Raw genomic sequence first — 115343 nt, forward strand, 5'->3', positions numbered from 1 at the left:
TTTAAAGGGAAAGTGCTACTTCAATTTCCCTCTGTACTGTATAAAAAAATTTTAGGACTAAAAAGTTCTAAAAAAGCAAACATTTCATGGACATGGCTTGGTGGTTTCCTGGGAGCTTGCGCTTCTTTTTACCTGCCAAAGACAGGTTACTACTTGACTTTTAGGGGGCACCACGGTCAGCTGGGAGATCATATCGACTTGGTGTATCGTTTTCTTTTAAACAATGGATTTCCAGCAAAGATACGGCATAAGACAGATGTAAGTGAGGTAATAATAAGAGACCAACAAAGTATAGTGGCCCTATTAGTGAAGGTGAATTTACACAGAACCTCGCTGGAACTAGAGCAAAAAGCACTTTTAAGAGCTTTGAGGGATACGGCTAATAAGATAGTTAATTGTGATGCTGCTAATATAAAAAAAACATTGGAAGCAGCACGGAAGCAGATCGAAATAGCAAATGATATTTTGGCAATAAAGAAGATCGTTAACCTGCCTGATTCATACGTAGATTTGGCTGAGAAGAGAATAGCTTATCCTACGGCAACATTGAAAGAGTTGGGGACGCTTTTAGAGAGACCTGTGAGCAAAAGTACGATAGAATATAGATGGAAGAAGATGGAAAAAATTTTAATGACAGGACCTAAAAAGATTGCGAAGGGGGATGGTCAAAATGTATTACGGTAAAGCGGACGTAAATACTTTTGAAAGAGGAGCTAGCAGAGAATTTTTAGTATCAAATGGAAAGGGTGGATATGCGTTTTCTACAGTTATAGGAGCTAATACCAGAAAGGAACATGGATTACTTGTAGTCCCTGGAGAGAGAACATCTACACCAACTGTTTATGTCAGCAAAGTGGAAGAAACCCTTTTCGCTAGAAATAAAAAATATCAGTTATCAACAAATCAATATAAAGAAACCATATATCCTGATGGTTATAGGTATATACAAGAATATGAAGAAAGCCCCCTTCCTACAACGTTATATGTCATTTATAACATAATGCTTAAGAAGACAATTTTCATGCCCAAGGGGCTTCCTTGTACAGTGATTAAATACGAGCTATTGACAAGTCACGAGAGAGTGCAACTGGAAATAAGACCTTTATGTGCTCACAGGGGAATAGACAGCATCTTAGAAAGCGAAACATTTGAGGCAGATATTTCAAAACAGGTTCTTTCCGTAAGCGGGAATAAATGTCAAAGCCATCTATATGCGACTAAAGGTGAATGGATCTATAAGCCATTGAAGTTTGAGAACGTCATATATACAAAGAATGAGAGTAATGGGAAAAATATAGAGACCCTATGGTCTCCTGGCCTCGTTTCCTTGGAAATGGGAGAAGGTGACACTATTTATATTGCCATAAGTTCAGAGCCTATGCAGCTGGATGAGGCTAAACTGGCTAATATGGAAGCAGAAACTATAAAATGGCTTAAAAGCAAGACCAAAAGAGCTCCTACTCAAAATGTGACAATAGCTTCAGAGTTAATGAGATCCGCATCTAACTGTATAAAGGAAACGGAAGATGGTGGAGCTAGTGTCATATCAGGATATCCGTCGGTAAGAGAATTATCAAGAGACGCGTTTATTGCTTTACCAGGTTTAACACGAGCTAACGGAGAACCCATGCTTGGGTTTAAGGTCTTAAAGACATGGCTTTCAAGAGCTAAAGAATGTGGTTATATTATGCCTTTGGAGATTGACCCTGTAACCAGAGAGCCTAAATTAGCAGCTGTAGACTGTGGCCTTTGGTTCATATATGCATTTGCCAAGTTGATGGATCAAACTGAAAGTTCAACTGCTATGCAATCCTGGTGGGACGATTTAAAGCTTATAGTAGATAAATACTTTGAGGGCATACCCGAGCTAGATTTGGTTTGCGCTGATGATGGCCTATTAGAGATCAGGACTAATAATCCTGAGAGAAACTGGATGAATGGAGCCGTGGATTCTAAGCCAGTAGTTGAACGAAGGGGTAAATTGGTAGAAATTAATGCCCTCTGGTATTTTGTTTTGAGGGAAATGGAGCAATATTCTGATGTTATGGAAGATGAAAATTCTAAGAAGAAGTACGGGGAGATGGCTAATAAAGTTGCTTCTTCATTTCCTGAGGTATTTTGGAAAAAAGAGGGATATTTAAAAGATTGGGTAGATGGCAATGAATGTGATGATGCAATAAGGTGTAATCAGATATTGGCTGTATCTTTACCCGTATCTCCCTTGGATCCCGAGAGGGGTAGGTCTGTAGTAGAGACCTGCTGGAGGGAGTTGTATACTACCTATGGTTTGAGGACCCTTGACCCTCATCATGATAAATACAAAGGGCGATGTGAAGGGCGATGGGATCAAAAAGAGAAAGCTCGTTTTAGGGGCATGGCGTGGCCGTGGCTTTTAGGCCAGTTTATTTCTGCTTTTGTTAAGTTTAACCCAGACAAGAAAGATATAGTCCAATATTTTATCAAGCCATTTAGAGCCCATTTGAGAAGGGGATGTATTGGAGGAATAGCGGAGAATTTCGATGGGAGCATGCCATATTTGCCTCATGGGGATGTAGTATCCATACTTAGTGTAGGAGAGGTCTTGAGAGTTATTTATGAAGATTTAGCTGAGATGTAGCCTGTACTTTAAGCTAGCGATAAAACTAAAGGCGAGCATTAGCTCGCCTTTAGTTTGGGCCTAAATATTAAATATATTTTTAAACTTTTTTACTTGTAGAAGGAGGAACTATAGATGAATGGTAAGGTAAAAGTAGCCATAAATGGCTTCGGAAGGATTGGAAGGCTTGCTCTTAGGGCAATGTACGAATACAAACAGGATTGGCCTTTTGAAATCGTTGCTACAAATAGTAGGACAGATGCTGAGCAGAGAGCATATTTGCTAAAATATGACTCAGTTCATAGACGCTTCAAAGGCAGTGTAAAAGTAGAGGGAGATTCCCTCAACGTCAACGGTACCAAAGTGGAGGTTTTGAAATATCAAAATATCCAAGACCTCCCTTGGGGAGAGAAGAATATCGATATAGTAATAGAGTCATCAGGTAGATATACTGACGTAGAAAAGGCAAAGGGACATATCGAGGCAGGAGCAAAGAAAGTGGTAATAACAGCACCAGCAAAAGGTGATGTTCCCACAATAGTGATGGGGGTAAACGAGGAAGTATATGATCCACAAAAACATTCTATAGTTTCTAATGCATCCTGTACGACCAATTGTTTGGCTCCTGTTGTGAAGGTTCTGCACGAATGTTTCGGTATTAAAAAGGGGCTTATGACAACCACTCATTCTTATACTAATGACCAAAAGACTCTTGATGCATCTCATAAAAAGCTACATAGAGGTAGAGCAGCAGCACTTTCTATAATTCCCACAACGACAGGAGCAGCGAGCGCCATAGGAAAGGTAATACCAGACCTGAATGGCAAGCTTGATGGTATGGCTCTTAGAGTTCCTACTCCGGACGTATCTGCAGTGGATTTAGTTGCTGTCCTCAACACAAGTACTACAGCTGAAGAAATTAACGAAGTTATGAAAGAATATGCTGAAGGAAAACTTAAAGGTATATTGGGTTACGAGACAGAGGATTTGGTATCTTCTGATTTTGTTGGGGATAGCAGGTCCTCCATTTTTGCTGCTCGCCATACCGTTTGTTTGGGAGATATGGCTAAAGTTATAGCATGGTACGATAACGAGTGGGGATATGCATGTAGAGTTTTGGATTTGGTTGAGTATATAGTTCAAAAAGGGCTGTAATAACAATGAGAATGAGAAAGGTCAACTCCGAGGTCATAAAAAACAAAAAAGTTTTGTTAAGGGTGGACTTTAATGTTCCTTTGAAGGAGGGGCAGGTTGCTGATGGATCTAGAATAAAAGCCCATCTTGAAACTATTAGTTTCCTTAGGGCCAATGGTGCGATAACAGCTTTAGTTTCACATTTAGGTAGGCCTAAGGGAAAACGAGATGAAAAGTACTCTTTAAGGCCAGTTGCTGCTTATTTAAAAGAGGTTCTTTCTGTGGACGTAGAGTTCGTTGAAGATTGTGTAGGCCAGCCAGTGGAAAGAGCTCTATGTAACGCAAAGGCAAAAGACATTTTGTTGTTAGAAAATTGTCGATTCCATCCAGAAGAAGAAAAAAACGATGAAGATTTCGCGGCTCTTTTAGCGGCTCCATTTGAAGTGTTTGTTATGGATGCTTTTAGTGTGGCCCATAGGGCTCATGCCTCTACGCAGGGAATTACAAAGTTTTTGCCTTCTTATGCAGGCTTCCTCATAGAGAAAGAAGTAAGTATTTTGGGATCTGTTAGAGATAATCCTGTATCTCCTTTGGTTCTTATTCTTGGAGGATCCAAGGTCACGGACAAAATAGGAGTTATAGAGCATATGTCAAACAAAGCATCTACTATATTGGTGGGAGGCGCTATGGCTTTCCCCTTTTTAGCTGCTAAAGGATATTCGGTGGGAAAGTCAAAATGCGATGAAGAAAACGTAAATAGCGCAAAACATATATTGAAAGCTTTAGAAGACAAAGAAGTTGAAATTGTTTTACCTGTAGATGTTGTGGTGGGTGCAAGTGTAGAAGCCAAAGAATCTGAAGGTATAGTCGACGTTGATGCGATCCCTGATCACTTAATGGGATTGGATATAGGACCAAAGACGGTAGAGGTGTTTTCTGAACATTTGCGTAGCGCTAAGTCAATAGTATGGAACGGGCCGTTAGGATTGTTCGAAAACCCCGCCTTCTCAAAGGGGACGAAAGGTATTGGTAATGTGGTTAGCTCAAAAGCAAAAGAAGGAGCTGTTGTAGTCATTGGTGGGGGAGATACAGCTGCTGCGGCTAAGGCTCTCGGCTTTGCAGATGAAGTTACTCATGTATCCACTGGAGGCGGTGCAAGTTTGGAATTTTTAGAGGGGAAAACCCTTCCAGGGATTGAACCTCTTTTAGGGTAATGCTTTAAAAAACAAAATAGGAAAGAGGTAGGAGCGGTGGAAAAGAGGGTAAAGCCTTTAGTCTTAGCTGCTAATTGGAAGATGAATCTTGGCCCTGCTGAAGCTATAGATTATATCGAAAGATTTAATGACATTGTGGAAGGCGATGCAAGAATGGCTAGGTCTATAAGAGATCGTGAGGTGGAAGTAATATTTTTCCCCCCGATGATCTCGCTACCTTATATATGCCAATATAACAAAAAGTACAATTACTACTTTGGGGCCCAGAATGCTCACTGGCTTTCCAAAGGGGCATATACTGGAGAAACGGCCATTCCTATGTTAAAGGAGTTGGGCGTTATGCATGTTTTGGTGGGGCATAGCGAAAGGCGATGGATATTTCATGAGAACGATGAAATGATAAGCCTCAAAATCAAAGCCTGTAGTGAATTCAATGTCCTGCCGGTTCTTTGTGTAGGAGAAAGAGAAGAGGATCGTCTTAAAAATAAAACAAAGGAGGTCGTTGAAAAGCAAGTAAGAGAGGGGCTTTCGTTTTTAAAAGAGTTGAAAGAGCCAAATCTTTTATATATTGCTTATGAGCCTGTTTGGGCTATAGGTACGGGCAAAACGGCTTCTCCAGAAGATGCTCAACGTGCAAATGCGTTTATAAGAGAAGTTATTCATTCTCTTTACGGTGGAACTGTTGCCGAAAGCGTACGAATTTTGTATGGAGGAAGTGTAAAGCCTGAGAACACTAAAGATCTGATAATGCAAAAAGATGTTGATGGACTTTTGGTAGGAGGAGCTTCTTTAGATCCTCATAAGTTTTACAGAATCATTTCCAACGTTATAGATATTTTAGAAACGACTAAAGCTTAGGGGGGGACCTACCTTTTGCCTAAAAAGATATTGATAATTGGAACAGGAGGTACTATTTCCAGCATTGATACAGGTGAGGGCTTATCTTCATCCCTCCCGGTAGAGGAAATATTGTACTTTTGTACTGATCAACTGAAGGATTTGGACTTTCAAGCAGATATAAGGGATATTATCAATATCGATAGCACTTTGATTCAACCTGAAGACTGGATAAAGATAGCAGAAGAGATTGAGCTGGAATATCCTCAATATGATGGCTTTGTCATACTGCATGGGACTGACACTTTGGCATATACCGCTTCAATGTTATCTTTTATGCTTAGGAATCCAGCAAAGCCCATAGTCTTCACTGGCTCCATGATTCCAGCTCCAATTGAACACAGTGATGCAATTAATAATGTAGCGGACTCCATACGCTTTGCAGTAGATGGATGCCCCGGGGTATTTGTGGCGTTTAACCATAAAGTAATTAGGGCACCTAGAGCAAGCAAAATAGCTTCAGAGGACATAGATGCCTTCGCAAGTGTGAATGAACCACCTGTTGCATTAATTACATCTAGAGACATTAAATATAATAAAAAGATGATAAAAACTACTGACATGCCATTTTCTGTAGATACCCTCATGGATAATAACGTCTTTGTTCTTAAGATATTTCCAGGACTTGAACCGTCATTTGTGGAGCCGATAATAGCTAATAAAAATATTTCTGGCATTGTTGTAGAAAGTTATGGAGCCGGAGGGCTTCCTTATAGGGGCAGGAATTTATTAGATGTATTAGCTAATGTTGCTCACAAAATACCAGTTGTTTTAACGTCTCAAGTTGTTTATGACGGTGTGAACCTCAAAACATACGAGGTTGGCTTAAGGGCCCACAATGCAGGTGTTATATCAGCCAGAGATATGACTAAGGAAGCTACAATTACGAAATTAATGTGGCTTTTAGGACACACAAGAGATATTGAAAGGATCAGAAAGTTTTTTGAGATATCTCTTGCTGGTGAGGTTTCTCCAGCAGAAAAAGCAACATAAGATATATTATAGGACACCATAAAAATGAAATAAAAACTTAGCCTAGGTAGGAAGCTATCCCCTAGGCTATCATTTTATATTATTTATTAGGATATATGATGTATAGGAGAATCTGACCAAAGATTTTCAAGGCGATAAAAATCTCGCCCTTCCTTGCTGAATATATGTACAACCACAAACCCTGCATCTATCAAAACCCAATTTGAGCTGCTCTCTCCCTCAGTTTTATAGCTTATACCCATATCATCCAAGGTTTCTTTAGTGTAATCTACAAGTGTGTCTTTATGGACATCTGAGTTTGCTGTGGCTATTACAAAAAAATCGGCTAGAAAAGATTTTGCAGCAAGGTCTATGACAACTAAATCTTCTCCATGTTTATCGAGAAGAACGCTTACGATCTTATCAACCTCTTCATTTCCTATAAAACTCATAAAATCCCTCCTTTTAGATTTTTGGGCACATTCTTATCTTGTTATGTTCTTATTATGTTTTCTATGTTTAAATTTGAGTCTTTATTTAATTTCTCCCCAAAACTTCTAATATGTTATTGTAGTCGTGACCAAGGACTAATGTGACGTTTTCAACTTTAGCATCTTTGAATACCATGTTCTCTCGCAGCCCAATGGACACAAAAAAGTCTACCACTTGTTGTAAATTTTCGGTTTTGAAGTTTTGGGGCACCCTAGCTGTTGTATACTTGTAGTCAAAATGCTTGGCATTTCCCGCATATAAGACTTCTGCTAATCCTTTACTTTGTAACAGGTACGCAAACTGCTTTGCAAGCCCTGGTTTTCCGTCACCATTTAAAATTACTAAAGGTTGTTTTAGGTGATGAAAAGTTGTGCTTGTGGTTTTTTTTGCCTCACTTTCCGCGTTATTTCTTTTGCTCAAAGTTTCAGGAGAGCTTGCAAGAAATTCTGCTGCTGCAGATAGATCTGGTATCCAGTAACTTATTTTTTCAATATAGGCAGGCCTTCCAGGTAGCGTGGCAATGGCTATATTTTCTCTTGGAATATCTTTGAGATATGATGCTAGTTGCAAGGCTTGACTCATTGAAATATTGGTATTAATCAAGCGCAATCCTTCTTTTATTAAGCTAGGAATTTTGGGCAAAATTTCCGGTTGCTTTAATTTTTCGAAAACAGCATTGTAAAATTTCTTTTGTCGCTCTATTCTTCCAATGTCTCCATAGGCGTCATTTCTGAACCTGACGTACCCAAGGGCCTTTCTTCCGTCTAGATGTTGATTTCCCTTTGGAATATCTATATGGAGATTCCCCGCATTATCATGGTACCTTAAATGTTTTGAGACGTATATATCTACTCCACCTATAAGATCAACCAGCTTTGGAAAACTCTCGTAATTGACTACTACATAATAGTGAATAGGTATAGCTAAGAGGTTCACAATACTCTTTTCTAGAAGTTTTATCCCTCCATAGGCAAAAGCATGATTTATCTTCTGCCAGCCTTTGCTTGGAATTTGAGCTCTGGTGTCTCTGGGAATTGTAAGTACTTTGACGATTTTTTTATCTATGTCCAACGAAGCAATCGCGATGGTATCTGATCTGTTTCGCTTTTCTCCTGGAACATTATCGGTGCCTACTATGAGAATATTTACCGTTCCAGTTTTTTCGTCATACGTAATATTTTCTTTAATATTTCCTGAATTTGGGTTCAAAAGTGGAACGACTTTTAATGCCGCCCCGGTTGTAAGAGCTATAAAAGCAATTATTGAAAGTACAATTATTTGTTTTTTTAAAAACACAGGCCAATCACCATCCATTTCTATGATAAAGGGAATTTTTATAAATGTAATGCTCCACTGGCCAAGGAACTAAATATCTAATACTTTTTCCTTCAGAAACTCTCTTTCGTATTTCCGTGCTAGAAATAGCCAAAAGTGGAATTTCCAAAGGAATGATGCTGTCTTTAATCTCTTCTGGGAGTTCCTGCAATTTGCTTTTGTTATAACCCGGCCTGCTCACTGCCACAATATTACATATTTTGGCTATTTCTAAAGGTTCTTTCCAGCTTAATATATCCAAGACTGCATCAAGACCTGTAATAAAATAAAAAGAAACACTATTTGGAGGGAACCAATGATGCATCTCTCTTAAAGTGTCTATCGTATGGCTTGGCGTCCCTCTATCTATTTCTACCCTGGATAACCTAAAATGTGGGTTATCCAGGGTAGCTAGCATGGTCATAGTATAGCGGTGCTCGGAGGAGGAAATATCCCTCCCCTTCTTATGGAAAGAATCGCCCGTTGGGACAAATATGACTTCTGCAAGACCTAAAGAAAAATAAGCTTCTTCGGCTGCCACTAAGTGACCAAAATGGATGGGGTCAAAGGTTCCACCCATTATACCTATCTTCCTTTTGGTAAGCCCTTCCCCCCTTAGAGGCGTCATGGCTTTTTCCTCCCTGTTATAGTTATATAATTTAGCAACGTTGGTGTTTTATTTTTTTTCATTGTCGTTATTATCATTGTCTGAAATATATTCAAACTCAAGATTCCCTATTACTACAGAATCTCCCTCCTTAACACCGGATTTTCTAAGTAATTCTTCTATATTGTAGCTTCTCAACAATCTTTGCAGACTATCAATAGAGCCTTCAATATCAAAATTATACATTTGCACTCTCTTTTCTAAGAAAGGCTGCTTGACCCTGAATATTTTACCTCTACTCGTTTTTTCCACAACTATTTCTGGAGGCACAGCTCTTTCGTAGTCTCTGTCAGCGTAAATTTCGTAAGTTTTAGGCTCCCTTTTTGGGGGAGGTGTTTGGCTGTACATTTGGCATATATGGGACACAAGCTTATCTAGATTCTCTCCTTTTAACGCGCTTATTGGAAAAACATTGGCTCCTTGGCTTTCAAAATGCTCGATGGCAGACCGAAGGGCAGTTTTGAGTTTTTCATCGTGTTCTATCAAATCAATCTTGTTAATGATTATCATATAGGGCATTTCCAAAAGAGAACTATTGTAGAACTCAAATTCCTTCCTCAAGGTTTGCCATTGCTTTAACAGAGAGTCCCCCTCATTTTCTCTTTCTAAATCTAGGACAAAAAGTAAAACTCTAGTTCTTTCTATATGTCGCAAAAAGGCGTGTCCTAAGCCTTTGTTTAAGTGAGCTCCATCTATTAATCCAGGTATATCGGCTATAACTATTCTTTCCTTTTCGGTTTTAAGGACTCCAAGGTTGGGTGTAATAGTCGTAAATGGATAGTTAGCCACAAGTGGAGTTGCATTTGACATGGCGGCCAAAAGGCTTGATTTTCCTGCATTGGGCAAGCCTACCAAACCTACATCTGCTAGAACCTTCAATTCCAGGTTTAAAGTTCTCTTTTCGCCAGGTTCTCCTTTTTCGGCATATCTAGGCGCTCTTCTTTTCGAGGATGCGAACCTTGCGTTACCAAGGCCTCCTCTGCCTCCTTTAGCGGCTATAAATCTATCTCCTGGTACTATGAGATCAGCATAAATCTCCGAAGTTTCAGTATCTCTGATTATGGTCCCACAGGGAACTTTTATTATAAGGTCCTCTCCGTTTCGTCCATGCCTGTTGCTACTAAGCCCATTGCCACCATTTTCGGCTTTGTAATATCTCTGAAAAGTCAAGTCAGCCAAAGTATGTATGTTGCTAGATGCTTCAATTATCACATCCCCGCCTTTACCGCCGTCTCCTCCATCAGGTCCTCCTTTGGGTACATATTTTTCTCTGCGGAAACTGGAACAGCCGTTTCCACCTTTTCCTGCCTCAACAATAATTTTTGCAGTATCGACAAACTTCAACGTAAATACACCACCTAAAAGAAATAGGGCCCAAGATAAACTTAGGCCCTATTGTATTTTCTTCAGGGCATAGATTTATTTTCCCTAAAGCAAAACTTGAACTTCATATTCAACAGATGCCTACATGGAAATAGGTTCTATCGCTACCACCTTTTTGCCTGCTTTAGTCATAAACTTGACTTTCCCCGCAGTTAAAGCAAACAACGTATCATCTTTGCCTCTTCCTACATTTGCGCCTGGATGGAATTTAGTTCCCCTTTGGCGTACTAAGATATTCCCTGCTTTTACAATCTGACCGTCAGATCTTTTGATCCCTAGGCGTTTACTTATACTATCTCTTCCATTAGCAGTACTACCCTGCCCCTTTTTATGTGCAAAAAGCTGAAGATCAAATCTAGTCATCACTATGGGCCACCTCCCGAACTTTCACATAATTGCCGTACCCTTCTTCTATAGCCTTGAAACTTTTAGCTGCTGTTTCAAGTAAAATTTGTGCTTTCTCGCAGTTCTCATCTTTCTGCAGGTATATTCCCATAAACCCACCCGCTTTATCTTGCTTTCTATTATAGCAACTATACTTCAAAACTTCTTTTAAACCTACGTCTACCACTTGAATTATTGTAGAAAGGGCTGCACACACTATATCTTTACCATATTCATCAAATCCTGTGTGCCCTTCTACTTCTATTGCTTCTATCTTTCCGTTCTTTCTAAAAATCCTTACTTCGGTCATTTACCCACTTCTAAGTTTTTCGTTACTCTATGGATTCTATGCGTAGAGTTGTGAAAAGCTGCCTGTGTCCGTATTTACGCCTAGATTGTTTGCGTTTGTTTTTATACTTGAATACTATAATTTTATTGTCTTTGCCTTGTTCTTCAATGACAGCTTTAACTTTGACGTTTTCAACATAAGGGGTTCCCACGTTGACTTGCTTATCTCCCGCTACAACCAACACCTTGTCAAGCTCCACAGCTTGACCTCTTTCGCCTTCGATTTTTTCGACCTTGATGGTATCTCCTGGGGCCACCTTGTACTGTTTGCCCCCTGTTTCCACTATTGCGTACATATTCATCCTCCTTCCGCTGGACTTGCAGGCGCCACTTGTGGTCTTATAATGCCTGCTCCAAGCGCAAAATTATAGCAGCTTAGAAAGTTTAAAACTGTTCGCGCTCTCAGTCAAGTCTTTTGTTAATGCTGCGTCATTTTTTTTTTATTATCTCTCAAAAAGTGCCCATAACTAAAGATCTGGCATGCTCAATAGCTTCTGGTGCATCTTCATCACCCGCCAACATTCTTGCCAATTCCTGTACTCTTTCTTCACCAGTTAATTCCTTTATGATAGTATTGTCCCCATCTCTGTTTACCAAAAAATGTTGATCTGCTAAAGCTGCAATTGAAGCTTCATGTGTAACCAATATTACTTGACATTTAGACGATAGCTCCTTCAGCTTATTACCAGCCAATCTTGCGGCTTTACCGCCCAAACCAGCCTCTACTTCATCATATACTAGAACTTGAGGCAGCATTTTATCCGATGCTGCTATTTGTAGCGCCAGTAACAACCTGCTTAGTTCTCCACCTGACGCTATTTTAGAGACAGCTCCCTGTAAATCATCTCCTTTTTTTAGCATAAAAGAAACAACATCTGCCCCATTGAATTTAACCTTATTTGTAGGCTCTAAGGAAACAACGAATCTGAAATCTTCCATAGCTAAATCTCTCAATATTTGGTTTACCTTCTCTTCCAACGACAAAGCTGCTTTCCGTCTAGCTTCCCTCAATTCTAAAGCTATCTTGCTGATTTCCTTACGATTTTCCATATTTTGGATTTTTAATTTTTGAAGGGTGTTTTTGCTATCCTCAAGCCATTTTAAGTTATCATCTATTTCCTTTATAAATTTAATAACTTCTTCTACAGTTTTGCATCCTGTAGCTCTTTTGATTTTTCGTAATGTCCCTAAATTTTTTTCAGTACGCATCAGGTCTTCGTCCAGTTCCTTTATTTCATATTTCCTAATAGCCGCGATACAGGACTTTTCTAATCTCTCTAGACCTTCTAACACAGCTTCTTCATCTTTTTTTAGCGCTTCTTCGTCTATAGCTGTAAGAGCAACCAGTCCCTCTTTAGTGCCATCAAAAAGGCAGGCTATTTCCTGTATGAAACCTAAATCTGCTTGTCCACCTGTCAACTTGTCTAGAGCTTCCTGGATTTTAAATAAATGTTTCTTTGTGTTTTGTATTTCTTTTAAACGGTCCTCCCAAAGCTTTTCACTTTCAGGCGTTAAATCAAGTAACCTCGCGTCTTCTATTATTTCTTTGACGACATCAAGCTTTTTATTTATGGCATCTCTCTTTTTAATGAGCTGAGCGAGTTCTTTTTCTTTCTTTATGGCTTTTGTAAATATTCTGTTGAGTTTTTCTCTTATTTCTAGTAGATTCTTCCCTCCTGCTCCATCCAGTAATTCTAGTTGTCTCTGTGGATCCAACAGCTCAAGCTGTGAAAATTGGCTTTGTATCCCCATTATTTTTTGCATTATTGTGCTCATGTATGATAAGGAGGTTAGGCGGTGCTGGATATAGGATCTTGTTCTTCCGTTAGTAGAAAGAGTTCGTTTCACAAAAAGAAATTCATCTTCACCAGTAAGTTCAGAAAAAAGTTCACCATCTTCTATTCCACCGACAGAGAAAATAGCTTCTATTTGGGCTTCTTCTTTTCCAGACTTGATGAACGTGGCTTGGGCTCTTTTTCCTGCAACAAGTTCAAGAGCTCTTATAAGGCTGCTTTTGCCAGCACCGCTCTCTCCTGTTATGACGGAAAAAGATCCCTTGAATGTCAAGGAAGCTTTGGAAATACCACCTATATTATTTATATATACTTCTTTTAGCATGATGCACATATCTCTCCTTAAATTAAGAGATCCAAAACAATCAGCAATTTTTTACTCGTAACTATGCCCCCACTTAAATTTTTCCTGCAAAAGTGCATAATAATCCCTATCGCGTAACGTTATGATGCTAATGTTTTTTTCTTTATCAAGCCACATGTCAATTCGGTCACCCGGCAGTAATTCATAGCCTAATTGCCCGTCTTGGGTCAACATTATCTCTCTGTTTTGTCCTTCTGGTACTATAGATATTATGTCTTCATCGCTTAATATCATAGGACGCGAATATAGTGTGTGAGCGCAAATTGGAGCTAAGATGACGCACGGAACATGTGGTGGAACTATTGGGCCACCTGCCGATAAAGCATAAGCGGTAGATCCTGTAGGCGTAGAAATAACCACCCCGTCGGCTCTAAGGTCTGTTAGGTGTCTACCGTTCACGTATATTCCCAAGCTAACAAGTCTAGCAAATGAGCCTTTAGTAACTACCAGATCGTTTAACGCAAAAAGTTGGTGTTTCTTTGAGTTTTCTCTGTAAATTTCTCCATGTAGGAGTCTTCTTGACTGGATAGTATATTCGCCACTAACGATTAACTCCAAGTCTTTTTCGGCATCATCCTTGTTGCCACAAGAGAGAAAGCCTAGCTGTCCTGCATTAATCCCATATAGCGGAATGTTTGCCTCTACCACATATCTAGCTGCTCTAAGAAAAGTTCCGTCTCCTCCTAAGACAATCGCTATGTCTACGATTTTTTTCCATTCTTCATCAGGTGTTTCTGGGGTTCCAAGTACATGAGCTTCGTGTGGGGGAAATAGCATAGAAATTCCCTTGGCTTTGCTCCAACGTAACAACCTCTCTGCTATCAACATAGCTTCTGCTTTTTTGGTGTTTACAAGCATTCCAATGTTTATATTTTCACTGTTTTTGCTCAATTTTACTTCTCCTTCCATTTTTACTTCAAGGTCTTTACTTTATTGCTCCATTTTCATGTGAGTCCCTTACTATTTTCTCCAGCTGTTCGATAGTTACATTGATACTTTTTGGGGTACATGCTTCCTTTTTTCTAAGTAAGAAAAGATACTCCCTATTTCCTTTAGGACCCAATATGGGAGAAAAGTTTACATTACATAATTCAAAGTCCGTTTTTTCGTTAATGAAATCGGATAATTCGCTTAATACCATCAAATGAATATTAGGATCTTTTATCACGCCATTTTTCCCTACATACTCTCTGCCTGCTTCGAATTGGGGTTTGACCAAACATATGCAACAACCGCCATCTTTTAGCAATTTTGCTGCAACTGGTAAAATTAACTTGAGAGAAATAAAGGACACATCAATACTTATAAGATCAATTGCATGCTCAAACATTTCAGAAGTTAAGTACCGAGCATTAGTTCTTTCCATTACCTTTACTCTAGTATCCTGCCGCAGTCTCCAGGCCAGCTGTCCATAACCAACGTCTACAGCATATACCAATGCAGCCCCTCTTTCCAATAAGACTTCTGCAAAACCACCTGTAGAAGCTCCTATGTCAATACAATAATATCCCTTTGGATTTACCTCAAAAACATCCAGAGCTTTAAGAAGTTTGTACGCACCTCTACTCACCCAATTTTTTTCATTGGAAACAAGGGTAATGTTGCTGTTTTTGGATACTAAAGAACCTGGTTTTTTTACTGGAATTCCATCTACCTTTACCTTTCCAGAAGTTATAAGTTCTTTTGCCTTGTTTCTGGATTCAGCTAAATTTTTTTCCACAATTAGCACGTCAAGACGCTCTTTCTCAGTTTGCAAGGTATAAATTCACCACCTCTTCAGCTGTTAAGTTGCACCCTTTTAACTGCTCTGTCTTCGAGCCATGGGGAACAAATCTATCTTCAATCGCTAGCAGTTTTAATTTAGCAGGGTTTTGCAAGTTTGAGGCTATTTCACATATAGCCTCCCCAATTCCGCCAGCTTTATAGCCTTCCTCAAGAGTAATTACTGTTTTATGGCTGCTTAAAATTTCTTCTATATGCCTTCTGTCCAAAGGTTTTATGAAGCGAATGTCAAGAATAGAAGGCGTCGGAATCCCCATCTTAGTAGCTAATTCATAAGCTTCGTATGCAATAATCAAACCTGTTCCATATGTGGCTATTGCCCATGTTGTGCCTTTTTCTAGCAAAACACTTTTCCCCCATATTTCATCATTACGTAAGGTATAGTGGCCAATGCGAAGCGGGGCGATCCCTTTGGGAAATCTAATTAGGCTAGGTTCTCTTTTATCGAGAGCACATCTAAGCATAATTTCTAACTCTTCTATATCTCTAGGGGCTATAATATTTAAACCAGGGATACTCCTAGCCCAACATACATCAAAAAGTCCGTGGTGAGTTGGTCCATCCTCGCCTACCAAACCAGCTCTATCCACAGCTATTACCACAGGTAGTTGTTGCATCGCTATATCTATTACTAGTTGATCCATAGCCCTTTGGAGAAAGGTTGAATATATAGAGACAACAGGTTTCAAGCCACCTGCAGATAAGCCTGCAGCGAAACTAAGCATGTGTTCCTCCGCTATTCCTACGTCAAAAAATCTATCTGGAAAGCTTTCTTGGAACTTATGTAGTTTGGAACCTTCTTTCATCGCTGCGGTCAGACAGACTATTTTGGAGTCTTCCTGTGCAAACTTTAAGATAGTTTCCGAAAAAGCCTCACTCCAGCTTTTTGAAGACCATTCTACACTGTTGCATTTTACTATTTTGCTTTTTTGGGTAGGTGAAACTCCATGATATATTGCTGGCTTCTCTTCCGCGTATGGTACTCCTTTACCCTTTTGGGTTACAATGTGAATCAATAAAGGTTTATGGTACCTCGTTGCAAGGTTAAAAATAGTTTCCATTTCTTGTAGGTTATGTCCATCGAAAGGTCCCCAATAGCTTATTCCCAATTCTTCAAACATGTTAGCCGGTTGTAGAAAATGTTTAAGTGAATACTTTATACCTGATAATTTTTTTTCTATGATCTCTCCTTTAGGCAAGTGCTTACATTGGTCTTTTATCGTTTCCTTTATTTTTGTGTAAACAGGATGGACGCTGAGTTTAGCTAAATGATCTGCAAACCCTCCGACCCGTTCATTTATAGACATTTTGTTGTCATTTAATATCAAAATTATCCTGCTTTTCGTTTCTTTGATGCTGTTCAAAGCTTCCATTGCTACACCATTGATAAGTGCGCCGTCTCCTAGAACTGCCACCACATGGTGATCTTGCTTTAAAAGGTCCCTAGCCTTTGCGTATCCTAAAGCTGCTGAGATGGAGATACTGCTATGGCCTCCAATATAATGATCCAGCTTGCTTTCTGAAGGGTTTGGAAAGCCGCTTATTCCTCCCCACTTTCGTAATGTCCCAAATCTATCTTTTCTATCAGTGAGCAGCTTATATGCGTAACTTTGGTGACCGACATCAAAAATAATTTTGTCCTTTTGGGGATCGAAAACCTTCAGCAGAGAAATTATAAGCTCAACAGCTCCCAAAGATGAAGATAGATGGCCACCGTTGATGTTGACTACTTTTGTTATCTCCTCCCGTATAGAGGCGCAGAGTTCTTTAAGATTTTTATCGTCAAGGCTCTGTAAATCCTTGTAGTTTTTGATGTCAGATAGAGTAACCATTCTTGTATTCATCACCTCTAATGTGTCCTCGATTCTAAATAAGCCGCAAAAGAAGCAAGATATGCGGTATTTCTATTTATGTTTCTTAAAGCATCAATAGATTTTTTAGAGTGAAGCCTCGCTAGTTCTATGGATTTTTCTAAACCATAAAGCTCTACGAATGTTTTTTTGCCCTGAGTTTTATCTTTTCCAGGATTTTTCCCCAATGAGGTTTTTTCCCCTATTACATCTAGGACATCGTCAATTATCTGAAAAGTGATTCCAAGATGGCTAGCATATGAAGTAAGGGCCTTTATTTCAAATTCTAAGGCACCTGCCAATTGTGCAGGAGATATAACAGAAGCCTTGAGAAGAGTTGCTGTCTTAAAATATGCTATCTTCCAAGGGCTAAAAGAGAAATTTGAAGATTCCGAAATATCCATTGCTTGGCCTCCACATATGCCAGCAGGCCCTGCGGCTTCCAGTAGTGTGTTCAATGCGTTTATTATGTTGCTTTCTTGTAAACTTTTTACTGTGTTTAAATTTTTCAATGCCTGCTCTATGGCATAAAGGAAAAGGGCGTCACCAGCTAATAGAGCCATTGATTCTCCGTAAACGATGTGGTTTGTAGGTTTTCCTCTCCTCAAGGAATCGTTATCCATACACGGCATATCATCATGTACAAGTGATGCGGTATGAATCATTTCCAACGCAACGGCCAAAGGCAGAACTTCTTCTTTTAGTCCGAAGATTTCGCCCACTGTCATGGCTAAAACTGGCCTTACCCTTTTGCCGCCAGCTAAAAGGGAATACATCATAGAATCCCAGAGCATTTTTGGAATGTTTTGGGGGCGATTCATAGAGAGATCTTTTAGATATTTTTCCACTACTGTTCTTTTTTCATCGTAATATTTAGTGAAATTCTCAGAACCCCACCTATTCATTGCTACCTACTTCCTCCGCCTCAGATGAAGAAATAAGGTTATCATCCATATCTTCGGAAAGAATCTTTATTATTTGCTCGCTTTTTTCTAAAAAATTTTTACAACTTTTGACCAATTCTACTCCCTCTTTAAATAATTCAATTGATTCCTCCAAGGTTAGGTTCCCAGAATCCAACATTTTGACAATTTGTTGTATGCGTTCCATATTTTCTGTAAAAGTCATTTTCGCTTCACCTCAATAGGAATTATAGACTATAATCAGGACTCGGAGCACTTACAATTTATTATTGTTGCATAGAGAGGTTAATGCGTGGTAAAATGCAGTTCGCTTGTCGAAGAAGTGGCGAGTAGCGAAGGAGGAATGATCATGGCAAAAGTTTGTGAATGCTGTGGCAGAGGACCGGCGACTGGCAATAGAGTTAGCCATTCTAATCGACATACCAAAAGACGTTGGGAGATCAATCTTCAGAGCGTGAAAGTTGACCTTGGGGGGAACGAAACACGCAGGATGAAGATTTGTACCCGCTGCCTCAAATCTGGCAAAGTCAAAAGGGCCCTCTAAAGGACCCTTTTGACTTTTTATGCCCCTTTACTAAAAATTCAAGTAAACACCTAACCATCCCTTTTTTACACTTACGTTCATAGACATATTGTGTTCGGAAGCAGTAAGTAGCAAGTTGCTTATTGCAAATGGTTGTTTTTGATATAGAGTATAATCCTCTAGAGGCCACACTACGTTATCTATGTTTACTCCCAAGCAATGGTCTGACAGAGCAAGTAACGAGATGTTTTCAGGCTTTTTCTTGCAATCCAGGCGAATCGATGATTCTCCTTTCATAAGATACATTATCTCTTTATCATCAGCCATTGCTATGGTTGCTATATTCCAATCATATGCCCAAATAGTTGAATATAAGATGCTGTATAAGTGGTCAAACCTTCCTCCCCAGCAGCCTGTAAGCAATATTGCAGCATTTTTGTACCTTTTGCTAGCTTCCTTTAAAGATAGCTGTAGATCTGTTAAATCTTTCATGGGGGAAAAGGCAATAATTTCAACCATTGCGTTCTTAGCTCGCAATAGTTCCTCTTTGCTTATACTATCATGATCACCTATATAGAGTTCGGGGGTTATGCCTGCTTTCAGGCAATAACTTAACCCTCTATCTATGGCCCAAATTGGCCAATTTATTTTGGCAAGCTCTAGCAACCACTCTTTATCAGGCTCTCTGCCTCCTGCAATAAAGATTAACATTTTGCGAGAGAAATTTTGAGAAAATGTTACTTTTGCTTGAGGCAAATCCAATGATCTATTACTCATATATTATCCCTCTTCGCATGCTCTTCCAATATTTGTTTTGCTTCCTCGTGACTTATTAATATATCTCTCGGTTTAGCGCCATCGGGGGCGCTCACTATTCCTAAGCTCTCAAGAATATCTATCAGCCTTGCAGCTCTTGTGAAGCCAATACGAAGTTGCCTTTGCAACCTACTAGCAGAGGCAATGCCTGTTTGCATTATTATTTCTAGGGCTTGCTCTAAAAGAGGATCATATGATTCTAAAATTCCATTTGGTTGGCTGTCATTAAGTGTTTCTATGTCAATGTATTCAGGTTCACCAAAAAGACGAATGAGGTATTCTATGAAATTAGTTACTGAAGTTTCGTTTATCATAGGTGCTTGTATTCTTATTGGCTTGGAAAGTCTAGGAGTGAGGAATAACATATCTCCACTACCTAGAAGTTTTTCAGCACCAGCGACGTCTATGATTGTTCTAGAATCAGTTTGGGATGGCAGTGTAAAAGCTACCCTTGCTGGTATGTTTGCTTTGATTAATCCAGTTACTACGTTAACCGATGGCCTTTGAGTCGCTATTATTAGGTGCATTCCCGTGGCTCTGGCCATTTGAGCGAGCCTGCATATATAATCTTCTACTTCTTTAGGTGCTGTAAACATTAGGTCGGCTAGCTCATCTATTATTATTACAATATATGGCAATTTATCTTTAGGCATAACTTTTGCATTGTAGCTTTTTAAGTCTCTTGCTCGGGCTTGAGCAAACTTTTCGTAACGTCGTTCCATCTCGGTTACAGCCCATGCTAGAGCATGTACAGCCTTTTTAGATTCTACAATAGGGGGCATAAGAGCATGAGGTATTTTTTCAAACATCTTCATTTCGACTCTCTTTGGGTCAATAAGCAAAAGACGCATTTCTTCTGGACGCCTAGTGTAGCATAAAGAAGTTATACAGCTGGAAATGAATACGCTCTTGCCTGAGCCTGTAGTGCCAGCCACCAATAAGTGCGGAAGTTTTTCCAACGGAACGATCAAAGGTTTACCATCTACTGAGGCTCCTATAGCAAGAGGTAGGTCTCCATCAACATCACGGGAAGGTTGATGTTTGATAATACTTCTTAAATGTACCGGCTTTCTTTTTGGATTGGGGATTTCTACTCCAACATATGTTGTTCCAGGTATGGGAGCTTCTACTCTGAGGCTAGCTACACCAAGAGCTACGGCAAGGTCATTAGTTAAGGCTGCAACCTTGCTTACCTTTATTCCTGGAGCCAGCTGTAATCTAAATTGAATTACTGTAGGGCCAATTATGACTTCAGCCATTTGGGCTTCCACGTTGAACTCTTTTAGTGTGTCGATTATATTGATACCCTTTTGGTTGATTATCTCTTGACTTAAGTCCTTCTCTGGGGATGAGCTTTCAGGCCCTAAAATCTCCAAAGGAGGAGGGAAAACGCCTTGCTCAACATCAGAAGCAAAAGTTAACTCTTCATTTGGATTAGAGAATATGGAAGTAATTTTTTCCTCTACGAATTCCGAGGTTCCAGCATTATCAGCAAAGCTTTCATTCAACAAAAATTGCTCTACCTGTTGTCCTTTATGTTTCCTTACAACAACATCCTTTTCTTTGTTTTCGATATCTTTAAAGTTCGTATCATTAAGGGTGCTAGGGCTTTCATCATCTTGTGATATTTCACTGGTTTTTTCCACTGATGAATGTCTCTTGTTATTATGAAATAAAATATTTTTGATATTTCCATAGGGAAGGAAATCCAAAAGCCATAAGGCTATTAAAACTGTTGCAAAACCTACAAGTATAGTCCCAAAAGGGCCCGCAAACTTTAGTAATCCATTTGAGATCCAATATCCGGGCAACCCAGCATTTATCCAAGGGTATAATTTTGGGGGAATTGTAAAATCTGAAATCTTGTACAGAACCAACATAACAGATGTAGCGACATAAACCAAAAGTGTTGCTACGAATTGGCGCGCAAATTGGGTTATTGGCCTATCTAGCAAAAGGGCAACAAGATAATATAAAGCAAAAAATAAAAGAACTACAGCCCCTCCCCCGCCATAAAAGATGATGTATTTTTGAATTAAATAACCCATTTCCCCTGTGTAAAATCTAAAGTAAGAAGCTATAGAATATAAGTCTAATAAGATAGCGATAAGAAGCAAAATGTTCCTATACAACCTGAGTCTTGTTTCTGATAATGGCAAAAGGGATGCTTTTCCTGCCTTGTTATTTTTTTTGTGATCGATATTATTAGGCGCATTATTCTTTTTTTTATGAAGCTTTGTTGATTTAGCTTTTTTGTTTCGTGAAGGAAACATCTTATCTAACATTTTTAAGACTGCGATCCTCCTACAATTATTTCTTCTATTAAGACTGTAGGCTGCCCATCAGTTACAGGCACGCCTTGCCCTGACTTACCGCATACTCCCGCATCAAACATTAAGTCTTTCCCGATTTTGGTTATTTTATTCAAAACCTCCGGCCCATTTCCTGTCATTATGGCATTTTTTACGGGATATTGTATTTTACCGTTCTTTACATAGTATCCTTCTGAAACATGGAATACGAAATCTCCTGTAGTAGGATGAACTTCTCCTCCTCCCATTTTCATGACCAAAAGCCCTTCTTTTACAGATTCGATAATCTCCTCGGCTTCATAAACTCCATTGCCAATTATGAATGTGTTTGACATTCTTGGAATGGGAATATGCCGAAAAGAGGCCCTTCTGCCGTTTCCTGTTCGTGGCAAATCGTACTGTATGGCAGAAGCTACATCGGTAAGATAATTCTTAAGTACACCGTTCTCAATGAGAATGGTCCTTGAAGCTTCAGTTCCTTCATCATCAAAACAATAACTTCCATATAAATCCGGTAATGTAGGGTCATCTACTAAAGTGATTTGTTCATTTGCCACCTTTTGTCCAATTTTATCCTTATAAACAGAGAAATCTTTTCTTATAATATCTGCTTCCAAGCCATGGCCTACAGCCTCGTGAATCATAGTTCCACCACTTTTACCACTTAGAACAACTTGCATCATTCCCGCAGGACATGGTTTTGCGTCAGCCTGGAGGAGAGCTCTTTTAACTGCTTTCTCTCCCATTTCCTCTAGATCGTTTTTTTTCAAGAAAGTCTCTAAATCCAAGGCCATTGCATGGGATTCTATTCCCGTATATAAGGTGCCGCCTTTTTCGGCCACAACATGTATATAAACTCTAGAAGAGTTCCTTTTTTTGTTCACTACCCTTCCTTCGGAAGAAATGATCTTTACTAGATTTTTTGCCACACTCAGGTTTATAAGCACTTGTCTGATAGAAGGGGATGCACTCCGTATTTTCTTCTCCAGATCCACCAAAAGAGCAACATCGGGGGATTTTAAGTGAATACGCTCAGATATTAGATCTTTGTTTTTACTTTCAAAGCTCAGCTTTGAAGTTTTCCCTACCTTTTCTTCGCAGTGTTTTAAACATATCCTTACAGCATTCAAATCTGTACCGTTTGAGGATGAATAAACAGTATTTCCTTTAGCAAAAAAACGCACTCCAGTTCCATGAGAATGATTTGATTTTACCTCTTCTACTTTCCCGTTATCTAAACGCACAGTGTGGCTGTCGATTTTTTGTAAAAATACATCGGCATAGTCTAAGCCTTTTTGGCTTAGATAATCACTTATTTTAAACATATCGTCCATAATTTAAAACACTTCCTTTCGACAAGACATGTCACTTGTTGCCTTCGGTTTTTCTTTCTTTATTCCTCTTCTCTATGGCCTTTAAATGTTCTTCGTAGCTTTTACTAAAGATATGGCTGCCATTTTTTTGTGCTACATAATATAGATAAGAGTGCTTACCTGGTTGTATTGCCGCTATCCATGATTTGATAGAAGGAATGCAAATAGGTCCAGGAGGTAGCCCCTTAAAAAGATAGGTGTTATATGGCGATCGTATCTTCAGATGCTTGTAAAGCACTCTATTGAGTTTTATGCCACGTTCGTTCCACGCAAAGATAACAGTTGCATCAACTTGAAGCGGCATGCCTTTATTTAAACGGTTGTAAATTACCCCTGCTATAATTTTTTTTTCCCCTTCTTTTGCTGCTTCTTTTTCAACCAGAGATGCTACTGTAGCTACTTTCAACAAGTAATCTTTATTTAAATAACTTTCTCCAAGTGCTCTTCCCACAGTGTTATACCAGGCATTTGATGCGGCCTTTATCACTTGAGAGGAATAGCCTTCTTCAGGAATTACATAATATGTGTCTGGTAACAGAAAAGCTATTCTGCTCTCAACTCTTTCTGGGAGTTTGTCCCTGATATTTGAAGGAAAGTTTTCGTTTTTTTTAAGCTCATTTAAAAAATCTTCACCATAATTTGTTTTGAAATACACTTGGAGCTCTTTTAGATTTTTCCCAGGGTAAAGTGTTACTTTTTCAGTAATGGGTTTTGTTATTTCTAATTGTTTAGCTATTTCCCAAGGTGTACCTGGTTTTATGATATATATACCCGGTTTGATAGACCTATCAACCTTTAGCTTCAACATCCAAAATATTAAATCTTTTGGGTTATTGACCAGTCCTTCTTTGAAAATCATCCATGCAACCTCTGAACCAGTTTGGCCTGTCTTTACGAGAATTTTTTGAGGGGTTCCTTCCCCATAAGTATAATGTTCACGTAAAGATATTGGCATCCAGCATGTTAAAATCACAAAATATATTAGGGATAGAATAAGTATCCCGTATTGAAGAACAGTATGTATGTGTGGTCGAACTTTTCCCACGACGTAATCCCTCCGTTTTGTGTAGGGAAGAAATATGTAGCTATATTATACTAACCTAGTTTTGCTCCAAAAGAAACAATAAAAACTATTACTTATGAAAAAGAAAAGGGGAATTAATCAAGAAACTGATTAACTCCCCTTTGTTTTGCAAAAAGCTTAAAGTAATGTCTTGCTTCTAAGATTACGGATTAATTATATCTGGATCATCAACTACACCAAAGTAACGGTATTTCCCAAATTTTATTATTTGTACCTGTACTGGCTTGACGACTTCCCCAATCTCATTGAAGCCTTTTATAACACCCGTTAGGCCGTCAAAATCCTTAGTGGAGGCTATTGCATCCCTTATGGCTTTACCATCAGTGCTACCAGCTCTTTGTATGGCATCTACTATAATTGTTAGAGCATCGTAAGCAGAGGCTCCGACCATGTCTGGCGCTATGCCGTAGCGTCCCTCATATTCTTTGATGAACTCTTGGACAACGGGGCGTTCGTCATCTCTATTGAGGTTTGTGACTATGATAAATCCTTCAGCTGCAGAAGGACCAGCCAACTCTACCAATTTCGGAGAGTCTGCCCCTTCTTCACCTAGAATTATAGATTCAATTCCCATTTCTCTGGCCTGCTTAAGGATTGGTCCGGTCTGGAAATAGTAACCGTTAACCATTATTAGATCCGGGTTTAATTCTTTTATTTCCGAAAGATATGGCTTATAGTCCTTTTCTTTGAACGGGTAAGCTTTAGAATAAACAATCTCTACGCCCGTTGTTTTTGTGTCAATATATTCTTTAAAGCCCTTTGAAAGGGTTCTACCAAAGTCTATATCAGAATAAAGTACAGCTATTCGCTTGGCGCCTAGCATGTCAGTTGCGACTTTAGCTGCTGCCTTACCTTCTACTTCTGCCAAGAAACCATTTCTGAAACAAAAGTCTCCTGCTTTCGTAATGTCAGGGTGTACTGCGTACGCTGCAACGAAAGGTATTTGTGCCTCCTGGAAGAAAGTAGCTACAGCTCTGGTAGGCATACTATAAGATCCACCTACCACAGCTACTACTCTATCTTGTCCTATCAGCTTATGAGCTAGGGAAACCGCCTCCTTTGCGTCTGCTCTGTCGTCGTAAACTACTAGCTCTACCTTTTTGCCCAATACCCCTCCGCTTGCGTTGATCTTATCAACTGCAATATTGACTGAGTTTAGCACGCTTTCTCCGTCAGCAGCAGCAAATCCCGTGAGTGGAGCAAGCACTCCGATTTTGATAGTTTCCCCTGCCAAGGCCGTTCCCGCAAAAAGAGCCAAAACTACAAGAACCGATAACAACACCTTTACAACTTTCATCTTAACACCTCCCATTTTTATTTTTGTTGCCTCCTAAATAATTTTAGGGCTTAATACGCAAAAATGTAAGATATATTTTCTTTTTTAACTTAATTATCCTCCAAGGTATGCTTCATGAATTCTGGGGTCATTTATAACCTCTTCTGCTGTACCACTGAAGGTTATTTCTCCCGTTTCAAGCACGTAAGCCCTAGTAGATATTTTCAAAGAAGCCAAAGCGTTTTGTTCCACCAACAGAATCGTTTTACCGTGTTGTTCATTCAGTTCTTTTAACACCTCAAAGACTTTGTCCACTAATAAGGGCATGAGGCCCATAGAGATCTCGTCCACTAACACAAGGTCGGGATCAGAGATTAAAGCCCTAGCAATTGCAACCTGTTGTTGTTCCCCACCTGAAAGGGTTACTGCTGGCTGTGTTTCCCTTTCTTTTAGAATGGGAAACAACCCATATATCCACTTGAGCCTTTCTTCCAGGGAAATTTGCTTTTTAATGCCATATATGCCGGTCATTAAGTTTTCCCATACAGTAAGTTGAGGGAATAGCCTAGCCTTTTCAGGCACAATTCTTATTCCCATGTGAGCTCGCTCATGGGGAGGCAAGTTGGTAATATCTTTCCCTTTATATTTGATGCTCCCTTTTTGGGAAGGTACTAGACCCATAATGGCATTCAAAATAGTGGTTTTGCCTGCTCCATTAGCTCCTATTATCGAAACCAACTCTCCTTCAGAGACAAAGAACGATACTCCTTTAACAGCTTCTATTTCCTTATACGCTATGTGTAAATTCTCGACCTCAAGAAGCGACATATTTTTTCTCCCCTTTACCCAAATAAGCTTCTATGACATGAGGATCATTTTTTATCTTTTCTGGGGGTCCGGATGCGATCAACTTACCGTGGTCCAGAACAACCATTCTGTCAGATAGCCCCATGGCAACCCGCATGTTATGTTCTATAAGCAAAATTCCAACGCCCGATTCTTTTATTTGGAGTATTAGCTCGGAAAGCTTATTTATTTCTTCCTGTCTCAAGCCGGAAAAAGATTCATCGAGGAGAAGTAATTCAGGTTTTAAGGCAAGCGCTCTGGCGATTTCAAGCCGCCTCAAGTTGCCCAACGGCAGAAGGCCAGCCTTGTAATGAGCGAAATCTGCCAATCCCACTTTCTCCAGAATCTCCAAGGCCATTTTTTTGATATTTTGGTTATCCCACTTTTGCCAAAATTGGAATTTAGATTGATATTTCTCTATGCCTAAAGCGGCCTGAATATTTTCTAAGGCGGTTAAAGAATAAAATGGTCTTACTATTTGGAAGGTTCTACCTATCCCCATAGAAGCTATTTTATGAATAGGCAATCCATCAATTCTTATTCCTTTAAAGAAAATTTTCCCCGTGGTGGGTTTCAAAGCCCCTGAAATCATGTTAAAACATGTCGTTTTACCTGCTCCATTAGGGCCTATTAATCCAAGGATTTCTTTTTTATTCAGTGAAAACGAAACATCTTCTACTGCGTGTAACCCCCCAAATTGCTTCGACACATTTTCAAGGCGTAATAGTGAGTTATTTTTCATTTTTACCACCTCGGGAAAAAGCTTTAAGTCTGGACTTTACAAAACCGTTGTCCCCCAATATTCCACCAGGTTGCAGGCGTATCACTAATAGAAGAAGTGTGGCATATAAAAGCATTCTATAGTCAATAAGGGGCCTGAACACTTCCGGCAATATGCCCAAAATGGCTGCTCCAAGTATAGGTCCCCAAACGGTGCCCATCCCCCCAACAACAAGCATAGAAAGCATCATGACTGAAACGGGGAAACCAAAATCTGAAGCACTTATGAACCTCATATAGTGAGCGTATAAAGCTCCACCAATGCCAGCCATCGCTGTCCCTATGACAAAAGCAAGCAATTTGAATTTTACTGGAGATACACCAATGGTAGAGGCGGCGACCTCGTCATCCCTTAAGGTAAAGCAAGCCAAACCGCACCACGCCTTCGTAAACCACCAACTTATAAACAAAGCTATCACAAGAAATACTAGACACAGAACTAAAAACGCGAAGCCATGCAGTGGGGTTCCGAAAAACTCAATTCGTGGAATGCCTCCAATCCCCAAAGCGCCTCCGAAGAAAGGCACATACATGAAAAAGGCTTCAACTATAAAATTAATTCCGATGGTGGTTATAGCCAAGAAATCTTCCCTTACTCTCAAGCTTGGCAATCCCATTAACAAACCTATAGTTCCGGTTATTACTATTACGACGGGTAAACTTAGCCAAAAGGACAATCCCGCTTTTGTAGCAAGTATAGCTGCTGTATAGGCTCCTATTCCAAAAAAGGCCGCATGCCCCAAGGAAATTTGACCGGCGTAACCAACTATGATGTTCAACCCAGATACGACAATACTGTTAATTGCTATAAAAATTCCGATGGTTATAATGTAGCTGTCCATGACAACCTCCCCGCAGTTATATTTTTTTCTTTATATTTCCAAGGAGCCCTTCAGGCCTTATCATGAGGACCAATATCATGGCTACAAACGCTAGTGCATCTCGAGGGAATGGAATATTGGCGTATCCTATAAGCAGTGTCTCAGCTATTCCAAGTAAGAGAGAGGCTAATATTGCTCCAGGCACAGACCCTAACCCGCCCACCACGATCAAAGCGAGGGTTTTATAGGCTGGTACAGCTCCCATAGTTGGGTACACCTGATTAAAATATATTCCTACCAGAATACCTGCAATAGCAGCTATACTAGATCCTATGGCAAAAGTTAGGCTTACTATTTGCCTGCTATTTATACCCATGGCGCTAGCTATAGACATGTCCTGAGAAACTGCCCTCATGGCCAAACCAAGATCTGTCTTTGATGTGATAATCCAAAGAACAAAGAAGATCACAATTGAAACTATATAGACCATAACAAGAGCTGAAGATAAGGAAATATTACCCACCCTAATAGTGGCTAGGGGCAAAGATACGGGGAAACCATGAATCTGGGGTCCTGCTATTAGGCGCATAACCTCTTCTATTCCTAAGAGGAGCGCTATGCTGGCTATCAAGGGAACATAAGGGGGGAATTTCAGCAAGGGAGAATAAACTATACGCTCCACCAGTATACCCAAAATGGAGCATACAGCCATAGAAGCTAAGATAGCAAATAAAAGGTTGCCCGTCATGGAATACACGCCTAATCCCACATAGGCCCCTATAGTATATATGCCAGCATGTGCCACATGTAATATCCTCAGGATCCCATAAATCAAAGAGAGCCCTGAAGTGATAAGTGCATATATAGCCCCTATAGCAAGTCCGTTCATCAACTGTTCTATAAAGAGATCCACTCGCCTATCCCCCCTATAAATGTACTTTCATGCACAAACTATTATTGTACGCACTTTTTGTTTTTATGCAAGTTCCCCTACTTCACTTTCTACAGCCTTTACTATGGAGCCATCGCTAACCATTTTTACCATTTCCTGTATATAAGGGTGCAAGAACTCGTCTTCTTCTACGAATGGCACCCTGGCACGTATAGTTTCGTAAGCAGTTGATGTGCCCTTACCTAATTTCAAGGGTTTCCTGAAGTCAACACCCTGTGCGGCTGTTAAAAGTTCTATGGCTAAAACCTTTTTGACGTTTTCCAAGATTGTTCTGGCTTTGCGAGCTGCATACATTCCCATGGATACGTGGTCCTCTTGGTTTGCGGAAGTGGGAATGGAATCCACAGACGAAGGATGAGCCAAAACCTTATTTTCCGAAACTAAGGCAGCAGCAACGTACTGAGGTATCATGAAACCGCTGTTTACTCCGCTATTTTTTACAAGGAAAGGTGGCAATCCATACGATAGTTTGTGGTCAACTAGTCTGGCAGTCCGGCGCTCGGAAATATTGCCTATTTCTGCCATAGCTATGCCAAAGAAGTCCATGGATAGTGCTATAGGTTGCCCATGGAAGTTCCCACCACTTATAGCCTCGCCGTCAGCTGGAAAAATAAGCGGATTATCTGTCACGGAGTTTATCTCTATCTGCATTTTTTGGGCAATGAAATCCAATGTGTCTCTGCTTGCACCATGAACCTGAGGAACACAGCGCAGAGAATAAGCATCCTGTACTCTAGCATGCTTATATTTTTCCACTATTTCGCTACCTTCAATTAAAGTTCTTATATTCTCAGCAACTTTCTTCTGTCCTTCGTGTGGTCGAAGTTCGTGAGTTCTTGGATCAAAAGCGTAAGGTACACCTGTCAATGCTTCTAATGATAAGGCGGCAGCTATATCTGCAGTTTTAGCTACTGTGAAAGCATCATATATTGCCAAGGTGGCTATGCCTGCCATGGCAGTAGTACCATTATTTAGAGCAAGACCTTCCTTAGGTCCTAAATTTATGGGTTTTAACCCAGCTTCTTCCATCGCCTTAGTGGCTGGCATCCGTCTTCCTTTATAGATCACATCGCCTATACCCAATAGAGCTGCTGCGAGGTGGGACAATGGGCACAGATCCCCACTGGCACCAACTGATCCTTGCGCAGGTATCAGAGGATGTATACCCTCATTGAGGAAAGAGACAAGTTGATTAAGAGTCTTAAGGGATATTCCAGAAAACCCTCTTATTAGGGTGTTTATACGCAGAAGCATTATGGCTCTTGTGACATCTTCCGGAAATGGTTCTCCCACACCACATGCATGGCTTTTAAGAAGGTTTTCCTGTAATTGCCTGCTCTTTTCAGGAGGGATCATTGTGGAAGCCAAATCTCCGAATCCAGTGGTTATACCGTATATGGATTTGCCTTCTGCCACCCAGGATTCGACCATTTTAGCGCCTCGCTCGACAAAGGCAATAGCCGAATCATCCAAAACTACCTTTTTCCCATTTCTTGCAACATCTACAACGTCTGAAATCTTGAGGGAATGCCCGTTTAATTTTAGAAATTCCATCCTAACCAGCTCCTCTCATTTGATAAAAATACGCTAATAACAAAGATTTTTCGGTTGCTGTATATAGAGGATATACGTAAAATCAGTTCGTGACAATACCCATAGGGGTATTACATAGGCCACATTTACCCTCTTCATTCAGACATAACTTTTCTACATGATACCCTACGCGTTTGATCACCAGGGCTCCACAGTTTGGACAGTACGTGTCATTTCCTTCAAGTGTGTTGCCAAGATAGACAAAGTCGAGTTTTTTCTTGGCAATATCGGCATATTCCCTCATTTTTTGCAAGGGCGTTGGAGGGGCGGTCCATTTATAATTTGGGAAATATCTGCTTAAATGAAAAGGTATATTTTTAGATATGCCTGTAAGCCAATCAACCATTTGTATAAATTGCTCTTCAGTGTCGTTTATGCCTGGCACCAATAAATGGGTTATTTCCACGTGTATTCCTCTTTCTACAGTCATCTTGATTGTGTGCTTCACAGGCTCCAACGACCCATGCAGGAGTAAATAAACATCTTCGGAAAAACCTTTTAGGTCTATGTTCATTGCATTGATGTAGGGTAAAAGTTCCTTTAAGGGAGCTTCGTTGATGTATCCGTTAGTTACTAGTACCGTATATATATTTTCAGCTTTTAACATTTTTGACGTTGTAAGGACGAATTCATACCAAACGAAAGGCTCATTATAGGTGAACGCTACAGCATTTAGGCTGTTGTTTTTAGCTAAATGAACGACATCTTGAGGCGTTATTCCCTCTAAATTAACTGTTTCAGACCATCTCGCTATAGGCCAATTCTGACAGAAAGGGCAATCGAGGTTACATCCAACAGTTCCTAAGGATAGAATCCGCTCTCCTGGAAACCAGTGGTAAAGAGGTTTCTTTTCTACTGGATCTATTGCTATACTGCTTGCCATACCATAGTTTAAGGTTTTAAGTTTATTCTCATCGTTAAATCTTACACCGCAGAACCCCGTTTTCCCTTTAGCGATACTGCAAAAATGGGGGCAAAGCTCGCAGATAACTTCTTTGTTATCTTTCTTCCACCACAAGGCTTCATGCGCTTTTTCCATTTAAAACACACCCCTTATTGAGTCTCACTGTACCTCTTTACAGAAAACCTTTCGATCGTGGCTCCCTCCAACGAGCTTATACCAGCTTTCAACATAGTAATTTTAACTTGATCTTCCACTGCATCAATTCCAGGAAGATCTGGTAGCAAAACGCCCTTAAAAAATCCTTTACTTATAACTATTCCATATTTTTTAGGATCAAGTTCCTCAAGAGAGGTTACCTTTTCAGGAGGTGAAAGAACATCAACTGATATTACCACTTCTGGCAGTTCCTCTTTACTTAATGGCATAAATCTTGGATCCTCTGTAGCAGCAGAACGGGCATTGGTTGCTATTTCTTCAGCAAGGCAGTTGCGAACCGGTAGTATAGTACCAATGCAGCCTCTGAGAGAGCCGTCTTTTTTCTTCAGGGATACAAAACAGCCACTTCTTTTCAGGAGGCTCTTGTCCCATTCTTCTAGGGGGAAACTAGTTACGTCAATTTTGTTTTTATGAAGTAACCACATTTCAATTGACTTTCTTGCCAAGAAAGTAAAGGGATTTACTTTAGCCATCTATACTCCCTCCCCATCGCTTTGGCTGTTTTTCCATAAGGCAGTGCAATATCCTACTCCAAAAGGGCCTTCATAGGATATTACTTCTATTTTTCCTCCAGAAACGAGCCCTAACAAAGTAAGCACTGATCTTAATCCGCATTCTCCTGCTTTGATGATCGTTTGTTCGCTAAGTTTAAATATGGGTTCTGGCGATGAGCTTTCTAACGATGCAATCACAGCCTCATCAAGAACAGATCCTTCTTTTGTGTAACCTGCTGGGGCATCAGGGGTTAAAGTATGGGAGAGGTCTCCACTTGCCAACAGGGCCCATTTTTCTTTCGATATATATGTTCCAAGATGCTCTCCTAGGCGGTAGGCATCAACTAATGAAAGCCCTATGGGGTTTACTACCAGCAATTTGGGTAGGGTTCCATGTTTTTTCCAAAAGGATGCAAGGGGTACCACAGCTCCATGATCAAGGGGGTACACAGTTTTTTTATGCACAGAAACAGGTATGTTTTTTGCTAAATACGTTAAAATGTTTCTCCCTTCATCTTCTGCTCCATTGGCTTCTACTCTTAGTGCAGGCGCTCCAAAATTTGCAAGGGATCCCTCATATACGTCGGCAAACTCGACGGCAAGGTGGCCTAATTTATAGTAATAAGCATGGGGGTCTAGCAGGAAAATGTATGAAGTTGAATTAAGGTCTATTTTGGAGATAAGCTTTTTGATACCTTTTACAGTATGTAGGCATCTTTTTATCATAGCGCCTGCAATTTCTTCATGAAGTATAGGTGCATGAGGCATTAGCGCGGCCCAATTCCACATTGTAATTCCTCCTTTCTCTCTTTCTTTCGTATATTATATATACTATTATGATTTTTTTCTTTATTCTGCTACTATATAAGTTAGGAGAGAAATCACCATCTTTTTAATTAAGAAAATATAAGAGAGGTGATACGCAATTTGAGCAAAGAAGAGATTAGTGTCATAAAGGCATTGGACAACCTTGAAGAAGCATTGGATGAACTCTTACAAAAAAAGGCAATAGCATCTTCAAACAAATCACACAAGACAATGGATGACCTCGGCGTTTTGGGGCTATTTTCAACAGGTTTTAATGAAAAAACATTCACAGCTGTAGTAAATGTGATGACCCTGCCGCTATCTGTTGGCGCAAGGTTGCTTTTGCTTGGTTATGTACTAAGGAAGGCAGTATGGGGAGAAAATAGATGCTGCTTCAACGAAATTGCGTCACTTGTAGGCATATCGGATAGGACTGCATATAGAGCGCTAAAAGAAATAAAAGAAAGTGGCATGTTGAAAGTAGATTCAAGGCCCGGCATAGGCGTTTACATTGAAACAAGCGATTTGAGCTCAAATTTAAGAGAAGAAAGTAAGATGTTGCTTAGAAATAGGATAGAAGAAGAATTCTCCCTCTTTAAATAATCAGCATGGCATCACCAAAAGAATAGAATCTATAGCGCTGTTTTATAGCTTCTTCGTATGCTTTCATTGTGTTTTCATACCCTGCAAAAGCAGAGACCAATAACATTAGGGAACTTTTGGGAAGATGGAAATTGGTTATCATTGTATCTACTATGCGAAATTCGTATCCCGGATAGATGAACTTCTGAGTCCAGCCGCTACCTGACACAGTCATTCCCTCTGCGTTTACCATGCTCTCAAGTGTTCTTACCACAGTAGTTCCAACAGCTACAATCCTTCCCCCTCTTTTTTTAGTCTCGTTAATCACTTTAGCTGTTTCTTCCGAAATAGAACAAAATTCCTCATGCATTTTATGTTGCCGTACATCCGGGGCCGATATAGGCTTAAAGGTCCCGATACCTACATGCAAGGTAACGTGGGCTATTAGGATTCCTTTTTCCCTTAATTTGTCAAATACCCGAGGAGTAAAATGCAACCCTGCTGTAGGCGCAGCAGCAGAGCCCAGTTTCTTTGCGAATATTGTTTGATAGCGATCAGGAGGCGCCTCAGTAGAATGGATATACGGTGGTAAAGGAATTTTGCCATATAGATCCATTATCTTGAAAGGATCAGTCTCTTCTGAGAATTTTATTTTTCTGGTACCCGAAGATGATGCTTCTCCAACTTCTATTTTTTCTCCCCCGTGTAATAAAACTCTTTGTCCAGGTTTTACTCTTTTTCCTGGCCGAACGAGGGCTTCCCACACTAAATTATTTGAGTTCAAAGGTCTTAAAAGCAATATCTCTATTTCTGCTGTTCCCTTTTCTTTTTTCCCAATAATTCTTGCTGCCATCACTTTTGTGTTGTTTAGGACAATTAGATCTCCTTTGTTTAAATAAGAAGGAAGCTCTTTGAACACAGAATGATCTATCTCCCCGCTATCCTTGTGAAGAACCAATAAGCGTGAAGTATCCCGAGGTTCCGCAGGGCTCTGTGCTATAAGTTCTTTCGGAAGGGAATAATCATACCTTGCAAGATTATATAAATCATGTACGTGATTGCTCTTCATTCTAGCGCGACCTCGTTTTTTGCGTTTAATAGACTTTCCTGAGTTTTGTGCCAGGGTAATAATACATAAGTATCTTCTTGAAGTTCCATCCATGCTCTGCCATGGCTTTTGCTCCCCACTGGGACATGCCAACACCATGTCCCCACCCTTTACCTTCCAGGATCAAAACTTTACCATTTGCTGAGTAACGTGAAAAGGAATGCTTGCTTTTTATTCCACTTTGTCTCTGTAGGGCTAGTCTGAGGTAATGAGGTTTTTTTTCAGGGTGAACAAGCATGTCCATCAATTCTTCTGTAGAAAAAACACCTTTTTTGATGAAAGAGGCAAATAAAACTCCTTCATGATCATAAAGTTTCTCTTCTTCAACGGGCTGATTTATAATATTATTTGTGGTTGTAACATTTTGGCTATTTCCGTTTATTTTAAAATAGGTGCTTTTTACTTTACTACTACCAACAATTATCCTGAACTTGCTAGCTTTAATCTTTACTTTTCCTCTCGTTCCTTCTATGAGGACAGAAACAGCCCTACCGCCCTTATCCCTTTCAGGTATACTTACATGTCTTATTTCTCCGACGCTTATTCTATTTTTTCTCAGTTTCTCTTTTAATTCACTAAGGGGTATCATCACTTTCCAGTTAGAATAAGGAGATACGTATGAGAAAGGCTCTTTCTTGGCCTTAAGATAAGGCATGTGGCCACTCCATACTTCCCACACATTGGCAGTATATCCTCCGCTGTCGGAATGATATGGCGTTACTGCTAGGTTGTTGCCATAATATAAGACTAAACCTTTTGTGCTTGCTATAGCTTTATTTATTCTAGGATCTTCCGCGTTTATTCCCCTGTAAACCTGGCAATGGGGCAAAGCACAGAGGTCGAATCCTTGAGATCGATGTTTACCTCTGTTCCTTAAAGCATAAGTTCTAGCTACTATAGCTTGGGCCTTCAAAGCCTCCATTTCCCAAGAGGGGTTAACCTCCATCTTCAGAACTCCTCTCAGATATTGTTCTATCCCCACTATATTTATTACATTAAACCCATTAGAGGAAGGGTAAAGTTTAAACCATCCCCTGTAAGGGCGCTTATTCCAATATATGGGGGTTTTACTATGAATCGTTATAGGTAAACTGAGACACTTGTTATTGATGTATATTTTCTTAGATGACAAAGAGTGTGTTTTTAACAAAATCCTCCCAGAGACCTTTAAAGTTCTACCAGAAGCATCTTTGCAGTAGATTCTGCTTTTGGAAGATATGCTGCCTGTTTTCTGGTTTGTAGCAAGGCCAATCTTTAAATAGATATTTTTCGCGGCAGATTCTTGAGCAAATAGAAAAATTAAAAAAAATGACAGAACCAAAAAAATAGAAGTGTAGCTGGCTAATTTGACTAATTGCTTTATTGGAAATCCATGCTGTTTTTTCATTATCTCATTCTCTCTCCTAACTATTTTAGAAACCTTGTAAAGAAGTTAAGCAACAATGTCAAGATTATACTTACTAGTATCATGCTCGTTATGGGGAATATAAATACAATTTTGGGCCTTTTTATCACTATATCGCCTGGTAATTTCCCAAAAGGGAAATTAACATTCCCAATTAAGATCAGGATTAAACCTATAAAAATAAGAAAAATACCCAAAACGAGAAACATTTTCCCCATGCTGCTGAACATAACCATTCCCCCTTTTTTCGATGAGAATGGAGTTAACCTTCTAGATCCAATTGCTCTTGCTCCCACACTGATGTATTTAGCTCAATCCCCAAGTATTTATAACTTTTCACGGTGGCCCTGCGACCACGGGGAGTCTTTTCTACAAGCCCTAACTGAATAAGAAACGGTTCATATATATCTTCGATAGTTTGAGGCTCTTCGTTCAATGCTGCAGCCAAAGTTGTAAGCCCTACTGGCCCGCCGTTAAACAGGTTTATCATAACTTTGAGATATTTCCTATCACTTTCATCCAGCCCCATATAATCTATGCCCAACATTTCGAGGGCCGTCTCTGCTAGAGTACCGTCAATGATATGGCAATTTTTTACCTGAGCTACATCTCTTACTCTCTTCAACAGCCGTAGAGCAATTCTAGGGGTTCCTCTAGACCTTTTCCCTATGGTCAAAGCTCCTTCTTCCGTTATTTTTACACCAAGCACCGCGGCTCCTCTTATCGCTATTTTTGCAAGCTCCTCAGGCCTGTACAAAGTTAGCTGCTCCACGATACCGAATCTTGAACGTAAAGGAGATGTCAGCAACCCTAATCTAGTGGTGGCACCGATAAGAGTAAATGGTGGCAATTGCAGCCGTATATTTCTTGCCATGGGGCCTTTCCCTACAATTATGTCCAAGTGGTAATCTTCCATACCTGGGTACAATACTTCTTCCACTACAGAGGAAAGTCTATGTATTTCATCTATGAACAAAACATCGTTTGGTTGTAGGTTGGTGAGAATCGCGGCCAAATCCCCAGGCCTTTCCAAGGCTGGACCTGTTGTAACTCTTAGTTGCCCGTTCATTTCATGGGCTATTATTCCTGCTATAGTTGTTTTTCCTAAACCTGGAGGCCCATAGAGGAGGCAATGGTCCAATGGCTCTCCCCTACTTTTGGCTGCCTCAATGTAAATAAGAAGCTTTTCTTTTATCTTTTCCTGTCCAATAAATTCTTCTAGTGTTCTTGGGCGTAGCTTTAACTCATCCTCTTGGGGTTTACCAGAAGGAGCAAGAAGATTTTCGGCATTTTTCCCCATCCCTTCAACTCCTACTCAACATAAGTTTTATGAATTTGCATTTCTTTTAGCGCTGCCTGAAGCAGCTCCTCTTCTGATTTTACATTTTCTGTCTTCTCCAAGGCCTTGCGAATAGCTCTTGTGGCTTCAACTGGAGAAAATCCAAGCGATATTAGTGCTTCAGTAACGCTGGTGCCTATTTGAACATCCACAGCCAGATTTGGATGCGACTCGCCTCGTTTTAGCATTTTTTGTTTCAGCTCGAAACAAATCCTTTCGGCCGTCTTTTTCCCTATTCCAGGAACAGATGTTAAAAAGGCTACTTCCGAAAAAGCAATTGCCCTAGTTAGTTCTTGTAAATCTAAAAAGCGCATAAAAGACATGGCCAACTTGGCTCCAACCCCTTTTACTTTTACTAACATCTGAAACACCTCAAGCTCTTCATCGTCCTGAAAGCCAAAAAGGCTGAAGCCATTTTCGCTTATATGCAAATAAGTATAAATACCTCTCTGTTCCCCTATTGCTGCAGTTTCCATGATTTTCTTTGAACATTGGATCAGAAACCCAAATCCCCCTACCATTAATCCAATAGTGTCTTGATTTTTTTCAAAAACTGTACCTTCAAGATAGCGGAGCATCAATAGGACCTCCTGTTTTTCGAGCGAATTCGAACAATAACAGCCCCGTAACGGCTGTCGCCAATGCGTCTGCCACATCATCAGGGGTAGGGGGGTTAGGTAACCCTAACGTTCTTTGAACCATCAACTGGATTTGCCTCTTCGTTGCCCTGCCATGACCGCAAATTGCCATTTTTATCTGCGTAGGTTTTGGTTCCACAACTTGAATTCTTTGCATACCTGCATTTAAAAGTATAATTCCTCTCACCTGATACACTAATTCGGCAGTGGTGGCATTTCTGCCAAAAAAAAGCTTTTCTATTGCCATTAAGTCAGGGTTATTCCCCACCATCATATCATTCAATGCGACATGAATATCTACAAGGCGTTCAATTAACGGCTTCCTGGGAGAAGTTTCTATACACCCAAAATCCCTCGCCTTGAATGTGTCGCCTTCTTTACTTACAAGAGCATATCCTAGCCTGCCTATGCCTGGATCTAGCCCCAAACATAGCGACATGAGTTATCCTGCCATCCCCTCTAAAATATCATCAGGGATGTCAAAGTTGGCATACACTTTTTGTACATCATCATGATCTTCCAACGCGTCTATGAGTTTTAAAATTTTTGCTGCATCCTCAGAAGAAGTTATGGATACCGTAGTCTTGGGTATCATGTCCATCTCTGTTTTCACCACATGATATCCGGCTTTCTCCAATGCATCCCTTACTTCAGAGATTAATGAAGGATCTGTTGATATTGAATAGCCTTCTTCTGTCGTAGTCATATCTTCTGCACCGGCATCCAAACAAGCCATAAGGAGCTCATCTTCATCAAGGTTCTCTCCTTTTACGCAAATAATGCCTTTTCGGTCGAACAGCCATGAAACACAGCCGGTTTCGCCTAACGTACCACCATTTCTGCTAAAAATATAGCGCATTTCCGAAGCTGTCCTATTTCTATTGTCAGTTAGCGTTTCAACCATCACGGCGACTCCTGAGGTACCATAACCTTCGTAGATTACTTCCTCATATTTAACCCCTTCGATATCGCCTATACCTTTCTTAATAGCTTTTTCGATGTTGTCGTTTGGCACGTTTGCTGCTCTAGCCCTTTCCAAAGCGGCCTTGAGTCTAATATTAAGCGCTGGGTCAGCTCCCCCTTCTCTGGCCGCAACCATTATAGCGCGTATATGTTTTTGAAATTCTCTACCTTTCTTTGCATCTTGGGCTGCTTTCCTGTGCTTTATATTAGCCCATTTGGAATGACCTGCCATAATTAATCACCTCTATACAATTAAGTTAATTGCCTATCTTGCAGATAGGAGGAGTTTTCCTTTTATGTTCTGCTCTAGAACTTGCCATTTCTATCTTAGCAACGACTTCCGACGGGACTTCTTTCCCCGCCAAATACATATCTAACATATGATAGCTTATCCCCATTTCCTCTTCATCAGTTTGGCCTTCCCATAATCCAGCAGAGGGTGGCTTTTTGTATATCCTTTCTGGCACACCTAAATATTCTGCTAATTTAAAGACCTCCCCTTTGAGCAAATCTCCCAAGGGTAAAACATCTACCCCAGAATCTCCATGTTTCGTAAAATAACCCATCGTTATCTCTGCTTTATTTCCCGTTCCACATACTAGCAGATTCCTTTGTTGTCCGAAAAGGTAAAGGGTTGTCATCCTAAGCCTTGGTTTGACGTTGGCGGCCGAAAGCCTTTTGAATGGACCTTCTATGGCCTCTGCCTTTTCCATCATGGTCTCGTAAACTGGGGTAAGGTCTAGTTCCAGATAGGGAATATCAAGGCTTTCTGCTACGAGCCGGGCATCCTCTATATCGGAAGCAAGACTCTGGCACGGCAATATCATGGCTAACATGTTCTTGCCGCAAATCCTTCTTAACAAGGCAGCCACAACAGCTGAATCTACTCCTCCACTGAGGCCTACTATTCCTCCTGTTTTATTTGCCTCTTTAATTTTTAAGGATAGCCACTTCCCTATTCTACTAGCTAAAAATGCTGGATCTCTGTAAATCATAATTCATTCACCTCTTTGTTTTAAACGGCAATACTAACTACTTGAGCAATATGCAACACGTGATATTCTATCATAGGTAATAGCTTTTTTATTGGAGGAAAACGATGGGACTAAAAGCTTTGTTGCTAGATGGATATGTAGACGAGCCAGCATGTTTTGGAGTACCTCCTTATATATCTCCATATGTTAGATATGTTTATGGTGTTCTAGCCGAAAACAACTATGAAATAAGATACGAGACAGCGGATTCCTGGCGAAACGCCGATGATAGGGAAATTGCTGTAAAAGAATCCCATATTATCGTGATAATAGCCGGCATGACAGTACCTGGGCGCTACAGGGGGGGCTCCCCTTTAACTCTAGCTGAAATAAAGCAATTAGCCAATATGCCCAGAAAAGGGCTCCTTTTTTTAGGTGGGCCCATTTCACATGGATATAGCCTGAGGGGTGGTACTAAAGCTATAGAATTACATTTAGATGGTGTTGATTGTTTTTGTCGTGGAGACATAGAGGCAGTGTTGAGCAACTTTTTAAAGATAGGAGAAATAGACCCTTATAAAAAGAGAATGTATGACCACGATTTTTCCCTTTGGGCTCGTTTAGGGGCAGAAGTCGTAAAAAGACATCCATGGTATCCCTGGATAATAGCGGAAATGGAGCTCTCTCGTGGCTGCGATAGGTTGAAAGGTCATTGTAGTTTTTGTTCAGAGGGAACAATTAGAAAATATGATGAAAGGCCTATTAATTGTATTTCGTTAGAAATTAAGGCCCTTTCTCAATGCGGAGTTAAGGCTTTCAGATTGGGAAGATGTGCAAATATTCTTGCATACGGAGGTGCTGTGAAGGATAAAGGAATAGTGCCTAACTACGTCGCTATAGAAGAATTATATTCATCTATTAGGGAGCACGCCCCAGGCCTCAAGGTCCTCCATACTGATAATTGCAACCCCCTGAGCATAGTAAATTATCCTGATGAGTCCGCTCGAGCATTGGAAAAAATTTCTATGTACAACACTGAAGGTGATGTGCTTTCCCTTGGCTTGGAAAATTTAGACCCTAAGGTAATTAAGCTAAATAATTTGAAGGTTGATTATGAAGGAGCCCTGTTCGCAGTAAGGTTAATAAATCAAATTGGCAATTACACCAAAAGACCTAAAGGTTTGCCTACTCTGTTGCCGGGGCTCAATTTTCTCTACGGTTTACCTGGGGAAGATCGAGAGTCATTAAACATAAATAGAAAGTTTTTGGAAGAGCTTATAAATACTGGACTTTCAGTGCGCCGGATCAATATACGCCAGGTTATAAATTTGGGAAATACGTATCTATCCCAAATAATAAAAAACCATCCTAGTAAAATCAAAAACAAAGACTTCCGTCAATGGAAAGAGTGGGTAAGGAAGGAGGTCGATACTGTTTTTTTAAGTAGGGTTGTTCCTGCTGGGACGATAATTAAAGACGTAAAAATTGAAGAAATAAGTGGTACTATCTGCTATGGACGTACTTTGGGAAGCTACCCGTTACTAGTTGGTGTAATAGCGGAGGGTGTGAAGGTTGGTGAGGTTCTCCCTGAAGTTTTAATAACGGGACATGGAAGAAGGTCTGTAACAGGAATACCTTGCCCCTTAAAGATAAACACATGCACTCTTGCAACTTATGAAGCTTTACCTGGCATAGGGAAATCTAGGGCAAAACGTTTAGTCCTCAAAAGGCCTTTCGGAAATTTCGAGGAAATACGCTCGGCTCTAGATGATCCATCTTTGTTGGAACCTTACAAAGACAGTATAGACTTTTCCACATCCTAAACTAGCCATGCCCTTGGGCAACTTTTATAGTTTATAAAGGAAAATATATGTCTTTTCTGGCATATCTATTGTAAGCAAAGTTCAACATCTTCTTAGCTTTTAGCAGATCAATTTCAACATTTATTTCTCCAAAAGGACTATAGGGTAACTCTTCTGTTGTAATTATTGTGCCATCTGGCCCTACAGCAGTCGTTAATTCTTCCAGCCCGCTGCTTAATAACATAAAAACCCCATTTTCAAAGGCCCTGCTTCGTAGCATAGATAATAAAACATCTTTTAACTCAATGGGGCAAAATACAGGCAAACATATTACAGCTACTTCAGCTAGTGCCATGGATCTTATAAATTCTGGGAAACATAAATCATTTGCCGTAGCAATAGCTAACTTTGTACCTCCCATATCGAACAAAAAAGGCGAACTTCCTGAGACAAAGCTATCTGCCCTTATATTAATAGGTCCAGGATGAATTTCATCATAGTATCCTGCAATTGCGCCAGCATCGTTTATAACGTAGGTTCTTTGAGTGAGCCCTTTAGGGCTTATGCATGGCACACTTCCACAGACAATCCAACTTCCCATTAATTCTGCATAGCTCTGCAGGTAGGTTATTAAACTGCCTTCAATTTCTTGACAGTCTATAGGTGATGGAAATAAGAATTCAGGCATCAATATGAGGTCACATTCATTGTTCTTTTTGCTAAAGATACTTGTTATGGTGTGTTTTAGTTGATTCAGGTTGCCATATTTTGTTCTGCATTGGATAATTGATACTGAAAGAGATTTAACAAACATATGTTATTCACCTCTTAACATAAAAGTCTCGACAACAAAAGGAGGATTACAATGGAACGCTTAGCCCGCTTTAGTATATCGCTACCAGAATCCTTGTTGGAAGAGTTTGACCGTTGGATAGAAAAAAAAGGACATACCAGCAGATCCGATGTACTAAGACAACTAATACGTAATTATATTTCAGAAACCTACTGGGAGGAAGGGACAAAAGAAGTTTATGGCACGGTTACACTTATCTATGACCACCACTCTCATGATACCGCACAGGAATTAACTTCGTTGCAACATGATTTTAGCGATATAATAATATGTTCTACTCATATTCACATAGATCATGACCACTGTTTTGAAGTAGTGGTATTAAAAGGTTCATCTGCTAGTGTGAAAAAATTTATAGATGCCTTAAATGGCCTAAAAAGCGTTTATCATACCAATCCCGTTTTTACCGCAATAGTATAAAAATATTAAGGCCGCCTTCCAGGCGGCCTATCGTTTATATGCCTCAACCTGATGGAGAACAACCCTTCTTACCTACAGAATCTCCAGATTCAAGGATTACCGCCCTAGATCTGCATTTGGGACATTTTATCTCAGGGTTATCTCCTTCAACGGTGAATGTCTCTCCGCACATAGCACAGCGGAAAACCCGCGTTTTTTTATTTTGGGACATGTGGTTTCACCCCCCCACTTCTAAACTTTTTTAGCTGTTTTATACATTGCCTATTGTAGCAACCATTACCGCCTTTATGGTGTGAAGTCTGTTTTCTGCTTCATCGAAAACTTTGGATTGCGGTGACTCGAATACTTCTTCTGTTACCTCGTTGCCTTTGACAGCAGGTAAGCAGTGCAAAAAGATAGTATCCTTACGACCTGTAGCAGCCATCAAATCTTTGTTAACTTGATAAGGTTTCAATAAAGCAATACGCTCGGCGAGCTTAGCCTCCTCACCCATAGAAGCCCACACATCTGTATATATAGCATGAGCACCTTTTACTGCTTCTTTGGGATCTTCAAAAAACTCGATAGTGCCACCAGAAACTTCATTAAACTCTTGGCACTTCTTAATCAGTTCACCTGAAGGCCTCAAGCCCTCTGGAGATGCTATAGCAAAATGTAAGCCAAGCTTAGCTGAGCCTATCATCATGGAATTAGCCATATTATTTCTGCCGTCACCAACAAAGACTAGCTTTATACCTTTTAAATAGCCAAAGTTCTCTTTTATTGTCAAGAAGTCAGCTAATATTTGTGTTGGATGATACATATCGGTCAGACCGTTCCATACTGGTACACCTGCATATCTAGCAAGCTCCTCTACGGTTTCCTGCTTGAATCCTCTAAATTGAATGCCATCAAACATTCTACCGAGAACCCTAGCGGTATCTTTTACGCTTTCTTTATGTCCTAACTGAATATCGTTTTTCCCTAAGTATTCTGGGTGTCCCCCTTCGTCTATACAAGCAACGGTAAAGGCACAACGGGTTCTTGTCGAAGGTTTTTCAAACAAAAGTGCTACGCTTTTTCCTTCCAACGCGTTCCCTTTTATACCAGCGCGCTTCTTCAGTTTAAGAGAAGCTGAAAGGTCAATAAGATATTCTATTTCTTCCGAAGTAAAATCCAAAAGTGTGAGAAAATGCCTTCCTTTTAAATTTACTGCCATTTGTTTTCCCTCCTAAAATATTTATTTATTTTAAATTTTTTATAAGTTTATTCTCTACAAATGGGCATACTCATACATCTTGGGCCTCCCCTTCCTCTTCCTAATTCGGCCCCTTTTATTTCAAAAACCTTTATCCCATTCTCTCGTAACGCCCTATTTGATGCAACGTTACGCCTATAAGTAACGACAACTCCTGGCTTAAGTGCTAGAGTATTAGTTCCATCATTCCACTGATCTCTAGCAGCAGCTATAGGATCGCCTCCTCCAGTTTCTATAAAACGAACGTTACTGATATCAAAAACCTTCTTTATGCACTCTTTCAAATTGTTGTGCTCCTCTATAGCGACTAAAGTACCATTCTCTTCGTATTTGAGTTCCCATATCCGCAGCGTTTCTGAGAGCCCAGGGTAAACAGTAAAAGCATCGTTATCCACCATGGTGAAGACGGTGTCCAAATGCATGGCAGCCCTAGTTTTAGGGATGTCAAAAGCTAATATAGTTTTGACAGAAGAGTTCTTGGCCAATCGGCTACCCACTATTTGGGCTGTTCCTGCTGAAGTTCGCTGACTTATTCCAATAGCGACCACTTTATCAGAAAGTACTAGTACATCTCCTCCTTCTATGTGATAGGGATATGTGTCTCTAGCCTGATTTCCGTAAAAAATTTTGAGGCCATTAAAATAAGGGTGGTTTTCGAATATATACTTAGCATATAACGGTTCTTTTTTTCTGGCCTCAAAATTCATTACGCTCACTATTACACCCTCTTGCACGAAACTGTAGGGATCTCTTTGAAAGTAAAGATTGGGTACTGGGCGAATCAAAAAATCATAGCTATCCATAGAATTCAGAACTAAACTAGTACAAGGGCTAAGCATCTGTAATGCTTCTTTCTTAGTTAGCCCAGCAATCAATACTTCCGCCAGCTCATCTGCTGGTATGGACATTAGCTCGCTCAATAACGCCGTTGAAAGCGGGATGTCGAGGGCTTCTAGGGCTATGACATCTTCCAATAAAGATTTTCTTATGTTTTCGTCCTTAAGTATGTGAGATAGACAATTTTTGAAATAGACTACTTCCACACCGTTATCTCTTAAAAGGTCTGCAAAAGCATCATGCTCCTTCTGTGCTTCTTCTACCCATAAAATATCATCAAATAACAATTCATCTTTGTTATCGATAGTAAGCCGCTCAAGTTCTCGGCCAGGTCTGTGCAGCATAACTCTCTTGAGGCGACCTATTTCCGAGGTAATACTGAAAATCCTATCTCCTTCCATTTTTCTCCTCCTCTAATAAACCAAATCAGTTTTAGAGTTTATTTTTATCTCTGATTATTATAAAACAAAATCCCGCAAAATGCACTATGGAGAAAATGTACAGAAAAGTGGAAGGCAGAGTTTAAACCCTGCCTTCCACTTCGGTTAATTCGCTATCTAACTTATCTATATTCAACCTTTGTTCTGATAGCTCAAGAGGCAAAGATCCCCGTTTTAGTTCCATGGTCGTAACCTTTTTTGCCTTAAGGTAGCTCGTGATATATTTAAATGCCTTCCACGGGTCAGCTTTAGTGCCACAAGTAAAAAGGTCTATTGCTGCATAACCAAACTCAGGCCATGTATGTATAGTTAGGTGAGATTCAGAGATAATTACTACTCCGCTTATCCCTTGGGGAGCAAATTGCCTAAATGCAACATCCAAAACTGTTGCCCCCGCTAATTCTGCAGCTTCCACCATCGCGGACTGTACGCCTTTCAAGTTATCCAGTTTTTCAGGTTCACAATCATACGCTTCAACCAATATATGTGTACCTAAGCTAGAAGACGTCTCAAACAACCTTTTCCACCCCCCATAAAAGTAATGCATCCCTTGCTATTTTGGCTGCCAACACTGAGGTTATATTATTAATATCAAGCAGCGGAGAAACTTCTACGATATCCATCCCTATCACATTAAGATGTTCCATCTTCTTTATAAAACGAAATAACTCCATATAATTACTGATACCCCCAGGTTCAGGGGTTCCTGTACCTGGAGCCACAGAAGGATCAAAAACATCAATGTCTAAGCTTATATAGATAGGCTTATCCTTTAGTTTAGAAATAGTCTTCTCAAAAGCTGGTAATATGTCATTGCCCGCAAATAACCTGGTGTGCTTTCTAGCCCACTCATACTCTTCAGAGGTGCCAGACCTAATCCCAAACTGAAACAAGCTTTGAGGAGTATCTAGGCACTCCTCAGCGACTCTTCTCATTACAGTAGCATGAGTGAATTTTTCTCCATGGTAGGTGTCTCTCAAATCCGCGTGGGCATCCAAATGAACAACACACAATCCTGGATTAATTTCTGCTGCTGCTTTTATTACACCATAAGAGACCAAGTGCTCCCCCCCAAAAGAAAGCACTTTTTTCCCTTTTTTGAAAAAATGCTTTGCCACTTTGTAAATAACATCTAATGCAACATCTACAGGTCTGCATTGCAAAACTAAATCGCCTATGTCTACAAAACCGATGTTTTCAAGATCCTTTTCTAAGCAAAAGCTAAATGTCTCGAGGCTCCATGACTCATCTCTTATGACTTGAGGCCCCTTACTACTTCCAGGTTGTCTAGAAACAGTACTGTCCAGAGGTAACCCCATCAATATCCATTGAGCTTTCTCAAGTCCCGAAGCTCTGGAGGAAATAAATTTTTTCAACTTTACTTACCTTCCTCCTCACTTAAAAGTTCCCTTACAAATCTAGGCAGAACGAAAGAAGCTTCATGTATCGAACGGCTGTAGTACCTTGTCTCAACAGGAACATCTCTAAGGGGTTTAGATGGGTCTGGCCCTTTACTTCCTACTGTATAAGTCCACATGCCAGTTGGATAGGTAGGCATGGCACCCCAACAAAGCTTTACGATAGGGAACACTTTTGACATCTCATCATAAGCACCCTTGACAATATCTGCTTCAGCAAAAGGAGATTCTGTTTGAGCTATCATCATACCATTGTCTCTTAGGGCGTTGAAGACATCCATGTAAAAATCACTTTTGAAAAGTCCAGCGGCAAAATCTACAGGATCGGTGCTATCTACAATGACCACATCAAAATAATCTCTCATTTTTTTGATAAACTTAATTGCATCCATAGGTTTTATTTCTACTTTCTCATTATCAAGTTCACTGCTTACTGACGGGAAATACTTCCTGGATGCGTTGATTACCTCTTCATCTATATCTACTAAGAAAACTTTCTCTAGAGAGGGGTGTTTGACAACTTCTCTAACCGTTCCGCCGTCTCCTCCTCCTACGACTAGAACTCTTTGTGGGTTTGGATGGGAGCACATTAAAACGTGAGCCATCATTTCATGATACGTAAACTCGTCCTTTTCAGTTATTTGGATAGCACCATCCAACAACATAACCTTGCCATACTCAAAGGTATCAACAACTAAGAGGTGCTGATAAGGGGTCTGTTTATTACATAGTATTTCCTTCAACCGCAGCCCCAAACGCATATTGCCTGTTTGATATTCAGTAACCCAAAGGTCAGCTGTTCTCTTTTCCATTTTTCACCAGCCACTTCACTTAAATTTTTTTATTTCTGTAGTCGTAAAAGAGAGGGCATGAAGCTATTACTGAACCACATACTTTAACGATATGGTCTATAGCTTTTACCTTTACTTCTTTGAGTTTCAAGCTTCTCATGTCAAAGGCTTCTACAACCATACTTTCCACTTTCTGGGCGGCTTCATCAGCTTTACAAAAACCTGAAAATTCCATTATCATACCAAAACTATCAGGATCATCTGGGATCCCAACCCCAATAGCCGCAGCTATGGTTTCTCCTGGAACATCACTAGTTATGGATCCATATGCTATTGGCAGAAGAGAGCCCAAAGGCATATCAAGATCGCCTACATACACACACCGGGGAGGAAGGACACTGCTAACTCGTAAAAGGTTCATATTGCCAATGCCGGCATCAAGTAAAGCTGCATCGAAAGCCGTAAGTTTTTCCTTGCCTTCTCCCTTTCCAACAGACAACGTGAATTTCTCAGGTATTGGCAACATTTCTACTGCCTCCTAGTTATTTTATATGGTGGGTCTTTTAAAAAAACGGAATAATTATAACGTCACAGTTGTACATGTCAATTAATCAATTTACATCGTGGGAAATTTAAATTCATTAGAAACCTTCAATAATGGACTTAACATAGCTTGCTATCTCTTCTACCGAACATCTGCCAATTACTTTGCCCTTTTGGAAAAACACTACACCACTTTGTGTTCCTGCGATTCCAAAATCCGCGCCGGATGCTTCTTTGGGCCCGTTAACTTCACAGCCCATAACCGCTACTGTCCAATCTTTTGGGAGTTTCCCTAGAGCAGGTTCTATTGCCTCAACAAGCATATTGACATCTACCCTTTTCCTGCCACAGGTGGGACAGGATATAAGGTCCGCTCGGAAACGCCTAATTCCTAGAGCTTGTAATATTTCTTGACCTACTTTTACTTCTTCCACTGAAGAAGCAGTGAGACTTACTCTTATAGTATCGCCTATCCCTTGGGATAACATTAAAGCAATGCCAACACTACTTTTAACTATTCCATGGAGCCCTGGACCGGCTTCTGTTATGCCAATATGTAATGGATAAGGATATAGTTGTCTTAGCAAAGTGTTAGCTTTCAAAGTTGCTTTTACCGAGGTGGCTTTTGCGGAAATTATTAGATCCTCAAAATCCTCGTCCTGCATAAGATTTATTTGCTCTTTCACTGCCAGGACTAAGGCAAGGGCTTCATCGCCTTGAGCCTTTTCGTAAAAGCTAGAAGCCAAAGAACCTCCATTGACCCCAATTCTTATTACTACTCCCTTGTCTTTTGCCATGCTTATGATCTCGCGCAAAGCTTTTTTGTTTTTCATGTTGCCTGGATTTATTCTTATCGAAGGGCACCCTGATTCCATTGCTGCCAAAGCTAGATTGCCGTCAAAGTGTATGTCTGCCATAATCGGAATAGTGGCTTCCTTTACTAAATAATCCAAATCCTGTTTTAGGTCTAATGAAGGAAAGGCAACTCGCAGTAGTTCGCAACCAACTTCTTTCAGCTTTTTGACTTCGGATAAAATTGCATCCCTTCTGTTTAAAGGGACTTTAAGCATACTTTCTACTCTGACTGGGTAGTTGTCACCTATTCCCATTTTGTTTATGAAAACACATCTACTATTATGCTTTTTCATATCTATAACTCAGTTCCCTCCATGCGTTAAGATTTTTACTAAGTCCTTCCATGTTACGGCAACCAATAAAGAAAGCAATACGATAAACCCCACTAAATGTATATATTGCTCCCACTTTTCCGGTATTCTTCTCCTAAACACCATTTCTGCAGCAACTATGATCAATCTGCCACCATCAAGCGCTGGGAAGGGGAACAAATTTAATACCCCCAAGTGCAGATTGATTAGCGCAAGGAAAGATACAAAGCTCCAAAATCCTTCCTTGGCTGCTTGTCCTGCCATGGTAGCTATACCTAAAGGCCCTGTGACAGAGACATCCGATCTACCAGTTATCCACCTGACGATCCCTTCTAATATTTGTACACTAAACCCCCATATATAATCTACAGATTTGAAAACAGCAGATATAGGATTGTATGTTACCCTAGCTGGCTGTATCCCCAACAGTGGATATCCATATTCTGGATCAACCGGTATTTCTGCGAATATCTCTTTAACTTTGCCTTCTTTTTTTATCTTTATTTTCACTGGTCCAGGCTTGTTTCCGATATTTCTTATAGCTTCAGACATCTCTTTCCAGTTCTCTACAGCTCGGTTCCCAACCTCAATTATGATGTCACCTTTTTCTAATCCATATTTCTCAGCAGGATAGCCTTTGAGCACATTTCCTATTTTCGTCGAATTTAAATCTAAAACTCCGTGAGTTGATAGTAAGAACGCTGTTAATAATATGGCGATAACGATATTAGCAATTGACCCGCTTGCAAGAACTATGAATCTTCTCCATGCTGGTTTCCCTCCAAAATCCATTCCTGGTAGTACTTGCTCCCCTTCTTTTTCTTCTCCCATACCAGCAAGCCTGACAAACCCACCAATGGGAATACTCCTCAAAGACCAAACAGTCTCTCCTACTTTTTTTTGGTAGATGCAAGGCCCCATTCCAAAAGAGAACTCATGGACCTGAATACCATTCCATTTAGCTGTTATATAATGGCCAAACTCATGAGAGATTACACATATACCTATAACAATAAGAAAAGATAAGGCACTTATTACCATTTACTGCACTCCCATCTTAGAATCAAAGATATTTTTTAAATTGTTCCTTGGCTAAAGTTCTTCCAATATTTACTAGTTCCACGGCATCCTCCAAGGTTTGAGGCTCTTCTCCTTTATACGAATCAAGGGTTTTTCTAATCAGTTTAGGAATCTCAGTAAAAGTGATTGATCCTTTAATGTAAAGATTTACAGCTTCTTCATCAGCCCCAACTAAAAGAGCAGGATAGGCACCACCCATTCGGGCTGCCTCAATAGCTACAAAGTAACAAGGATATCGTTTTTCGTCTATTGGTTTTAAGTTAAGGGTTCCCAATTCCAATGGTTTCTCTTCCGCTGGAACATTAAGCCTCTGTGGATAAGAAAGTGCATATAAAGTTGGTAAAAACATGTCTGGATAGAATGCAGCAAGACATACAGAACCATCTATAAACTCTACTCCTCCGTGAATCCTAGATTCAGGATGAATAAATCCTTCAATTCTATCAATGGGCATGTTAAACAAAATGGATGCTTCAATTATTTCCAGCCCTTTATTCATCATTGTGGCGCTATCTATAGTTATCTTGTTTCCCATCTGCCACACAGGGTGTTTTAATGCTTCTTTAGGTTTGACTTCCGACAACGCTTCCAGAGGATAATTCAGGAAAGGACCCCCAGAAGCGGTAATGAACATCCTTCTTACATCTGAGGCCCTACAGCTTTTACCAAGACATAGCCATATAGCATTATGTTCACTGTCTAGCGGCAACAACTGGTTATCATGCTTAATGCTTTCCTTTATCCATTTGCCACCGACTATAAGGCTCTCTTTGTTGGCTATTAGTACATCTTTGCCGCTTTTTAACGCTAAAATCAGGGCCTTTAATGAAGCTACGCCGGAAGAGGCAAATATAACTTTATCAATATTAGGGTCACATACCATTTCCTCCAATGTTTCAGAGCCCGTTTTCAAGTTTATTCCAAAAATATCATCTTTATCCATATCATATTTTTTACTCTCATATAAATATGCGTTTTTGGCATTAAATTTTTTGCATATACTTATTAACTTTTCAATGTTACGATATGCTGCTGCAGAATATAAGGAAAAAACTTGCGGATAAGTTTCTATAACCCTTAAAACGGCACTTCCCACGCTACCCGTTGCACCTATCAAAGCTATCTTGTACATATTCATCAACTCCATAAATTTCCCCAGAAAAGATATACCAAAGTTGCTGATATAACCACACTATCGAATCTATCCAAAAATCCGCCATGTCCTGGAATAATATTTCCTGAATCTTTTATCCCTACTTCTCTCTTAAGCAAGGATTCAGCAAGATCGCCCATTTGGCCAAAAGTTCCGCACAGTAAACCAATAACAAGTAAAGGAATAGGCCTCAGCTGCCATAAATACGACAAAAGCCCAGCACACAAAAGGCTACCGGTTAGACCTCCAAGAAACCCTTCCATTGTCTTCTTAGGGCTTACAAGAGGGGCAAGGGGCGTTTTTCCCCATTTGCATCCGATGAGATATGCCATTATATCGCAGCTCCAGGTACAAAGAAACAATGTACCTAATATAAAGATACCCCACGGCTGTTGCCTTAGGGTTATCACGAAAGACCATGGCAAAATACAATAAACGATCCCACCAATAGTACCACTCAAGCTATAAATGCCGTGGCTGTTTTCCGTAATACTTTTACGTATTATTTCTACAATCATGACAAGAAAAACACATAAAACTAGTAAGGGAAGCACCGCTTCGTAAAAATGGGAAAATGAAAGAACAAGCACGGTTGCACCCACTAAAAAGCCTATAGCTCTCGAAACATGAAAAAGACCCTTTATCATCCGGTAAAACTCTGCCAATGATCCCATGGCTACCATTGAGCAAAAGAGAAACCATGGGTAGCCTCCCAAATACAGAGAGCTCACAACTATGGAAACTATAAAGATTCCGCTTGCAGCGCGTTTTACTAATTCGTTACTTTTAATATTAAATAGATCCATAACGTCTTTGCCTCTTAGCATATGATTCAAGGGCTTCATTGAAGTCTTTTTCTGAGAAATCAGGCCACAATGTCTCAGTAAAGAAAAATTCTGCATAGCTTGACTGCCATAGTAAGAAATTACTTAATCTCACTTCGCCGCTAGTTCTTATTACTAAATCTGGATCTGGTACGTCAGGTAAATATAAACAAGACCTGAACAGAGATTCATCCACATTGGGTGGATTCATGTTCAACAATTTCTTTACTGCGTCTATAATCTCTTGCCTTCCTCCATAATTTATACACAATATAAGATCTAAAGTTTTACAGTGGGAGGTATCATTTTCTACTTTTTCCATGAACAACCTCAATTTTTCTGGAAGGGATTCTATTCTCCCAGCAAAACGCAATCGTATATCGTTTTTCTTCAATTCAGAACTTTTATTTGCCAAATAGCTTTTTAAAAGGTCAAATAGACCTTCAACTTCTTCTTTAGGCCTTTTCCAATTTTCTGTCGAAAATGCATAAAGGGTCAAATATCTTATTTTATTTTTCACAACTAACTTCAAAACCTTTTCTACTGTCTTTGCTCCTGCTTTGTGGCCAAAAAGCCTAGGCAGGTTTCTTTTTTGAGCCCATCTTCCGTTACCATCCATTATGATAGCTATATGTCGAGGCATGCTATTATTTTTCTGTTGAGTTACTTGAGTTGTTCCCATTTTATTCACCCTTTAGCTCTAACCACTTTTGTTTTATTTCCTGTATATCTATCCACGTATAATATTTAGGGCTTCCTACTTTGTTCGAAGCATTCCTTAAAAGATAACTAGGATGAAACATAGGCCTAACTAAAATTCCTCTCCAATTGAACCACTTCCCCCTAAGCTTAGAGATGCCCTCTGTAGTTTTTAACAACCATTTGGTAGGAGTGGAACCCAAACACACTATGATCTTGGGGTTTATCAATGCAATCTGGGACATCAAATATTGATCACAAGCTGTCATTTCTTCAATAGTGGGTACCCTGTTGTTAGGTGGACGACACTTTACGACGTTAGTAATGTACAGTTCCTCTCTCTTAATATTCACTGACTCAAAAATTTTATCCAATAACTGTCCTGCCCTTCCCACAAAAGGGAGCCCTCTTTCATCTTCCTCAGCCCCTGGCCCTTCTCCTACGAACATAAGATCTGTCTCCGTATTACCATAACCAATTACTGCTTGTTTCCTGCTTTCTCCCAGGGGACATTTTTTACATTCTTCTATAAGCTTGCTGAGGTTCTCCCAAGCAGTTTTTTTTCTCTCGTTCATCGAAAGTCCACCTCTTGTATAATTATGTCTATCTTCTTGATATCTAAACCGGTAAAGGTTGATATGGCTCGATATAATTTTTTTCTTATTAGGTTCCCTAATTCTGTAAACTGCATCTCTCCGCATATTGCTTTAACTTGTATAGAGAGAGCTACACTATCGTCAAAGGATTTTACATCCACCCCAAGGACCTTAGCCACACCTCTGGTTCCGGCAGCTACAAATTTTGCTATCTGCTCTATTGCTGTGGGTTCTATATTTAGGTTTCCGTAAAACCTGAAAGGTGGCCTAACTATTGTTTTTTCTCCTTCGTTAGCTGATTTATCACCCAAGAGGACCTTCAGCCTGCCAACAAGTTTCCCTGCAAAGTTTCTTCTAACTTGTACGTGAGAAACAGGAATAACATGTTGTCCCTTGGCGGTACGCTCCCGTCTTGCGTTCTGTATCTCTTCTTGAGATGCTACGTCTTCTATCCTAACTATTTCCTCCGGAGCGTCCAATCCCAAATTATCTGTTATTCGTTCCACCATTCCAAGCGAAGTAGATATTACCATTACTGTACAAGGCTTTGCTTTTTTTAAAAAGGCTCTGACTGTTTCCCTATGGTCCTTAAACTGAAACAATGCTCTCCGAATAGCTTTTACTTGGTTTTTTTCTGCTTTTGCGCTTTTACCACATACAATTTGACCTTTCCTTATTACCAATCCATCGTCAATTATATAATCTGCCCCCAAGCTATTAGCTACCAGCTGAGCTCGCTGACTTTTCCCTGTGCCTGCAGGGCCCACAAAAGCTATAACTTTTACCCCTTCAATTTTCTGTTCATTTGAATCTTTATTAGCATTACAGTTACAACTCAACAGATGTCAACACCTTCTTCAATGAGGCAAGAAATTTCTCATTCTCTTCCGGTAAGCCGACAGACACTCTAAGATGCCCAGGCAACCCTAAATCACTTCCTTTTCTAACTATAACCCCTTCTTTTAACAACAATTCAAATATTAAATCTGATTTGGGATGTTTTATAAGAAGAAAGTTTGCACAGGAACTTATAGTATACATACCCAACTCCCTAAGAGACTCCAATAACTTCTTTCTTTCAGCTATTGTCTTAATACGAACTTCTCTGACGTGATCTTCCTCGGCAAGCGCAGCAGCTGCGGCCTTTTGAGCTATACTATTCACTTCAAAAACCGGATGCGTCTTATCGTAAGCATCTACAACGACTTTAGGTGCAATAGCATAAGCAACCCTTAAAGCTGCAAGCCCATAGATCTTGGAAAATGTCCTTATAACAACGACCCTTCCAACTTGCCTGAAAAGCTCAACTCCTGCCAAATAAGCAGGATCGTCTACATACTCGGCATATGCTTCGTCCACAATGAGAAGAACTCCTTTGCTTTCGAGCTCTACTGCAAGTTTTATAAGTTCACTTCTGGGTATCATTTTGCCTGTGGGGTTATTGGGGTTGCAGATTACCAATGCTTTAGTTTTTTCGCTGCAATTTGATATTAAATCTTCCACCATCCAGTAATCTTCATCTTTTGCATTGATTTCAATACACTTAGCAGATGCCGCAATAGCAGCAAGTTTATAAAGCGGATACGTAGGTGTTGGCAAAACAATTTCTTCACCAGGGTTTATTATTGCGTGAAGTAGAGAGTGTAAAATACCTTCAGTTCCTGCCCCGATAATTACCTCTTTAGGAGATACTCCCCATTTAGTCGCTATGATTTTTCGTAAAAAATACGAACCTGGCTCGGGATATCTTTGCACTTCCTTGGAACCTCTCACTATGGCTTCACACACTGCATCTGGCAAAGGCCAGGGACTTTCGTTGGAGCACAGTTTAACTATTTTTTCAAATCCTAGCTCTCTTTGCAGTTCTTGAATAGGTTTGCCGTAACGATATTTCTCAACCAAATTAAGGTCTTCACGAACTATTTTTTTAACCCACATAGAGTATACCCCCTTTGTATAGGAGCATTAATTTGCACCTACCACTTAGAATCTCCATTCTCTTCTGACGGCAGCTCCTCTACCTCTCCCCCAAGAGACCTCAGTTTATCTTCAAAATTCTCATAGCCTCGTCTTATATGTCCCAATCCATATACAGTTGTCTCGTCTTCTGCTGCAAGGCCAGCTAAGACAAGGGCAGCACCTGCTCTTAGGTCAGTAGCTCTTACTTCAGCCCCCTTAAGTTTCGAAACTCCATTAACTATTGCAGTATTACCTTGTAGCTCTATATTGGCACCCATACACTTTAGTTCACTTATATGTAAAAACCTAGACTCAAAAACAGTTTCTTTTATAACGCTAGTGCCTTCTGCTATTGTCATCAGAGCTGTAAACTGAGGCTGCATATCTGTAGGAAAGCCAGGGTAGGGTAAAGTTTTTAAGGATACCCCTTTCATTTTACAGTCTCTTGCATCTACTGTAACTGCGTTTTGCTCAATTTCTATATTGATCCCTGTTTCCTCTAACTTGGCTAATGTTGCGTCAATATGCTCTAACATTACGTTTTTAACCTTAACCTTACCTCTTGTAATAGCACCCGCCACCATAAATGTCCCTGCTTCTATCCTGTCTGGAATTATCTCCACTTCTGTCTCATTTAGGTTATCAGTGCCTTCTACATGAATTATTCCAGTTCCTACTCCTTCTATCTTGCACCCCATTAACTTTAGAGCATCAGCCAGGTTGGTTATTTCCGGTTCTCTAGCGGCATTTTCAATTATTGTTTCCCCCTTCGCAAAGACAGCAGCCATCATAATATTTTCAGTAGCTCCCACAGATGGGAAATCCAGATATATTCTGGTGCCTTTCAATTCCTTGGCTTGTGCATGAACAGCACCGTGCACTAAATCAATTTCAGCTCCTAATTTTGTTAAACCCTTGAGATGTAAGTCTATTGGGCGGCTTCCTATGGCACATCCTCCAGGAAGAGGCAAAATTGCCTTTCCCATTCTGGCAAGCAAAGGCCCAAGAACAAGGGATGAAGCTCTCATTTTACTGACTAAAGCCTTAGGGGTTTCCCAGCAAAGGTCCTCAGGAACGGATAACACCATACTATGATCCACATGTCTTACCTCAACGCCTAATTGCCTCAATAAGTCAGCCATTGTATAAATATCTTCCAACTTTGGAACATGTTTTACTTTCAATGTTTTGCCCTTAAGCAACAGAGCCGCAGCTATTACCGGCAAAGCAGCATTTTTGGCCCCTTGCGTTGTGACTTCCCCATTTAAAGACTTACCGCCTCTAATTATCATTTTGGAGCGCACTAACATCACCTCATTCAAGTTGGAAATTACTTTTCGTTCACAGTCATACTAATTTATCATACTAATTTATTGTTTAAATACTCTTCCGTAACAAGGACAATGGTCCTAGATGCTTCTCCAGAACCAAATGGTGTAGTTGCATTAAACAATTCTTTTTTTGTTTCTTCATATTCTTTTTTGCTTATTTCTGAAAGAATCTGATTAGACATTTCTATAATTCTTATTTTAGAGGTTCCTACCAAAAAAGCATTACCGTACTCTAAGGCCTCGGGGCGTTCAGTTACATCGCGCATAACTAGAGTGGGTTTACCTAATGCGGTAGCTTCCTCCTGAATTCCTCCGCTATCTGTGAGTATTAAATCACTCCGCTGCATCGCCCAAATAAAATCGGGATACCCTAGGGGATCACATAAAATAACTCTGGTTTTTTTACCAAGTATATTTTGGACAGTAATTCGAACATTTGGATTTTTATGCATAGGGAATATGACCCATACATCATTGTGACGGGTTACTATTTCATCTATTGCATCGCATATATTAAGAAGTGGATCTCCCCAGGATTCTCTCCTATGTGCTGTAACCAAAATCAATCGTACATCCTCAGGAAGTGCTCTTAGCTTTTCCTCTGAAGGTTCCTTGAGTTTTTGCAGCGTCATCTTTAGTGCATCTATTACAGTATTGCCTGTCACAACTATTTTTTTGTCGCTTACGCCTTCATTTAAAAGATTTTTTCTCGCTCTTTGGGTAGGAGCAAACAGAATATCAGAAATCCTATCTACGACTACTCTGTTTAGCTCCTCGGGAAAAGGTAAATGAATATCCCCACTTCTAAGGCCTGCCTCCACATGGACTATGGGTATTTTCCTGTAAAAGGCAGACATGGCAGATGCCAGGGCTGTTGTGGTATCACCATGAACCATAACTGCATCAGGCTTCACTTCATCCAGAACCTTTCCAGTCTCAACTAGCACTGTGGATGTCAAATAATCAAGGCTCTGTGAATGTTTCATAACACAAAGATTACGATTAGGTTCAACATTAAAATGCGACAGCGCTTGATACAGCATATCTGTATGTTGTCCTGTAGCCAGGACATAAGGCTCCATAGTTTTAGATTCATTTAGTAAGCAAATGACCGGAGCCATCTTTATTGCTTCAGGTCTGGTCCCAATTACACAACAAATTTTTTTTCTATTACCCATATATAACCACCCTTAGACTATGCACCTGAACAGGCTCAACTTTTGCCTACAAGCAATTTGTATCCTAATACTACCATGCATCCATGGAGTAATAACAGCAAAAATAGAGTTTGGCCCATTTTAAGACCTTTGTCTAGCAAAATAAAATGGAGATGTCCCCTATCTGGAGAAAAAGGCGATCTACGTAAGGCTACCCTTCTTGCAGCTGACCACAATGTGTCAAGGAATGGCATTCCCCCTATCATAAAAAGGGAAAGTAAATTTACTAATATATCTTTGTTCTCCAAGAAAGGATATATGCCAAAAGCCACATGACTCATACACACAAAACCTAGCAATGTGCTGCCGCCATCTCCTAAAAATGTTTTTGCTGTGGGATAATTCCATAAAAATATGCCGAAGGCTATGGCGGCAAGAGGGAAAAAGATTGTAATTTTTATCATGATGGCTCCAAATATGCATGAAAGCATAAAGAGAGAAAGGGCCAAACCATTAATGCCATCCACCAAATTATACGCGCTGGTGCCCCCAGCAATCCAAAGTAAAAAGAGGATTTTCAAAGACATGCATATAGGTAAAAACCAAACCACCAACCCTGACGCTAATAAATGAACAACTAGTTTCATTAGTGCTGACAGCTCTCTCATGTCGTCTATATAGCCCACCAAAAACACTGCGGTGGCACCAGTAGCTATAGGAACCATTTCAGGATATATTTTCAGCAATATAAAAGATAAAAAGAGATATCCAGTCCAACAAACTAATCCTCCACCTCTTGGAATTATTCCGCTATGCTTTTTTCTGCCACCTGGCATATCAAGAATCCTGAAGGTCTTTGCCAATGCAATTGACAAAGGAGTGGCTCCCGCTCCCCACACGAAAAATAATATGCTAAGGCAAAGTACACCCTTCCAGTTAGATATTAGTTGCATAAACTCCTGACTGTTCATCTTTCAAAACTCTAGCGAGTCCCAAAAAGCCTATCTCCTGCATCACCTAAGCCAGGAACTATATAGCCGTGATCGTTCAAATGATCATCTAATGCCGCAGTGTATATCTCTACATCTGGATGGTGGCTATGAACCTTATTTACACCTTCAGGCGCTGCTATGAGGCAAACTAATGTTATTTTCTTTCCTCCCCTTCTTTTGACGAGCTCAATGGCTGCCGCAGCAGAACCTCCAGTGGCAAGCATAGGGTCCAAAATAAAAATATCTCTTTCCTCTATATCTCCAGGCAATTTGCAATAATATTCTACGGGTTCTAAAGTTTCTGGGTCTCTGTAGAGTCCCACGTGACCAACTTTAGCGTTGGGAATCAATTGGAGTATCCCATCTACCATTCCCAAACCGGCACGTAAGATAGGAACGATAGCCATCTTCTTACCTGCAATAGAATAAGCTATAGTTTCGGTTATAGGAGTTTCTACTTTAACCTCTTCAAGTACTAGGTTTCTAGTAATCTCATATACCATGAGACCAGCTATCTCCTGCACAAGCTCCCTGAATTCCTTGACAGTGGTTTTTTTATCTCTAATTATTCCAACTTTATGCTTTACAAGAGGGTGTTCTATTATATTAAGTTTCTTGTGGCAAGAGTCTGAGACCTTACAACTTTCATAATTTTTTATTTTCCCTACTCTCCTGCTATGCCTTCCTTCATCAAAATCAGTATTAAGCCACGCATCCACCATTGCCAGGGCATCTTCTAATTTCGTAGTCCTACCCCCTAGCGCCAGTATATTGGCATTGTTGTGAGCTCTACACAATCTTGCCATTTCAACACTGCACACTAGCGCAGCGTAGGCTCCAGGTACTTTATTGGCCGCGATTGACATCCCTATTCCAGTTCCACAAACTAAGATGCCTTTATCATATGTTTTATTGGCAACTGACTCTGCAACCGTAATAGCTATATCAGGATAGTCGACTGATATAGCGGAGCTGTTTGTGCCAAAATCAATAACTTCTAAGCCATTTTCCGACATTTTTCCAAGATGTTTTTTTATTTCTTCCTTTAGGTTAAAACCTGCATGATCAGACCCTAAAACTATTTTCATTATCATTTCCTCCCATATTAATACTATACAAATTTATACGCTTAAATTACCCCCGCACAAAATATTGTCAAGCAGTTCTTTTGCGACCGTGTACGGGTCATTGTGCCTTTGTGCCAAATCATCTAATAGTTCTTTGGATTTTGTATCTTCCCACGCGTCTTCCACTATCCTAGCTATTTCCCTCGCCAAAATAGCTTCTACCTCATTGGTTAGCCTTTGATACTTTTTCCTTTTGCCTTCTTCTGAACTCGTCAAAAATGTTTTGTGCTCCTCGATTTTGTCACATAATTCTTTGATTCCTTCGCCTTTCTCCGCAATAGTCATAATAACCGGTGGGGACCATGATCTTTTGGGCATCAAATCAAGCATCATTCTTACCTCAGTAGCTATTCTTTCTGCTCCATCTCTGTCAGATTTGTTCACTATAAAAACATCTGCTATTTCCATTATTCCGGCTTTCATTATTTGTATATCGTCCCCCATCCCCGGGACGAGGACCAAGCAAACAGTATCTGCAATTTTCACTATATCTACCTCAGATTGGCCTACTCCAACAGTTTCTATAATTACAACATCTTTTCCGCAAGCATCTAAAATCAACGCAGCTTCATAAGTAGCTCTGCTTAAGCCTCCCAACGAGCCTCTGGTACCCATGCTTCTTATAAAAACATCTTTATCCACCGAATGTTGCTGCATTCTAAGCCTGTCTCCCAGAACCGCTCCGCCACTGAATGGACTTGAAGGATCAACAGCGATAACTCCAACTGTTTTGCCCTTCGATTTCATCTCCTTGATCATTTTATCCACCAAAGTACTCTTCCCTGCACCGGGACTACCTGTAATTCCTATTATATGGGCTTTGCCTGAATGGGGGTAAATTGACTTCATTAAACTTTCTGCATATGGTGATTCGTTTTCAACTAAAGTTATCAGCCTAGCTATAGATCTAGCATCACCATTCAGCGCTTTTTCAATAAGTTTTTCCAAGACTAGCCACCTCTTTCTATATAAAGTACCTTTGTTTATTATTTATTTAAAATATCTATTCCGGCAAAAGCGTAAAAAGCAAAATATATAGCTGCAGCAAAAACAAATCCTAGAAGCATGCGCAAAAAGAATACTAATGTGGGGCCTCCGGGCCATCTGCCCTCGTTTATTCTCACGACAGCTCTAGAAATTAAGAGCGCTAAAACGAAAAAAAGCAAAGACATGAGCGCTTGAACGTTTGTTGCAGGCATATTATCCCCTCCAAGATGTTAAGAATATTGTATCAAGTACTGCCGATAATATAGAATCTTCACATCGAAAAGTCCGGGGCGGTGTCCCCGGACTTACTATATACTATAGCTTATAAAATAATATAACAAAAAAATGTTATGCCTCAGCAAACTTGATATCCATTTTAGAAGAATTTATTTGTTTCAATACATATATTGCGACCTCCAAAGCTCTTTTGCCGTCCGTTATTCCCACTAACGGCTGTTTACCCTCTTGTATACACGTTACAAAGTGCTGTAACTCCAGCTTCAGGGGCTCCTTTTTGGGAAATACTGGATGCTCTATGACCTCAACCATACCTGCACCTTTTTCTCTTATACATCTATGGATAGATACATCCTGGGTTTCATAATTGACGGAGATAAATCTTTCTGGTTCCATTATCTCAAGTTGCCTAAGCCTTTTCTCAGAAACCCTGCTCACCAAAATTTGGGCAAGTGCACCATTCGCAAAGGATATCTGTGCAGAAGCTACATCTTCCATGTCTGTTTTTACTGGCCTTCCTATAGCAGTTATAGATTCTATTTCTGAGTTAACCAAAGATAAAATTATATCTATATCATGAATCATCAAGTCCAAGACAACACCGACATCACTAATCCTAGGGTTAAATGGCCCCATCCTTCTCGACTGCATAAAGATAGGCTTTTTGACAATTTTCTGAACGTACTGTATAGCACTGTTAAATCTTTCAATATGCCCTACCTGGAGGACTAGATTTCTTGAAGCTGCGATCTTAAGGAGCTCTTCTGCTTCCTCAACTGTAGCAGTAACAGGTTTTTCTATCAAAACATGACATCCCTGCTCAAGAGCCTTCCTTGCAACCTCATAGTGTTCGCTAGTTGGGACAACTACGCTAACTGCATCAGGCTTAGCAACATTTAAAAAGTGCTCTACATCAGTGTAGTGAGGTACCTTAAGGAGATCGCCTATACTTGCTGCCCTGTCTTCGTTTATATCAACTATACCCACCAACTCGGCATTCAATAGTTCCGTGTAAACTCTAGCATGATGAAATCCTAAATGCCCTACTCCCATAACACCGACTCGAACTGGTCTCATCAAAAACCACCTTCCGGGCTTTATAATATCCTTTTGCTCTAATTTTATTATCCCACCATAACGATTTTTTTGGTCTCATAATCAATCCTAGTCACCTAAAGAACATAAAAGGAAGTTTCTATCTTCAACGTCCCCTTGCCTATAGGAGTACAATAAATCATTGTTGCATGAGGAACAAAGGTCTATTATCTTGACTGCTTGCGAAGAAAGCCCCAAATCACACAGCTGTTTTTTTATCGCCCCAGCTATATCGAAAAAAACTCTATCATTTTCTACTCGCCAATGTTCCTCCGGGAAAAGTTTCATAGCTTCTTCTGTGAGAGGCTCATCTTTCACCCTATAGTAACAATTTTTGCAAATTCCTGGGCCTATCCAGCCTATTATGTCCTCTGCGCCCTGAATGTCAAACTTGTCAATAATTTTTTCTATCAAAGCCTTAGCTATATTTTTCAGTGTTCCTTTGAAACCTGAATGAGCTATTGCAATCCAAGGTTTAGGTCTCAAGCCTTGGATTATTATAGGAAAACAATCGGCAAAACGCAGCGACCCGAGAATACCGACTCTATCTATAATTACCCCATCCCCTTCAGGTCTATATGGTAGATACATGGACGGTGAAGGTTCCAATATCTTCACTCCATGTACTTGTTTTGGAGCCATTATTGGTTTCTTATCTTTAGAATAAAAAATTTTTTCTGCTATCTTTTCGGGGTTACCACAAGTATTCTCCAATAGTGGCCCTTTCATAAACAACATAGCGCTTCCTTTATAAGAGGGGGGTGCCACGTACTTTAGTATATATTGACCTTCATTTTTCTTGACCTCATAATTTGGCAACAAGTTCGGAATATCTCCCAATGAGGCAGTACCTCCTAAATAATAAGCTTATAAAGCCTGTCTATTAGATATAAGCTTCCACAACACAACGTTACATCATTGCAATTTAGCGCGCTTTCAAAGGCCACTGCAAGATCTTCTTCTGGCACGCATCGACCTTTCCAACCTATTTCATTAGCTACCTTAGCCAATTGTTGCGGAGTCTCGCTTCTATCCATTTCAGGCACAGATACCAAAAAAAGATCTCCGTCTATTTCATTCAATATTTTTAGACTTTCTTCATACTCTTTATCCTTCATAGCGGCAAAAAGTATAGAGAACTTCATATTAGGAAAAATACTCTTTACAGTAGAAACTAATGATGCCATTCCATGAGGGTTGTGAGCTCCATCCAAAATAATGGTCTTTCCATGCATCTTTATAACTTCAAATCGTCCAGGCCATCTAGCATTCAAAAGCCCAGCTCTAATGGTGTTTTCAGAAATTTCAACAGCCTTCTGAGTTTCCAAAAGATGTATCGCCATCAAAGCGTTAGCAGCGTTTCTTACCTGATGGGAACCTTTTAAATTTATTTTTAAGTTTTCCAAGGTTTTTTCTTGAGTGTCAATATCAAATGTTGTTTCTAAAAGATCCATCTTTCTAAAACTTGTTTTCCATTCTCTAGTTGTGATATGTCCTTCGTTATTCAACCTTTTACAATTGGCTACGTATAAATTCTCTACGCTGAGGTTACCACCTATATAACAACTTTTTCCATTTGGCCTTAATGCTGAAAATTTCTCAGTTGCTATCGACAGGATATCATTACCCAGATATTCCTGATGATCCATAGCTATGTCTGTAAAAACTGAGGCTAGAACGTTAGGCATGACATTAGTGGCATCTAAACGCCCCCCCAAACCAGCTTCTATTACCGCAAAATCAACTTTCGCCTCCGCAATCAGCGAAAAAGCTATAGCAGTTGAAACTTCAAAAAAAGAGGGTTTTTCTTCCATATTTTCTAAAATTTTTGCTGTTTCCTGAATTTTCTCTATCCATTTACCTGAAGGTAATGGGTTCCCATTGATAATGAGCCTTTCTCCAAAATGGTATATATGTGGGCTGGAATAGAGAGCGGATTTAATCCCTGATTCTCTCAATATGGAATCTATAAAACATGCCGTAGATCCCTTACCATTAGTGCCTAAAACGTGAATTGCCCTAAATTTACGCTCAGGATTGCCAAGCTCTTTAAGGAGCTTGGCAATCCTTCCCAGTCCAGGTTTTATGCTATTGCTTGATATTTTAGCTATTAAAGATTCAATTTCTTCAAAGCAAACGTCAATTGATTTCTGCATCTTTCAAATATTCCTAACGTAACCTTTCTAAGTTCGTCTCTATCTTTCTTAATTTTTCTTCGTTTTCCTTAAGTTTTCTTCTTTCTTTTTCCACTACATCTGCTGGGGCATTTGCTGTAAATTTCTCATTGCTCAGTTTGTTTTCAGATTTTTTAATTGCCTCCATAATACTCTTTCGCTCTTTCTCCAGCCTTTTTATCTCTTCCTCGATATTTATAACCCCATCTACAGCCAAGAAAGCCTCTCCGTAATCGGATACAGAAGCCAATGCCCTTTTAGGTTTAGAACTATCCTGATCAAGGAAAAGTATATTTTCTACTTTGGTGAGCATTTTCACCATATCTTCATTGTCTTTAATAAACTGGCGATTTTGAGCGTCCTGTATTAATAAATAGCACTCAGAGACCTTCTTTTGCGGTGCTAACCTAGCCTCAGCTCTGAGATTTCTTATGTCTCTGATAACATCCTGCAAAGTAGACATCTTCTCCTCTACATCTTGGTCGCCTTCGCCATAAACACTGGGCTTTGGCCAGCTTTCCCTCTCTATAAATTGGTTGGAGAAATCAAAAGCATGCCACAACTCCTCAGTTACAAAGGGGATGAAAGGATGAAGGAGCTTGAGAACATCTTTGAAAACATCTAATAATACCTTCTGTGATGTTTTCTTCCTAAGATCTCCTTCGTCTCCTTTCAATGCAGGTTTCGCCATTTCTAAATACCAGTCACAAAGGTCACTCCATACAAAATCGTAGAGAAGTCTAGCAGCTTCGCCATAATGGTACCCTTCAAGATAATTGGTCACACTCTCCACAACTTTCCACAATCGAACTTTTATCCATTTATCATGATTCCTCAAGTTTAAATCTTCCTCACGAATACCATCAAAGTCGCTAGTATTCATGAGAGCAAATCTAGCTGCATTCCATATTTTGTTAAGGAAATGCCTGTATGTTTCTATTCTTTCCTTACTTAGATAGATGTCTCGACCTTGCACTGTTAAAGCTGCCAACGTCATTCGGAGAGCATCTGCTCCATAAACGTTGATTATTTCAAGGGGGTCTATGACGTTACCTTTGGATTTGCTCATTTTTTGCCCGTGCTCATCTCTTACAAGGGCATGAATGTAAACTTGCTCAAAAGGTACATCTCTCATAAATTTGAGTCCCATCATTATCATTCTGGCTACCCAGAAAAAAAGGATGTCAAAACCTGTAATTAAAAGGCTTGTTGGATAGTAATATTGCAAATCCTTAGTTTCCTCTGGCCAGCCAAGAGTGGAGAAAGGCCAAAGGGCACTACTGAACCACGTATCCAACACATCTTCGTCCTGCTGTATGTTTTTGCTGCGACATTTTTCACAACACGAAGGATCTTCTTCTGACACTGTTACATGGCCGCAATCATTACACGTCCACGCAGGAATGCGATGGCCCCACCAAAGCTGCCTTGAAATGCACCAATCTCTTATGTTTTCCATCCATTGGAAATAAGTATTTTCCCATTGTTCAGGAATTATTTCTATCTTACCTTCTTTTACTGCCCTAATTCCCTCTTCCGCTAAAGGCTTGGTTTTCACAAACCACTGTTCTGAGAGATACGGCTCAATTACTGTTCCACAACGATAACAATGACCTACTGAATGTTCATACTCAATGACATCAACTAGAAGGCCTTTATCCTTAAGCATTTCTGTTATTTTGTCTCTTGCTTCAAACCTATCTAGACCCATAAAGTAATTTCCGGCTTGCTCATTCATCCTACCGTTTTCATCAATTACCTGGATTTGAGGCAAATTATGCCTTTGTCCTACTAAAAAGTCGTTAGGGTCATGAGCTGGAGTAATTTTAACCAAGCCTGTCCCAAATTCTGGATCTACCATGTTGTCCTCTATTATCGGTATGACCCTATCACATAGTGGAACCATTACCTTTTTGCCAATATAAACAGAATTTTTTTCATCTCTGGGATGAACAGCTATAGCCACGTCCCCTAAAATAGTTTCAGGCCTAGTTGTGGCCACCACAACCCCACCTTCTGAATTATCTGCAAATGGATACAATACGTAATATAGTTTTCCTTTTTTAGGGTCATGTTCTACCTCTAAATCTGACAGTGCTGTGTGACATCTGGGGCACCAATTTATAATGTACTTCCCTTTGTATATAAGTCCCTCTTTATAAAGCCTTACAAATACGGCACGCACTGCTTTGGACAGCCCCTCATCCATAGTGAAGCGCTCTCTCTCCCAATCGCATGAGGCCCCCAATTTTTTTAATTGGTTTATTATTCTGCTTCCATATTCTTCTTTCCACTGCCAAATTCTCTGCACAAAAGCATCTCTTCCAAGATCATGTCTGGTTTTACCTTCCTCATGAAGTTTTCTTTCTACCACATTCTGAGTTGCTATCCCTGCATGATCTGTTCCTGGTAGCCACATGACATTGTATCCAGCCATGCGTTTATACCTACACGATATATCTTGCAAGGTGTTGTTAAGAGCATGTCCCATATGAAGAGAACCAGTTACATTAGGAGGAGGAATAACGACGCTAAAGGGTTTTCTCTGATCATCAGGTTCAGAATGAAATGCGCCTGATTCCAACCATCTTTCATACCACTTATCTTCCAAAGGTGTCGGGTCATAGCTTTTCCCTATTTCTCTTGAATTTTGAGCCATACTATGTCCTCCTCCGCAACTTTTGATTTTTGCTATTTAGTTTATATTTTCTTTCTGTGTTTTATCGAGTTTCATGTCAATGTAACTCATCAAAAAACCTTTCAGTTCGTCAAGTCCTGTTTTGTCTACGGATGAAACGCATAAAGGACCAAGCACTTCTGGAAACATTTTACCTGCATACTTCTTCAAATAATTGAGTCTTTTTGTAGTCGGTACCTTGTCAACTTTTGTAAAAACCACCAGGCTCTGTAGTCCCTGAGTTTTCATCCAATTTTGGAGTAGTATATCATTTTCCAAGAATCCATGACGAAAATCAACTAAATGTACTACTAGAATAAGAGATGATCTTTGTTTTGAATAAAAATCAATAAGCTTAGCCCACTTATTTCTTTCTGCTTTATCTCTTCTAGCATAGCCAAATCCAGGCAAGTCTACTAGGCAAAACTTATTTTTTGCCTCCACCATGTAAAAATTTATGCTTCTAGTCTTTCCCGGACTACCACTAACTTTGGCTATCTTAGTACCTAGCAATAAGTTTATTAGCGACGATTTCCCTACATTAGATCTCCCCGCAAAAGCAATTTCAGGATATTTTTCAGGAGGAAATTGGTCTTTTGCAAAAGATGTAGCTATCAATTTTCCATGCCACTTTTTCATCTTTAATTACCACTCACACATCTAATTATTGCTTCCCTTACTTCACTTACAAAAGTTATTTTTAAACCCTTAATTAACCACTGGGGTATTTCTTCTACATCTATCTTGTTACCTTCAGGAAGAATTACCTCTTTCATTCCATACCGTCTCGCTGCTAAAATTTTTTCTTTTATGCCTCCAACAGGTAGCACCATTCCACGTAAGGTTGTTTCTCCAGTTATAGCAATATCGTTGCGAATCTTGCGCCTTGAGGCCACTGAGTAAATCACTGTAGCTAAAGCTACACCAGCAGAAGGGCCATCTTTGGGAATCGCTCCCTCAGGAACATGTATATGTATATCCAGTTCATCCCACTTCACGTCATTTATGCCTAATTCTTCTGAATGAGCTTTCAAATAGCTTAACGCTGCCCTGGCAGATTCTTGCATAACTTCCCCCAGGTTGCCCGTCAATATTATGTTCCCTTTCCCTTTCATGGTTACAGCCTCTATTATCAACACATCTCCGCCAGCTTGAGTCCAAGCCAAGCCCACGATAGCTCCTATCTGAGGCTCTTTAGGCAAGCCAGCATCATAGTGCCTTGGCACCCCTAGATACCTTCGGAGGTCTTTTACTCCGATCTTTTCGGCTACCACTTCAGATTTTTTTTGTTGTTCTTCCACAATGCGTTTTGTTACCTTTCTAGCGATTTTGGCTAATTGGCGCTCAAGTTCTCTAACCCCTGCTTCATGGGTATAATCGGAAATAATTTTCTTTGTGGCAGTTGGTAATATTGTCAGTTCCTTGTTGCTTAAGCCGTGTTCCTTAAGGACTTTGGGTATGAGGTGTTTTTTGGCTATTTGATATTTCTCTTCCAATACATATCCTGACAATTTTATAACTTCCATCCTATCCAATAATGGTTTAGGAATTGTGTGTACCACGTTGGCTGTAGTTATGAACATAACATTGCTTAAATCAAAAGGCACTTCAAGGAAATGGTCTGTGAAAGTACTATTTTGTTCAGGATCCAATACCTCGAGGAGAGCAGCAGCAGGATCCCCTCTAAAATCTGCTCCAATCTTATCTATTTCATCCAACAAGATCACTGGATTTTTAGTTCCTGCCTGACGAACTTTTTGAATTATCCTACCTGGCAAGGAACCAATGTAGGTTCTTCTGTGTCCCCTTATTTCTGCCTCATCTCTAATACCACCAAGGGACATATTTACAAATCTCCTGCCAGTAGCTTTAGCAATAGACCTACCCAAGGACGTTTTACCTACCCCTGGAGGGCCCACAAAACATAAAACTTGGGATTTTACTTTCCCTGATGCTTTCTTTCGAACAGCCAGAAATTCTAATATTCTCTCTTTTGCCTTTTCCAAACCATAATGGTCTTCGTCTAACACTTTTTGGGCTAATTTAATATCTACAGTGTCTCTAGTGCGCTTTTCCCAAGGCATGTTTATGAGCCAATCAATGTATGTACGTACAACTGTGGCCTCAGCAGAAAGTGGAGGCATCTTGGACATCCGCTCAAGTTCATGTAGGGCTTTCTCTTGGGCCTCAGGAGACATTTTGGCTTCTATTACGTTCTTTCTAAGCATTTCTATCTCTGAAAATTCTTCATTTTGCCCTAACTCACTTTGTATAACCCGAAGCTGCTCTCTGAGATAATATTCTTTCTGGCTTTTCTCAAGCTGTTGCTTAACCTTCTCTTGGATAGATAGCTCAAGCTGCAAAAGTTCGATTTCCCGAAACAAAACCTTCAATATCTTTTCCATTCTTTCTTTTACGTCAATAGTTTCCAGTATGTTCTGCCGATCTTTTATTTTTATCATCAAATGAGATGCCACTAGATCCGCCAATTGCGAAGGATCTTCCGCATCCGTCACAGTCATTAAAATCTCTGGAGGTATCCTGGGGTGTAGAGAAACATATTTCTCAAATTGACTCAAAACTGATCTTTTCAATGGTTCCAAAGACCAGTGATCACTTTTCTCATGTTCCTCTTCTTTTACATTCTTATAGACACACATGTAGAAATCATCAGAAAAAATCAATTCTTTTACATAAACCCTTTTAGTTCCCTCTATTAGCACTTTCGTCGTGCCATCTGGCAACCTCACCATTTGCAACACATTTGCTAATACTCCTACTTCATATAAATCATCTAGGGTAGGCTCCTCAATTTCCATGTCCTTTTGGGTTACAATACAAATTCTCCTATCTCCATTATTTAAGGCCCACTCGAGAGCTTTTTTAGAGCGCACCCTACCCACAAAAAGAGGCGTAACTACTCCAGGGAAAAGCACTATATCTCTTACTGGTAAAAGAGGAAGGATATCTTTTTCTTTTCCGGTTTCTATATCATAATTCAAACTATTTTCCAGCTTGTCCTTTGTCAATCTATGCTACCTCCTCATTTCCACTCTTATCCTTATACTCAATTATGGGACCTTTCTTATCTTTTACGTATTCTTCGTCAATTATAACTTTCCGCAAGCTTTTAGCTTTAGCCGGAAATTCGTACATTAAATCAAGCATCAATGTTTCAAGTATAGATCTCAAGCCTCTTGCTCCTGTATCTCGTTTTTTCGCTTCTTCAGCTATACTCAAAAGGGCTTTTTCCGTCACTTCAAGCTCTATCCCTTCCATCGCGAAAGCTTTCTTATACTGTTTAATGAGGGCATTCTTGGGTTCTACAAGAATCTTGACTAAATCTTCCGTATCCAAAGCATCCATTGGAGCTATGACAGGAAGCCTACCTACAAATTCAGGAATAAAACCATATACAAGAAGATCTTCTGGCATAACATGTCTCAGAATTTTGCCAGCATTCTCATCTTCTGACGCAAGTTTTCCTCCAAAACCTATGATTTTTTTATTGAGTCGCCTTTCTATTATTTCTTCCAGACCGTCAAATGCTCCTCCACAGATAAAAAGGATATTCTTAGTGTTTACCTGTATAAAATCTTGATGAGGGTGCTTACGCCCTCCTTTTGGTGGCACATTAGCTACGGTTCCTTCTATTATCCTAAGTAGCGCTTGTTGTACTCCTTCTCCAGACACGTCTCTTGTGATTGACACAGATTGGGACTTCCTGGTGATTTTATCAATCTCGTCAATGTAGATAATACCCCTTTCGGCCAAAGCCACATCATAATCTGCTGCCTGCAAAAGTCTAACTAAAATGTTTTCTACATCTTCTCCAACGTAGCCTGCCTCTGTAAGTGTTGTTGCATCGGCTATTGCAAAAGGCACCTCAAGCATCTTCGCCAGAGTCTCCGCCAAGAGCGTTTTTCCACATCCTGTTGGCCCTATCAAGAGCACATTGCTCTTAGCCATTTCCACCTCATCATCTTTACTTTTACCAAGCTCGAAAATTCTTTTATAGTGATTGTATACCGCTACAGCCAAGACTTTTTTAGCGTACTCTTGGCCTATTACGTATTGATCGAGAAACTCCTTTATCTCCGTTGGCTTTGGTAAATTTTTGCTACTTTCCCTACTAACCCCAGGCCTTTCATTATAGTGATCTTTGCCTAGCATCTCTCCTTGAGGATCTACAAGGTCATTCCTCAAGATAATATTGCAAAGATTTATACATTCATCACAAATATAAACCCCTGGTCCTGCCACAAGCTTCTTGACTTCTTTCTGTGATTTTCCACAAAAAGAGCACCTGTGCTCTATTTCCCTTCTCCCATCTTTACCCTTTGAAATATTACTCATTTGAGTGCACCTCTCAATTCGCATCGCTCTTTCGATTTCTATATTTATTCATGTTATTTTACAAGAAACAAAGGGAGGCCGCTATTGGACTCCCTTTTATTTTACGTCCGTTTTTATCATACACATATCCTTAACAACAAGCTTAGGTTTTTATCTTTTCTCTATCACTTGATCTATAATACCATATTTTTTTGCTTCCTCAGCAGACATAAAGAAATCTCTGTCGGTATCAGCTTCTATCTTCTCCCTTGGTTGTTTGGTATGATATGTAAGTATGTCATTCAATCTCTCTTTCAGTCTAAGAATTTCCTTGGCATGAATTTCTATATCCACAGCCTGCCCTTGTGCGCCTCCTAATGGTTGGTGCAACATTATTCTGGCACTTGGAAGAGCTACTCTCTTGCCAGGTTCTCCGCCCGCCAGAAGAACCGCTGCCATACTAGCAGCTTGACCAATACAAATAGTAGAAACGGGACATTTTATATACTGCATAGTGTCATATATAGCTAATCCAGAAGTTATTACACCCCCAGGACTGTTAATATATACATAAACATCCTTCTCTGGATCCTCGCTTTCGAGGAAGAGCAACTGGGCAACCACTAGGTTAGCCAAATGATCATCAATGGCTTCCCCTATAAACACTATTCGGTCTTTTAAAAGGCGACTATATATGTCGTATGCCCTTTCGCCCCTCCCGGTTTGCTCTATGACCATAGGTACGAGCATAGACATACCTCCCAACGCTAAATTATTTTTGCTAGACATTAGATTAATTCTCTTCTGCACTATTCCCCTCGTTTTCCTTCTTGCTTACAGACACTTCCTTAATCTTTATACGGTTCATCAAATTATTCACTGTTTTCTCAAACCTAATTTTCCCTATTATGTTCGATAACCTTTCTTTGTCATGAGCAAGCACCTGTTGTACCCTTTCAGGGTCAGCATTTACAGACTGGGCAAGTTTAGCTATCTCTTGCTGTAGATCTTCTCTTTCCACCGATATACCCTCTTTTTCTGCCATTGCTTCCAGCACTAGAGTTCTCTTGACTAACTTTTCCGCATATTTCCTGAGGTTCTCATTATATTCTTCTTCGTTTAAATTTACTTCCTTAGCATATTCTTCCCACGATTTCCCGAAACGTTTCTGGACCATATTTACGTCCTCGTTTCTGAGCTCTTCCATTTGACGCTTTATTAAGGTTTCAGGCAACTCTACAGAACTTTTGTCACATATTAATTCGACAGCTCTCTCTTTAGCCGCTTCCCAGCTTTCATCGCTGAACCTCTTTTCCAAAGTTTCTTTTATTTTCTGCCTGAAAGTGTCTTCATCCTGTACATCTTCCCCAAAGACTTTCGCAAAAAGGTCCGCTCCCACCTCTGGTAATTTTTTCTCGAATATAGATAGTATCTCTATACTGTAACCAACTCTCTCAGTTTCTTCAGCATTAGAAACTTCATCGCCTGATTTATTTTCCTTTTCTTTAGGCACTTCCAATTCGACGTCAACTTTATCTCCAACCTCTTTGCCCAGCAGAGCATCTAAAAACTCTTTTCGCAAAGTGCTAGGGGAAAGCTCTACTGTTGTCTTTTGAGGTTCCTGAGATTCATCATTCCCCTCAACTTTTACGGTATAATTAATTTCAACTATGTCTCCTTCTTTGGCAGGTCTTCCTTCCACCTGCTCTTTTTCAGAGAAAGAAAATCGTATCTCCTCCACAGCTTTGTCTATCAACTCATCGTTTACTTCCACTACTTCTCTTTCAACCTCAAGCTCTTCAATCTCTGGAAGCTCAACCTCAGGGCGGGTTTCAAACGTAAAAGTTAGATTGAGAGGCTCGCCATCCTTTATTTCATCAATCTCCACTTTTGGCCTGTCGATTAGATCAAGCCCATAATCTTCTACAATCTTATCCAGCATCTCCGGTATCAATTTCTCCAAAGCTTCGGACTGAATAGCCTCTTTGCCCAAGTGTAGAAGCAAGACGTTTCTAGGCACTCTTCCTTTTCGAAAGCCTTTTATGTTAGCTTTTTTTCTTAGCTCGTTTATAGCCTCTTCGAAGGATTTTTTAAAATCCTCCTGTGACACCTGAGCCTGTATTTTTACTACATTTTTCTCCTGGGATATTATTTCCGAACGCAATTGCTACAACTCCCTCCAAAAATTCTTATATTTTTGTTTCTCAACTATACCTACCAGTCATAAGCTTTAGCTTATTACAAAAACAATACAGCTTGAAAATATTAACACAAATGGCAACTTATAGAAAGATAAGAAACAGAGCATAATCAAAATCTTCAAACAAAAGAAACCCCTCCATAATGGAAAAGAAGGGGTTTCGTTACTTCACTCTTGGTGCGAGAGAGGGGACTCGAACCCCTACGCCCGAAGGCACTGGATCCTAAGTCCAGCGCGTATACCAATTCCGCCACTCTCGCAAAACCTTTGGTGGGTCATACAGGAATCGAACCTGTAACCCCCTGATTAAGAGTCAGGTGCTCTGCCAGTTGAGCTAATGACCCAAAATAAAACCGCCACTTACACAGAACAGAGAACATTCTAAATAGGGCAAGCTATATTGTCAACATACTGCCATAGCAATCCAAAAATGCACAACAGCGGTCAGGGTATACAAAAAAGGTTCCAGACTCCTCTGGAACCACAACCTACAACTTTGGTGGGCCATACAGGAATCGAACCTGTAACCCCCTGATTAAGAGTCAGGTGCTCTGCCAGTTGAGCTAATGGCCCAAAAAACAAAACCGCAAACCTTGGCGCGCCCGGCAGGATTTGAACCCGCGACCTACGGATCCGAAGTCCGCCGCTCTATCCAGCTGAGCTACGGGCGCTTGTAACATGGGGTGAGCGAGGGGAATCGAACCCCCAACCTCTGGAGCCACAGTCCAGCGCTCTGACCAATTGAGCTACGCCCACCATAAGTTTACAATATGGCGCGCTTGGCAGGATTCGAACCTGCGACCTACGGATTAGAAGTCCGTTGCTCTATCCAACTGAGCTACAAGCGCGTTTTAAGCTGGAGCGGGAAACGGGATTCGAACCCGCGACCTACGGCTTGGAAGGCCGTCGCTCTGCCAACTGAGCTATTCCCGCCTTTGCTTGGTCGGGGCGAAAGGATTCGAACCTTCGACCCCCTGCTCCCAAAGCAGGTGCGCTAACCAGACTGCGCTACGCCCCGATATTCTACACAAAAGTAACACCCTTTACAACCCTTTGCCCTTTGGTGGAGCTGGGGGGACTCGAACCCCCGACCTCTTCCGTGCGAAGGAAGCGCGCTCCCTCTGCGCTACAGCCCCTGGTAACAATTCCCAAGTGCCGGCGACAATTCTAGATTCCAACAGGTACATTGTCAAGTCCTTTGCATCTTTGTATTTTAGATTCCTACAAAGTCCCTAAATTATAAAAATTTACTCTATTTAGCAATTTCACGCAGCAACACTTGTGTATTGTAAAACATGTTGATAAAATAAAGTAGACCATATCATTTTAGTTACTTAATTAACACAATTTGTGAAGGAGGAAGACAAATTATGACAGAAAAATGGAAAGACAGACTAACAGACCAGCTTTGTAAGGCCATTCTTTCGTTAGAAACTCCGGAAGAAGTATATGCCCTGTTAGAAGACATAGCAACAATCGGTGAAATCAGGGCATTGGCACAAAGATTGGAAGTTGCGAGGCTATTAAGCGAGGGTTACACGTATCCTCAGATAGCCCAACAGACAGGAGCCAGCACAGCTACCATAAGCAGAGTTAAGAAATTCTTAGAATATGGAGCTGACGGTTATAAGACAGTACTTGAAAGAATAAAAGAGTAACCTCCATTTGTAATATTTAAGAAGTAGCGGGAGGGACAGAATATTGGCAGCGTAAAGTTTTGTTATACGTCCCTCCTCGCATTCTGCCTGTAAGTCATTGTTTATAGTTCAGTTACCTGCCAATTATTTTTTTAAGCATACTGTCTCTTAATTCCATCGAGCCATTGGGACACATCTCGTGGCAACAGAGGCATTTCACACATTTGGATCTATCTATAATTGGAAAGGGTTCCATTTTTATAGCATTTACAGGACAGACTTTTTTGCAGATACCACATTTAAGACAATTATTCTTGTTCAGAACAGGATAGAAATACACCAAACTATGTGCGAACCCCCTCAGAAAGGAAGGAATTTTTGGTATAAATGTTGTTATTTTTTTGAAATCTTCGATTACCAGATCTTCAAAGGTTGCACCCACCAACTCAATTTCATTCAGAGAAGAGGGTCCACATCTTCTTCCTGCGGCTACATTGAGAAGTGGGACATCTAAGGGGTTTCTGTACCCCATCATATAAGCTGAGACCATATCCACAGCCAAGGCATTGTGAGAAGCTAAAATCCAACCTCCCCTCTTAGGTGTACCACGGGAAGGCCCGTTACCTTCCATAACAGTTATTGCATCCATAATGTGAAAATGCGGTTCTCTGAGAGTGTAAATATCTAAAATAGCTTCCAAAAACTGCCTTTGGTTGGTTGCAGCGTGAGCCTCTTTTCTTGTCTTTCTGTCGGCGATACCAAATATATTTTTTATACAACCCGTGATTAGCGTCTCCACGTGTGTCTTCAATTTGGCAACGTTGATTATAGAATACTCGTCATCCAGCCATATTTTTGAGACCCTGAGATACCGCAAATTAGTAGCAGTCTTATTTTCCACAGCAATAAGACCTCTGTCAGAAAGAAGCTCTACTTCCGCCAAGCCCTCCCGGGACAACTCTGCCATGCCCGTGACCTCAAAAAGGAGGTCCCTTTGTTCCGTAAAAATATATCCAGGATTATCTGCAACTATGAATTTTTTGTTGTCGCCAAGGGCATTTGAGATCACCTTGATTAATCCTTTAACAACTTCAGGGTGGGTGGTAACCGCATCCTCGGGATGCCGCGGTGCAAGCACATTAGGCTTTACTATAATTTGTTCCTTTAGCTCAGGCACTCCCCCAGCCCTCTCAATGGCCTCTGCTAAAGCTTTTTGGACCTTGTCAGGCTTATATTGGTAACATCTTGCACAACCAACTTTAAACTTCATTTAGGAACTATCTCCTCTGGATTTCGTCAATTCGCATAAATTCGCCAGAGGACATGTGGTGCATTTAGGTTTAACAGCCTTGCAAATGGCTCTGCCATGAGCAATCATGTTAAGGTGACCTCCTAAAAATCTTTCCTCTGGCACCACATTTTCTAAAAAACGCTCAATTTCTATAGGGGAAGTCTTTTCTTCTATAAAACCCAGTCTTTTTGAAATTCTCGCAACATGAGTATCCACGGGAAATGCAGGGATTCCTATATCAAATAACAAAACGCAAGCCACAGTTTTTGGGCCTACACCTGGAAGGGAGCCCAAAAATTCTTTTATATCTTCCTTATGCCAATCTCTAAGTTTTTTAAGACTGCACTCTCCTAATGAGTTATTTATCTTGGTTAAAATTGTTTTTATCCTTTGAGCCTTGACATTAGCTATCCCTGCGCTCCTTATAGCAGTAGCAACCTCTCCTACTTCTGCAGACATAACCTTATCCCACGATGGGAACCTATGTTTTAATGATTGCCAGGCATTATCCCTGTTTGCGTCATTGGTATTTTGAGATAGTACAGTTTTTATTAACCCATCAATAGGATCTTCAAAAGATTCATAAATAGGTTTTTTTTCATTGCCCCACGTTTCCTCTAGCAAGTCAAGGCTCGCAATTACCTTTTCGCTTGTACAGTTCCCATAAACATCTGTTGTTCTATTGATTTTTTTAGTTTTATTTTTCAGCCCCATTCTCATTTCCATCACTTCTATTTTTTTTAACAGGACGATTCTCTTTCTCTATATCTTTTTTTAACTTTATGGCTTTTTCCATCCACCCTCTAAGCTTTGCCATGACTTTGCCGTGAATGCTTTCCGGAGGGAAGCAACCATTTCCATCTGGAATCCCAGCCTCTACTCCAGTGAGCAGTTCAATTCCTTCGTCTATGCTCTTCACTGCCCAAATATGAAATTTTCCCAACGCAACGGCTTCAACGACCTCATGGTCTAACATTAAGTGTTGTACATTCTGCTCCGGAATAATCACACCTTGCTCTCCTGTAAGCCCATTGGCCTTACAATATTTGAAGAATCCTTCTATTTTCTCATTTACCCCACCAATAGGTTGAATATTGCCATGTTGATCCACAGAACCGGTGACTGCTATCCCTTGTTTTAGTGGTACTTCGGAGAGGGAAGAGAGCAAGCAATATAGCTCAGTGGAGGAAGCGCTGTCACCCTCTATGCCTGAATAAGTCTGCTCAAAAGTTATTCTAGCGGATAGAGACAAAGGAAAATCTTGGGCATATTTTTGCCCCAAATAGCTTTCCAATATCATTAGGCCTTTGTTGTGGATAGGCCCTGTCATCTTCACTTCTCTTTCTATGTTTACAATCCCTTCTGATCCCATATATGTGTTGGCAGTTATTCTAACAGGATGGCCGAAAGAGTAATCCCCCATATCCACAACCGTCAAACCATTTATCTGCCCAACTACTTCTCCATCTGTCTGAATTTTTATAGTTCCATCTCTATAAGCACTAAAAACTCTTTCTTCAACTAAATTAGCCCTAAATTTCTTTTCTTGCAGTGCCTTTATCACATGCTCTCTTTCAACTATTTCTGCATCTTTTGCCCATGCAGAAGCTTCTACTATGACCTCACAAATCTTATTAAATTGAGTAGACATCTTTTTGGAATGTCCAGCCAATCTAGAAGACCATTCTATGAGCTCTGCTAGGGCATCTACAGAAAAGTGCTTAAGGCCTTCCTTTTGCACAAACCCTCCTACAAAAAGGGCCATTTGTTTTTCGTTCTCTAAATCTCGGGGCATATCTACATCAAAGTCCGCTTTTATCTTGAATAACTTTTGGAACTCAGGATCATAAATATTCAGAAGATGATATAGTAAGCGGCTGCCTATAAGTATTACTTTAAGCTTGATATCTATAGGCTCAGGCCGCAAAGAAGATACAGGTATAATTCCCAATTGCTCACCAAGATTTTCTACCCTGATTTGTTGGGTTCTTATAACCCTCTTTAGAGTCTCCCATGACATAAAATTCCTTAATAGTTCCTCTGCCTGAAGTATCAAATATCCACCATTAGCCTTTTGAATAGCTCCAGATATGATTTTCCTGAAATCAGTAGCTAAAACTCCTTGGCGACTTTCGTATTCAATCTTCCCTGCCATGTTATAGTATGAAGGGTTAGTTTCCCATATGACAGGAGCACCGTTTTCTGGATTGTTGGTCACAAAGATATTCAAATCATACCGACCAAAATCTTGCTCATTTACAGAATCATCCCTGGCTGCTGCAACAAAGATACTAAAATTACTTATGATATCTTCTTGCAATGCGTCAAACCAATCTCCGAGTTTACCCTCATAGCCAAATTTTTCCTTTAATTCTTGCATATATGGCATTATCGCTGTTCGACATATTTCAGATTCTAATTCCTTGATTTCTTCCTTAAGCTTCTTTTCTTTATCCCTTATGAGCCTTAAAACCTCCAAAGTTTTCTGGGAAACAGCCTCTGATCTTTCTTGAAGGTCCTTTTGTTCCTCTTCTGAAAGAGCTTCAAAATCTTCTTGTTGCATCTCCTTATATTTAGGCTTTGTATTTTTGCCATTAGAAGGAGCGCCATCTTCCTGCTCTTCCGAGTCAGAGTCTGAGTTTTCATCTAAAATTACAGGAATGTTTACAAAACCTTGAGGCGTCCTTTTGATAGCAAAACCCTTTGCAAGAGCCCATTCTCTTAACTCTTCCATTAAGCCGTTAACTTCTTCCTGAAAATTCTTCACCAATTGAGCTTTTGCATCTTCATACTGATTATTTTCAAAAGTTTTACTGAGAACATTCTTAAGTTCTTCTATCATATCCGACATGTGTTTGGCGAGTTCAGGACCCTTACCTGCAGGCAAACTTAGAGCAACTGGCTCTTCAGGATTTTTAAAATTATATGCATATAAATAATCATCAGGGGCTTTCTCTCTTTTTGCCCTTTCTTTAACTCTTTCTAGAGTATATGTTGTTCTGCCACTTCCTTGACTGCCAACCACAAAAATGTTGTATCCTTTATTTGGAACGCTAAGGCCAAAAGAAATGGCCTCTACTGCTCTTTTCTGCCCAATTATCGTCTCTAATCCTCCTATGTCTCTGGTTGTCTCAAAACCCAAATCTGCAGGATTTGTCCTCTTGCGAAGTTTTTCTATACTTAATGGTTTAATCATTTTTATTCCCCCTAACACTTTTTTCGATAATGCCTCCACCAACAACTCTTGAGCCTGAATATAAAACTAAAGATTGTCCAGGCGCAACACTATAAACAGGTTTTATAGGTTTTATCATAAACCCTTTTTTGTTTATATTGAAAAAAATGCCCATTGTTGGTTTCGCTCTATAGCGATGTTTAAAAGCCAACAATGTTCCATCTATTATTTTCTCGTGCATTACAGCATTGCTGCAATATATTACGTTCGCTGACAGATCTTCCTTTCTCCCCACTACTATTACGTTCTCGTCTTTTCGTTTATCCACCACATACCAAGGGCCACCAGCTAGTCCCAATCCCTGCCTTTGCCCTATAGTATACTTATATATGCCATTATGGCGACCTAAAATTTCACCAGATACGCTAACAATTGCTCCTCTCTTGGTACTATCTATATTTTTCTCAAGAAAATTGTATAGTTCGCCTTTCTTCAAAAAACATAAATCCTCGCTCTCCTTCATGCCTTTTGTAATATCTGGAAAAACCTGAAGGGCTTTTTCCCAAATTTCATATTTAGTCTTTGTTCCATTAGGAAAGAGCAAATACGAATAAAATGTTTTTGGCAACCTATACAGCATATAACTTTGGTCCTTGGCTGGATCTATACCCCTGCACAGCTTAACATCCCTAGAAGCAGTTGATATTCTTGCATAATGTCCCGTAGCGATTTTATTGCAACCTTCTGTGTTAGCAATCTCCATTAAAACCTTGAATTTCACTCTTTCGTTGCATATTACGCATGGATTGGGAGTGAAACCTTTTTCGTAATTTCCTAAAAAATCGCAAAGAACTTCTCTTTTAAATAGTTCTTTGCTTTCATAAACTAAATGTTTATTTTTTACGCCCAAAGCCTCAGCAACCATCCTGGCTTTTTTGATGTTTGCTTCGGAATGAAACCCCTTAAAGAACAAAGTTACTGGCACTACGTCATAGCCGCTTTGCAACAGCTCAAGACATGCCATGGTGCTATCTACTCCGCCACTAAATCCAAGCAGGACTCTCTCGACCAATTTTTACACCTCATCCAAATTTTTACACTGCAAAATTCCACTAAGTCTATAAGCTTATTGATATAAGCATTAATATTCTATGCATTTCCGGCCAGAACATCCCTTAGCATATGGATGTTTTACTTCTACCATTTCTGTTACATAATCTGCCTCATCGATAAGTTGCTTAGGAGCATTTCTTCCTGTTAGGACAATTTCTACATTTGTTGGGCGTTTTTTGATGATTTCCAAAACCTCTTCGAGCTTAAGAAGGCCATAATCAAGAACAACATTTATTTCATCCAATACGACCAAATCATACTCTCCAGAAGTTATCGCTTCTTTTGCCAATCTAAGTCCCTCTTCTGCGCCTTTGTAATCCTCTGGATCAGGGTTTGCACGATCAACAAAATCCGGTCTCCCAGTTAAGTAATGAGTTATATTACTAAATTTCTTAAGCCCTTCTATTTCTCCATAATAGGGCCAGCCTTTCATAAATTGAATTATAGATACCTTGGCTCCATGTCCAGCAGCTCTAAGCGCCAAGCCCAAGGCTGCCGTAGTTTTTCCTTTCCCATTGCCTGTATAAACATGAATCAACCCTTTTTCTAGATAAGACATATTTCCCACCTCACCTGTCAAAATCATCTATATCTTAAATGCCATCTTGAGTAGATTCTTTATACACATTACAATGCCTTCAGATTGGGGGTTTGTCAATGTACATAAAAGTAATTTTACTTGTAAGTGGAATAGTACAAGGAATTGGCTTTAGGCCCTTCTGTGCCAAACTGGCCCAAGAGATTGGTGTAACAGGGTCTGTCTCAAATACGTCAGAAGGTGTTTTCCTCGAAATATTTGGAACCAAAGAACAAATAGAAAGTTACCAACAAAAGCTTCTAACTGACGCTCCTCCTCTTTCATACATACAAAGCATTCAAGTAATGGAGGAAAAAGCTGTTAACTCTTTGCCCGAAAGTTTTCAAATATTGCCGAGCACTGAGAAAGTGGAAACTAAAGCTTTAATACCACCGGACATAGCCACTTGCGAAGATTGTCTGGCGGAAATGACCGACCCCTCTGACCGTCGCTTCGAGTACCCTTTTATAAACTGCACAAACTGCGGGCCTCGCTTCACGATAATTGAAAGCCTGCCCTATGACAGGCCCAAAACCACTATGGCGAAGTTCAAAATGTGTCCAGATTGTAAAAAAGAATACGAAGATTGTAATGACAGAAGATATCATGCGCAGCCGGTTGCCTGTCCACACTGTGGACCTCACGTTTGGCTTGAAAGCACAACATCTGATTCAGCTTTAGCCAAAAACAAAGATGCTATAGATAAGGCCATTCGCCTCTTAAAAGAAAACCACATAGTTGCCATTAAAGGACTTGGAGGCTTTCACCTTTCGTGTTTGCCTTCAAATGAAGCACTATCAAAATTAAGGGCCCGAAAAAAACGCCCCTACAAAGCTCTTGCACTCATGGTTAAAGACATTACCGTTGCAGAAAAACTGGTGCATCTAACTGACAAAGCTAGAAGTTTGCTCAATTCACCAAGAAAACCCATAGTAGTCTGCAGAAAGAAAGACAATAGTGAAATTAGCGAACTTGTGGCACCAAAGTTAGATACTTTAGGAGTGATGTTGCCATACACCCCATTGCATTTTCTCCTGTTAAGGGAGATCCCCATATTAGTGATGACTAGCGCAAACGTATCAGAAACTCCTATTGTGTCTTCCAACGATGAGGCCAAAAGTAAGCTTTCTGGAATTGTAGATTATTTTTTGATGCATAACAGAGATATAAGAATGAAAATTGATGATTCAGTCGTGGCATCTGCTGGTAAAAGGCATATCTTCTACAGGCGAGCAAGGGGATATGTACCACATCCTATCTTGGTCAAAAAAAATATGCCTCGCATCCTTGCAGCAGGTGCCGAAATGAAATCTACTTTTGCCATAACAATCGACAAATACATAATTCCAAGTCAGTATTTGGGTGACCTCAAATCTTTGGATACTGCAACTTATTATGAGGAAGCATTAAAACACTTTTTTAAGCTTTACAAGTTTACACCAACAGCGATCGTTAAGGATTTGCATCCTCAATACGTATCAAGTCAAATAGTAGATAAAATCGTAAAAAATGGCACCTTAGCGGAGTTTAAAGTTCAGCATCACCACGCTCACATGGTTTCCTGTATGGTAGAAAATGGAATAAATCATCCAGTCATAGGACTAATACTGGATGGTACAGGCTTAGGGACCGATGGGAATATATGGGGTGGAGAAATTCTTGTAGGAGACTTAAAAAGCTTCACTAGGAAAGGGTTCTTTCATGAAGCCTACCTACCTGGAGGCGAAAAAGCTATATTAGAGCCTTGGAGATTCGCATATTCTCTTCTTTATGAGACCTTTGGCAAAAATGAAGCAAAGCAGCTAGCAAATTTAATATGGCCCAATCGTTCCAAACTAATTCCTTTAATGGAAGGAGCTTTACGCTTTTCGCTCAAAACATCTTCATGCGGCAGACTTTTCGATGGTGTTGCCGCACTTATAGGTTTAGAAGAACTAATAACCTATGACGGTCAAGCTGCAATGGAGCTAGAAGCTATAAGCTCAGGAGCGAAAGAAGAGGCTCCCTTCTCCATAATACATACAGAAGGAAACTTAGTTTTAGATTGGAGACCAGCAATAAAATGGATAACACAAGCTAAGGATAAATTACCTATACCTAGAATTGCTGCGGCCTTTCACAAAGGACTCGCAAAAAACCTTGCAAATATGTGTTACGAGGTAGCAAGTGAAACGGGTATAAAAGAAGTTGTTTTGTCTGGAGGGGTATGGCAGAACAAAAGGCTTTTTACACTGATAATACCTTACCTTAAACAAAGAGGCTTGCGGCCCCATTGGCATACCTCCTTATCTCCTAACGATGAATCTATATCGGTCGGACAGGCTGTCATAGGAGCCGCACTTATAGCAGAATAGGTCACATTCCACACAATTAGGGCATTACTCGTAGCGAGGGCTGTAGTTAATATCGCTATAACGCTCTAGCTTTTTCAAGCTATGCACTGCATCTATGTACCTGATGGTACCACTTTTGGACCTCATCACTAAAGAGCTAGTCCTTATTTTCTCGCCTTGATAACGCACTCCTCTAAGAAGTTCTCCATCCGTTATGCCTGTAGCCGCAAAAAACACATTATCTGAGCTGACCAAGTCATCTAACTCCAATACTTTGTTGAGATCCATGCCATAATCTTTGCATTTTGAAGCCTCTTCCTGATTTCTGGGCCATAACTTACAATGCATGTTGCCTCCTACACATTTCAATGCACATGCAGTGATAACTGCTTCAGGAGATCCGCCTATACCTACTAGCATATCTATGCCACTGTCTTCCTTGCAGGTCATTAAAGCTCCAGCTATGTCCCCATCAGGTATAAGTCTTATCCTTGCTCCTACTTCTCTTATTTCCTTTATGATATGCTCATGCCTTGGCCTATCTAATACAACAACTGTTACATCTTCTACGCTTTTATTAAGAGCTGATGCCACTTTACGAATATTTTCTGCAATTGGTGCCTCTATATCTATCGCATCCGCTGATCCTGGCCCTGTAGCTATTTTATTCATATAAAAAATATGTTTTGGATTATACATGGTGCCCTTTTCAGAAATAGCCACCACACTGATAGCGTTAGGTCTGCCTAAAGAGAGGAGCCTTGTTCCGTCAATGGGATCAACAGCGATGTCTACTTCTGGCAAAGTCCCAGTGCCTAGAACCTCCCCATTGAAGAGCATAGGAGCTTTATCCTTTTCCCCTTCCCCTATGACAACAGTTCCTTTCATGTTTATCGTGTTGAGCATGTAACGCATGGCATTTACGGCTGCTGCGTCAGATGCTATTTTATCTCCTCTACCCATCCATCGACCTGCAGCCATAGCAGCAGCTTCAGTTACTCTCACCAGCTCAAGTGCCATATTCCGCTCAGGTTTACTCATACTTGGCACCTCCTTAATTAAAATTAAATATTTTTATATGATTTTTCGGCAAATCTATCAAAAATAGAATCTACATGTCTTAGATAATACCCTATATCAAAAAGGGAATCTAAAGTCTCAACAGACAGGTGACTTGTTATTCTTTCATCATTTTTGCACAATACCCTAAAATCTTCACCTGTCTTCCATGTCCTTTTTGCGTTGGACTGAATTATTTCATAGGCAGAGTTTCTATCCATTCCTGCATCTACAAGGGCTAATAGCACTCTCTGGCTAAAAATCAACCCGCATGTTATTTCTAAATTATTTTTCATATTTTTTTCAAACACATCAATACTATCAATTATTCTGAACATTGTTAAAATCATATAATGAGCTAAATTGAACCCATCAGGCCAAATAACTCTCTCGACAGAAGAATGGCTTATGTCCCTCTCATGCCACAATGCCATATTCTCCATGGCCGAAATAGCATATCCTCTTAGCAATCTTGCCATGCCACATATTCTTTCACACAGTATAGGATTTCGCTTATGTGGCATAGCAGAGGACCCCTTTTGCTTTGAAGAGAATGGCTCGGCCGCCTCAAGAACCTCCGTCCTTTGAAGATGCCTAATCTCCAATGCTATTCTCTCTAAAGTGCCTCCCAGTATGGCCAGGTTCGTCATAACTGAAGCGTGCTTATCCCGCTGGAGAATTTGTGTGGATATGGGGGCTGGCTTAAGATCCAATATGGCACAAACCCTTTTCTCTATTTCTGGGGGGCAATGGGCATACGTTCCGACCGCACCAGATATTTTCCCTACTTTTACCATTTCCCTAACTTCTTCCAATCGGATTTTATTCCTCAAAAGTTCATCAAACCAATTCAAAATTTTTAAGCCAAAAGTCATAGGTTCGGCATGTACACCGTGAGTTCTACCGATGCAGGGAATGTATTTAAACTTATTGGCCTTCTCATGAACAACATCAATCAAGGAAACTAAAGCACCAATTAAAATATCTAAGGCTCTTGAGATCAACAAAGAAGAAGCAGTATCAATTACATCACTGCTAGTAAGCCCTAGATGGATATATCTCCCCTCAGGCCCAATTTTCTCTGCAACAGACGTTACGAACGCTATGACATCGTGATGAACCTCTTTCTCTATCTCTTTAATTCTATCGATGTCAAAACCTGCCCTTTGTCGTATAATATCCATAGCCTCGAAAGGGATAACGCCTTTTTCAGTCCACGCCTCACAAACGGCCATCTCTACTTCTAACCAAGTTTTAAACTTATTCTCGTCAGACCACAATTCACTCATTTCTTTTGTCATATATCTCTCTATCAACCTATTCATCCTCCTTGTATGCTTTCATTTCTTTCAGCCAATCAGCTCTAACTATTGATAAAAAGCCATCATATAAACCGCTTCTAAAATCTGGAAAGGTATAATCAAACGGAACCCATTTTTTACCTTTATATCTCAACGTGACTTCTGCAAAAATTCCATCTCTTAAGTAAATTCTGTGAGCATGATCTTTTGTAGAAGCTAAAACTAATCTAGCTCCATTAAGATATCCAGGATCAATGTTTATCCTTCTTGATTCCCCTGACATTGCCTCTATATCACACGTAAGGATCTTCCAATCGGCTAGCTTTTCTGCAGACCTAAGTCCCACAAAAGAAAAAAATGCTTTAAATAAGTTGGGAGATATATCCTTATAATAATCTGTATATGTAAAAGGTATGCCTTTTATAGTTCTTTCTACTTTCCCAAGTTTTTTCTCCAAATTACATTTAGTCCAATCTAGCCATTCTTCGTCGGGATACAACACACCTATAATAAGTTTCACGAGATATGACATCTCAGCACACTACCTTCTCCTTTAGGATTTTTATTCCAACAGGCCACTTACAAATTCGTCTACAGAAAAAGGAACTAAATCTTCTGCGCTTTCACCCAAACCGACATATTTTATAGGTAAGTTAAGTTGCTCAGCAATCGCTAATAATATACCGCCTTTGGCGGTATTGTCATATTTTGTAAGTGTTACACCGGTAAGCGGCAAAGCTTCTCCAAAAGTCTTGGCTTGAATGAGGCCATTTTGCCCCGTAACAGCGTCCACTACTAACCAAACTTCTTTGTTCCAAGAAGGAGTTCGGTTGTAAGCTATTCTTATAATTTTGCCCAGTTCATCCATTAGATTTTTCTTGGTATGAATCCTACCTGCCGTATCAACTATCAAGAAATCCTCACCGCCCGCCTCAGCGGACTTAATCGCATCAAAAACCACAGAAGCTGGGTCACTTCCCGGTTCTCTAGCTATCACCTTAACATTTAACCTCTCACCCCAGCTTTTCAGCTGTTCTATAGCTGCGGCTCTGAAAGTATCGGCAGCTACCAATATAGGGCGCCTACCTTTCTCTCTAGCTATCTTTGCCAACTTCGCCGCAGTTGTGGTTTTCCCTGTCCCATTAACTCCTATTAAAATTATCAGCTTCTTAGCTTCATCCTCAACTATTACATCCTCTCCCATACCTTCAATTCTTTCTAGTCTTTCTTTTAACACTTCTCTTACTACATCCTTTATGTCGTTTTGTTTCTGAGTTTTCCTTGCTTTTACTCTACTTTTTACTTCTTTCAAAAGATTTTCTGCATATTCTACACCTACGTCACCCTGTATCAGCAAATCCTCCAACTCTTCCCAAAAATTTTCATCCCATACTTTACTTTTAGAAATCAGATTGGCTACACCTAGACGATTTCGCACTTTTGCTAGTTTTTCTCTTATACTGCCTAAAACCATGACTTTCACCTCTATTTAGTCTATCGCCCTATTGAGATTTATTATTCCGACCTTTAGCGTGGGGTTTTGCCACCTTTTTCTCTTTACCTTTTAATTCTTTCCTCGCACCTTTTGATTTCCCTTCTGTTCTTTTAGGTGCTTCTTGCTTGTTTTTTTTCTTTTTAGATTTTTTTCGTTTCAATTTTTGTTTATCTTTAAATTGTAAATCTTCATTAGTATCACTTTTGAGATTATTATTTTTCTCATTTAAACTTTCTTTTCCACTGCCTTCATCTTTATAACATATGCCGTTATCTACCTTGTCGTCACAAGCATAAGTTAAAAATTTATCTGTTTTGGCTTCTATTTCGGTCATTTCAGCATTTCCTTCGAACATGCCATCCATATCGCCTGTATCTAATGTTTCATCAACATCCTCCAGAATAAGCGGCTTGATTTGAAAATCAGACCAAGGTTCTCCCTTTTCAACGCATTCCCTGAAAGCTTCAAACTTATCCACGTGTACTAAAATTTCTCCTTTGCCAGGTTCTATTATTCTCACAGAATCAGAAATTATATCTACTCCAGAAATAACATATGTTGCATCCGGTCCCTTTATTTTTGAGCCTGGGTTGGGCAATTTTTCCCACAACTTGGAATAATTCTCCCGCTCATAAGCAATACAACACATTAGGCGGCCACATATTCCTGAAGTTTTGGCAGGATTTAACGAAAGATTTTGTTCCTTCACCATTCGTATGCAAATTGGCTCAAAGCTGTTGAGCCAATATCCACAACAACACGGTCTCCCGCAAGGTCCTAACCCTTTAACAACTTTAGCCTCATCTCTCACTCCGATTTGTCTTAGTTCTATTCTTGTCTTGAATTTTCTGGCCAAATCTTTGACAAATGCCCTAAAATCTATTCTTTGTTCAGAAGTAAAAAAGAAAAACAACTTTTTCCGATCCAACAAATATTCGGCCTCTACTAATTTCATCGGCAGTTTGTGATCTTTGAGTATTTCTCTGGCTTCTAATAAAACTTTTTCCTCTTCCTCTCTTTGTAAAGAACTTTCACTCAGGTCAGACCCCTCAGCTTCTCTAATATAGACTAATTCCTGAAAAGAAGGTTCGCCCCCCTTTAACTGAGGTGACTCTTCTTGTGAAGAATCGCAAAATTTTTTCTTGTACTGCTCAATTTTTTCATGGTTAGTTTCCCCTAGAATCAACGCCAGTTCTAACCCTCTGGCGCTTTCTACCACAAGATAATTACCCTTTTGGAGCTTTTTATCTATTTTTACTACTCCTAGAAACCTAGGTTTACCAAAGGACATCAGATAGAAACTCAAGACTATACCCCTCCCATAACTCTGCATAAAGTAAATCTTCCAGCATTTCCTTAGGCACATTGTACTTTTCCACTAAGACTCTTACAGCCTCCAAGTTAGCAGCTTTTCTAAATTCACCATTACCCATTAAGGCGGAAACCCAGCCAGACAGAACCAACAAAATTTCATTATTCTCCATCTTTGATGCAGATTTGAGCCACTTTAAAAAATCCTCTTTACTTTTAGGGATATTTTCAAAGGCCTTAGGCAAAGGTGATTTAAATCGGAATATATGCAACCTGCTCCTTAATGTAGGGAGTATTTTTTCTTCCTCCATTAAAAGGGCCACAACTCCTTCTCCAGGAGTCTCTTCAGTAAGTTTCAACAAGCTATTGGCGGCAGGAAGGGAAAGTTTATCGCATCCCAACAAAAAAGCTACCCTTCTATTTGAAACAACTGGGGACAAAGATATTTCCTCCCATAGGCTCATGCACTCTTTAATCCCTGGGGCCTTATCAGGGGAACCTATAACTATGAAATCAGGATGGCTTTCTCCTACCCAAGAAGTACAAGATTCGCACGAATCTCCACCAATTCTATTTTCACATAATAGATATTTCCCCAGTTCTACCGCCAGCTTTTTCTGCAAAAAACCTGGAATTATACAGGCAAAATTAGTATCTCTTATATTATGCTTGACTTCAGCCACTATGGAAATAAAAGATTCCTGAAGATAAGATTGCTCTTCTTCACTGGCAGCTACATTTTCCTTTGACATATTTTCTTAGCTCCTCCATAAGCTGCAATTGCACAAACTTTTCATCTCCATTTGCATCTATTCTTCTTATTCGTTCCGGGTTCTTCTCCCAAAGCATTCTGTAACCTTCAGCTATGCGCTTTAATAATTCCAAGTCCTGTTCAATTCTATCCATGTTTCCTCTTTTCGAAAGCCTTTTTACGGCTGTCTCAATCGATACATCAAACCAAAAAGTTAAATCAGGTTCTGGCAACTTTGCTACATTTATAATTGTCCTTACATCCTTTTCAGGCAAACATCTGCCCCATACTTGATATGCTAACGTAGAATCATTATATCTTTCTGAAATAACTATTCCGCCATTCTTCAGGATGGGAGAAATTACTCTAGCTACATGCTCACATCTGTCAGATATAAAAAGAAACAATTCTGTCCACGGATTCTCAAAGTGGCTTTTTATTATAGTGCTTCGCAAAGACGCGCCGCCAGGCCACCCTCCAGGCTCATGGGTAAGTATGACATTATCTGTCTTCCAAATACCTCTTACCATTCTTGCAATATGCTTAGCTTGCGAACTTTTTCCAGATCCATCAATTCCTTCCAACGTAATAAACATAACTTACTCAATGCCACCTTATCGTTATAAGCTTGCTTGGATTGTTTCAAAACTTGTAAAACAATCCAAGAGAATCCCTTACATCTGAATCTCTTTCTTGATGTTTAAAAAACAATCCCCAATCTTCGTCCAGAGCATATTTGCCCTCTACAGAGAAACTACCACCTGCTTCGTCCCACCATTCCGAGCTTATTACGAAATTACCCCTGGAGAAATTAGGGTTATAAGATAGTCCAAAACCAAAATAGTCATTTATAGCCCCAGAAACAAATCTCCAATTTCCATAGTCATATCCCACAACCCCTGTAAATCCGGGTTCATCACCTATATTTGCCATCCCCATAATTAAAGAGTATGGAGATCCTACCTTGCTCAAGCGAACATAAGTATCAAATATGGGATCTTTCCTATCCAAATCCTCATGTAGATATAAATCTCCTTCAAGATTTATAGATTCTATAAAAGAAAGGGTTTTATTTGCCCTATCCGCTAACTCAGACAATTTTTTCAAGTTTAAGCCGCTACCTGAGTTATTATCATTTAAACCTAAGACAAATTCTTTTATTGAAATCGCCATCTCTTGTGTAGATTCTGCAGCTTCCTTAATTTTTAGGACAGTCTGCCTTATATCTTTTCCTGCCTTTCTATCGTTATCAAAGTCCGAGACTATAAAATTCAATCTCCTAGATAACTCTTCAACATTCTTAACAAGCTTTGCAACATCCTCCTTATTCTCTTCTACCATCATATTCATATTCACAGATAACTCCTCAAAAGAGTTAGCCGCTTCTCCCACAGAACTAGCAGCATTGATAATTGCAGGTTTGGCCTCTTTTATAAAGCTATCCATATTATCTGCCGCCTGCGAAAGGTTCTCTAAAAAATTGTTTACCTTTAAAAATGTTGCTTTTATATCTCCAAGTCCTTCCTCTATATCTTCAAGTATTTCATCAAAGGACGGAGGCAAAACTCCTCTTACTCTAACTCCAGGTTGTAATAATTTTTTGGAAGTTCCCCTTATTATTTTTACCCTAGGCTCCCCTAATAACCCTCCAGTATCTATAGTAAATTTACTATCTACAGGCACTGGCACTTCCTCTTTCAGGCCCACTCTAACTAATACTCCTCTATCCAATAATTTCATTGCATTCACTTGACCAGATTCTATTCCTGAGACCAAAACTGGCGAGCCAATGTTCAACCCCATGGCATCTTCGAACACTATATCTAGCTGGTATCCACTTTCTCCAAAACGTAAACCCCCACTAAAAGACACTAACACACTGAGCAAGATTATCGCCATAAGAGCAAAAGTCCCTATTTTTATCTCTCTGGTCATAGTAATTCTCCTCCACGCACTGAAACAAGCCCCGACGAAAAACGCTTTACCGCCGTGTTGCTCGTTTCCCTCCACTCTTCACAAGTTCCACGCCAAACAACTCGTCCATTTTCCATCAAAACTAATCTGTCAGCTATGCCTAGTGCTGACACCATGTCGTGGGTTACAACTAAAACCGCTACTCCAAACTTCCTACACAAATTTACAATCAAGGCATCTATATGTCTCGCAGTCAAGGGATCCAATCCAGTTGTAGGTTCATCTAACAACAAAACCTCCGGTTCGTGAACTAAGGCTCTTGCTATCGCAACTCGCTTCCTCATGCCACCGGAAAGCTCAGAGGGGTACAAATTACTTACATTTCCTAGTTCTACATGTTTTAATATTTCCTTCGTCTTCTCTTCTATAGTTTCCCTATCCGCTATTCCTTTACAATACTTTAACGGAAATGCAATATTTTCCCCTACAGTTAAGGAGTCAAACAAAGCTCCACCTTGAAAAACCACACCTAGTCTCTTCCTAAAAGCAGTTATTTCCCTTTCATCTGTAGCAGATGTTATCTGAGCCTCAAAAAACTTAATTCGTCCCTTTTGTATCTTCTGCAGGCCAGCAACAACCCTGAGTGTCGTAGTCTTACCACACCCAGAGGGCCCTAATATACACTTCACCTCTCCCATGCTTAAAGATAAGTTTACTTCTTTTAATGCTCTCTTTTCTCCAAAAAACACTGATACTTCTTCAAGCATTACGATGGGAGTACTCAACCAGTTATCCCCCCAAACAGAAGGCTTGAAAGGATATAGTTCGTGGCTAATATCAGCATATTGCTCCACACAACGGCTCTCGTAGTAGCCACTCCTACTCCTTTAGCCCCTTGTCCTGCTCTGAACCCCTGAGTGCAAGCAGAAGTAGCTATCAAGAGTCCAAACACAGCAGCCTTAAAAATTCCCCCCCATATATCGTAGGGATCCAAAAGAACTTCCAAAGATTTCTTAAAAATATGAGAGTTTACACCATGAGATAATACATACAAAAAAGCTCCCCCTATACCTACAAAATCAGAGAAGATAGTCAAAGCTGGTAACATTATAAAACTCGCTAGCAACCTTGGTGCACCAACAAAGACCACGTCATCTAAACCGAAGGCCTTAAGGGCATCTAATTGCTCAGTGACTTTCATGGAACTTATTTCTGCAGCCATTGACGCTCCTACTCTTCCGCTAACCACCAATCCTGTAAGCACCGGTGAAAGCTCCCTCGTTATACTTAAACCTATTACGCCTCCTATATAACCAGTTGCCCCAAACTTTATAAATTGATCTATAGTTTGAACCGCAATGACCATTCCAGTAAAAGCGCTTGTGATAGCTACCATAAATACTGAGCTAACACCTATACGCTCCATTTGCTCCGAAAAATCCTGCAAACTCCAGGTCTTTGAAACTAGCCCACTTATGATTTTGAAGAAAATAATAAAAAATACGCCGAGGCTTTCAACCGTTACTATAATCTCGTGCCCCAGCCAACTGATAAACTGCAAACCTCGGCCCCCTTCCAGCAAAGCAAAAATCTAATTATTTCTTTGCTTACCTGATACCTTGACCAACTTCCTCAAAAGACCATCTACGTAATAATTGGATTTATAAACTTTCAAAAGCCCCTTTTCCATCTTTTCCTTTTTTATTTCACTTAAAAGCCTTTTATCCTGCTCCTCTGCTTTTGCTTCCCATGGGGCCCTATTGGGTGATCCATCATATCTAAGTTCTACAACAAGCTCATTATTAGCTTCCATGGAATCCAACTCACGCAAGAGTTCCTTTAAATCCGTAATGGCCCTCCAGCCTTGCAATAACGACTCCTGAGAAGGTTCTTCTATACCTCCACCCCTTACCACTACTTCGTAAGTTCCTACAGCATCTTCAGGCATATTTAATACGAATTTCTTTTCTACTGCTCTTCCTCTGAACGGACGCATTTTTACAGTTATCTCAAAAGGTTCACCTGGTTTTAAAGGCTCTTTTGGCACAGTCAACCCTTCTATGAGGAGAATTCTAGGTTCTTGCGTTACTTCTACATCAATATGAACTCCGAAAGGATTTATTTCATAATAAGGGTTTAACATGATAGCTTTAGTAATATCTATGGCCTCAGAGAACATGTCCTTTCCCAAATCCTTATCTGAATAAAAGATGTTTGATCTCCTCCAACCATCAACCAGAGATCCACCTTCTATTTCCAAGTCAACTTTTGCTGTCCCTTCCCCTTTCCTCTCCCAAATATTATCCCATAATCCAACTAAAATGTTATCAAGAAGATTACTTAAGAGAAAAGGGTCGTTAACGAATTGAAACCGTTTCTTGACAACCTTACCGGTATCTTTGTCTTTCATACTGAGGGAGAAATCAAACGCTGGAGGAATCTTTCCCAAATATCCCCCAATAGCCTGAGGCCTGTCCTGCGTTACTACACCTACAATTTCGGTGGGAGTTCCTATTTTAAAAGGGGCCTCTAGGCTCGGTATAACATCATGTATCCAAGCTTTTGCTACAGGATAATAAACGGCACCACGGTTCAAAAATGGATGAGCAAAAGCCAGGAAACGTCCGTCGGTAGATAAAGCTGTTAATGTTCCTGTAGCAGCAACGGAGACATCTCCCCAAGCTAATAGAACACTAACAGCATCTCCCGGAATGAGTTTTGCATTTAGGTTAACTGGTAAAGAAGAAACATTAAAAGAGCCTGGCAACATGGAGTAGCTGACATTTAGCTTTTGGCCTATCCCACTAGCACCACGATCACTGAGTCCATATATAGTCATGGGGGTCGACAGATTACCCGCTTTTTTAGCGTTGCTTTCTTTTTTTTCATCACTGCTTTCAATAGATATTTTAATTGGTCCCTTCAACTCGACAGCTCTATCAGGCCAGTTCCAAATTGATGCCATTTCAGATATAGGGGTCACAAGCCCTTTGTTATGCTCGCTGAAGTGCCAACCATACCCTATAGCGCCAACAAGTTTGCCGTTTATGAAAACAGGACTTCCACTCATCCCTGCCGCAATTCCCCCTGTTTTCTCTATGACTGGGCCATAGGCTTGAATTAATATCAATTTGTGCGGCAAATCAGCTGATGGTAGCACGCTTAAAACTTTCACAGGAAATGCAACTACCTTTTGACCTTTAATGACCGTGTAGGCAACTCCTTCCATGCCTGCCTTAATATCTTCAACGGGCATTACTGGAACCTTTGAGTTGAATATTTTTGGCTGTGCAAAGGATGGTGACGAACAAAAGATAATAAGCAGCAGAGAGATCAAGATCCTTAATAGAAACCTATCCATACTCTTTTCCTCCGTAAATAAGATAAAAAACAAACTAGTCTTCTTTCACTTTGTTGCTTCTCTTTCGCCTTTTCAACTCTGCGAAAATAAAATCATCTAAATCCCCATCTATTACAGCTTGAATATTGCCCTTTTCCAGCCCGGTACGATGGTCTTTTACCAAAGTGTAAGGGTGAAAAACATAGGAACGTATTTGGCTCCCCCAACCTATCTCCTTTTTCTCTCCTTGGATTTGTTCGAGCTGTTCCTGTCTTTCCTGCAACATCCGTTCATACAAACGGCTCTTCAACACTTTCATTGCCACTTGCCTATTCATGTGCTGAGATCTCTCATTCTGGCAGCTAACCACTATCCCTGTAGGTATATGAGTTATTCTAACCGCAGAATCTGTCATATTAACATATTGTCCTCCCGCTCCCCCGGCCCTAAAGGTATCTATTTTTAAATCTTCAGGGTTGATATTAATCTCCACGTCCTCCGGGAGCTCTGGAGAAACGTTAATTGAAGCAAAACTAGTATGTCTTCTTTTTGCCGTGTCAAAAGGTGAAATCCTTACAAGCCTATGGACACCTCTCTCGCATTTCAGGAATCCATAAGCAAAGGAGCCAAAAACATGAAAGGTTACAGATTTTATCCCTGCTTCCTCACCTTGAGATATTTCAAGGATTTTAGTTTTAAATCCCTTGTTTTCAGACCATCTAAGGTACATTCTATAAAGGATTTCTGCCCAATCTTGAGAATCAAGCCCACCTGCTCCAGGATGAATGCTAACTATTGCATTAGAATCATCATATTCCTCGTCAAGCAACAGCATAACCTGTTCCTCGTCTATCCTCTTGTTAAGCTTTTCTGCTCTTTCGTAAAACTCTCTCTCTAAAGCTTCATCTTGTTCCATTGTCAATAACTCAGCTATGGTCTCCAAATCCTTGAACTCATTCATCATCTCTTGCCATTTGTTATAACGATCCTGGAGCAAAGCCAACTTTTTAGTTAGTTCCTGAGCATCATCTCTGTCCCAGAATCCTTGTTCTGTTGTTTTATCGGTAATTTTTTCTATTTCTGCTTTCAACGAATTCGGGTCAAAGGCTGTCCTGCAGCTCTATTACCGAAGAGCGCAGTTCCTCCAATATTGTAGATATAGGCAGCAGTGTCATTTGAACTCCTCCTTAACTAACCCTTTCATTATATAATGTGTCTTGTTCTTATGTGACTTTTGCTATTAATGGACTATCATTATATCATCACTCACAGAGGAAGGATGAATTAGGAGGCCGCAAAATGCTTAAATCTAACACGACGAAAAAAAAGGTATTAAAGATTCTTCTAGAAAGAGAAGGCGATATAGTTTCTGGCTCAGAATTGAGCTCTTTATTGAAAGTATCAAGACAAACTATATGGAAAGCCATAGAATCTTTAAGGGAAGAAGGGTTTTACATCGAGTCAATACCTCATCAAGGATATAGATTGTTGAACAAAAGCAGTGCCGACCTTAGCCCCACCTGGATAGAGCTTTCCCTTGACGATATATCATGGGGACATCCTGTTTTGTACTGGGATTCTTTAGATTCCACTCAAGAACCTGCCAAATCCCTAGCACGCCAGGGAGCAAATGAAGGAATTGTTATCCTAGCAGGAGAACAAAAAGCAGGCAGAGGAAGACTTGGACGAGAATGGCTATCGCCTGAAGAAGGGAGTATAAGCCTTTCCGTGATATCTCGCCCTAATATAGACCCCAGTTTTTTGCAGCTTTTGAGTTTATCAACGGCTATAGCAGCACACGACTGCTTAGAGGAACTATTCAATATAGATCTTGAACTTAAATGGCCCAACGATATTTTATGGAAAGGAGCTAAGATTTGCGGAATCTTGATTGAAGCTTCGAGCGAACCTGGCAAAGTACACTATGCCATCATAGGAATAGGTTTAAATGCCAACCTAAATCCAAAAACCTTAAGTGCAGTAAATAAACCGGCTACATCTCTTAAGGCCATACTGGGACGCAAGGTTCATAGAGGAGAAATAGTAGCAGCATTGGTAAGACAACTTCAGAAAAAAATTAATAACTTGGAAAAACCAGAAGGAATTACGGAATGTATAAGAAAGTACTCAAAGTTGTGTTCGACTTTGGGAATGCAAGTAAAAATAGAACAAGACAATCAAGTTATTAAGGGTATTGCAGAAGGCATTTCACCACTGGGTAACCTCATAGTGAGGTCTGAAAAAGGAACGCTGATGTCTTTCTCCGCTGCCGACGTAACTCATTTGAAAGCCACAAAACCTTAACTACTAACTTGCTTTCAAGATGTTGCCAAACGAAAGGCATTCCATACTGATAAGTTGAGTTCATACAGGTAAACAAAAAAGTCCTGATTTTCGGAAGGATAGCCAAATTTTACCTTAAGAGGCACTTTCTTAAGTACAGAGAGTATCTCTTTGGGTAAGTTGGAGCTGTATACTATTATACCTTTTCGCGCCTTAATAGATAAAATCCTTTTAGTTAATTCTTCTAAAGTTATCTTGCTTGTCTTTTTATTATACCCATTAGTACACTCAAAAAACTGCCTGCTTTTGCCACTAACAGCCTTGAACCATCCCCCTAAGTAATCCGTAAAATCGTAAATCTCCACGTCCCACAAAAGTTGTCGACCAACTCTCACAACACTGTCCAAGCGAGTCTGAAATTCGGCCAATCTTCTTTGGTAATATGAATAATGTTCAGTATCAATAGCAGAGATGGAACGCATTGCACCTAAAGCAACGAAAGGAAGCACAGAAGGATCCAAGAAATAACAATCATTATCTAGGCCAGAAGGCTTATTTTCATATATTGGAACTATTCTACTGTGCTTAACTGATATGCCCAATTTTTTACTTTTTTCCTGCCCCCTATAAAGAACAAAGACATAAGAACCTCTTGGGACATTTGACACTTTTACTATATCCCCATTTTCATCCCAAAAAGAAACAGGGTGCACATCACAGTACACCCCTCCTATAAATTTTACTATGACATACAGCCAAGGATCAGAAACCCATATCTGGGTCCTATGCTCCTCAGCAAGAACCTTAGTAGAGAAAATCGTTAGGCAAAAAACTATCATGAAGAAAACATTAAATAATCGCATGTTTTTAAATTTAATTTTTTGAAAGACGCTTTTTAACACTAAGACCTACTCCCCGGTTTAACTAGTGGAATAGAAGAATTCTTGCACAAAGGGCAGTCCTCTGGCGAATACACCGGAAAATCAACTTGCCACAATGAAATGGGGGTTGGGAGATCATGAAGTTTTCCTGAGCTTCTGTCAACTATGCAAGCAACTCCCCCTAGCTCCGCCTCACTTTTAAGCTTTACGGCCTCAATGGTCTCAAGAGTAGATTTACCTGTAGTTATCACATCTTCAACCACTATATATTTGCCTTCTATGGGCGGCTCGAATCTTCTCATTTTCATTATGCCACCTTCCCTCTCACAGAACAAGAAAGGCACATCTAAAGCTTTAGCCACCTCATGTCCTATAATTAATCCACCGAGAGCAGGAGACACAACAAAATCAGGTTTAACAAGCTTTTGTACCTTCTCTGCTATGAGTTTACCTGCAAACTCGGCATTTTTAGGGAATCTCAAAAAAAGGGCGCACTGCAAATAATATGGGCTATGTAACCCTGAAGAAAGCAAAAAGTGTCCCTCAAGCAAAGCTTTTGAATCCCTCATAAGCTTTGCTATGTATTGGGAATCCATTCTATCCTTTGGCGTTTTACTCATTTTCTAAATCCTCCAATATATTATCTATAACCTTATCTGGGTTATCCGAGTTTAAAACAGGTCTTCCCACCACAATATAATCAGCTCCACTTCTTGCTGCCTCAGCTGGAGTTGCCACTCTTTTTTGGTCATCTTTAGATAAAAAGTCTTTTGGCCGAATTCCGGGAACAACTTTTAACAACCCCCCATATTCTTCTTCATTGAATAACTTTAAATCTTTTGCTGAACAAACTACACCATCCATTCCTGCCACCAATGCAGCTTTGGCTCTAATTTTAAGGCATTCGCCCATGGAGCTTCCAGGGTTTACATCTTTCCATACAAGTTCATCCATGCTTGTTAAAACAGTCACTCCAAACAGAAGTGGTTTCTCACAAGAACCTCGAGCATTGAATGCCGCTTCCATCATATTCTTGCCGCCTGCAGTATGCACTGTAAGAGCCCATAAACCTAATTCTGAAGCAGCTTCGACTGCACCCTTTACAGTATTGGGGATATCATGAAGTTTTACGTCCAAAAAAATCTCCCATCCACCCTCTATTATAGAGCTTAAAAAATCCTTCCCACCTTTAATAAACAATCTAGGTCCAATCTTTATATATTTCAGCTTGCTACAATGCATGGAAAGAAATTTTTTTGCTTCCTCCGGTGAATCCAAATCTAATGCCAAGATAAGCTCTGTTTTCTTCCCTTTCAAAAAGACTACCCCCTTATCCCCTTATATTATGATTCTTTTTAGCAAGACCTACCAATTGCTTCACGCTATCTATTTCATTTTCTTCCATATATCCTTCTATTCCCCCACAAATTTTATTGATAACTTCAAAATCCCTCAAAAGGCCAGTTCCAATTTGAATAGCTGAAGCACCTGCCATAAGCATACCTAAAGCGCTTTCAGTATCTGTTATTCCGCCACACCCTATAACAGGGATTTTCACTACATTTGTTGCCTCCCAAACCAATCTTAGAGAAAGAGGCAATATCGCAGGACCCGATAGCCCTGCAAAAATGCGTTCAAATACTGGTTTCTTCTTTTTTATGTCTATAGCGAGACCCAACCAAGTATTAGCCACTACAATAGCGTCTGCACCACAGTTTTCAGCCACAATAGCGCTATCATAAATGTCAGGAACATTAGGGGATAGCTTTACCCATATATCTCCCTTCCATTTGGCTCTTGCCTTCTTGAGCACCATTTCAAGAGACATCAAATCTACCGCCCATGCCATACCTCCTCCAGACACATTGGGACAAGAAACATTGATTTCAACTGTCCCATCAAATCCAGAAGATGACAATTTGTCCAATAGTAAATCTAGCTCATCTTCCCTATGAAAAGCTAAGTTGAAAATTAATGGGCAGCCGCAATTTTTTAGCATTTGAAACTCATTTTTTAAAAAGGACTCCAATCCAGGGTTTTGCAAGCCTATGCTATTTAATAACCCACAAGGTGTCTCCCACAACCTAATGCCCTTATTCCCTTCTTTGGGTGAAAAAGTCAATCCTTTGGTACAGATTGCTCCTACCTTATCCACAATTCCCGATGGCCATCTTTCTGGCTCCATCGGCCATACCCCAGAAGCAATTATTATTGGAGAGCGCAGCATCAACTTACCTATACTTACACCAAGAATATCGCTAAAGCTCATTCCAGCTCACCTCCGCCCACTTAAAGACCGGACCATCTGCACACACTCTCCTTGGGCCCCACTTGGTAGGTATGGTGCAGCCCAAACATCCGCCTATGCCACAAGCCATTCGAGCTTCTAGGCTGACATAAATTTGGTTTTCCTTTACGGCATCTATAGCAGTCCCTAAAGCTTTAAGCATTCCTATAGGACCACAAGCCCAAATTTCGTCACCTTCCCCAATCTCCCCTTTTTCAAAAAGAGTCAGTGGTGTACCTTTTCTTCCAATGCTGCCATCGTCAGAAAAAATCTCCAAATCTAAGTTGCTAAAAATGTCGCTTTCGCAAAAATCATCCCAGCCTGCTCCAGGCACTCCAAGAATCAATTTTACGGGCAGTTTTTTTTCATAATTCATATAAGAGAAAACCATGGGAGCTATGCCTACAGCCCCCCCTATAAGGATCAGTCTTTGACCTGCTGGATCGGGAAAAGAATTCCCACAAGGGCCTCTCAATTTCACTTTAGCCCCTTCCATGCACGATCTTATAATTTGGGTACCTTTACCCACCACTTTTATAAGAAAATCTAAAGAGCCATCTTCGTGTGCCAAAACAGGAGCAAACGGCCTAAAAAGGAGGGGATCAAGCCCCTCCCACGACTTCAACAAGAAAAATTGTCCAGGGTTAGGCTGTTTTATTCTTTCTTCTGGTAAAACTCTAAGCATAAACAGCTCATCGCTGAACGCCGTTTTTTTAAGGACTATAGCACTAAAATCTTTGATATTGCCCATGTTGTTAACATCTCCTATCTGTATCGCAGAACAAAACTTTCCCTTCAAGAAAAGTCATAACTGGCCAACCCTTCAAAGATGCATCTTCCCATGGAGTCAAACGAGCCTTGCTAGCCCATTCTTCAACTTTGACTTGTTTGTTTTTATCCAAATCTAATACTGTCAAATCTGCAGGAGCTCCCTCCTTTATTACGCCCAAATCCGACCATTGCCTTGGCAAAAGCCCTGCAGGATTACTTGTCCATAAGGATAGAAGCCTTTCCAAGGGACAAATTTTACCTCGACTGGACCATTCATTGAGGACTGCCGCTATCGCGCATTCCAAAGAAGCAATTCCGAATGCCGCTTCTTGAAAAGGTAAGTCTTTCTCGTCCATGTGATAAGGAGCATGATCTGTAGCGATAGCATCTACCACTCCATCAGCTATAGCCTGCCATAGGGCTTCCACATCTTCCTTATTTCTAAGTGGCGGGTTTACCTTATAAGTTGCATCAAATCCGCTTTTTACTACCATGGTTTCATCCAAAGTAAGATGATGCGGAGTCACATCACATGTTATTGGCAGCCCCTCACTTTTAGCTCTCTTTATCTCCTCAATTCCCTCTTTCGTGCTCACATGGGTAAAATGAATTGCCCCGCCAGTTTCTTTGGCCAACGCAACACATTTTTTAATATCAACAACCTCTGAAGATGGGGGATTTCCTTTTAAGCCCGAGATAGAGGAACACCAGCCATAATTTACTTGCCCACCTTTGGAAAGTTCATTATCTTCAGGATGTTCCATTATACGAACATCTAGATGACTGCTATATAAAAGGGCTTTTTGAAGTAAACTGCTATTTTTTACGGGAGACCCATCATCGGTAAAAAACACAGCTCCTTCTTCCACCATCTTCCCCATCTCGGCCATAACACAGCCTTCTCTATTTTTACTCACTGTACCTGCGGGTAAAACCCTTGCCCCACCGCTGGATCTTCCTTTTTCGATTACGTACCGAACCAAAAAGGGGTTATCCACTGGGGGATCAGTGTTAGGCATGGCAACAATGGTGGTATAACCTCCCCTAGCTGCTGCTCTAGCTCCTGATAAAATGTCCTCTCTCCACTCCTGTCCAGGATCTCTCAAGTGTGCATGAATATCTATAAAACCGGGGCACACAATAAGCCCTTTGAGATTGTAAATCTTTAGATTTTCCGAAACAGAGGGCTTTTCCGCTGCTATCTTTGCTATTTTTCCATCCTCTATTAAAATATGCTTTTCTCCATCAAGAAGCTCTTTCCCGTCATACACTTTGCAATTTGTGAGTAAAATACTTTCCATCACCTTGCACCTCCAAGACATAGATACAACAAAGCCATCCTGACAGCTACTCCACTTCTAACTTGTTCGAGGATGACACTTTGCGGCCCATCTGCTACCAAACTGTCTATTTCAACTCTTCGATTAATGGGCCCAGGATGCATGATGAGGGCATCTTTTTCTGCCAGAGAAATTAACTCTTCATCAGCACCAAAAAGCTTGAAATATTCATCTAGTGAAGGGAAAAGCCCTTGTTCTTGTCTTTCCCTCTGTATCCTCAGAAGATACACTATGTTAGCTCCCTTCACAGCTTCCCTGGGATCTTTAAAATACCTCACTCCGTAATAATCTAATTCTGGCGGCATAAGGGTTTTTGGACCTGAAACAACTACATCGCATCCCATGGTTCTGAACCCAATCATGTTGCTCCGAGCAACTCTGCTATGAACTATATCCCCTACTATGGCTATTCTTAATCCTTCTAAAGAACTATAGTGTTTCGAAGCAGTGTAAATATCTAAAAGAGCTTGCGTGGGATGAGCATGCGCTCCGTCTCCCGCGTTGAAAACAGCTGCGTGCTTGAGTTTTCTCTGTAAATATGAGGCAGCCCCTACTGCTCCATGCCTTACTACTATTGCATCGGCACCCATCGATTCCAAGGTCCAAGCCGTATCTCGCAAAGTCTCACCCTTTGCCGTACTAGATCCAGAAGCAGACCAATTTACTACGTCTGCGCTGAGCATTTTTTCCGCTAATTCAAAAGAGACTCTTGTTCTAGTAGACGGTTCGAAAAAAAGATTTACTATCAACTTACCTCGAAGGGCAGGAACTTTCTTAATGGGCCTATTTAACAAATCTTCCATATTGCCAGCTTGATCTATCAAATGCAGTATCTCCTCTTTTTCCCAGCAGTCAAGATCAATGAGATTCTTATGTTTCCATTCCATTACTTACTCCCCCCGTTCGCAGATAACTACCTCATCCACTCCATCTAACTCCACTACTCTTACTTCCACTATTTCATTCTTGGAAGTAGGAATTTTTTTCCCTACAAAATCAGGATGGATAGGCAACTCTCTATGACCTCTATCTATAAGCACACAAAGTTGAACCGACGAAGGCCTTCCAAGGTCCATTAGCGCATCCAACGCTGCCCGAACCGTTCTGCCAGTGTATAAAACATCATCAACTAAGATCACATTTTTACCGGTTATATCCACGGGTATACCTGTACTATGAACTACGGGTTGATCATGTAAAAGTGAAAGATCATCTCTATATAAAGTAATATCTAAAACCCCTGTTATAACCTTTTCTTGCTCCATCTCTCTCATATACTGTTTCAACCTATTAGCCAGGTAATTCCCTCTTCTCTGTATACCGACAAGTAAGCTATTGCTCATTCCCTTGTTTTTCTCCAATATTTCCAATGCTAATCGCTTCAAGACTCTTTCCATTTCATCATCACTCATAATTTTTGCCTTTTCCTTCATTTCTCGCACCTCCCATAAAAAACAGGGGACAGAACTCCAATGTTGTCTGCCCCCTGTTCTAAAACTATTTCGGATATTTTATTTAAATTGAAAGTAATACTTAACATCGGTAGACTCCCCTCATTTTCAATTTTCTAAGAGGATTCTACCAAAAAAAATTATTTTATGCAAACGGTTGCATATTATTTAAGGCAGCTTTTGCTGCTCTTTTTTTGGCTTCCTTTATAGTCTTACCTTCTCCTACTCCAACAACCTCTCCATTTAACAGGACTCTGACTTTATGCAACGGGTCATGAGGCGGTCCTTTTGTTTCAATAAGCTCATAAGTAATTTCTCCCTTATCTGAGAACAACTTCTGCAACTTGCCGTTAATGTCATAAACTTTTTGTTCTAAAGTCAGAGCCTTTCTTTCGCAATAACTTTTAATAAGCTTATATGCGACCTCATATCCACTGTCTAAAAAATAAGCTCCTATTATAGCCTCCATCGCATCAGATAGGATAGAGCTGTTCTTTCTGCCACCTTCTTTTTCCAGGCCTTTACCTAAACATAACAGTTTGTCCAATCCAACTTCTAAAGCCCATTCGGATAAAGACTTCTCACATACCAGGGCGGCCTTCTTACAAGACATCTGTCCTTCATCATCATCAGGAAAAGACTCGTACAAAAAGGAAGAAACAACCAGTCCTATTACTGCATCGCCCAAAAACTCCAACCTCTCGTTGGAGATTCCAAGGCCTTTTTCATTAGAATAGGACATATGGCATAGGGCCTCTTCAAAAAGGGCCCTATTCTTGAGTGGATATCCAAAAATTGACTCTATTTTTTCAAAACTATCTTTTTCCATGTATTTTGCTTGATAAATTTCCTTTAAATTACTTTTTATACCTCTCCACAGCCAAAACAGCATTATGGCCGCCAAATCCAAAACTATTCACAAGTAATTTGTCCACCGATTTTTCCAAAGGCTTTCCATGAGGAACTATGTTTATTGCGGAACATTCAGGATCAATGTTGACACAATTTACTGTGGGATGAATCACCCCTTCTACAATAGATTGTAAAGCAGCTATAAGCTCCAAAGCCCCAGCAGCCCCAAGACAATGGCCTATCATAGACTTAGTAGAGTTGACAAGAACATCTTTTGCGTGATCACCAAAAGCATTGGCTATTGCTTGAGCTTCCATTTTATCGTTCAGAGGCGTAGAAGTGCCATGAGCATTAATTAACTCAACTTCTCCTTTTTCCCATCCTGCCATCTCAACCGCTTGAGACATGGCTCTAGCTGGAGTAATCGCTTCTGGGTCAGGTGCAGTTATGTGATAAGCATCACAATTAGAGCCAAAACCTCTTACTTCAGCGTAAATTTTTGCTCCTCGTTTTATAGCGTGTTCCAACTCTTCAAAGACAAGAATCCCTGCACCTTCGCCCATGACAAATCCATCCCTATCAACGTCGAAAGGCCTGGAAGCTTTAGCAGGGTCATCATTTCTGGTCGATAGAGCTTTCATGGCACCAAAGCCCGCCACGGCAACAGGCGTAATAGCCGCCTCAGCTCCACCGGCTATAATAATATCAGCTTCTCCTCTTCTAATAGCATGAAATGCCTCGCCCATGGTATGAGTTGCCGTCGCACAAGCCGTTACTACGCATATATTTGGACCTTTTGCTTTATATCGCATTGCCACATAAGCAGCAGGCATATTACTTAACATCATAGGAACGCAAAAAGGGCTAACCCTCGATGGCCCCTTCTCTAGTAAAACCTTTATTCCTTCATAGTTAGTTGAAATACCCCCTTCACCGCTACCTATATACACACCAACTCTATAGGGGTCAAAATTAGAGAAGTCTAAAGAAGCATCTTTTATGGCTAAATCTGATGCAGCCACCGCGAACTGAATTACCCTATCTGCTCGCCTAGCTTCCTTCCTGTCCATCCAATCTTCAGGTTTAAAATCCTTAACTTGTGCTGCTATACGAACATCATAACCTGTCGGATCGAATAAAGTGATCTCTCCTACTCCATTACGCCCTTCCTTAAGAGCATCCCAGTAGTTTCTAACACCTGTCGCTATAGGGCTCACTACACCTGCGCCAGTGATTACGACTCTCTTCACGCCGATTCACTCCTTTATCTTCCCGGGGATTTAAAAAAGCCCAGGTAAGGCACAGGGGAATAAATCCCTGTGCCTTTTATTATTAGAGGATACTATTCATCAACACCAAGCTTATTTTTGATGTACTCCATTGCTTCTCCAACTGTCGTTAATTTCTCTGCATCCTCATCGGGAATCTCTATATCGAACTCCTCTTCGATCCCCATTATCAATTCCACGATATCCAGAGAATCTGCACCAAGATCTTCAACAAAGGATGCCTCTGGTTTTATCTGGTCTTCTTCAACATCCAACCTATCCATAACTATCTCTTTCAAACGAGCTGTTATCTCTTCCATTCTCATTTCCACTTCACCTCCTTCCAAGGAACGTATCTATACCATAGTCATTCCGCCATCTACTGCTATTACCTGTCCTGTAATGTAAGATGCGTAATCCGTACACAAAAATCTAACCAGATTGGCCACATCTTCAGTTTTACCAAATCTACCTGCTGGTATTTGTGCTAGCATCCCGTTTTTGATCTCCTCTGGCAACACCGCTGTCATATCGGTCTCAATGAAACCTGGAGCAATAGCGTTAACCGTTATTCCTCTACTGGCCAACTCCCTTGCTGAGCTTTTTGTGAAGCCAATAATTCCCGCTTTGGCCGCAGCATAATTTGCCTGTCCCTTGTTACCGATTAAACCTATAACTGAGGACACATTGACTATTCTTCCCCATTTTGTTTTGAGCATTGGCCTTATAGCTCGCTTAGTGGTAAAGAAAACAGAATAAAGATCCGCCTTAATAACATCATCCCACTCTTCATTCTTCATGCGCATAAGTAAATTATCCTTGGTTATACCAGCGTTGTTAACTAAAACCTGCACTACACCAAGAGTCTTTTCAACGTTGATAAACATCTCTTCCACTTCATCAGCGTTGGATACATCTGCTTTTACCGCTATAGCCTCGACTTTCTTTTGTCTTAGGGTCTCTACAACTTCTTCAGCATATTTAGCGTTACTTCTATAATTAACCGCTATCTTAAATCCCTCTTCACCCAAGGCTAACGCTATAGCCTTACCTATACCTCTACTAGCTCCAGTTACTAAGGCAACTTTTTCTTGAGTTCCCATAACTATTCCTCCAAAGATATGAATTCCTTGAGCATTGGGACATCATCCGGAGTTCTTATCGCTACAGTTTTTGCCCCTTTAATAGTCCTTTTCACAAGACCACTAAGGACAGCTCCTGGTCCTATTTCTACAAAAGAGTTGACTCCCATTTCTGCCATTTTTTTGACAGAAGCGCTCCACAAAACTGGCATAAAAGTTTGTTTGTACAAGGAATCCTGGATTTTTTCCACATCATCTTCTGTCTCCGCAGACACATTTGCGACCAGAGGCCATTTAGGGCTTAACCATGTGTATTTTTCAAACTCTTTCCTGAGCTTTTCAGCAACAGGCTTCATCAATGAACAATGAAAAGGTGCACTTACTTTGAGGAGGATAGCCCGCCTAGCACCCCGCTCCTTGGCAATTTTTATAGCCTTTTCTATAGCCTCTTTTTCTCCTGAAATCACTATCTGGCCTGGATCGTTGTAATTAGCTGCTTCACAGACACCAACACTAGAGATATCCTTACATATATCATTAATTGTTTCCTTATCCAGGCCTAATATAGCAGCCATAGCCCCTCTACCAAGAGGTACAGCTTCCTGCATCAGTTTCCCTCTCACATGGACTAATCTTACACCATCTCCCAAAGTCAAGGTACCTGCAGCTACAAGAGCTGTGTATTCCCCCAAGCTGTGACCTGCAACACATTTAGGTTCAAGTTTAATTCCCATTTCTTTCCTTAATGTTTCAAATATTGCAATGCTAAGCGTCATTATAGCGGGTTGGGCATTCTCCGTTTTTTTCAACTCTTCCTCAGGTCCCTCTAGGATTATTTTGCTCAATTTGTATCCTAAAGATTCATCAACAAGGTCAAAAACTTCCCTAGCTACACCAAATTTGTCCAAAAACTCTTTACCCATTCCCACTTCTTGAGAACCCTGTCCTGGGAAAATAACGCTATATGCCATTTGACTCACCTCAAATTTACTCAAAAAGATTCTTTTTTATCTGACCCAAAACTCCTTCAGCACCGTCAAGCATTTCTTTTATTATCTCCCTAGCAGTCTTGACTTCTTTAATTAAAGCAGCAGACTGCCCGGCCATCACAGAACCCCATTCAGTATCTCCATCCACAACTGCGGCCCTAAGTTTTCCGGCCCCAAGTTTCTCCAATTCTTCAGCCGATACATTAACTCTTTCCATTTCCTCGAAGCGCTTTGTTAGCTTATTGCGTATGCACCTGACTGGATGGCCCGTGGGTCTTCCTGTTACAACTGTATCCCTGTCTTTAGCCCCTAAAATTTCCATTTTATATTTATTATGAGCATTAGATTCTGCACATACCGCAAAACGGGTCCCAACCTGGACACCTTCTGCGCCTAGCGCAAAAGCAGCGACAAGCCCCCGAGAATCAGCAATTCCTCCTGCGGCTATGACAGGAATTTTAACCGAATCAGCAATTACAGGGATTAGCACCATGGTTGTAATATCCCCTATGTGCCCTCCTGCCTCCATGCCTTCTGCTATAACTGCATCGGCTCCTTGCTTTTCTACTCTCCTTGCATGGGCTGAAGAAGCAATTACAGGTATCACTTTTATGCCAAGGGGCTTAAGGCGATCTATAACCTTACCGGGGCTACCTGCTCCTGTAGTCACAACAGGCACTTTATTTTCAGCCACAACCTCTATGGCGTCTTCTGCTGTCGAGGACATTAGCATTATATTCACACCAAAGGGCTTATTCGTCTTTTCTTTTATTTTTTTTATCTCCTTGTCCAGCAGCTCTGGGGGCATACTTCCTGCTGCTATCACGCCAAGACCACCAGCATTACTTACAGCTGCTGCCAAATCTGCATCTGCCACCCAGGCCATTCCTCCTTGAATTATTGGAAACTCTGTCCCTAGGATCTTCTTTACTCTATTTTTTTCAAACATGCATGTCACCTCACAGGCTAAAGATCACCGCTCCATATGTCATCCCTGCACCAAAGCTCGTAATAAGGACTTTATCACCCTTTTTAATCCTTCCATCCTTTATTGCATCGTGGAACGCCAAAAAAACGGAAGCAGCAGATGTATTACCGTATTTATCCAGATTTATAACCGCCTTTTCTTTTGGCTGTTTTGTCCTCTTTAATACCCCTTCTATGATCCTCATATTTGCCTGATGAAAAATCCACCAATCAATTTCTTCCGATGACAGTTGGGCTTTTTCGCAAACTTCATCTAAAAAAGACGGCAGCACTTTGTTAACAAACTTAAACACTTCGTTACCTTTCATTTGCACAAAATGCTCTCTGTTATCTACGGTCTCATGCGACGCCGGCCTTTCTACCAATCCAGCTGGCAACTTGATAAAATCAGATTTACTTCCATCAGCTCTAAGTTCCGCTGCAAAAAGACAACCTCCACCTTTTCCGGCCGATATAACCATTGCACCGGCTCCGTCCCCAAAAAGCACGCAAGTGTTACGATCTGACCAATCTATGATCCTAGAAAGAACTTCCGCTCCTATTACCAGAACGTTCTTCCACATGCCACTTCCGATACCGGCAAAAGCCATACTTAAAGCATATACACAACCTGTGCATCCAGCCTGAATATCACAAGCTCCAGCATTTACAGCACCCAACAAATTTTGCACCTTTGGCGCTACCCCAGGGAAAATAGTGTCAGGAGAATTGGTGGCAACTAGTATCATATCAATTTCTTCCGCTTTTAGCCCAGCATCTTCAATAGCTTCCAACCCGGCTTTATAAGCCAAATCACTAGTCAATTCCCCTTCAGAAATTCTTCTTTCCTTTATACCTGTTCGGGTGGTAATCCACTCATCGGTAGTATCAACCACTTTTTCTAAATCAAAGTTACTCAATACCCTTTCAGGCACATATTTCCCTGTTCCCAGGATCCTAACAGGTATTCCCAATCTATCAGACAATTTACATACCCCCCTCGGAGAGCTCCTCCACTATCTTTCCTACACCATTTTTGACCACAAAGTTCCTTGCAACTCCTATAGCACTTTTTATAGCTTCTGACTTGGATCTCCCATGGGCTTTTATAATTGCCCCATTCACTCCAAGCAGCGGAGTCCCTCCTGTTTTTTCATAATTAAATCTTGCCCATAAATCTTTCAGCATGGGTATCATAAAGGCCATTCCCACCTTCGACCAAAACCGCTTCTCAAGTTCCTCCTTAAACAGCGAATATATAGCACCACCCGTACCCTCTATAAACTTAAGAAGCACGTTACCTGTAAGGCCTTCACAAACTACAACATCAACACTGCCAATTGGTATGTCATGCCCTTCCACATTGCCCACAAAATTCACCGGAGCATTTTTAATCAGTTTTCGCGCTTCCTGTATCAACTCATCTCCTTTACTCTCTTCCTCTCCGTTAGAGAGAAGAGCAACAGAAGGTTCAACAACCCCCTGTATAGTCCTCATATAGACATCTCCCATTAATGCAAATTGATAAAGGTTTATAGGCTTGCATCTCACTGTGGCACCGACATCTATCAACATAGTTACCCTGTTTAGGGCTGGGAGTGGAACCCCCAACCCAGGCCTATCAATACCCTGAATTCGACCTACTATAAGGACCCCGCCTGCTACTATAGCTCCAGTGTTACCTGCAGATACACAACCTACTGCTTCTTTAGACTTAACCATCTGCATGGCTACATGCAAACTAGATTTTTTTCGCTTTCTTATAGATAAAGCAGGAGATTCACCCATGCTGATTACTTCTTCTGCGGGCACTATGTGCAACTTTGTGCCAACCAGGCCTGAATTTTCCACATATGGCAATATGGCCTCTGGAATTCCAACCAAAGCCAATTCTAAGTCATCATGCTCATGACAAGCTTCTATCGCCCCTTTACATATTTCTTCAGGGGCATGGTCTCCTCCCATTGCATCTATTGCTATTAACACCTTTACCCGCTCCTTCTCTCCGTCATCAAATCTAAGTCTTTATTGTCCTTGCCCACTACTGTAATAAACCGCCCCACAAATATTTCTTTTTCTCCAACCCTGGTTCTCACACTTACTAAATATTTGTTTCCTTTCCTGGTTCCGACTTTTGCCCTTGCTACTAATCTTTCGCCAACTTGCGCAGGTTGTTTATATTTAACCCGTGCTGCACCTGTAAAAACCATATCTTCATCTATTACCGCAATAGCTAATGAACTAGCTTGTGAATATATGTAATGATCCGAAACTAATTCTGTATGCCTAAAAGCCATCTCTCTAGTAGTTATTAAGGTAGATACAGCAAACTTATTGGGCTCCAGCTCAACAAGTTCCCCTATAACTTCCTCTCTCTTTAACGACCTCAGTTTGGATACGGCACGCTGCGCCATGGTTTTAATCCTTTCTCTTACTTCCGGAATCCCAAGTAGCGCCCTATCCAACCTTACTGTACTTATACTAACTCCTAAGAGTTTGGCTAACTCCTCATCTGTAAGCATGGGGTCCATCTCAAGTTCTGTCTTTATTCTTTTGTGCCTTGCTTCTCTATTTAATCTTGCTTGTTTTCTCCCCATGGCACCTTCCTCGTTAACACCAAGTGTTATGACCTGCTATTATCATGAGGTAAGTATAACGTAGAGGAAGACTCAGGTCAACACATAAAAAAAGGGGCCTACGGCCCCCTTTTTTTATGTTTATCCAAAAATTATTCGCTAGTCTCTTCATTTTCTCCTTTTACTTTTGCCACCTTGCGCCCCTTGTAATATCCACATTCCGGACACGCTCTATGAGTTTGAATCATCTCTCCACATTGAGAACAAACGGCTACGGAAGGTTCTTTCATTGCTCCAAGCCATTGAGCCTTTCTTTTATGTGTCCTTGCATGTGAAGTTTTCCTTTTAGGTACGGCCATCTCTTTTCCCTCCCTCCCTGAATTATTCTTCCATATCTTTCCATAACTTTGAAAGAGGAGATAGGCGAGGATCAACTTGTTTTTTGAAACAGTCACAATTCCCTTTGTTCAAGTTCATACCACAATAAGGACACAAACCCTTACAAGCTTCATCGCACAAAACTTTCTCGGGCAATGCCATCACTAAGCACTCCCAAACTTGATCCCCTAAATCAAGCAGACCTAAATCTTCTTCAATGACAACCACATGTTCATCCGATTCTATCGCGATCCGCTCCTCCTCCGAGACACACGGAGTATAAAAATACCTGAAATTTTGTTTCAAATCAAGTGCTACTGTCTCCAAACATCTAGAGCATGGGGCTTCACACCTTGCAACAAGACCTATGTCAGCAATAATCTGATTCTTATTTCTCTGTACTTCGACAAATATCTCTATATTGTTTGAAAACTCAAAGCACACACCATCATAAACGACTACCCCTTCGAAGTAGACACACCAATCATAATGATATATTTTTCCACTCTCTAATTGAGCCGAATGAAGCACAAAACTCCACTCTTTAGGTTTTTCTTCAATGATCGCCAAGCTGTTCCCCTCTTTTATGCTTATTTTGTCAGCTCCAATGTATCCTTGGCTATCACTAATTCTTCATTTGTCGGAACCACCATAGCCACAATTTTGGAGTCCTCTGTAGAAACAACAACTTCCTTACCTCTTGATTTGTTCTTTTCATGATCAATCTTGATTCCAAGGAAATTTAATCCTTCGAGAACCTTTTCTCTTATTATTGAACTATTCTCTCCTATTCCAGCAGTGAAAACCACAACATCTAAGCCATTCATTGCCGCAGCATAAGCCCCTATATGTTTTCTTATGCCATAACAAAGCATATCCAAGGCTAATTTTGCCCTTTCGTTACCTTCCTCTGCAGCCATCTCAACATCCCTTAGGTCACTGCTAATACCGGAAATGCCTAAAATACCGCTTTCTTTATGAAGGATATGGCTCATAAGCTTTGTATCCAATTTCTCTTTTTCCATCAAATATAAAACTACTGTGGGATCAAGTTCACCGCAGCGGGTTCCCATTATGACTCCTGGAACAGTTCCAAAACCTAAGCTGGTGTCCACAGATTTTCCGCGATCCACGGCAGTTATAGAACTTCCGTTACCAAGATGGCAAGTCACTATCTTGAGATCTTCTACAGGCTTACCAAGAATTTCAGCAGCACGGTACGCAACATAATAATGGCTTGTTCCATGGAAACCGTATCTTCTTGTTTTATATTCTTCATAATAATGATAAGGGATACCATACATGTATGCGTGCTTAGGCATAGTTTGGTGGAAAGCAGTGTCGAAAACTGCAACCTGTGGAGTCTCAGGCAATAGATCCATCATGGCCTTTATGCCCATCAAATTTGCTGGGTTGTGCAAGGGAGCCAAAGGAACACATTCTTCAATTGCATCCAAAACTTCCTTGTTCACTACAACCGAGCTGGAAAACTTCTCTCCGCCATGAACAACACGGTGTCCAACAGCATGCAATTCTTCAAGGCTGTCAAGCACCCCGTGATCTTTATCTAGGAGGGCATCCAATGTAACTTTTATGCCCACTTTGTGGTCTGGTATAGGAACATTCTTGACAACTGCTTCCTGGCCTGTCTTGGTATGTTTTATTCTTGAGCCATCTATGCCTATTCTTTCCACCAATCCCTTAGCTAAAACAGCTTCAGTAGTCATATCAAAAAGTTGATACTTAAGAGAAGAACTGCCGCAATTGATAACAAGAACTTTCATATTATCATCCTCCTTAAAAATAAGTGCTAGTATAGTATAAACGTTTTATTTGTTTCTGTGCTTATTATGATTCTACACAGAAAGGGGCAAATTATGAGTTTTAATCATATCTTAGGTATCATTGCCGAATACAATCCCTTTCATAATGGTCATTTATATCATATCCAAGAAGCTATACGCCAATCTTCTGCAAGCGCAATAATAATAGCTCTTTCTTCTCATTTTGTACAAAGGGGAGAACCTTCTTTTATAGATAAATGGAGCCGCACTGAAGCTGCCCTAAAAGCCGGAGTTGACCTTGTCATTGAAATACCATCGGCATTTTCTTGCCAAAATGCTGGAATATTCGCTTCTTCAGGTGTTGACATCCTGTGGAAAACAGGGATAGTTACTCATATTTCTTTTGGAATGGAAAATCCCAAAACTGAACTAAAAAAATTAGCCACCCTACTAGTAGAAGAACCAGCAATATTTAAAGAAACTCTACAAAGAAAACTAAAAGAAGGCTTTTCTTTTGTAGAATCAATGGCATTTGCTTTTGAAAAAACCTTACCAGGCTCTTACAACATCATAAGAAATCCTAACAACATATTGGCTCTAAACTACATGAAGCGCATTTTAGAAAAAAAATACCCCTTAACAATCGTTCCAATACAAAGAATAGGGAACCCTTATCACAGCAAAGAGATTTCCTTTTTTGCAAGCGCTACTGCAATTCGGGATTCTATCCACAAGGGAGACAGCCACATATTAAAACTGCTGCCCCAGTTTAGCTCAGACATAATAGCCAGAGAAATAGAGAAAGGAAGATGCTTTAACTCATATGAATATTACTGGAGAATATTAAGAGCCACCATATTAAGAACTCCTCCTGAAGAATTACTCCAATTTTCAGACATATCCGAGGGAGCGGAAAATCTCATATATGAATCTGCCAAAAAAGCAAAAACTTTTCGGGAAATGTTGAATTTGTGCACCAGCAAAAGATACCCAAGAAGCAGGATACAAAGGCAATTACTCCATGTCCTTCTTGGCTTCAAAAGAAAAATATACAAACAAACACAAAAAGAAGGAATACCATATCTGAGA

116 protein-coding genes and 9 tRNA genes (2 of these 125 cut by a window edge) are annotated in these 115343 nt (G+C 40.3%); 14 read left to right on the forward strand and 111 right to left on the reverse strand.

All coding sequences use genetic code 11. The features are described from left to right. From whiA to H0Z23_RS00315, 6 genes are all read left to right on the forward strand, one after another. Positions 1 to 684, forward strand: partial view of a DNA-binding protein WhiA gene (gene whiA / locus H0Z23_RS00290; protein ID WP_296866652.1) — the 3' portion only. 237 nt of this gene lie to the left of the window's left edge; 684 of the gene's 921 nt are visible here — the last part of the coding sequence; its start codon lies off the left edge, out of view; it ends in the stop codon at positions 682 to 684. Then, positions 671 to 2617 carry an amylo-alpha-1,6-glucosidase gene (locus H0Z23_RS00295; RefSeq protein ID WP_296866655.1) on the forward strand — a complete coding sequence of 649 codons (1947 nt, stop codon included), beginning with the start codon at positions 671 to 673 and terminating at the stop codon, positions 2615 to 2617. Before whiA ends, H0Z23_RS00295 begins: the two co-directional genes overlap by 14 nt. Before the next feature lie 114 nt (positions 2618 to 2731). Next, entirely contained in the window at positions 2732 to 3751 is a 1020-nt protein-coding gene (gene gap / locus H0Z23_RS00300) for a type I glyceraldehyde-3-phosphate dehydrogenase (protein WP_296866657.1), read from the forward strand. A gap of 11 nt (positions 3752 to 3762) precedes the next feature. Next, positions 3763 to 4944, forward strand: a complete 1182-nt coding sequence (locus H0Z23_RS00305; RefSeq protein ID WP_366928856.1) for a phosphoglycerate kinase — start codon at positions 3763 to 3765, stop codon at positions 4942 to 4944. A gap of 36 nt (positions 4945 to 4980) precedes the next feature. Further along, on the forward strand, positions 4981 to 5802 hold the full coding sequence (tpiA, locus tag H0Z23_RS00310; protein ID WP_296866661.1) for a triose-phosphate isomerase: 822 nt from the start codon (positions 4981 to 4983) through the stop codon (positions 5800 to 5802). Positions 5803 to 5817: 15 nt separating this feature from the next. After that, entirely contained in the window at positions 5818 to 6834 is a 1017-nt protein-coding gene (locus H0Z23_RS00315; RefSeq protein ID WP_296866662.1) for an asparaginase, read from the forward strand. Between the two features lie 86 nt (positions 6835 to 6920). On the opposite strand, the gene rsfS is transcribed toward H0Z23_RS00315, so the two are convergent. The 13 genes from rsfS to xseB all read right to left on the reverse strand — a co-directional run bounded on the left by rsfS (position 6921) and on the right by xseB (position 18318). Next, positions 6921 to 7265, reverse strand: a complete 345-nt coding sequence (gene rsfS, locus H0Z23_RS00320) for a ribosome silencing factor (protein WP_296866664.1) — start codon at positions 7263 to 7265, stop codon at positions 6921 to 6923. Positions 7266 to 7350: 85 nt separating this feature from the next. Then, positions 7351 to 8619: an LCP family protein gene (locus H0Z23_RS00325; RefSeq protein ID WP_296866667.1), complete on the reverse strand. Its 1269-nt coding sequence runs from the start codon at positions 8617 to 8619 to the stop codon at positions 7351 to 7353. Next, positions 8609 to 9247: a nicotinate-nucleotide adenylyltransferase gene (gene nadD / locus H0Z23_RS00330; protein WP_296866669.1), complete on the reverse strand. Its 639-nt coding sequence runs from the start codon at positions 9245 to 9247 to the stop codon at positions 8609 to 8611. Before nadD ends, H0Z23_RS00325 begins: the two co-directional genes overlap by 11 nt. Positions 9248 to 9295: 48 nt before the next feature. Continuing rightward, positions 9296 to 10630, reverse strand: a complete 1335-nt coding sequence (obgE, locus tag H0Z23_RS00335) for a GTPase ObgE (protein WP_296866671.1) — start codon at positions 10628 to 10630, stop codon at positions 9296 to 9298. Between the two features lie 120 nt (positions 10631 to 10750). Next, a complete protein-coding gene (gene rpmA / locus H0Z23_RS00340) occupies positions 10751 to 11032 on the reverse strand; it encodes a 50S ribosomal protein L27 (RefSeq protein WP_296867067.1) in 282 nt (93 codons plus the stop codon). After that, positions 11025 to 11363 (reverse strand): ribosomal-processing cysteine protease Prp, encoded by a 339-nt coding sequence (locus H0Z23_RS00345; RefSeq protein WP_296866673.1) that lies wholly within the window; start codon positions 11361 to 11363, stop codon positions 11025 to 11027. Before H0Z23_RS00345 ends, rpmA begins: the two co-directional genes overlap by 8 nt. A gap of 22 nt (positions 11364 to 11385) precedes the next feature. Next, positions 11386 to 11697: a 50S ribosomal protein L21 gene (gene rplU, locus H0Z23_RS00350; protein ID WP_296866675.1), complete on the reverse strand. Its 312-nt coding sequence runs from the start codon at positions 11695 to 11697 to the stop codon at positions 11386 to 11388. Between the two features lie 154 nt (positions 11698 to 11851). Beyond that, positions 11852 to 13519 (reverse strand): AAA family ATPase, encoded by a 1668-nt coding sequence (locus H0Z23_RS00355; RefSeq protein ID WP_296866677.1) that lies wholly within the window; start codon positions 13517 to 13519, stop codon positions 11852 to 11854. A 51-nt stretch (positions 13520 to 13570) separates the two neighbouring features. Continuing rightward, complete coding sequence (locus H0Z23_RS00360; protein ID WP_296866679.1) at positions 13571 to 14449, reverse strand: NAD(+)/NADH kinase; 879 nt, start codon at positions 14447 to 14449, stop codon at positions 13571 to 13573. Between the two features lie 34 nt (positions 14450 to 14483). Then, positions 14484 to 15314, reverse strand: coding sequence for a TlyA family RNA methyltransferase (locus H0Z23_RS00365; RefSeq protein ID WP_296866681.1), 831 nt, complete (start codon positions 15312 to 15314; stop codon positions 14484 to 14486). Then, the gene (dxs, locus tag H0Z23_RS00370; RefSeq protein WP_296866683.1) at positions 15304 to 17184 is read right to left on the reverse strand and encodes a 1-deoxy-D-xylulose-5-phosphate synthase; all 1881 of its coding nucleotides are present in this window, start codon (positions 17182 to 17184) and stop codon (positions 15304 to 15306) included. Before dxs ends, H0Z23_RS00365 begins: the two co-directional genes overlap by 11 nt. Positions 17185 to 17189: 5 nt before the next feature. After that, positions 17190 to 18095 carry a polyprenyl synthetase family protein gene (locus H0Z23_RS00375; protein ID WP_296866685.1) on the reverse strand — a complete coding sequence of 302 codons (906 nt, stop codon included), beginning with the start codon at positions 18093 to 18095 and terminating at the stop codon, positions 17190 to 17192. Continuing rightward, complete coding sequence (xseB, locus tag H0Z23_RS00380; protein ID WP_296866687.1) at positions 18088 to 18318, reverse strand: exodeoxyribonuclease VII small subunit; 231 nt, start codon at positions 18316 to 18318, stop codon at positions 18088 to 18090. Before xseB ends, H0Z23_RS00375 begins: the two co-directional genes overlap by 8 nt. A gap of 144 nt (positions 18319 to 18462) precedes the next feature. Here xseB and rpmB point away from each other — a divergent pair, with 144 nt between their 5' ends. Further along, on the forward strand, positions 18463 to 18657 hold the full coding sequence (rpmB, locus tag H0Z23_RS00385; protein WP_296866689.1) for a 50S ribosomal protein L28: 195 nt from the start codon (positions 18463 to 18465) through the stop codon (positions 18655 to 18657). Positions 18658 to 18687: 30 nt separating this feature from the next. Here the strand turns inward: rpmB and H0Z23_RS00390 are convergent, their stop codons facing one another. From H0Z23_RS00390 to H0Z23_RS00450, 13 genes are all read right to left on the reverse strand, one after another. Then, positions 18688 to 19413: a thiamine diphosphokinase gene (locus H0Z23_RS00390; protein WP_296866691.1), complete on the reverse strand. Its 726-nt coding sequence runs from the start codon at positions 19411 to 19413 to the stop codon at positions 18688 to 18690. Next, positions 19410 to 21500 carry a DNA translocase FtsK gene (locus tag H0Z23_RS00395; RefSeq protein ID WP_296866693.1) on the reverse strand — a complete coding sequence of 697 codons (2091 nt, stop codon included), beginning with the start codon at positions 21498 to 21500 and terminating at the stop codon, positions 19410 to 19412. Before H0Z23_RS00395 ends, H0Z23_RS00390 begins: the two co-directional genes overlap by 4 nt. A gap of 239 nt (positions 21501 to 21739) precedes the next feature. Continuing rightward, on the reverse strand, positions 21740 to 23089 hold the full coding sequence (locus H0Z23_RS00400; RefSeq protein WP_296866694.1) for a TldD/PmbA family protein: 1350 nt from the start codon (positions 23087 to 23089) through the stop codon (positions 21740 to 21742). Between the two features lie 40 nt (positions 23090 to 23129). Further along, complete coding sequence (gene mltG, locus H0Z23_RS00405) at positions 23130 to 24182, reverse strand: endolytic transglycosylase MltG (protein WP_296866696.1); 1053 nt, start codon at positions 24180 to 24182, stop codon at positions 23130 to 23132. A 181-nt stretch (positions 24183 to 24363) separates the two neighbouring features. Then, positions 24364 to 25518: an ABC transporter substrate-binding protein gene (locus H0Z23_RS00410; protein ID WP_296866698.1), complete on the reverse strand. Its 1155-nt coding sequence runs from the start codon at positions 25516 to 25518 to the stop codon at positions 24364 to 24366. Between the two features lie 93 nt (positions 25519 to 25611). Beyond that, positions 25612 to 26325 (reverse strand): ABC transporter ATP-binding protein, encoded by a 714-nt coding sequence (locus H0Z23_RS00415; protein WP_296866699.1) that lies wholly within the window; start codon positions 26323 to 26325, stop codon positions 25612 to 25614. Beyond that, positions 26312 to 27085, reverse strand: a complete 774-nt coding sequence (locus H0Z23_RS00420; protein ID WP_296866700.1) for an ABC transporter ATP-binding protein — start codon at positions 27083 to 27085, stop codon at positions 26312 to 26314. Before H0Z23_RS00420 ends, H0Z23_RS00415 begins: the two co-directional genes overlap by 14 nt. Next, positions 27075 to 27965, reverse strand: a complete 891-nt coding sequence (locus H0Z23_RS00425; RefSeq protein ID WP_296866702.1) for a branched-chain amino acid ABC transporter permease — start codon at positions 27963 to 27965, stop codon at positions 27075 to 27077. Before H0Z23_RS00425 ends, H0Z23_RS00420 begins: the two co-directional genes overlap by 11 nt. A gap of 16 nt (positions 27966 to 27981) precedes the next feature. Continuing rightward, positions 27982 to 28857, reverse strand: coding sequence for a branched-chain amino acid ABC transporter permease (locus tag H0Z23_RS00430; RefSeq protein ID WP_296866704.1), 876 nt, complete (start codon positions 28855 to 28857; stop codon positions 27982 to 27984). Positions 28858 to 28920: 63 nt separating this feature from the next. Beyond that, a complete protein-coding gene (gene hutH, locus H0Z23_RS00435) occupies positions 28921 to 30450 on the reverse strand; it encodes a histidine ammonia-lyase (RefSeq protein ID WP_296866705.1) in 1530 nt (509 codons plus the stop codon). 82 nt (positions 30451 to 30532) lie between these two features. Then, entirely contained in the window at positions 30533 to 31528 is a 996-nt protein-coding gene (gene amrS / locus H0Z23_RS00440) for an AmmeMemoRadiSam system radical SAM enzyme (RefSeq protein ID WP_296866707.1), read from the reverse strand. Positions 31529 to 31542: 14 nt separating this feature from the next. Then, a complete protein-coding gene (gene amrA, locus H0Z23_RS00445; protein WP_296866709.1) occupies positions 31543 to 32082 on the reverse strand; it encodes an AmmeMemoRadiSam system protein A in 540 nt (179 codons plus the stop codon). Continuing rightward, a complete protein-coding gene (locus tag H0Z23_RS00450) occupies positions 32083 to 32892 on the reverse strand; it encodes a class III extradiol dioxygenase subunit B-like domain-containing protein (RefSeq protein ID WP_296866711.1) in 810 nt (269 codons plus the stop codon). It abuts the gene before it with no gap. A gap of 138 nt (positions 32893 to 33030) precedes the next feature. Here H0Z23_RS00450 and H0Z23_RS00455 point away from each other — a divergent pair, with 138 nt between their 5' ends. Then, positions 33031 to 33513, forward strand: coding sequence for an HTH domain-containing protein (locus tag H0Z23_RS00455; protein ID WP_296866713.1), 483 nt, complete (start codon positions 33031 to 33033; stop codon positions 33511 to 33513). On the opposite strand, the gene queA is transcribed toward H0Z23_RS00455, so the two are convergent. The 8 genes from queA to nadE are packed head-to-tail and all read right to left on the reverse strand — an operon-like array spanning position 33506 to position 39940. Then, the gene (gene queA, locus H0Z23_RS00460) at positions 33506 to 34561 is read right to left on the reverse strand and encodes a tRNA preQ1(34) S-adenosylmethionine ribosyltransferase-isomerase QueA (RefSeq protein WP_296866715.1); all 1056 of its coding nucleotides are present in this window, start codon (positions 34559 to 34561) and stop codon (positions 33506 to 33508) included. The two genes, H0Z23_RS00455 and queA, sit on opposite strands and share 8 nt — an antisense overlap. 25 nt (positions 34562 to 34586) lie before the next feature. Continuing rightward, positions 34587 to 35987 carry a SpoIID/LytB domain-containing protein gene (locus H0Z23_RS00465; protein ID WP_296866717.1) on the reverse strand — a complete coding sequence of 467 codons (1401 nt, stop codon included), beginning with the start codon at positions 35985 to 35987 and terminating at the stop codon, positions 34587 to 34589. 20 nt (positions 35988 to 36007) lie between these two features. Beyond that, a complete protein-coding gene (locus H0Z23_RS00470; RefSeq protein WP_366928858.1) occupies positions 36008 to 36241 on the reverse strand; it encodes a DUF2905 domain-containing protein in 234 nt (77 codons plus the stop codon). Positions 36242 to 36267: 26 nt separating this feature from the next. Next, a complete protein-coding gene (ruvB, locus tag H0Z23_RS00475; protein WP_296866719.1) occupies positions 36268 to 37305 on the reverse strand; it encodes a Holliday junction branch migration DNA helicase RuvB in 1038 nt (345 codons plus the stop codon). Between the two features lie 11 nt (positions 37306 to 37316). Continuing rightward, a complete protein-coding gene (gene ruvA / locus H0Z23_RS00480; RefSeq protein WP_296866721.1) occupies positions 37317 to 37922 on the reverse strand; it encodes a Holliday junction branch migration protein RuvA in 606 nt (201 codons plus the stop codon). After that, positions 37906 to 38421 carry a crossover junction endodeoxyribonuclease RuvC gene (gene ruvC, locus H0Z23_RS00485; protein ID WP_296866723.1) on the reverse strand — a complete coding sequence of 172 codons (516 nt, stop codon included), beginning with the start codon at positions 38419 to 38421 and terminating at the stop codon, positions 37906 to 37908. The genes ruvA and ruvC overlap by 17 nt, the downstream gene beginning before the upstream one ends. 3 nt (positions 38422 to 38424) lie before the next feature. Beyond that, positions 38425 to 39177, reverse strand: coding sequence for a YebC/PmpR family DNA-binding transcriptional regulator (locus H0Z23_RS00490; RefSeq protein WP_296866725.1), 753 nt, complete (start codon positions 39175 to 39177; stop codon positions 38425 to 38427). Between the two features lie 25 nt (positions 39178 to 39202). Next, positions 39203 to 39940 carry an NAD(+) synthase gene (nadE, locus tag H0Z23_RS00495; protein WP_296866728.1) on the reverse strand — a complete coding sequence of 246 codons (738 nt, stop codon included), beginning with the start codon at positions 39938 to 39940 and terminating at the stop codon, positions 39203 to 39205. A 104-nt stretch (positions 39941 to 40044) separates the two neighbouring features. On the opposite strand from nadE, the gene H0Z23_RS00500 reads away from it, so the two are divergent. After that, entirely contained in the window at positions 40045 to 41742 is a 1698-nt protein-coding gene (locus tag H0Z23_RS00500) for a radical SAM protein (RefSeq protein ID WP_296866731.1), read from the forward strand. Positions 41743 to 41773: 31 nt separating this feature from the next. On the opposite strand, the gene H0Z23_RS00505 is transcribed toward H0Z23_RS00500, so the two are convergent. Further along, positions 41774 to 42535, reverse strand: coding sequence for a carbon-nitrogen hydrolase family protein (locus H0Z23_RS00505; protein WP_296866734.1), 762 nt, complete (start codon positions 42533 to 42535; stop codon positions 41774 to 41776). Between the two features lie 51 nt (positions 42536 to 42586). Here H0Z23_RS00505 and nikR point away from each other — a divergent pair, with 51 nt between their 5' ends. Continuing rightward, positions 42587 to 42994 (forward strand): nickel-responsive transcriptional regulator NikR, encoded by a 408-nt coding sequence (gene nikR, locus H0Z23_RS00510; protein WP_296866736.1) that lies wholly within the window; start codon positions 42587 to 42589, stop codon positions 42992 to 42994. Between the two features lie 43 nt (positions 42995 to 43037). Here the strand turns inward: nikR and H0Z23_RS00515 are convergent, their stop codons facing one another. From H0Z23_RS00515 to H0Z23_RS00705, 39 genes are all read right to left on the reverse strand, one after another. Then, the gene (locus tag H0Z23_RS00515) at positions 43038 to 43205 is read right to left on the reverse strand and encodes a hypothetical protein (protein WP_296866738.1); all 168 of its coding nucleotides are present in this window, start codon (positions 43203 to 43205) and stop codon (positions 43038 to 43040) included. Positions 43206 to 43244: 39 nt separating this feature from the next. Continuing rightward, positions 43245 to 44192 carry an ornithine carbamoyltransferase gene (gene argF, locus H0Z23_RS00520; protein WP_296866741.1) on the reverse strand — a complete coding sequence of 316 codons (948 nt, stop codon included), beginning with the start codon at positions 44190 to 44192 and terminating at the stop codon, positions 43245 to 43247. A gap of 47 nt (positions 44193 to 44239) precedes the next feature. After that, the gene (locus H0Z23_RS00525) at positions 44240 to 45469 is read right to left on the reverse strand and encodes an arginine deiminase (RefSeq protein ID WP_296866744.1); all 1230 of its coding nucleotides are present in this window, start codon (positions 45467 to 45469) and stop codon (positions 44240 to 44242) included. A 121-nt stretch (positions 45470 to 45590) separates the two neighbouring features. Continuing rightward, positions 45591 to 46025 (reverse strand): adenosylmethionine decarboxylase, encoded by a 435-nt coding sequence (speD, locus tag H0Z23_RS00530; protein WP_296866746.1) that lies wholly within the window; start codon positions 46023 to 46025, stop codon positions 45591 to 45593. Then, the gene (gene speB / locus H0Z23_RS00535) at positions 46018 to 46884 is read right to left on the reverse strand and encodes an agmatinase (protein ID WP_296866747.1); all 867 of its coding nucleotides are present in this window, start codon (positions 46882 to 46884) and stop codon (positions 46018 to 46020) included. The genes speD and speB overlap by 8 nt, the downstream gene beginning before the upstream one ends. Before the next feature lie 2 nt (positions 46885 to 46886). Continuing rightward, positions 46887 to 47738: a polyamine aminopropyltransferase gene (gene speE, locus H0Z23_RS00540; protein ID WP_296866749.1), complete on the reverse strand. Its 852-nt coding sequence runs from the start codon at positions 47736 to 47738 to the stop codon at positions 46887 to 46889. Positions 47739 to 47757: 19 nt separating this feature from the next. Then, the gene (locus tag H0Z23_RS00545; RefSeq protein ID WP_296866751.1) at positions 47758 to 48243 is read right to left on the reverse strand and encodes an arginine decarboxylase, pyruvoyl-dependent; all 486 of its coding nucleotides are present in this window, start codon (positions 48241 to 48243) and stop codon (positions 47758 to 47760) included. Between the two features lie 115 nt (positions 48244 to 48358). After that, positions 48359 to 49408 (reverse strand): flavodoxin-dependent (E)-4-hydroxy-3-methylbut-2-enyl-diphosphate synthase, encoded by a 1050-nt coding sequence (gene ispG / locus H0Z23_RS00550; RefSeq protein ID WP_296866754.1) that lies wholly within the window; start codon positions 49406 to 49408, stop codon positions 48359 to 48361. Between the two features lie 9 nt (positions 49409 to 49417). After that, positions 49418 to 50467 carry an RIP metalloprotease gene (locus H0Z23_RS00555; RefSeq protein WP_296866757.1) on the reverse strand — a complete coding sequence of 350 codons (1050 nt, stop codon included), beginning with the start codon at positions 50465 to 50467 and terminating at the stop codon, positions 49418 to 49420. Between the two features lie 22 nt (positions 50468 to 50489). Further along, complete coding sequence (dxr, locus tag H0Z23_RS00560) at positions 50490 to 51638, reverse strand: 1-deoxy-D-xylulose-5-phosphate reductoisomerase (protein ID WP_296866761.1); 1149 nt, start codon at positions 51636 to 51638, stop codon at positions 50490 to 50492. A 5-nt stretch (positions 51639 to 51643) separates the two neighbouring features. Beyond that, positions 51644 to 52465 (reverse strand): phosphatidate cytidylyltransferase, encoded by an 822-nt coding sequence (locus H0Z23_RS00565; RefSeq protein ID WP_296866763.1) that lies wholly within the window; start codon positions 52463 to 52465, stop codon positions 51644 to 51646. Next, positions 52452 to 53165: a polyprenyl diphosphate synthase gene (gene uppS / locus H0Z23_RS00570; protein WP_296866766.1), complete on the reverse strand. Its 714-nt coding sequence runs from the start codon at positions 53163 to 53165 to the stop codon at positions 52452 to 52454. The genes H0Z23_RS00565 and uppS overlap by 14 nt, the downstream gene beginning before the upstream one ends. Before the next feature lies 1 nt (position 53166). Then, positions 53167 to 53757, reverse strand: coding sequence for a uracil-DNA glycosylase (locus tag H0Z23_RS00575; RefSeq protein ID WP_296866768.1), 591 nt, complete (start codon positions 53755 to 53757; stop codon positions 53167 to 53169). Further along, positions 53754 to 54617 carry a hypothetical protein gene (locus H0Z23_RS00580; RefSeq protein ID WP_296866770.1) on the reverse strand — a complete coding sequence of 288 codons (864 nt, stop codon included), beginning with the start codon at positions 54615 to 54617 and terminating at the stop codon, positions 53754 to 53756. The genes H0Z23_RS00575 and H0Z23_RS00580 overlap by 4 nt, the downstream gene beginning before the upstream one ends. Further along, positions 54607 to 55716 carry a histidinol-phosphate transaminase gene (gene hisC / locus H0Z23_RS00585; RefSeq protein ID WP_296866772.1) on the reverse strand — a complete coding sequence of 370 codons (1110 nt, stop codon included), beginning with the start codon at positions 55714 to 55716 and terminating at the stop codon, positions 54607 to 54609. Before hisC ends, H0Z23_RS00580 begins: the two co-directional genes overlap by 11 nt. Positions 55717 to 55754: 38 nt before the next feature. Then, positions 55755 to 57047 (reverse strand): UDP-N-acetylglucosamine 1-carboxyvinyltransferase, encoded by a 1293-nt coding sequence (gene murA / locus H0Z23_RS00590; protein WP_296866774.1) that lies wholly within the window; start codon positions 57045 to 57047, stop codon positions 55755 to 55757. Positions 57048 to 57097: 50 nt separating this feature from the next. After that, complete coding sequence (gene wecB / locus H0Z23_RS00595) at positions 57098 to 58246, reverse strand: non-hydrolyzing UDP-N-acetylglucosamine 2-epimerase (RefSeq protein WP_296866776.1); 1149 nt, start codon at positions 58244 to 58246, stop codon at positions 57098 to 57100. Positions 58247 to 58281: 35 nt separating this feature from the next. Further along, entirely contained in the window at positions 58282 to 59196 is a 915-nt protein-coding gene (locus H0Z23_RS00600; RefSeq protein WP_296866778.1) for a glycosyltransferase family 4 protein, read from the reverse strand. An 11-nt stretch (positions 59197 to 59207) separates the two neighbouring features. Beyond that, positions 59208 to 60305 (reverse strand): uracil phosphoribosyltransferase, encoded by a 1098-nt coding sequence (gene upp / locus H0Z23_RS00605; protein ID WP_296866780.1) that lies wholly within the window; start codon positions 60303 to 60305, stop codon positions 59208 to 59210. A 33-nt stretch (positions 60306 to 60338) separates the two neighbouring features. After that, a complete protein-coding gene (meaB, locus tag H0Z23_RS00610) occupies positions 60339 to 61292 on the reverse strand; it encodes a methylmalonyl Co-A mutase-associated GTPase MeaB (protein WP_296866781.1) in 954 nt (317 codons plus the stop codon). 38 nt (positions 61293 to 61330) lie between these two features. Beyond that, the gene (locus tag H0Z23_RS00615) at positions 61331 to 61543 is read right to left on the reverse strand and encodes a flagellar biosynthesis protein FliR (protein WP_296866783.1); all 213 of its coding nucleotides are present in this window, start codon (positions 61541 to 61543) and stop codon (positions 61331 to 61333) included. A 136-nt stretch (positions 61544 to 61679) separates the two neighbouring features. Next, positions 61680 to 62645 carry a Gfo/Idh/MocA family oxidoreductase gene (locus H0Z23_RS00620; protein ID WP_296866785.1) on the reverse strand — a complete coding sequence of 322 codons (966 nt, stop codon included), beginning with the start codon at positions 62643 to 62645 and terminating at the stop codon, positions 61680 to 61682. Positions 62646 to 62732: 87 nt separating this feature from the next. Then, a complete protein-coding gene (locus tag H0Z23_RS00625) occupies positions 62733 to 63503 on the reverse strand; it encodes a polyphenol oxidase family protein (RefSeq protein WP_296866787.1) in 771 nt (256 codons plus the stop codon). A gap of 14 nt (positions 63504 to 63517) precedes the next feature. After that, a complete protein-coding gene (locus H0Z23_RS00630) occupies positions 63518 to 64819 on the reverse strand; it encodes a folylpolyglutamate synthase/dihydrofolate synthase family protein (RefSeq protein WP_296866789.1) in 1302 nt (433 codons plus the stop codon). Between the two features lie 13 nt (positions 64820 to 64832). Beyond that, positions 64833 to 67496 carry a valine--tRNA ligase gene (locus H0Z23_RS00635; RefSeq protein WP_296866791.1) on the reverse strand — a complete coding sequence of 888 codons (2664 nt, stop codon included), beginning with the start codon at positions 67494 to 67496 and terminating at the stop codon, positions 64833 to 64835. Between the two features lie 36 nt (positions 67497 to 67532). Beyond that, positions 67533 to 68153, reverse strand: a complete 621-nt coding sequence (gene yihA / locus H0Z23_RS00640) for a ribosome biogenesis GTP-binding protein YihA/YsxC (RefSeq protein WP_296866793.1) — start codon at positions 68151 to 68153, stop codon at positions 67533 to 67535. Between the two features lie 2 nt (positions 68154 to 68155). Beyond that, complete coding sequence (gene lon, locus H0Z23_RS00645; RefSeq protein ID WP_366928857.1) at positions 68156 to 70543, reverse strand: endopeptidase La; 2388 nt, start codon at positions 70541 to 70543, stop codon at positions 68156 to 68158. Between the two features lies 1 nt (position 70544). Next, the gene (gene clpX, locus H0Z23_RS00650) at positions 70545 to 71870 is read right to left on the reverse strand and encodes an ATP-dependent Clp protease ATP-binding subunit ClpX (protein WP_296866795.1); all 1326 of its coding nucleotides are present in this window, start codon (positions 71868 to 71870) and stop codon (positions 70545 to 70547) included. Positions 71871 to 72020: 150 nt separating this feature from the next. After that, entirely contained in the window at positions 72021 to 72599 is a 579-nt protein-coding gene (gene clpP, locus H0Z23_RS00655; RefSeq protein WP_296866796.1) for an ATP-dependent Clp endopeptidase proteolytic subunit ClpP, read from the reverse strand. Positions 72600 to 72642: 43 nt separating this feature from the next. Next, positions 72643 to 74013 carry a trigger factor gene (tig, locus tag H0Z23_RS00660; protein WP_296866798.1) on the reverse strand — a complete coding sequence of 457 codons (1371 nt, stop codon included), beginning with the start codon at positions 74011 to 74013 and terminating at the stop codon, positions 72643 to 72645. 211 nt (positions 74014 to 74224) lie between these two features. Continuing rightward, positions 74225 to 74309 (reverse strand) — tRNA-Leu (locus H0Z23_RS00665). Between the two features lie 8 nt (positions 74310 to 74317). Further along, positions 74318 to 74393: transfer RNA gene (locus H0Z23_RS00670), tRNA-Lys, on the reverse strand. Between the two features lie 153 nt (positions 74394 to 74546). Then, positions 74547 to 74622 (reverse strand) — tRNA-Lys (locus H0Z23_RS00675). Positions 74623 to 74643: 21 nt separating this feature from the next. After that, positions 74644 to 74720: transfer RNA gene (locus tag H0Z23_RS00680), tRNA-Arg, on the reverse strand. An 8-nt stretch (positions 74721 to 74728) separates the two neighbouring features. Then, positions 74729 to 74805: transfer RNA gene (locus tag H0Z23_RS00685), tRNA-His, on the reverse strand. 15 nt (positions 74806 to 74820) lie between these two features. Next, positions 74821 to 74897 (reverse strand) — tRNA-Arg (locus tag H0Z23_RS00690). 9 nt (positions 74898 to 74906) lie between these two features. Continuing rightward, positions 74907 to 74982: transfer RNA gene (locus H0Z23_RS00695), tRNA-Gly, on the reverse strand. A gap of 7 nt (positions 74983 to 74989) precedes the next feature. Beyond that, a tRNA-Pro gene (locus H0Z23_RS00700) sits at positions 74990 to 75067 on the reverse strand. Between the two features lie 43 nt (positions 75068 to 75110). Continuing rightward, positions 75111 to 75185 (reverse strand) — tRNA-Ala (locus tag H0Z23_RS00705). A 234-nt stretch (positions 75186 to 75419) separates the two neighbouring features. Here H0Z23_RS00705 and H0Z23_RS00710 point away from each other — a divergent pair. Beyond that, positions 75420 to 75707, forward strand: a complete 288-nt coding sequence (locus H0Z23_RS00710) for a YerC/YecD family TrpR-related protein (protein WP_014163221.1) — start codon at positions 75420 to 75422, stop codon at positions 75705 to 75707. 112 nt (positions 75708 to 75819) lie between these two features. On the opposite strand, the gene H0Z23_RS00715 is transcribed toward H0Z23_RS00710, so the two are convergent. The 5 genes from H0Z23_RS00715 to cobO all read right to left on the reverse strand — a co-directional run bounded on the left by H0Z23_RS00715 (position 75820) and on the right by cobO (position 81824). Further along, positions 75820 to 76956, reverse strand: a complete 1137-nt coding sequence (locus H0Z23_RS00715) for a DUF362 domain-containing protein (protein WP_296866803.1) — start codon at positions 76954 to 76956, stop codon at positions 75820 to 75822. Beyond that, the gene (gene nth / locus H0Z23_RS00720) at positions 76957 to 77703 is read right to left on the reverse strand and encodes an endonuclease III (RefSeq protein WP_296866805.1); all 747 of its coding nucleotides are present in this window, start codon (positions 77701 to 77703) and stop codon (positions 76957 to 76959) included. It lies immediately after the preceding gene. After that, positions 77675 to 80173 carry an ATP-binding protein gene (locus tag H0Z23_RS00725; RefSeq protein ID WP_296866807.1) on the reverse strand — a complete coding sequence of 833 codons (2499 nt, stop codon included), beginning with the start codon at positions 80171 to 80173 and terminating at the stop codon, positions 77675 to 77677. Before H0Z23_RS00725 ends, nth begins: the two co-directional genes overlap by 29 nt. Beyond that, positions 80166 to 81224, reverse strand: a complete 1059-nt coding sequence (gene mnmA / locus H0Z23_RS00730) for a tRNA 2-thiouridine(34) synthase MnmA (protein ID WP_296866809.1) — start codon at positions 81222 to 81224, stop codon at positions 80166 to 80168. The genes H0Z23_RS00725 and mnmA overlap by 8 nt, the downstream gene beginning before the upstream one ends. A 69-nt stretch (positions 81225 to 81293) precedes the next feature. Beyond that, positions 81294 to 81824: a cob(I)yrinic acid a,c-diamide adenosyltransferase gene (gene cobO, locus H0Z23_RS00735; RefSeq protein WP_296866811.1), complete on the reverse strand. Its 531-nt coding sequence runs from the start codon at positions 81822 to 81824 to the stop codon at positions 81294 to 81296. Positions 81825 to 81922: 98 nt separating this feature from the next. Here cobO and hypF point away from each other — a divergent pair, with 98 nt between their 5' ends. Beyond that, on the forward strand, positions 81923 to 84196 hold the full coding sequence (hypF, locus tag H0Z23_RS00740; RefSeq protein ID WP_296866813.1) for a carbamoyltransferase HypF: 2274 nt from the start codon (positions 81923 to 81925) through the stop codon (positions 84194 to 84196). 24 nt (positions 84197 to 84220) lie between these two features. Here the strand turns inward: hypF and glpX are convergent, their stop codons facing one another. From glpX to prfB, 12 genes are all read right to left on the reverse strand, one after another. Beyond that, complete coding sequence (gene glpX / locus H0Z23_RS00745; protein ID WP_296866816.1) at positions 84221 to 85216, reverse strand: class II fructose-bisphosphatase; 996 nt, start codon at positions 85214 to 85216, stop codon at positions 84221 to 84223. Between the two features lie 23 nt (positions 85217 to 85239). After that, positions 85240 to 86550: an adenylosuccinate lyase gene (purB, locus tag H0Z23_RS00750; protein ID WP_296866818.1), complete on the reverse strand. Its 1311-nt coding sequence runs from the start codon at positions 86548 to 86550 to the stop codon at positions 85240 to 85242. Between the two features lies 1 nt (position 86551). After that, positions 86552 to 87055 carry a DUF4416 family protein gene (locus tag H0Z23_RS00755; RefSeq protein ID WP_296866820.1) on the reverse strand — a complete coding sequence of 168 codons (504 nt, stop codon included), beginning with the start codon at positions 87053 to 87055 and terminating at the stop codon, positions 86552 to 86554. A 42-nt stretch (positions 87056 to 87097) separates the two neighbouring features. Beyond that, positions 87098 to 88009, reverse strand: a complete 912-nt coding sequence (ftsY, locus tag H0Z23_RS00760; RefSeq protein WP_296866822.1) for a signal recognition particle-docking protein FtsY — start codon at positions 88007 to 88009, stop codon at positions 87098 to 87100. Positions 88010 to 88037: 28 nt separating this feature from the next. Next, positions 88038 to 89336, reverse strand: a complete 1299-nt coding sequence (ricT, locus tag H0Z23_RS00765; RefSeq protein ID WP_296866825.1) for a regulatory iron-sulfur-containing complex subunit RicT — start codon at positions 89334 to 89336, stop codon at positions 88038 to 88040. Then, complete coding sequence (locus H0Z23_RS00770; RefSeq protein ID WP_296866827.1) at positions 89308 to 90093, reverse strand: DNA polymerase III subunit delta'; 786 nt, start codon at positions 90091 to 90093, stop codon at positions 89308 to 89310. Before H0Z23_RS00770 ends, ricT begins: the two co-directional genes overlap by 29 nt. Further along, positions 90065 to 90688: a dTMP kinase gene (gene tmk / locus H0Z23_RS00775; protein WP_296866830.1), complete on the reverse strand. Its 624-nt coding sequence runs from the start codon at positions 90686 to 90688 to the stop codon at positions 90065 to 90067. The genes H0Z23_RS00770 and tmk overlap by 29 nt, the downstream gene beginning before the upstream one ends. Positions 90689 to 90734: 46 nt before the next feature. After that, on the reverse strand, positions 90735 to 92027 hold the full coding sequence (locus tag H0Z23_RS00780) for an MlaD family protein (protein WP_296866832.1): 1293 nt from the start codon (positions 92025 to 92027) through the stop codon (positions 90735 to 90737). Further along, a complete protein-coding gene (locus H0Z23_RS00785; protein WP_296866834.1) occupies positions 92024 to 92791 on the reverse strand; it encodes an ATP-binding cassette domain-containing protein in 768 nt (255 codons plus the stop codon). Before H0Z23_RS00785 ends, H0Z23_RS00780 begins: the two co-directional genes overlap by 4 nt. Further along, positions 92788 to 93567, reverse strand: a complete 780-nt coding sequence (locus tag H0Z23_RS00790; protein ID WP_296866836.1) for an ABC transporter permease — start codon at positions 93565 to 93567, stop codon at positions 92788 to 92790. The genes H0Z23_RS00785 and H0Z23_RS00790 overlap by 4 nt, the downstream gene beginning before the upstream one ends. 30 nt (positions 93568 to 93597) lie before the next feature. Further along, positions 93598 to 95367 carry a SpoIVB peptidase S55 domain-containing protein gene (locus H0Z23_RS00795; protein WP_296866837.1) on the reverse strand — a complete coding sequence of 590 codons (1770 nt, stop codon included), beginning with the start codon at positions 95365 to 95367 and terminating at the stop codon, positions 93598 to 93600. Between the two features lie 34 nt (positions 95368 to 95401). Continuing rightward, positions 95402 to 96521 (reverse strand): peptide chain release factor 2 gene (gene prfB, locus H0Z23_RS00800; RefSeq protein ID WP_296866839.1). Its coding sequence is split into 2 segments (ribosomal slippage): positions 95402 to 96448 and positions 96450 to 96521, totalling 1119 coding nucleotides; the frame shifts between segments, so codons are not numbered across the junction. A gap of 124 nt (positions 96522 to 96645) precedes the next feature. Between prfB and H0Z23_RS00805 the strand changes: the two genes are divergently transcribed. Continuing rightward, complete coding sequence (locus tag H0Z23_RS00805) at positions 96646 to 97650, forward strand: biotin--[acetyl-CoA-carboxylase] ligase (RefSeq protein ID WP_296866842.1); 1005 nt, start codon at positions 96646 to 96648, stop codon at positions 97648 to 97650. Positions 97651 to 97664: 14 nt separating this feature from the next. Here H0Z23_RS00805 and H0Z23_RS00810 read toward each other — a convergent pair whose 3' ends face one another. The 20 genes from H0Z23_RS00810 to H0Z23_RS00905 form a co-directional block, all read right to left on the reverse strand. Then, a complete protein-coding gene (locus tag H0Z23_RS00810; RefSeq protein WP_296866843.1) occupies positions 97665 to 98531 on the reverse strand; it encodes a hypothetical protein in 867 nt (288 codons plus the stop codon). After that, on the reverse strand, positions 98531 to 99130 hold the full coding sequence (pyrE, locus tag H0Z23_RS00815) for an orotate phosphoribosyltransferase (RefSeq protein WP_296866844.1): 600 nt from the start codon (positions 99128 to 99130) through the stop codon (positions 98531 to 98533). The genes H0Z23_RS00810 and pyrE overlap by 1 nt, the downstream gene beginning before the upstream one ends. After that, positions 99123 to 99827: an orotidine-5'-phosphate decarboxylase gene (pyrF, locus tag H0Z23_RS00820; protein ID WP_296866846.1), complete on the reverse strand. Its 705-nt coding sequence runs from the start codon at positions 99825 to 99827 to the stop codon at positions 99123 to 99125. The genes pyrE and pyrF overlap by 8 nt, the downstream gene beginning before the upstream one ends. A gap of 13 nt (positions 99828 to 99840) precedes the next feature. Further along, positions 99841 to 100779, reverse strand: coding sequence for a dihydroorotate dehydrogenase (locus H0Z23_RS00825; protein WP_296866847.1), 939 nt, complete (start codon positions 100777 to 100779; stop codon positions 99841 to 99843). Beyond that, positions 100769 to 101548 (reverse strand): FAD-binding oxidoreductase, encoded by a 780-nt coding sequence (locus H0Z23_RS00830; protein WP_296866850.1) that lies wholly within the window; start codon positions 101546 to 101548, stop codon positions 100769 to 100771. Before H0Z23_RS00830 ends, H0Z23_RS00825 begins: the two co-directional genes overlap by 11 nt. Positions 101549 to 101552: 4 nt before the next feature. Further along, on the reverse strand, positions 101553 to 102869 hold the full coding sequence (locus H0Z23_RS00835) for a dihydroorotase (protein ID WP_296866851.1): 1317 nt from the start codon (positions 102867 to 102869) through the stop codon (positions 101553 to 101555). After that, positions 102869 to 103795, reverse strand: a complete 927-nt coding sequence (locus H0Z23_RS00840; protein WP_296866853.1) for an aspartate carbamoyltransferase catalytic subunit — start codon at positions 103793 to 103795, stop codon at positions 102869 to 102871. Before H0Z23_RS00840 ends, H0Z23_RS00835 begins: the two co-directional genes overlap by 1 nt. A 3-nt stretch (positions 103796 to 103798) precedes the next feature. Beyond that, complete coding sequence (gene pyrR, locus H0Z23_RS00845; protein ID WP_296866855.1) at positions 103799 to 104341, reverse strand: bifunctional pyr operon transcriptional regulator/uracil phosphoribosyltransferase PyrR; 543 nt, start codon at positions 104339 to 104341, stop codon at positions 103799 to 103801. Between the two features lie 163 nt (positions 104342 to 104504). Continuing rightward, positions 104505 to 105188 carry a ribonuclease III gene (rnc, locus tag H0Z23_RS00850; protein ID WP_296866856.1) on the reverse strand — a complete coding sequence of 228 codons (684 nt, stop codon included), beginning with the start codon at positions 105186 to 105188 and terminating at the stop codon, positions 104505 to 104507. A gap of 28 nt (positions 105189 to 105216) precedes the next feature. After that, positions 105217 to 106461 (reverse strand): beta-ketoacyl-ACP synthase II, encoded by a 1245-nt coding sequence (gene fabF / locus H0Z23_RS00855; RefSeq protein ID WP_296866858.1) that lies wholly within the window; start codon positions 106459 to 106461, stop codon positions 105217 to 105219. Positions 106462 to 106553: 92 nt separating this feature from the next. Next, positions 106554 to 106805, reverse strand: a complete 252-nt coding sequence (gene acpP, locus H0Z23_RS00860) for an acyl carrier protein (RefSeq protein WP_296866860.1) — start codon at positions 106803 to 106805, stop codon at positions 106554 to 106556. 30 nt (positions 106806 to 106835) lie between these two features. After that, the gene (gene fabG, locus H0Z23_RS00865) at positions 106836 to 107582 is read right to left on the reverse strand and encodes a 3-oxoacyl-[acyl-carrier-protein] reductase (protein ID WP_296866862.1); all 747 of its coding nucleotides are present in this window, start codon (positions 107580 to 107582) and stop codon (positions 106836 to 106838) included. Positions 107583 to 107584: 2 nt separating this feature from the next. Continuing rightward, positions 107585 to 108532: an ACP S-malonyltransferase gene (fabD, locus tag H0Z23_RS00870; protein WP_296866864.1), complete on the reverse strand. Its 948-nt coding sequence runs from the start codon at positions 108530 to 108532 to the stop codon at positions 107585 to 107587. 16 nt (positions 108533 to 108548) lie between these two features. Continuing rightward, entirely contained in the window at positions 108549 to 109499 is a 951-nt protein-coding gene (gene fabK, locus H0Z23_RS00875; protein WP_296866865.1) for an enoyl-[acyl-carrier-protein] reductase FabK, read from the reverse strand. A 10-nt stretch (positions 109500 to 109509) separates the two neighbouring features. Continuing rightward, entirely contained in the window at positions 109510 to 110502 is a 993-nt protein-coding gene (locus H0Z23_RS00880) for a beta-ketoacyl-ACP synthase III (RefSeq protein WP_296866867.1), read from the reverse strand. 1 nt (position 110503) lies between these two features. Further along, a complete protein-coding gene (gene plsX, locus H0Z23_RS00885; RefSeq protein ID WP_296866870.1) occupies positions 110504 to 111502 on the reverse strand; it encodes a phosphate acyltransferase PlsX in 999 nt (332 codons plus the stop codon). 2 nt (positions 111503 to 111504) lie between these two features. Beyond that, positions 111505 to 112113: a transcription factor FapR gene (fapR, locus tag H0Z23_RS00890; protein WP_296866871.1), complete on the reverse strand. Its 609-nt coding sequence runs from the start codon at positions 112111 to 112113 to the stop codon at positions 111505 to 111507. 131 nt (positions 112114 to 112244) lie between these two features. Beyond that, on the reverse strand, positions 112245 to 112451 hold the full coding sequence (rpmF, locus tag H0Z23_RS00895; protein ID WP_296866873.1) for a 50S ribosomal protein L32: 207 nt from the start codon (positions 112449 to 112451) through the stop codon (positions 112245 to 112247). Between the two features lie 22 nt (positions 112452 to 112473). Next, a complete protein-coding gene (locus H0Z23_RS00900) occupies positions 112474 to 113040 on the reverse strand; it encodes a DUF177 domain-containing protein (RefSeq protein ID WP_296866875.1) in 567 nt (188 codons plus the stop codon). Positions 113041 to 113060: 20 nt separating this feature from the next. Then, complete coding sequence (locus H0Z23_RS00905) at positions 113061 to 114254, reverse strand: acetate kinase (protein ID WP_296866877.1); 1194 nt, start codon at positions 114252 to 114254, stop codon at positions 113061 to 113063. 93 nt (positions 114255 to 114347) lie between these two features. Between H0Z23_RS00905 and H0Z23_RS00910 the strand changes: the two genes are divergently transcribed. Continuing rightward, a protein-coding gene (locus H0Z23_RS00910; RefSeq protein WP_296866880.1) for a nucleotidyltransferase family protein crosses the window boundary here: on the forward strand, positions 114348 to 115343 show its 5' portion. It continues 216 nt past the right edge of the window; the window shows 996 of its 1212 coding nt (coding positions 1-996); it begins with the start codon at positions 114348 to 114350; its stop codon lies beyond the right edge, outside the window.

It is taken from the genome of Thermovirga sp., from assembly GCF_017656375.1.
In the GTDB taxonomy this organism is placed as follows: domain Bacteria; phylum Synergistota; class Synergistia; order Synergistales; family Thermovirgaceae; genus Thermovirga.

What these genes read in the sequence shown, in the direction of transcription:
- H0Z23_RS00295 (WP_296866655.1), top strand. Translation starts at nt 671, where the DNA reads ATGTATTACGGTAAAGCGGACGTAAATACTTTTGAAAGAGGAGCTAGC.
- gap (WP_296866657.1), top strand. Translation starts at nt 2,732, where the DNA reads ATGAATGGTAAGGTAAAAGTAGCCATAAATGGCTTCGGAAGGATTGGA.
- H0Z23_RS00305 (WP_366928856.1), top strand. Translation starts at nt 3,763, where the DNA reads ATGAGAAAGGTCAACTCCGAGGTCATAAAAAACAAAAAAGTTTTGTTA.
- rsfS (WP_296866664.1), bottom strand. Translation starts at nt 7,265, where the DNA reads ATGAGTTTTATAGGAAATGAAGAGGTTGATAAGATCGTAAGCGTTCTT.
- H0Z23_RS00325 (WP_296866667.1), bottom strand. Translation starts at nt 8,619, where the DNA reads ATGGATGGTGATTGGCCTGTGTTTTTAAAAAAACAAATAATTGTACTT.
- nadD (WP_296866669.1), bottom strand. Translation starts at nt 9,247, where the DNA reads ATGACGCCTCTAAGGGGGGAAGGGCTTACCAAAAGGAAGATAGGTATA.
- rpmA (WP_296867067.1), bottom strand. Translation starts at nt 11,032, where the DNA reads ATGACTAGATTTGATCTTCAGCTTTTTGCACATAAAAAGGGGCAGGGT.
- H0Z23_RS00345 (WP_296866673.1), bottom strand. Translation starts at nt 11,363, where the DNA reads ATGACCGAAGTAAGGATTTTTAGAAAGAACGGAAAGATAGAAGCAATA.
- rplU (WP_296866675.1), bottom strand. Translation starts at nt 11,697, where the DNA reads ATGTACGCAATAGTGGAAACAGGGGGCAAACAGTACAAGGTGGCCCCA.
- H0Z23_RS00355 (WP_296866677.1), bottom strand. Translation starts at nt 13,519, where the DNA reads ATGCTAAAAGAAGTATATATAAATAATATAGGTGGTATTTCCAAAGCT.
- dxs (WP_296866683.1), bottom strand. Translation starts at nt 17,184, where the DNA reads ATGAATACAAGAATGGTTACTCTATCTGACATCAAAAACTACAAGGAT.
- H0Z23_RS00375 (WP_296866685.1), bottom strand. Translation starts at nt 18,095, where the DNA reads ATGAATAGGTGGGGTTCTGAGAATTTCACTAAATATTACGATGAAAAA.
- xseB (WP_296866687.1), bottom strand. Translation starts at nt 18,318, where the DNA reads ATGACTTTTACAGAAAATATGGAACGCATACAACAAATTGTCAAAATG.
- rpmB (WP_296866689.1), top strand. Translation starts at nt 18,463, where the DNA reads ATGGCAAAAGTTTGTGAATGCTGTGGCAGAGGACCGGCGACTGGCAAT.
- H0Z23_RS00390 (WP_296866691.1), bottom strand. Translation starts at nt 19,413, where the DNA reads ATGAGTAATAGATCATTGGATTTGCCTCAAGCAAAAGTAACATTTTCT.
- H0Z23_RS00395 (WP_296866693.1), bottom strand. Translation starts at nt 21,500, where the DNA reads ATGGGTTATTTAATTCAAAAATACATCATCTTTTATGGCGGGGGAGGG.
- H0Z23_RS00400 (WP_296866694.1), bottom strand. Translation starts at nt 23,089, where the DNA reads ATGTTTAAAATAAGTGATTATCTAAGCCAAAAAGGCTTAGACTATGCC.
- H0Z23_RS00410 (WP_296866698.1), bottom strand. Translation starts at nt 25,518, where the DNA reads ATGAAAGTTGTAAAGGTGTTGTTATCGGTTCTTGTAGTTTTGGCTCTT.
- H0Z23_RS00415 (WP_296866699.1), bottom strand. Translation starts at nt 26,325, where the DNA reads ATGTCGCTTCTTGAGGTCGAGAATTTACACATAGCGTATAAGGAAATA.
- H0Z23_RS00420 (WP_296866700.1), bottom strand. Translation starts at nt 27,085, where the DNA reads ATGAAAAATAACTCACTATTACGCCTTGAAAATGTGTCGAAGCAATTT.
- H0Z23_RS00425 (WP_296866702.1), bottom strand. Translation starts at nt 27,965, where the DNA reads ATGGACAGCTACATTATAACCATCGGAATTTTTATAGCAATTAACAGT.
- hutH (WP_296866705.1), bottom strand. Translation starts at nt 30,450, where the DNA reads ATGGAATTTCTAAAATTAAACGGGCATTCCCTCAAGATTTCAGACGTT.
- amrS (WP_296866707.1), bottom strand. Translation starts at nt 31,528, where the DNA reads ATGGAAAAAGCGCATGAAGCCTTGTGGTGGAAGAAAGATAACAAAGAA.
- amrA (WP_296866709.1), bottom strand. Translation starts at nt 32,082, where the DNA reads ATGGCTAAAGTAAATCCCTTTACTTTCTTGGCAAGAAAGTCAATTGAA.
- H0Z23_RS00450 (WP_296866711.1), bottom strand. Translation starts at nt 32,892, where the DNA reads ATGTGGAATTGGGCCGCGCTAATGCCTCATGCACCTATACTTCATGAA.
- queA (WP_296866715.1), bottom strand. Translation starts at nt 34,561, where the DNA reads ATGAAGAGCAATCACGTACATGATTTATATAATCTTGCAAGGTATGAT.
- H0Z23_RS00465 (WP_296866717.1), bottom strand. Translation starts at nt 35,987, where the DNA reads ATGAAAAAACAGCATGGATTTCCAATAAAGCAATTAGTCAAATTAGCC.
- H0Z23_RS00470 (WP_366928858.1), bottom strand. Translation starts at nt 36,241, where the DNA reads ATGGTTATGTTCAGCAGCATGGGGAAAATGTTTCTCGTTTTGGGTATT.
- ruvB (WP_296866719.1), bottom strand. Translation starts at nt 37,305, where the DNA reads ATGGGGAAAAATGCCGAAAATCTTCTTGCTCCTTCTGGTAAACCCCAA.
- ruvA (WP_296866721.1), bottom strand. Translation starts at nt 37,922, where the DNA reads ATGCTCCGCTATCTTGAAGGTACAGTTTTTGAAAAAAATCAAGACACT.
- ruvC (WP_296866723.1), bottom strand. Translation starts at nt 38,421, where the DNA reads ATGTCGCTATGTTTGGGGCTAGATCCAGGCATAGGCAGGCTAGGATAT.
- H0Z23_RS00490 (WP_296866725.1), bottom strand. Translation starts at nt 39,177, where the DNA reads ATGGCAGGTCATTCCAAATGGGCTAATATAAAGCACAGGAAAGCAGCC.
- nadE (WP_296866728.1), bottom strand. Translation starts at nt 39,940, where the DNA reads ATGATTTACAGAGATCCAGCATTTTTAGCTAGTAGAATAGGGAAGTGG.
- H0Z23_RS00500 (WP_296866731.1), top strand. Translation starts at nt 40,045, where the DNA reads ATGGGACTAAAAGCTTTGTTGCTAGATGGATATGTAGACGAGCCAGCA.
- H0Z23_RS00505 (WP_296866734.1), bottom strand. Translation starts at nt 42,535, where the DNA reads ATGTTTGTTAAATCTCTTTCAGTATCAATTATCCAATGCAGAACAAAA.
- nikR (WP_296866736.1), top strand. Translation starts at nt 42,587, where the DNA reads ATGGAACGCTTAGCCCGCTTTAGTATATCGCTACCAGAATCCTTGTTG.
- H0Z23_RS00515 (WP_296866738.1), bottom strand. Translation starts at nt 43,205, where the DNA reads ATGTCCCAAAATAAAAAAACGCGGGTTTTCCGCTGTGCTATGTGCGGA.
- argF (WP_296866741.1), bottom strand. Translation starts at nt 44,192, where the DNA reads ATGGCAGTAAATTTAAAAGGAAGGCATTTTCTCACACTTTTGGATTTT.
- H0Z23_RS00525 (WP_296866744.1), bottom strand. Translation starts at nt 45,469, where the DNA reads ATGGAAGGAGATAGGATTTTCAGTATTACCTCGGAAATAGGTCGCCTC.
- speE (WP_296866749.1), bottom strand. Translation starts at nt 47,738, where the DNA reads ATGGAAAAGAGAACAGCTGACCTTTGGGTTACTGAATATCAAACAGGC.
- H0Z23_RS00545 (WP_296866751.1), bottom strand. Translation starts at nt 48,243, where the DNA reads ATGTTGCCAATACCTGAGAAATTCACGTTGTCTGTTGGAAAGGGAGAA.
- ispG (WP_296866754.1), bottom strand. Translation starts at nt 49,408, where the DNA reads ATGAAAAAGCATAATAGTAGATGTGTTTTCATAAACAAAATGGGAATA.
- H0Z23_RS00555 (WP_296866757.1), bottom strand. Translation starts at nt 50,467, where the DNA reads ATGGTAATAAGTGCCTTATCTTTTCTTATTGTTATAGGTATATGTGTA.
- dxr (WP_296866761.1), bottom strand. Translation starts at nt 51,638, where the DNA reads ATGTACAAGATAGCTTTGATAGGTGCAACGGGTAGCGTGGGAAGTGCC.
- H0Z23_RS00565 (WP_296866763.1), bottom strand. Translation starts at nt 52,465, where the DNA reads ATGGATCTATTTAATATTAAAAGTAACGAATTAGTAAAACGCGCTGCA.
- uppS (WP_296866766.1), bottom strand. Translation starts at nt 53,165, where the DNA reads ATGGGAACAACTCAAGTAACTCAACAGAAAAATAATAGCATGCCTCGA.
- H0Z23_RS00575 (WP_296866768.1), bottom strand. Translation starts at nt 53,757, where the DNA reads ATGAACGAGAGAAAAAAAACTGCTTGGGAGAACCTCAGCAAGCTTATA.
- hisC (WP_296866772.1), bottom strand. Translation starts at nt 55,716, where the DNA reads ATGTGGGTTAAAAAAATAGTTCGTGAAGACCTTAATTTGGTTGAGAAA.
- murA (WP_296866774.1), bottom strand. Translation starts at nt 57,047, where the DNA reads ATGTTAGTGCGCTCCAAAATGATAATTAGAGGCGGTAAGTCTTTAAAT.
- wecB (WP_296866776.1), bottom strand. Translation starts at nt 58,246, where the DNA reads ATGGGTAATAGAAAAAAAATTTGTTGTGTAATTGGGACCAGACCTGAA.
- H0Z23_RS00600 (WP_296866778.1), bottom strand. Translation starts at nt 59,196, where the DNA reads ATGAACAGTCAGGAGTTTATGCAACTAATATCTAACTGGAAGGGTGTA.
- upp (WP_296866780.1), bottom strand. Translation starts at nt 60,305, where the DNA reads ATGAAAATAGTTTTAGGGTCTGATCATGCAGGTTTTAACCTAAAGGAA.
- H0Z23_RS00615 (WP_296866783.1), bottom strand. Translation starts at nt 61,543, where the DNA reads ATGCCTGCAACAAACGTTCAAGCGCTCATGTCTTTGCTTTTTTTCGTT.
- H0Z23_RS00620 (WP_296866785.1), bottom strand. Translation starts at nt 62,645, where the DNA reads ATGAGACCAGTTCGAGTCGGTGTTATGGGAGTAGGGCATTTAGGATTT.
- H0Z23_RS00630 (WP_296866789.1), bottom strand. Translation starts at nt 64,819, where the DNA reads ATGCAGAAATCAATTGACGTTTGCTTTGAAGAAATTGAATCTTTAATA.
- H0Z23_RS00635 (WP_296866791.1), bottom strand. Translation starts at nt 67,496, where the DNA reads ATGGCTCAAAATTCAAGAGAAATAGGGAAAAGCTATGACCCGACACCT.
- yihA (WP_296866793.1), bottom strand. Translation starts at nt 68,153, where the DNA reads ATGAAAAAGTGGCATGGAAAATTGATAGCTACATCTTTTGCAAAAGAC.
- clpX (WP_296866795.1), bottom strand. Translation starts at nt 71,870, where the DNA reads ATGAGTAATATTTCAAAGGGTAAAGATGGGAGAAGGGAAATAGAGCAC.
- clpP (WP_296866796.1), bottom strand. Translation starts at nt 72,599, where the DNA reads ATGCTCGTACCTATGGTCATAGAGCAAACCGGGAGGGGCGAAAGGGCA.
- H0Z23_RS00710 (WP_014163221.1), top strand. Translation starts at nt 75,420, where the DNA reads ATGACAGAAAAATGGAAAGACAGACTAACAGACCAGCTTTGTAAGGCC.
- H0Z23_RS00715 (WP_296866803.1), bottom strand. Translation starts at nt 76,956, where the DNA reads ATGAAGTTTAAAGTTGGTTGTGCAAGATGTTACCAATATAAGCCTGAC.
- nth (WP_296866805.1), bottom strand. Translation starts at nt 77,703, where the DNA reads ATGGAAATGAGAATGGGGCTGAAAAATAAAACTAAAAAAATCAATAGA.
- H0Z23_RS00725 (WP_296866807.1), bottom strand. Translation starts at nt 80,173, where the DNA reads ATGATTAAACCATTAAGTATAGAAAAACTTCGCAAGAGGACAAATCCT.
- cobO (WP_296866811.1), bottom strand. Translation starts at nt 81,824, where the DNA reads ATGTCTTATCTAGAAAAAGGGTTGATTCATGTTTATACAGGCAATGGG.
- hypF (WP_296866813.1), top strand. Translation starts at nt 81,923, where the DNA reads ATGTACATAAAAGTAATTTTACTTGTAAGTGGAATAGTACAAGGAATT.
- glpX (WP_296866816.1), bottom strand. Translation starts at nt 85,216, where the DNA reads ATGAGTAAACCTGAGCGGAATATGGCACTTGAGCTGGTGAGAGTAACT.
- ftsY (WP_296866822.1), bottom strand. Translation starts at nt 88,009, where the DNA reads ATGGTTTTAGGCAGTATAAGAGAAAAACTAGCAAAAGTGCGAAATCGT.
- H0Z23_RS00770 (WP_296866827.1), bottom strand. Translation starts at nt 90,093, where the DNA reads ATGTCAAAGGAAAATGTAGCTGCCAGTGAAGAAGAGCAATCTTATCTT.
- tmk (WP_296866830.1), bottom strand. Translation starts at nt 90,688, where the DNA reads ATGTTTATTACGTTGGAAGGAATTGATGGATCTGGAAAAAGTTCGCAA.
- H0Z23_RS00780 (WP_296866832.1), bottom strand. Translation starts at nt 92,027, where the DNA reads ATGACCAGAGAGATAAAAATAGGGACTTTTGCTCTTATGGCGATAATC.
- H0Z23_RS00795 (WP_296866837.1), bottom strand. Translation starts at nt 95,367, where the DNA reads ATGGATAGGTTTCTATTAAGGATCTTGATCTCTCTGCTGCTTATTATC.
- H0Z23_RS00805 (WP_296866842.1), top strand. Translation starts at nt 96,646, where the DNA reads ATGCTTAAATCTAACACGACGAAAAAAAAGGTATTAAAGATTCTTCTA.
- pyrE (WP_296866844.1), bottom strand. Translation starts at nt 99,130, where the DNA reads ATGAGTAAAACGCCAAAGGATAGAATGGATTCCCAATACATAGCAAAG.
- H0Z23_RS00825 (WP_296866847.1), bottom strand. Translation starts at nt 100,779, where the DNA reads ATGAGCTTTAGCGATATTCTTGGTGTAAGTATAGGTAAGTTGATGCTG.
- H0Z23_RS00830 (WP_296866850.1), bottom strand. Translation starts at nt 101,548, where the DNA reads ATGGGCAATATCAAAGATTTTAGTGCTATAGTCCTTAAAAAAACGGCG.
- H0Z23_RS00835 (WP_296866851.1), bottom strand. Translation starts at nt 102,869, where the DNA reads ATGGAAAGTATTTTACTCACAAATTGCAAAGTGTATGACGGGAAAGAG.
- H0Z23_RS00840 (WP_296866853.1), bottom strand. Translation starts at nt 103,795, where the DNA reads ATGGAATGGAAACATAAGAATCTCATTGATCTTGACTGCTGGGAAAAA.
- pyrR (WP_296866855.1), bottom strand. Translation starts at nt 104,341, where the DNA reads ATGAAGGAAAAGGCAAAAATTATGAGTGATGATGAAATGGAAAGAGTC.
- rnc (WP_296866856.1), bottom strand. Translation starts at nt 105,188, where the DNA reads ATGGAAAAAGATAGTTTTGAAAAAATAGAGTCAATTTTTGGATATCCA.
- acpP (WP_296866860.1), bottom strand. Translation starts at nt 106,805, where the DNA reads ATGAGAATGGAAGAGATAACAGCTCGTTTGAAAGAGATAGTTATGGAT.
- fabG (WP_296866862.1), bottom strand. Translation starts at nt 107,582, where the DNA reads ATGGGAACTCAAGAAAAAGTTGCCTTAGTAACTGGAGCTAGTAGAGGT.
- fabD (WP_296866864.1), bottom strand. Translation starts at nt 108,532, where the DNA reads ATGGCATATAGCGTTATTTTCCCAGGACAGGGTTCTCAAGAAGTGGGA.
- fabK (WP_296866865.1), bottom strand. Translation starts at nt 109,499, where the DNA reads ATGTTTGAAAAAAATAGAGTAAAGAAGATCCTAGGGACAGAGTTTCCA.
- fapR (WP_296866871.1), bottom strand. Translation starts at nt 112,113, where the DNA reads ATGGGGAGAAAACAAGCAAGATTAAATAGAGAAGCAAGGCACAAAAGA.
- rpmF (WP_296866873.1), bottom strand. Translation starts at nt 112,451, where the DNA reads ATGGCCGTACCTAAAAGGAAAACTTCACATGCAAGGACACATAAAAGA.
- H0Z23_RS00905 (WP_296866877.1), bottom strand. Translation starts at nt 114,254, where the DNA reads ATGAAAGTTCTTGTTATCAATTGCGGCAGTTCTTCTCTTAAGTATCAA.